The 107,795-nt window shown below is 60.4% G+C and carries 132 protein-coding genes and 1 tRNA gene (1 of these 133 running past the window's edge); 64 read left to right on the forward strand and 69 right to left on the reverse strand.

What is annotated here, in order from left to right; all coding sequences use genetic code 11:
* The 3 genes from ACR0DO_RS11745 to ACR0DO_RS11755 form a co-directional block, all read right to left on the reverse strand.
* Positions 1-169 (reverse strand): GTP-binding protein (locus ACR0DO_RS11745; RefSeq protein ID WP_480559235.1); only part of this gene is annotated, 169 nt, incomplete at its 3' end.
* 113 nt (positions 170-282) lie between these two features.
* On the reverse strand, positions 283-876 hold the full coding sequence (locus ACR0DO_RS11750; protein WP_480558933.1) for a hypothetical protein: 594 nt from the start codon (positions 874-876) through the stop codon (positions 283-285).
* Between the two features lie 98 nt (positions 877-974).
* Positions 975-3,323 carry a DNA topoisomerase IV subunit A gene (locus ACR0DO_RS11755; protein ID WP_480558935.1) on the reverse strand — a complete coding sequence of 783 codons (2,349 nt, stop codon included), beginning with the start codon at positions 3,321-3,323 and terminating at the stop codon, positions 975-977.
* 218 nt (positions 3,324-3,541) lie between these two features.
* On the opposite strand from ACR0DO_RS11755, the gene ACR0DO_RS11760 reads away from it, so the two are divergent.
* The 6 genes from ACR0DO_RS11760 (at position 3,542) to ACR0DO_RS11785 (ending at position 7,736) form a co-directional block, all read left to right on the forward strand.
* Positions 3,542-4,132 carry an SH3 domain-containing protein gene (locus ACR0DO_RS11760; RefSeq protein WP_480558936.1) on the forward strand — a complete coding sequence of 197 codons (591 nt, stop codon included), beginning with the start codon at positions 3,542-3,544 and terminating at the stop codon, positions 4,130-4,132.
* A 69-nt stretch (positions 4,133-4,201) separates the two neighbouring features.
* Complete coding sequence (locus ACR0DO_RS11765) at positions 4,202-5,029, forward strand: SDR family NAD(P)-dependent oxidoreductase (protein ID WP_170448108.1); 828 nt, start codon at positions 4,202-4,204, stop codon at positions 5,027-5,029.
* 80 nt (positions 5,030-5,109) lie between these two features.
* Positions 5,110-5,313: a twin transmembrane helix small protein gene (locus tag ACR0DO_RS11770; RefSeq protein ID WP_170448106.1), complete on the forward strand. Its 204-nt coding sequence runs from the start codon at positions 5,110-5,112 to the stop codon at positions 5,311-5,313.
* A complete protein-coding gene (locus ACR0DO_RS11775) occupies positions 5,314-5,886 on the forward strand; it encodes a cob(I)yrinic acid a,c-diamide adenosyltransferase (protein WP_480558939.1) in 573 nt (190 codons plus the stop codon). It begins immediately after the preceding gene.
* Between the two features lie 162 nt (positions 5,887-6,048).
* The gene (locus ACR0DO_RS11780) at positions 6,049-6,807 is read left to right on the forward strand and encodes an electron transfer flavoprotein subunit beta/FixA family protein (RefSeq protein ID WP_170448102.1); all 759 of its coding nucleotides are present in this window, start codon (positions 6,049-6,051) and stop codon (positions 6,805-6,807) included.
* Positions 6,807-7,736, forward strand: coding sequence for an electron transfer flavoprotein subunit alpha/FixB family protein (locus ACR0DO_RS11785; RefSeq protein WP_170448100.1), 930 nt, complete (start codon positions 6,807-6,809; stop codon positions 7,734-7,736). The genes ACR0DO_RS11780 and ACR0DO_RS11785 overlap by 1 nt, the downstream gene beginning before the upstream one ends.
* Before the next feature lie 61 nt (positions 7,737-7,797).
* Here ACR0DO_RS11785 and ACR0DO_RS11790 read toward each other — a convergent pair whose 3' ends face one another.
* Entirely contained in the window at positions 7,798-8,607 is an 810-nt protein-coding gene (locus tag ACR0DO_RS11790; RefSeq protein WP_480558942.1) for a DUF6473 family protein, read from the reverse strand.
* 163 nt (positions 8,608-8,770) lie between these two features.
* Here ACR0DO_RS11790 and ACR0DO_RS11795 point away from each other — a divergent pair, with 163 nt between their 5' ends.
* Positions 8,771-9,646, forward strand: a complete 876-nt coding sequence (locus ACR0DO_RS11795) for a 3-hydroxybutyryl-CoA dehydrogenase (protein WP_480558944.1) — start codon at positions 8,771-8,773, stop codon at positions 9,644-9,646.
* A gap of 79 nt (positions 9,647-9,725) precedes the next feature.
* Here ACR0DO_RS11795 and ACR0DO_RS11800 read toward each other — a convergent pair whose 3' ends face one another.
* From ACR0DO_RS11800 to ACR0DO_RS11830, 7 genes are all read right to left on the reverse strand, one after another.
* Positions 9,726-10,589 (reverse strand): lysophospholipid acyltransferase family protein, encoded by an 864-nt coding sequence (locus tag ACR0DO_RS11800; RefSeq protein ID WP_480558946.1) that lies wholly within the window; start codon positions 10,587-10,589, stop codon positions 9,726-9,728.
* 75 nt (positions 10,590-10,664) lie between these two features.
* Entirely contained in the window at positions 10,665-10,934 is a 270-nt protein-coding gene (locus tag ACR0DO_RS11805) for an HPr family phosphocarrier protein (protein WP_170328297.1), read from the reverse strand.
* 2 nt (positions 10,935-10,936) lie between these two features.
* Positions 10,937-11,344, reverse strand: a complete 408-nt coding sequence (locus ACR0DO_RS11810) for a PTS sugar transporter subunit IIA (protein ID WP_170333676.1) — start codon at positions 11,342-11,344, stop codon at positions 10,937-10,939.
* Complete coding sequence (gene rapZ, locus ACR0DO_RS11815; protein ID WP_480443245.1) at positions 11,341-12,222, reverse strand: RNase adapter RapZ; 882 nt, start codon at positions 12,220-12,222, stop codon at positions 11,341-11,343. The genes ACR0DO_RS11810 and rapZ overlap by 4 nt, the downstream gene beginning before the upstream one ends.
* Complete coding sequence (locus tag ACR0DO_RS11820) at positions 12,219-12,689, reverse strand: HPr kinase/phosphorylase (protein ID WP_480558949.1); 471 nt, start codon at positions 12,687-12,689, stop codon at positions 12,219-12,221. Before ACR0DO_RS11820 ends, rapZ begins: the two co-directional genes overlap by 4 nt.
* 4 nt (positions 12,690-12,693) lie before the next feature.
* Positions 12,694-14,412: a sensor histidine kinase gene (locus ACR0DO_RS11825; protein WP_480558951.1), complete on the reverse strand. Its 1,719-nt coding sequence runs from the start codon at positions 14,410-14,412 to the stop codon at positions 12,694-12,696.
* Between the two features lie 32 nt (positions 14,413-14,444).
* Positions 14,445-15,149: a response regulator transcription factor gene (locus ACR0DO_RS11830; protein WP_170448085.1), complete on the reverse strand. Its 705-nt coding sequence runs from the start codon at positions 15,147-15,149 to the stop codon at positions 14,445-14,447.
* Positions 15,150-15,497: 348 nt separating this feature from the next.
* Between ACR0DO_RS11830 and ACR0DO_RS11835 the strand changes: the two genes are divergently transcribed.
* The 3 genes from ACR0DO_RS11835 to ACR0DO_RS11845 all read left to right on the forward strand — a co-directional run bounded on the left by ACR0DO_RS11835 (position 15,498) and on the right by ACR0DO_RS11845 (position 18,327).
* On the forward strand, positions 15,498-17,096 hold the full coding sequence (locus tag ACR0DO_RS11835; RefSeq protein ID WP_170448083.1) for a phosphoenolpyruvate carboxykinase: 1,599 nt from the start codon (positions 15,498-15,500) through the stop codon (positions 17,094-17,096).
* Positions 17,097-17,457: 361 nt separating this feature from the next.
* The gene (locus ACR0DO_RS11840) at positions 17,458-17,748 is read left to right on the forward strand and encodes a hypothetical protein (RefSeq protein ID WP_170448080.1); all 291 of its coding nucleotides are present in this window, start codon (positions 17,458-17,460) and stop codon (positions 17,746-17,748) included.
* Between the two features lie 27 nt (positions 17,749-17,775).
* Positions 17,776-18,327 (forward strand): hypothetical protein, encoded by a 552-nt coding sequence (locus ACR0DO_RS11845; protein WP_480443242.1) that lies wholly within the window; start codon positions 17,776-17,778, stop codon positions 18,325-18,327.
* Here the strand turns inward: ACR0DO_RS11845 and ACR0DO_RS11850 are convergent.
* Positions 18,324-19,088, reverse strand: coding sequence for a sulfite exporter TauE/SafE family protein (locus ACR0DO_RS11850; RefSeq protein WP_480558953.1), 765 nt, complete (start codon positions 19,086-19,088; stop codon positions 18,324-18,326). The genes ACR0DO_RS11845 and ACR0DO_RS11850 overlap by 4 nt on opposite strands.
* 145 nt (positions 19,089-19,233) lie before the next feature.
* On the opposite strand from ACR0DO_RS11850, the gene ACR0DO_RS11855 reads away from it, so the two are divergent.
* The 3 genes from ACR0DO_RS11855 to ACR0DO_RS11865 all read left to right on the forward strand — a co-directional run bounded on the left by ACR0DO_RS11855 (position 19,234) and on the right by ACR0DO_RS11865 (position 22,071).
* The gene (locus ACR0DO_RS11855; protein ID WP_480558955.1) at positions 19,234-20,925 is read left to right on the forward strand and encodes an acyl-CoA dehydrogenase family protein; all 1,692 of its coding nucleotides are present in this window, start codon (positions 19,234-19,236) and stop codon (positions 20,923-20,925) included.
* A gap of 160 nt (positions 20,926-21,085) precedes the next feature.
* On the forward strand, positions 21,086-21,640 hold the full coding sequence (locus ACR0DO_RS11860) for a hypothetical protein (RefSeq protein ID WP_480558957.1): 555 nt from the start codon (positions 21,086-21,088) through the stop codon (positions 21,638-21,640).
* Between the two features lie 38 nt (positions 21,641-21,678).
* Positions 21,679-22,071, forward strand: a complete 393-nt coding sequence (locus tag ACR0DO_RS11865; RefSeq protein WP_480558959.1) for an META domain-containing protein — start codon at positions 21,679-21,681, stop codon at positions 22,069-22,071.
* On the opposite strand, the gene recO is transcribed toward ACR0DO_RS11865, so the two are convergent.
* On the reverse strand, positions 22,055-22,780 hold the full coding sequence (recO, locus tag ACR0DO_RS11870; protein ID WP_480558961.1) for a DNA repair protein RecO: 726 nt from the start codon (positions 22,778-22,780) through the stop codon (positions 22,055-22,057). The genes ACR0DO_RS11865 and recO overlap by 17 nt on opposite strands.
* Before the next feature lie 224 nt (positions 22,781-23,004).
* Between recO and ACR0DO_RS11875 the strand changes: the two genes are divergently transcribed.
* Complete coding sequence (locus ACR0DO_RS11875) at positions 23,005-23,778, forward strand: FkbM family methyltransferase (RefSeq protein ID WP_480558963.1); 774 nt, start codon at positions 23,005-23,007, stop codon at positions 23,776-23,778.
* A gap of 15 nt (positions 23,779-23,793) precedes the next feature.
* On the opposite strand, the gene ACR0DO_RS11880 is transcribed toward ACR0DO_RS11875, so the two are convergent.
* Complete coding sequence (locus tag ACR0DO_RS11880; protein WP_170448060.1) at positions 23,794-24,123, reverse strand: DUF1491 family protein; 330 nt, start codon at positions 24,121-24,123, stop codon at positions 23,794-23,796.
* A complete protein-coding gene (gene era / locus ACR0DO_RS11885; RefSeq protein WP_480558965.1) occupies positions 24,120-25,028 on the reverse strand; it encodes a GTPase Era in 909 nt (302 codons plus the stop codon). The genes ACR0DO_RS11880 and era overlap by 4 nt, the downstream gene beginning before the upstream one ends.
* Positions 25,029-25,184: 156 nt before the next feature.
* On the opposite strand from era, the gene ACR0DO_RS11890 reads away from it, so the two are divergent.
* Positions 25,185-26,561, forward strand: a complete 1,377-nt coding sequence (locus ACR0DO_RS11890) for a multicopper oxidase family protein (RefSeq protein ID WP_480558967.1) — start codon at positions 25,185-25,187, stop codon at positions 26,559-26,561.
* A gap of 73 nt (positions 26,562-26,634) precedes the next feature.
* Here the strand turns inward: ACR0DO_RS11890 and rnc are convergent, their stop codons facing one another.
* The 9 genes from rnc to folK form a co-directional block, all read right to left on the reverse strand.
* Positions 26,635-27,315 (reverse strand): ribonuclease III, encoded by a 681-nt coding sequence (gene rnc / locus ACR0DO_RS11895; RefSeq protein ID WP_480558969.1) that lies wholly within the window; start codon positions 27,313-27,315, stop codon positions 26,635-26,637.
* Positions 27,312-28,151 (reverse strand): signal peptidase I, encoded by an 840-nt coding sequence (gene lepB, locus ACR0DO_RS11900; protein WP_480558971.1) that lies wholly within the window; start codon positions 28,149-28,151, stop codon positions 27,312-27,314. Before lepB ends, rnc begins: the two co-directional genes overlap by 4 nt.
* A 56-nt stretch (positions 28,152-28,207) precedes the next feature.
* A complete protein-coding gene (acpS, locus tag ACR0DO_RS11905; RefSeq protein WP_170448044.1) occupies positions 28,208-28,627 on the reverse strand; it encodes a holo-ACP synthase in 420 nt (139 codons plus the stop codon).
* The gene (locus tag ACR0DO_RS11910) at positions 28,624-29,094 is read right to left on the reverse strand and encodes a hypothetical protein (RefSeq protein WP_480558973.1); all 471 of its coding nucleotides are present in this window, start codon (positions 29,092-29,094) and stop codon (positions 28,624-28,626) included. The genes acpS and ACR0DO_RS11910 overlap by 4 nt, the downstream gene beginning before the upstream one ends.
* Positions 29,094-29,840 (reverse strand): pyridoxine 5'-phosphate synthase, encoded by a 747-nt coding sequence (locus ACR0DO_RS11915; protein ID WP_480558975.1) that lies wholly within the window; start codon positions 29,838-29,840, stop codon positions 29,094-29,096. Before ACR0DO_RS11915 ends, ACR0DO_RS11910 begins: the two co-directional genes overlap by 1 nt.
* Positions 29,833-30,531 carry a DUF2062 domain-containing protein gene (locus ACR0DO_RS11920; RefSeq protein ID WP_480558977.1) on the reverse strand — a complete coding sequence of 233 codons (699 nt, stop codon included), beginning with the start codon at positions 30,529-30,531 and terminating at the stop codon, positions 29,833-29,835. Before ACR0DO_RS11920 ends, ACR0DO_RS11915 begins: the two co-directional genes overlap by 8 nt.
* Positions 30,532-30,547: 16 nt before the next feature.
* Positions 30,548-32,680: a RelA/SpoT family protein gene (locus ACR0DO_RS11925; RefSeq protein ID WP_170448033.1), complete on the reverse strand. Its 2,133-nt coding sequence runs from the start codon at positions 32,678-32,680 to the stop codon at positions 30,548-30,550.
* Between the two features lie 26 nt (positions 32,681-32,706).
* A complete protein-coding gene (rpoZ, locus tag ACR0DO_RS11930; protein WP_170380450.1) occupies positions 32,707-33,060 on the reverse strand; it encodes a DNA-directed RNA polymerase subunit omega in 354 nt (117 codons plus the stop codon).
* A gap of 94 nt (positions 33,061-33,154) precedes the next feature.
* The gene (gene folK, locus ACR0DO_RS11935; RefSeq protein WP_480558979.1) at positions 33,155-33,724 is read right to left on the reverse strand and encodes a 2-amino-4-hydroxy-6-hydroxymethyldihydropteridine diphosphokinase; all 570 of its coding nucleotides are present in this window, start codon (positions 33,722-33,724) and stop codon (positions 33,155-33,157) included.
* 140 nt (positions 33,725-33,864) lie between these two features.
* Here folK and ACR0DO_RS11940 point away from each other — a divergent pair, with 140 nt between their 5' ends.
* From ACR0DO_RS11940 to ACR0DO_RS11970, 7 genes are all read left to right on the forward strand, one after another.
* Positions 33,865-34,440: a LabA-like NYN domain-containing protein gene (locus ACR0DO_RS11940; RefSeq protein WP_058283597.1), complete on the forward strand. Its 576-nt coding sequence runs from the start codon at positions 33,865-33,867 to the stop codon at positions 34,438-34,440.
* A 195-nt stretch (positions 34,441-34,635) separates the two neighbouring features.
* Positions 34,636-35,586, forward strand: a complete 951-nt coding sequence (gene ispH, locus ACR0DO_RS11945) for a 4-hydroxy-3-methylbut-2-enyl diphosphate reductase (protein WP_480558981.1) — start codon at positions 34,636-34,638, stop codon at positions 35,584-35,586.
* Entirely contained in the window at positions 35,583-36,035 is a 453-nt protein-coding gene (locus tag ACR0DO_RS11950; protein WP_480558983.1) for a DUF3429 domain-containing protein, read from the forward strand. Before ispH ends, ACR0DO_RS11950 begins: the two co-directional genes overlap by 4 nt.
* Entirely contained in the window at positions 36,032-36,616 is a 585-nt protein-coding gene (locus tag ACR0DO_RS11955; RefSeq protein WP_480558985.1) for a class I SAM-dependent DNA methyltransferase, read from the forward strand. The genes ACR0DO_RS11950 and ACR0DO_RS11955 overlap by 4 nt, the downstream gene beginning before the upstream one ends.
* Positions 36,609-37,076, forward strand: a complete 468-nt coding sequence (gene rnhA, locus ACR0DO_RS11960; protein WP_480558987.1) for a ribonuclease HI — start codon at positions 36,609-36,611, stop codon at positions 37,074-37,076. Before ACR0DO_RS11955 ends, rnhA begins: the two co-directional genes overlap by 8 nt.
* Entirely contained in the window at positions 37,073-37,696 is a 624-nt protein-coding gene (locus ACR0DO_RS11965) for a trimeric intracellular cation channel family protein (protein ID WP_480558989.1), read from the forward strand. Before rnhA ends, ACR0DO_RS11965 begins: the two co-directional genes overlap by 4 nt.
* A 91-nt stretch (positions 37,697-37,787) precedes the next feature.
* Positions 37,788-38,159 (forward strand): DUF4440 domain-containing protein, encoded by a 372-nt coding sequence (locus ACR0DO_RS11970; protein WP_170448013.1) that lies wholly within the window; start codon positions 37,788-37,790, stop codon positions 38,157-38,159.
* Positions 38,160-38,206: 47 nt separating this feature from the next.
* On the opposite strand, the gene speB is transcribed toward ACR0DO_RS11970, so the two are convergent.
* The 6 genes from speB to def (ACR0DO_RS12000) all read right to left on the reverse strand — a co-directional run bounded on the left by speB (position 38,207) and on the right by def (ACR0DO_RS12000) (position 41,498).
* Positions 38,207-39,028, reverse strand: a complete 822-nt coding sequence (speB, locus tag ACR0DO_RS11975; RefSeq protein WP_480558991.1) for an agmatinase — start codon at positions 39,026-39,028, stop codon at positions 38,207-38,209.
* A 63-nt stretch (positions 39,029-39,091) separates the two neighbouring features.
* A complete protein-coding gene (locus tag ACR0DO_RS11980) occupies positions 39,092-39,328 on the reverse strand; it encodes a GlsB/YeaQ/YmgE family stress response membrane protein (RefSeq protein ID WP_170333744.1) in 237 nt (78 codons plus the stop codon).
* A 1-nt stretch (position 39,329) separates the two neighbouring features.
* Complete coding sequence (locus ACR0DO_RS11985; protein WP_170448006.1) at positions 39,330-39,566, reverse strand: hypothetical protein; 237 nt, start codon at positions 39,564-39,566, stop codon at positions 39,330-39,332.
* A 5-nt stretch (positions 39,567-39,571) separates the two neighbouring features.
* Positions 39,572-40,486, reverse strand: coding sequence for a methionyl-tRNA formyltransferase (fmt, locus tag ACR0DO_RS11990; protein ID WP_480558993.1), 915 nt, complete (start codon positions 40,484-40,486; stop codon positions 39,572-39,574).
* 2 nt (positions 40,487-40,488) lie between these two features.
* The gene (gene def, locus ACR0DO_RS11995) at positions 40,489-40,983 is read right to left on the reverse strand and encodes a peptide deformylase (protein ID WP_480558995.1); all 495 of its coding nucleotides are present in this window, start codon (positions 40,981-40,983) and stop codon (positions 40,489-40,491) included.
* On the reverse strand, positions 40,980-41,498 hold the full coding sequence (def, locus tag ACR0DO_RS12000; RefSeq protein WP_480558997.1) for a peptide deformylase: 519 nt from the start codon (positions 41,496-41,498) through the stop codon (positions 40,980-40,982). Before def (ACR0DO_RS12000) ends, def (ACR0DO_RS11995) begins: the two co-directional genes overlap by 4 nt.
* Positions 41,499-41,592: 94 nt before the next feature.
* Here def (ACR0DO_RS12000) and ACR0DO_RS12005 point away from each other — a divergent pair, with 94 nt between their 5' ends.
* Genes ACR0DO_RS12005 through ACR0DO_RS12020 form a run of 4 tightly spaced genes read left to right on the forward strand, consistent with a single transcriptional unit; the run spans position 41,593 to position 43,623 of the window.
* Positions 41,593-42,765, forward strand: a complete 1,173-nt coding sequence (locus tag ACR0DO_RS12005; protein WP_480558999.1) for a MalY/PatB family protein — start codon at positions 41,593-41,595, stop codon at positions 42,763-42,765.
* A gap of 5 nt (positions 42,766-42,770) precedes the next feature.
* A complete protein-coding gene (locus tag ACR0DO_RS12010) occupies positions 42,771-43,100 on the forward strand; it encodes a hypothetical protein (protein WP_480559001.1) in 330 nt (109 codons plus the stop codon).
* Positions 43,097-43,516, forward strand: a complete 420-nt coding sequence (locus tag ACR0DO_RS12015; protein ID WP_480559003.1) for a L,D-transpeptidase family protein — start codon at positions 43,097-43,099, stop codon at positions 43,514-43,516. Before ACR0DO_RS12010 ends, ACR0DO_RS12015 begins: the two co-directional genes overlap by 4 nt.
* The gene (locus tag ACR0DO_RS12020) at positions 43,483-43,623 is read left to right on the forward strand and encodes a L,D-transpeptidase family protein (protein WP_480559237.1); all 141 of its coding nucleotides are present in this window, start codon (positions 43,483-43,485) and stop codon (positions 43,621-43,623) included. The genes ACR0DO_RS12015 and ACR0DO_RS12020 overlap by 34 nt, the downstream gene beginning before the upstream one ends.
* Here the strand turns inward: ACR0DO_RS12020 and ACR0DO_RS12025 are convergent.
* Positions 43,620-43,973: a hypothetical protein gene (locus ACR0DO_RS12025; protein WP_480559005.1), complete on the reverse strand. Its 354-nt coding sequence runs from the start codon at positions 43,971-43,973 to the stop codon at positions 43,620-43,622. The two genes, ACR0DO_RS12020 and ACR0DO_RS12025, sit on opposite strands and share 4 nt — an antisense overlap.
* A gap of 213 nt (positions 43,974-44,186) precedes the next feature.
* On the opposite strand from ACR0DO_RS12025, the gene ACR0DO_RS12030 reads away from it, so the two are divergent.
* Positions 44,187-45,176 (forward strand): glutathione S-transferase family protein, encoded by a 990-nt coding sequence (locus tag ACR0DO_RS12030; protein ID WP_480559007.1) that lies wholly within the window; start codon positions 44,187-44,189, stop codon positions 45,174-45,176.
* Here ACR0DO_RS12030 and ACR0DO_RS12035 read toward each other — a convergent pair.
* Entirely contained in the window at positions 45,158-45,520 is a 363-nt protein-coding gene (locus ACR0DO_RS12035; protein WP_170447988.1) for a response regulator, read from the reverse strand. The genes ACR0DO_RS12030 and ACR0DO_RS12035 overlap by 19 nt on opposite strands.
* A gap of 183 nt (positions 45,521-45,703) precedes the next feature.
* Here ACR0DO_RS12035 and cobD point away from each other — a divergent pair, with 183 nt between their 5' ends.
* From cobD to ACR0DO_RS12050, 3 genes are read left to right on the forward strand one after another with little or no spacing between them, the layout of a single operon-like run.
* A complete protein-coding gene (cobD, locus tag ACR0DO_RS12040; protein ID WP_480559009.1) occupies positions 45,704-46,669 on the forward strand; it encodes a threonine-phosphate decarboxylase CobD in 966 nt (321 codons plus the stop codon).
* Positions 46,666-47,586 carry an adenosylcobinamide-phosphate synthase CbiB gene (gene cbiB, locus ACR0DO_RS12045; RefSeq protein WP_480559011.1) on the forward strand — a complete coding sequence of 307 codons (921 nt, stop codon included), beginning with the start codon at positions 46,666-46,668 and terminating at the stop codon, positions 47,584-47,586. The genes cobD and cbiB overlap by 4 nt, the downstream gene beginning before the upstream one ends.
* An 11-nt stretch (positions 47,587-47,597) precedes the next feature.
* A complete protein-coding gene (locus ACR0DO_RS12050) occupies positions 47,598-48,761 on the forward strand; it encodes a lytic murein transglycosylase (protein WP_480559013.1) in 1,164 nt (387 codons plus the stop codon).
* Positions 48,762-48,832: 71 nt separating this feature from the next.
* Here ACR0DO_RS12050 and ACR0DO_RS12055 read toward each other — a convergent pair whose 3' ends face one another.
* The 5 genes from ACR0DO_RS12055 to ACR0DO_RS12075 form a co-directional block, all read right to left on the reverse strand.
* Positions 48,833-49,606, reverse strand: coding sequence for a hypothetical protein (locus tag ACR0DO_RS12055; RefSeq protein ID WP_480559015.1), 774 nt, complete (start codon positions 49,604-49,606; stop codon positions 48,833-48,835).
* Positions 49,607-49,710: 104 nt separating this feature from the next.
* Entirely contained in the window at positions 49,711-50,061 is a 351-nt protein-coding gene (locus ACR0DO_RS12060; protein ID WP_480559017.1) for a hypothetical protein, read from the reverse strand.
* 54 nt (positions 50,062-50,115) lie between these two features.
* On the reverse strand, positions 50,116-53,571 hold the full coding sequence (locus ACR0DO_RS12065) for a chromosome segregation SMC family protein (protein WP_480559019.1): 3,456 nt from the start codon (positions 53,569-53,571) through the stop codon (positions 50,116-50,118).
* A 139-nt stretch (positions 53,572-53,710) separates the two neighbouring features.
* On the reverse strand, positions 53,711-54,118 hold the full coding sequence (locus tag ACR0DO_RS12070; protein ID WP_480559021.1) for a hypothetical protein: 408 nt from the start codon (positions 54,116-54,118) through the stop codon (positions 53,711-53,713).
* A gap of 44 nt (positions 54,119-54,162) precedes the next feature.
* On the reverse strand, positions 54,163-55,362 hold the full coding sequence (locus ACR0DO_RS12075) for an aminotransferase-like domain-containing protein (RefSeq protein WP_480559023.1): 1,200 nt from the start codon (positions 55,360-55,362) through the stop codon (positions 54,163-54,165).
* A gap of 148 nt (positions 55,363-55,510) precedes the next feature.
* Here ACR0DO_RS12075 and ACR0DO_RS12080 point away from each other — a divergent pair, with 148 nt between their 5' ends.
* Together ACR0DO_RS12080 and ACR0DO_RS12085 are read left to right on the forward strand one after the other, a co-directional pair.
* Positions 55,511-56,281, forward strand: a complete 771-nt coding sequence (locus ACR0DO_RS12080; protein ID WP_480559025.1) for an FCD domain-containing protein — start codon at positions 55,511-55,513, stop codon at positions 56,279-56,281.
* Positions 56,281-56,769, forward strand: coding sequence for a metal-dependent hydrolase (locus tag ACR0DO_RS12085; RefSeq protein WP_480559026.1), 489 nt, complete (start codon positions 56,281-56,283; stop codon positions 56,767-56,769). Before ACR0DO_RS12080 ends, ACR0DO_RS12085 begins: the two co-directional genes overlap by 1 nt.
* Positions 56,770-56,876: 107 nt before the next feature.
* Here ACR0DO_RS12085 and ACR0DO_RS12090 read toward each other — a convergent pair whose 3' ends face one another.
* From ACR0DO_RS12090 to ACR0DO_RS12110, 5 genes are all read right to left on the reverse strand, one after another.
* Entirely contained in the window at positions 56,877-57,437 is a 561-nt protein-coding gene (locus ACR0DO_RS12090; RefSeq protein ID WP_480559028.1) for a F0F1 ATP synthase subunit B, read from the reverse strand.
* A gap of 5 nt (positions 57,438-57,442) precedes the next feature.
* Complete coding sequence (locus ACR0DO_RS12095) at positions 57,443-57,994, reverse strand: F0F1 ATP synthase subunit B' (RefSeq protein ID WP_480559030.1); 552 nt, start codon at positions 57,992-57,994, stop codon at positions 57,443-57,445.
* A gap of 86 nt (positions 57,995-58,080) precedes the next feature.
* Positions 58,081-58,305 (reverse strand): F0F1 ATP synthase subunit C, encoded by a 225-nt coding sequence (locus ACR0DO_RS12100; protein WP_005981269.1) that lies wholly within the window; start codon positions 58,303-58,305, stop codon positions 58,081-58,083.
* 48 nt (positions 58,306-58,353) lie between these two features.
* Positions 58,354-59,109: a F0F1 ATP synthase subunit A gene (locus tag ACR0DO_RS12105; protein ID WP_170447953.1), complete on the reverse strand. Its 756-nt coding sequence runs from the start codon at positions 59,107-59,109 to the stop codon at positions 58,354-58,356.
* 2 nt (positions 59,110-59,111) lie between these two features.
* The gene (locus ACR0DO_RS12110) at positions 59,112-59,444 is read right to left on the reverse strand and encodes an AtpZ/AtpI family protein (protein WP_170447951.1); all 333 of its coding nucleotides are present in this window, start codon (positions 59,442-59,444) and stop codon (positions 59,112-59,114) included.
* Between the two features lie 231 nt (positions 59,445-59,675).
* On the opposite strand from ACR0DO_RS12110, the gene ACR0DO_RS12115 reads away from it, so the two are divergent.
* Positions 59,676-60,011 carry an ArsR/SmtB family transcription factor gene (locus tag ACR0DO_RS12115; protein ID WP_480559239.1) on the forward strand — a complete coding sequence of 112 codons (336 nt, stop codon included), beginning with the start codon at positions 59,676-59,678 and terminating at the stop codon, positions 60,009-60,011.
* A gap of 2 nt (positions 60,012-60,013) precedes the next feature.
* Here ACR0DO_RS12115 and ACR0DO_RS12120 read toward each other — a convergent pair whose 3' ends face one another.
* From ACR0DO_RS12120 to ACR0DO_RS12135, 4 genes are all read right to left on the reverse strand, one after another.
* Entirely contained in the window at positions 60,014-60,427 is a 414-nt protein-coding gene (locus tag ACR0DO_RS12120; protein WP_170447949.1) for a universal stress protein, read from the reverse strand.
* A gap of 88 nt (positions 60,428-60,515) precedes the next feature.
* Positions 60,516-60,797, reverse strand: a complete 282-nt coding sequence (locus ACR0DO_RS12125) for a hypothetical protein (RefSeq protein ID WP_480559033.1) — start codon at positions 60,795-60,797, stop codon at positions 60,516-60,518.
* Between the two features lie 61 nt (positions 60,798-60,858).
* Positions 60,859-61,770: a DMT family transporter gene (locus ACR0DO_RS12130; protein WP_170447945.1), complete on the reverse strand. Its 912-nt coding sequence runs from the start codon at positions 61,768-61,770 to the stop codon at positions 60,859-60,861.
* Positions 61,767-62,645, reverse strand: a complete 879-nt coding sequence (locus tag ACR0DO_RS12135; protein WP_480559035.1) for a LysR family transcriptional regulator — start codon at positions 62,643-62,645, stop codon at positions 61,767-61,769. The genes ACR0DO_RS12130 and ACR0DO_RS12135 overlap by 4 nt, the downstream gene beginning before the upstream one ends.
* Before the next feature lie 119 nt (positions 62,646-62,764).
* Here ACR0DO_RS12135 and ACR0DO_RS12140 point away from each other — a divergent pair, with 119 nt between their 5' ends.
* The gene (locus ACR0DO_RS12140) at positions 62,765-63,346 is read left to right on the forward strand and encodes an FMN-dependent NADH-azoreductase (RefSeq protein WP_480559037.1); all 582 of its coding nucleotides are present in this window, start codon (positions 62,765-62,767) and stop codon (positions 63,344-63,346) included.
* Positions 63,347-63,422: 76 nt separating this feature from the next.
* Here the strand turns inward: ACR0DO_RS12140 and ACR0DO_RS12145 are convergent, their stop codons facing one another.
* Positions 63,423-63,953, reverse strand: coding sequence for a prolyl-tRNA synthetase associated domain-containing protein (locus ACR0DO_RS12145; RefSeq protein WP_480559039.1), 531 nt, complete (start codon positions 63,951-63,953; stop codon positions 63,423-63,425).
* A 262-nt stretch (positions 63,954-64,215) separates the two neighbouring features.
* Here ACR0DO_RS12145 and ffh point away from each other — a divergent pair, with 262 nt between their 5' ends.
* The 9 genes from ffh to trmD all read left to right on the forward strand — a co-directional run bounded on the left by ffh (position 64,216) and on the right by trmD (position 69,957).
* A complete protein-coding gene (gene ffh, locus ACR0DO_RS12150) occupies positions 64,216-65,721 on the forward strand; it encodes a signal recognition particle protein (protein ID WP_480559041.1) in 1,506 nt (501 codons plus the stop codon).
* Positions 65,718-66,272 (forward strand): GNAT family N-acetyltransferase, encoded by a 555-nt coding sequence (locus ACR0DO_RS12155; RefSeq protein ID WP_480559043.1) that lies wholly within the window; start codon positions 65,718-65,720, stop codon positions 66,270-66,272. The genes ffh and ACR0DO_RS12155 overlap by 4 nt, the downstream gene beginning before the upstream one ends.
* Entirely contained in the window at positions 66,269-66,565 is a 297-nt protein-coding gene (locus ACR0DO_RS12160) for a chorismate mutase (RefSeq protein WP_170447932.1), read from the forward strand. The genes ACR0DO_RS12155 and ACR0DO_RS12160 overlap by 4 nt, the downstream gene beginning before the upstream one ends.
* A 95-nt stretch (positions 66,566-66,660) precedes the next feature.
* Positions 66,661-67,050 (forward strand): 30S ribosomal protein S16, encoded by a 390-nt coding sequence (gene rpsP, locus ACR0DO_RS12165; RefSeq protein ID WP_170388164.1) that lies wholly within the window; start codon positions 66,661-66,663, stop codon positions 67,048-67,050.
* Between the two features lie 12 nt (positions 67,051-67,062).
* Complete coding sequence (gene bluB, locus ACR0DO_RS12170; RefSeq protein ID WP_480559045.1) at positions 67,063-67,698, forward strand: 5,6-dimethylbenzimidazole synthase; 636 nt, start codon at positions 67,063-67,065, stop codon at positions 67,696-67,698.
* A gap of 4 nt (positions 67,699-67,702) precedes the next feature.
* The gene (locus ACR0DO_RS12175; RefSeq protein ID WP_480559047.1) at positions 67,703-67,852 is read left to right on the forward strand and encodes a hypothetical protein; all 150 of its coding nucleotides are present in this window, start codon (positions 67,703-67,705) and stop codon (positions 67,850-67,852) included.
* A complete protein-coding gene (gene rimM / locus ACR0DO_RS12180; protein WP_170447928.1) occupies positions 67,845-68,348 on the forward strand; it encodes a ribosome maturation factor RimM in 504 nt (167 codons plus the stop codon). The genes ACR0DO_RS12175 and rimM overlap by 8 nt, the downstream gene beginning before the upstream one ends.
* Positions 68,348-69,163: a hypothetical protein gene (locus ACR0DO_RS12185; RefSeq protein ID WP_480559049.1), complete on the forward strand. Its 816-nt coding sequence runs from the start codon at positions 68,348-68,350 to the stop codon at positions 69,161-69,163. Before rimM ends, ACR0DO_RS12185 begins: the two co-directional genes overlap by 1 nt.
* Complete coding sequence (gene trmD, locus ACR0DO_RS12190; RefSeq protein ID WP_170674093.1) at positions 69,160-69,957, forward strand: tRNA (guanosine(37)-N1)-methyltransferase TrmD; 798 nt, start codon at positions 69,160-69,162, stop codon at positions 69,955-69,957. The genes ACR0DO_RS12185 and trmD overlap by 4 nt, the downstream gene beginning before the upstream one ends.
* Here the strand turns inward: trmD and ACR0DO_RS12195 are convergent.
* Positions 69,954-70,754 (reverse strand): glycoside hydrolase family 25 protein, encoded by an 801-nt coding sequence (locus ACR0DO_RS12195; RefSeq protein ID WP_480559051.1) that lies wholly within the window; start codon positions 70,752-70,754, stop codon positions 69,954-69,956. The genes trmD and ACR0DO_RS12195 overlap by 4 nt on opposite strands.
* Positions 70,755-71,133: 379 nt before the next feature.
* Here ACR0DO_RS12195 and rplS point away from each other — a divergent pair, with 379 nt between their 5' ends.
* From rplS to ACR0DO_RS12210, 3 genes are all read left to right on the forward strand, one after another.
* Entirely contained in the window at positions 71,134-71,517 is a 384-nt protein-coding gene (rplS, locus tag ACR0DO_RS12200; RefSeq protein WP_170447921.1) for a 50S ribosomal protein L19, read from the forward strand.
* Between the two features lie 11 nt (positions 71,518-71,528).
* Positions 71,529-71,750 carry a 50S ribosomal protein L31 gene (rpmE, locus tag ACR0DO_RS12205; protein WP_170428949.1) on the forward strand — a complete coding sequence of 74 codons (222 nt, stop codon included), beginning with the start codon at positions 71,529-71,531 and terminating at the stop codon, positions 71,748-71,750.
* Between the two features lie 187 nt (positions 71,751-71,937).
* Complete coding sequence (locus ACR0DO_RS12210) at positions 71,938-72,165, forward strand: hypothetical protein (RefSeq protein ID WP_480559053.1); 228 nt, start codon at positions 71,938-71,940, stop codon at positions 72,163-72,165.
* 22 nt (positions 72,166-72,187) lie between these two features.
* Here the strand turns inward: ACR0DO_RS12210 and ACR0DO_RS12215 are convergent, their stop codons facing one another.
* Both ACR0DO_RS12215 and ACR0DO_RS12220 read right to left on the reverse strand, forming a co-directional pair.
* The gene (locus ACR0DO_RS12215) at positions 72,188-73,783 is read right to left on the reverse strand and encodes an MFS transporter (protein ID WP_480559055.1); all 1,596 of its coding nucleotides are present in this window, start codon (positions 73,781-73,783) and stop codon (positions 72,188-72,190) included.
* Between the two features lie 80 nt (positions 73,784-73,863).
* Positions 73,864-74,751 carry an AEC family transporter gene (locus ACR0DO_RS12220; RefSeq protein ID WP_480559057.1) on the reverse strand — a complete coding sequence of 296 codons (888 nt, stop codon included), beginning with the start codon at positions 74,749-74,751 and terminating at the stop codon, positions 73,864-73,866.
* A gap of 207 nt (positions 74,752-74,958) precedes the next feature.
* Between ACR0DO_RS12220 and ACR0DO_RS12225 the strand changes: the two genes are divergently transcribed.
* Both ACR0DO_RS12225 and ACR0DO_RS12230 read left to right on the forward strand, forming a co-directional pair.
* Complete coding sequence (locus ACR0DO_RS12225) at positions 74,959-75,768, forward strand: division plane positioning ATPase MipZ (RefSeq protein WP_170447914.1); 810 nt, start codon at positions 74,959-74,961, stop codon at positions 75,766-75,768.
* 165 nt (positions 75,769-75,933) lie between these two features.
* Positions 75,934-76,752: a DUF2189 domain-containing protein gene (locus ACR0DO_RS12230; protein WP_480559059.1), complete on the forward strand. Its 819-nt coding sequence runs from the start codon at positions 75,934-75,936 to the stop codon at positions 76,750-76,752.
* A 1-nt stretch (position 76,753) separates the two neighbouring features.
* On the opposite strand, the gene ACR0DO_RS12235 is transcribed toward ACR0DO_RS12230, so the two are convergent.
* The 3 genes from ACR0DO_RS12235 to ACR0DO_RS12245 form a co-directional block, all read right to left on the reverse strand.
* A complete protein-coding gene (locus ACR0DO_RS12235) occupies positions 76,754-77,743 on the reverse strand; it encodes an AEC family transporter (protein WP_480559241.1) in 990 nt (329 codons plus the stop codon).
* Between the two features lie 94 nt (positions 77,744-77,837).
* Positions 77,838-79,073: an adenylate/guanylate cyclase domain-containing protein gene (locus tag ACR0DO_RS12240; RefSeq protein ID WP_170447908.1), complete on the reverse strand. Its 1,236-nt coding sequence runs from the start codon at positions 79,071-79,073 to the stop codon at positions 77,838-77,840.
* A gap of 65 nt (positions 79,074-79,138) precedes the next feature.
* The gene (locus ACR0DO_RS12245; RefSeq protein WP_480443221.1) at positions 79,139-79,573 is read right to left on the reverse strand and encodes a MarR family winged helix-turn-helix transcriptional regulator; all 435 of its coding nucleotides are present in this window, start codon (positions 79,571-79,573) and stop codon (positions 79,139-79,141) included.
* 75 nt (positions 79,574-79,648) lie between these two features.
* Between ACR0DO_RS12245 and hmgA the strand changes: the two genes are divergently transcribed.
* The 5 genes from hmgA to ACR0DO_RS12270 all read left to right on the forward strand — a co-directional run bounded on the left by hmgA (position 79,649) and on the right by ACR0DO_RS12270 (position 84,790).
* The gene (gene hmgA / locus ACR0DO_RS12250) at positions 79,649-81,004 is read left to right on the forward strand and encodes a homogentisate 1,2-dioxygenase (protein WP_480559061.1); all 1,356 of its coding nucleotides are present in this window, start codon (positions 79,649-79,651) and stop codon (positions 81,002-81,004) included.
* A gap of 65 nt (positions 81,005-81,069) precedes the next feature.
* The gene (fahA, locus tag ACR0DO_RS12255) at positions 81,070-82,326 is read left to right on the forward strand and encodes a fumarylacetoacetase (RefSeq protein WP_480559063.1); all 1,257 of its coding nucleotides are present in this window, start codon (positions 81,070-81,072) and stop codon (positions 82,324-82,326) included.
* Positions 82,327-82,480: 154 nt separating this feature from the next.
* Positions 82,481-84,091: an FAD-dependent oxidoreductase gene (locus ACR0DO_RS12260; protein ID WP_480559065.1), complete on the forward strand. Its 1,611-nt coding sequence runs from the start codon at positions 82,481-82,483 to the stop codon at positions 84,089-84,091.
* A gap of 5 nt (positions 84,092-84,096) precedes the next feature.
* A complete protein-coding gene (locus ACR0DO_RS12265) occupies positions 84,097-84,294 on the forward strand; it encodes a DUF2783 domain-containing protein (protein ID WP_170447898.1) in 198 nt (65 codons plus the stop codon).
* A 154-nt stretch (positions 84,295-84,448) separates the two neighbouring features.
* The gene (locus tag ACR0DO_RS12270) at positions 84,449-84,790 is read left to right on the forward strand and encodes a DOPA 4,5-dioxygenase family protein (protein ID WP_480559067.1); all 342 of its coding nucleotides are present in this window, start codon (positions 84,449-84,451) and stop codon (positions 84,788-84,790) included.
* On the opposite strand, the gene ACR0DO_RS12275 is transcribed toward ACR0DO_RS12270, so the two are convergent.
* Positions 84,787-86,415, reverse strand: coding sequence for an acyl-CoA synthetase (locus ACR0DO_RS12275; protein WP_480559069.1), 1,629 nt, complete (start codon positions 86,413-86,415; stop codon positions 84,787-84,789). The genes ACR0DO_RS12270 and ACR0DO_RS12275 overlap by 4 nt on opposite strands.
* 223 nt (positions 86,416-86,638) lie before the next feature.
* On the opposite strand from ACR0DO_RS12275, the gene ACR0DO_RS12280 reads away from it, so the two are divergent.
* Both ACR0DO_RS12280 and ACR0DO_RS12285 read left to right on the forward strand, forming a co-directional pair.
* Positions 86,639-88,030, forward strand: a complete 1,392-nt coding sequence (locus ACR0DO_RS12280; protein ID WP_480559071.1) for an aminotransferase family protein — start codon at positions 86,639-86,641, stop codon at positions 88,028-88,030.
* Positions 88,031-88,151: 121 nt separating this feature from the next.
* Complete coding sequence (locus ACR0DO_RS12285; RefSeq protein ID WP_480559073.1) at positions 88,152-88,613, forward strand: hypothetical protein; 462 nt, start codon at positions 88,152-88,154, stop codon at positions 88,611-88,613.
* Positions 88,614-89,315: 702 nt separating this feature from the next.
* Here the strand turns inward: ACR0DO_RS12285 and rplT are convergent.
* The 5 genes from rplT to pyk form a co-directional block, all read right to left on the reverse strand.
* Complete coding sequence (gene rplT / locus ACR0DO_RS12290; protein ID WP_008756009.1) at positions 89,316-89,681, reverse strand: 50S ribosomal protein L20; 366 nt, start codon at positions 89,679-89,681, stop codon at positions 89,316-89,318.
* Positions 89,682-89,695: 14 nt separating this feature from the next.
* Positions 89,696-89,896, reverse strand: a complete 201-nt coding sequence (rpmI, locus tag ACR0DO_RS12295) for a 50S ribosomal protein L35 (RefSeq protein ID WP_010443552.1) — start codon at positions 89,894-89,896, stop codon at positions 89,696-89,698.
* Positions 89,897-90,078: 182 nt separating this feature from the next.
* Positions 90,079-91,629: an alanine/glycine:cation symporter family protein gene (locus ACR0DO_RS12300; RefSeq protein WP_480559075.1), complete on the reverse strand. Its 1,551-nt coding sequence runs from the start codon at positions 91,627-91,629 to the stop codon at positions 90,079-90,081.
* 14 nt (positions 91,630-91,643) lie between these two features.
* The gene (locus tag ACR0DO_RS12305) at positions 91,644-92,081 is read right to left on the reverse strand and encodes a universal stress protein (RefSeq protein ID WP_170447884.1); all 438 of its coding nucleotides are present in this window, start codon (positions 92,079-92,081) and stop codon (positions 91,644-91,646) included.
* Between the two features lie 245 nt (positions 92,082-92,326).
* A complete protein-coding gene (gene pyk, locus ACR0DO_RS12310) occupies positions 92,327-93,772 on the reverse strand; it encodes a pyruvate kinase (protein ID WP_480559077.1) in 1,446 nt (481 codons plus the stop codon).
* Positions 93,773-93,905: 133 nt separating this feature from the next.
* On the opposite strand from pyk, the gene ACR0DO_RS12315 reads away from it, so the two are divergent.
* From ACR0DO_RS12315 to ACR0DO_RS12325, 3 genes are all read left to right on the forward strand, one after another.
* Positions 93,906-94,643, forward strand: coding sequence for an N-formylglutamate amidohydrolase (locus tag ACR0DO_RS12315; RefSeq protein ID WP_170447880.1), 738 nt, complete (start codon positions 93,906-93,908; stop codon positions 94,641-94,643).
* Between the two features lie 60 nt (positions 94,644-94,703).
* The gene (locus ACR0DO_RS12320) at positions 94,704-94,943 is read left to right on the forward strand and encodes a DUF6868 family protein (RefSeq protein ID WP_480559079.1); all 240 of its coding nucleotides are present in this window, start codon (positions 94,704-94,706) and stop codon (positions 94,941-94,943) included.
* 71 nt (positions 94,944-95,014) lie between these two features.
* Complete coding sequence (locus tag ACR0DO_RS12325; protein ID WP_170469595.1) at positions 95,015-95,329, forward strand: DUF1244 domain-containing protein; 315 nt, start codon at positions 95,015-95,017, stop codon at positions 95,327-95,329.
* 43 nt (positions 95,330-95,372) lie between these two features.
* On the opposite strand, the gene ACR0DO_RS12330 is transcribed toward ACR0DO_RS12325, so the two are convergent.
* The 3 genes from ACR0DO_RS12330 to dgcN all read right to left on the reverse strand — a co-directional run bounded on the left by ACR0DO_RS12330 (position 95,373) and on the right by dgcN (position 98,284).
* Positions 95,373-96,233, reverse strand: a complete 861-nt coding sequence (locus ACR0DO_RS12330; RefSeq protein WP_170447874.1) for a D-amino-acid transaminase — start codon at positions 96,231-96,233, stop codon at positions 95,373-95,375.
* A gap of 10 nt (positions 96,234-96,243) precedes the next feature.
* Positions 96,244-97,209 carry an N-acetyl-D-Glu racemase DgcA gene (gene dgcA / locus ACR0DO_RS12335; RefSeq protein WP_480559081.1) on the reverse strand — a complete coding sequence of 322 codons (966 nt, stop codon included), beginning with the start codon at positions 97,207-97,209 and terminating at the stop codon, positions 96,244-96,246.
* Between the two features lie 73 nt (positions 97,210-97,282).
* On the reverse strand, positions 97,283-98,284 hold the full coding sequence (dgcN, locus tag ACR0DO_RS12340) for an N-acetyltransferase DgcN (protein WP_170447870.1): 1,002 nt from the start codon (positions 98,282-98,284) through the stop codon (positions 97,283-97,285).
* A gap of 294 nt (positions 98,285-98,578) precedes the next feature.
* On the opposite strand from dgcN, the gene ACR0DO_RS12345 reads away from it, so the two are divergent.
* Positions 98,579-99,541: an L-malyl-CoA/beta-methylmalyl-CoA lyase gene (locus tag ACR0DO_RS12345; RefSeq protein ID WP_480559083.1), complete on the forward strand. Its 963-nt coding sequence runs from the start codon at positions 98,579-98,581 to the stop codon at positions 99,539-99,541.
* Between the two features lie 32 nt (positions 99,542-99,573).
* Here ACR0DO_RS12345 and ACR0DO_RS12350 read toward each other — a convergent pair whose 3' ends face one another.
* Together ACR0DO_RS12350 and ACR0DO_RS12355 are read right to left on the reverse strand one after the other, a co-directional pair.
* Positions 99,574-100,194, reverse strand: coding sequence for a PA14 domain-containing protein (locus ACR0DO_RS12350; RefSeq protein WP_480559085.1), 621 nt, complete (start codon positions 100,192-100,194; stop codon positions 99,574-99,576).
* Between the two features lie 75 nt (positions 100,195-100,269).
* Positions 100,270-100,722 (reverse strand): Lrp/AsnC family transcriptional regulator, encoded by a 453-nt coding sequence (locus ACR0DO_RS12355; RefSeq protein ID WP_170447863.1) that lies wholly within the window; start codon positions 100,720-100,722, stop codon positions 100,270-100,272.
* Positions 100,723-100,794: 72 nt separating this feature from the next.
* Here ACR0DO_RS12355 and ACR0DO_RS12360 point away from each other — a divergent pair, with 72 nt between their 5' ends.
* A complete protein-coding gene (locus tag ACR0DO_RS12360) occupies positions 100,795-101,391 on the forward strand; it encodes a LysE family translocator (protein ID WP_480559087.1) in 597 nt (198 codons plus the stop codon).
* 1 nt (position 101,392) lies between these two features.
* Here ACR0DO_RS12360 and ACR0DO_RS12365 read toward each other — a convergent pair whose 3' ends face one another.
* Positions 101,393-102,226: an AraC family transcriptional regulator gene (locus ACR0DO_RS12365; RefSeq protein ID WP_480559089.1), complete on the reverse strand. Its 834-nt coding sequence runs from the start codon at positions 102,224-102,226 to the stop codon at positions 101,393-101,395.
* A 121-nt stretch (positions 102,227-102,347) separates the two neighbouring features.
* Between ACR0DO_RS12365 and ACR0DO_RS12370 the strand changes: the two genes are divergently transcribed.
* Complete coding sequence (locus tag ACR0DO_RS12370; RefSeq protein ID WP_480559091.1) at positions 102,348-103,310, forward strand: acetyl-CoA carboxylase carboxyltransferase subunit alpha; 963 nt, start codon at positions 102,348-102,350, stop codon at positions 103,308-103,310.
* Here ACR0DO_RS12370 and ACR0DO_RS12375 read toward each other — a convergent pair.
* The 3 genes from ACR0DO_RS12375 to ACR0DO_RS12385 form a co-directional block, all read right to left on the reverse strand.
* Positions 103,307-104,434: a lytic murein transglycosylase gene (locus ACR0DO_RS12375; protein ID WP_480559093.1), complete on the reverse strand. Its 1,128-nt coding sequence runs from the start codon at positions 104,432-104,434 to the stop codon at positions 103,307-103,309. The genes ACR0DO_RS12370 and ACR0DO_RS12375 overlap by 4 nt on opposite strands.
* 111 nt (positions 104,435-104,545) lie before the next feature.
* Positions 104,546-105,193, reverse strand: coding sequence for a GntR family transcriptional regulator (locus ACR0DO_RS12380; protein ID WP_170447853.1), 648 nt, complete (start codon positions 105,191-105,193; stop codon positions 104,546-104,548).
* 31 nt (positions 105,194-105,224) lie between these two features.
* Positions 105,225-105,920: a M48 family metallopeptidase gene (locus ACR0DO_RS12385; RefSeq protein WP_480443212.1), complete on the reverse strand. Its 696-nt coding sequence runs from the start codon at positions 105,918-105,920 to the stop codon at positions 105,225-105,227.
* Positions 105,921-106,020: 100 nt separating this feature from the next.
* On the opposite strand from ACR0DO_RS12385, the gene ACR0DO_RS12390 reads away from it, so the two are divergent.
* The 3 genes from ACR0DO_RS12390 to ACR0DO_RS12400 all read left to right on the forward strand — a co-directional run bounded on the left by ACR0DO_RS12390 (position 106,021) and on the right by ACR0DO_RS12400 (position 107,350).
* Positions 106,021-106,347, forward strand: coding sequence for a TIGR02300 family protein (locus ACR0DO_RS12390; protein WP_170328408.1), 327 nt, complete (start codon positions 106,021-106,023; stop codon positions 106,345-106,347).
* A gap of 141 nt (positions 106,348-106,488) precedes the next feature.
* A tRNA-Ala gene (locus ACR0DO_RS12395) sits at positions 106,489-106,564 on the forward strand.
* A 63-nt stretch (positions 106,565-106,627) separates the two neighbouring features.
* Entirely contained in the window at positions 106,628-107,350 is a 723-nt protein-coding gene (locus tag ACR0DO_RS12400) for a tyrosine-type recombinase/integrase (RefSeq protein WP_480559096.1), read from the forward strand.
* Between the two features lie 129 nt (positions 107,351-107,479).
* Here the strand turns inward: ACR0DO_RS12400 and ACR0DO_RS12405 are convergent, their stop codons facing one another.
* Positions 107,480-107,795 carry the 3' end of a helix-turn-helix domain-containing protein gene (locus ACR0DO_RS12405; protein WP_170469388.1) on the reverse strand. The gene runs 707 nt beyond the window's last position, so 316 of the gene's 1,023 nt are visible here — the last part of the coding sequence; its start codon lies beyond the right edge, outside the window — the gene reads right to left on this strand; its stop codon occupies positions 107,480-107,482.

Raw genomic sequence — 107,795 nt, forward strand, 5'->3', positions numbered from 1 at the left:
TGATGCCGCGCGCTTTCTCTTCCGGCGCACCGTCGATTTGGTCATACGCTTTGAAGTCACCGAAATACTTGGTGATCGCTGCGGTCAGCGTCGTTTTACCATGGTCAACGTGGCCAATCGTGCCGATGTTGACGTGCGGTTTTGTACGCTCAAACTTTTCCTTTGCCATTCCTCAGGCACCCTTTTGCGATTTGGGGGACCCTTGGTCCCGTGGTTACATCTGCGCGCGCGAGATATTTGGTTCAAAGGGGAAAATCAAGCGCATCCTGCGTTAAAACCCGTTTACGATGCCGGATTTTGCGTCACCACGTCGGAATCCAGTGGCTGGATCAGGTCCGGGCGTCGATCGAACCAGCCGTTCTCTTCATGTTCTTCGGCCAACCACTCTTCGACCCGGTCGGCCACTTTGAGAGCGAGACCGCTCATTTGTTCCTCTTTGGTGCGCTCGTGACCCGACCCTTTCAGGGCGCTCCCCCCGGTCGTATCTTCGAGGACCTGGAACTGCTTACCCTTGGCGAGGAACTCTTTTTCATTCACGTCGTAGACATTGACCAGAACGATAGCCGTGCTTTTGGGGTTGTAGATCACCGGGATGCCCGGAGGAGCCAGCATATAACCTTCGAGGCTGATGCCGATGTCGTATTCTTGTGCGCCCTCGTAACGCCCAAGTCGAATATCAACTGCATTCTGAATGGCCTCGGTCCATTCACCCGGCGTGGCGTCACGCGACACCGGCCCCTGAACCGCCTTGTCGGCAAAGGCGTAGTTGACCCTCAGCTTGAACTCACCCAACGACTCAGGTTCTTCGTAAACCTGTGTCTGGGTGCAAGCGCCCATCAGGGCCAGTCCGGTGATCAAGGTCAGAATGCGCAACATGGTCTCTTCTCGATAGGCCTGTTTTGCTTTGATCTAGCGCACCGATACGGCCTGTGCCAAGCCGTATCGGCGAAATTCTACCTGAAGCGTGTGTCCGATCACGAGAATTTATAATCGCGCGGGAAGCCGTAGGGCGGCTTTTTCCCGACGCTGGCACGCTTGGCCAGCCATTGGGACATGTCGGCTTCGTGCCGCGTTTTGTCACCGCCCATGGACCATTTCAGACCCTCTTCCCAGTTGAAGGTCGTCAGGTCCGACAGACCGCCATCCAGCTCCAGCGTCCCCTGACGCCCGCGTGCCATGTTATACTTCTGCAGGCGCACACCTTTGCCGCGGGTCATCTCGGGCAGGTCCTCGGTCGGGAAGACGAGGAACTTGCCGTTCTGGGACACTACGGCCACGTGGTCGCCTGCGACCGGCTTACAGATCATCGCGGTTTCGTCGCCTTTGACGTTCAGAACCTGTTTGCCGTTGCGGGTTTGGGCCAGCACCTCATCTTCAGGCACCATGAAGCCGTTACCCGCGTCCGAGGCCACCAGCAGCTTGCGCCCCGGCTTGTGGATCAGGATGTCGATAATCTGCGCCTCGTTCGGTAGATCGACCATCAGGCGCAGCGGCTCACCCATGCCCCGCCCACCAGGCAGGTTGGCGGCGCTGACCGTGTAGAATCGCCCGTTTGAGGCAAATACCAGCAGGCGATCCGTGGTCTCTGCGTGGAAGATGAAACGTGGGCCGTCACCATCCTTGAACTTCAGCTCACGCTTCAGGTCGATATGACCGGTCATGGCGCGAATCCAGCCCATCTGAGAGCAGACAACCGTGATCGGTTCCTTATCGATCATCGCCTCCAGCGGCACTTCCTCGACCTGTCCGGCCTCGGCAAACTGGGTCCGGCGCACGCCGCCTTCGTAGTCTTTGCCGAAGGTCTTCTTAGTCTCTTTCAACTGCTCGGCGATCTTGGCCCATTGCAGGGCGGGATCGGCAAGCAGGTCCTCGAGATTGGCGCGCTCTTCCATCAACGCATCGCGTTCACGGACCAGCTCCATCTCTTCGAGACGACGCAAGGAGCGCAGGCGCATGTTTAGGATGGCGTCGACCTGAACCTCGGACAGCTCGCCCTCGCCCGGCTTGGGCGAGACATAATCCGCCTCACTGGTGGCGCGAACATGGGTAATGCCCCAATCCTCGCGCATCAGGGCGGCTTTGGGGTCGTCGTCGTAACGAATGATGTCGATCACGCGGTCGAGGTTGAGGAAGGCGACGATAAAGCCCTCCAACACCTCCAAGCGGTGATCGATCTTGCCCAGACGGTGACGCGAGCGACGGATCAGAACCTCTTGCCGGTGATCAAGGAAGGCGCGCAGCACTTCCTTCATCGAACAGACCTTGGGCGTCACGCCGTCGATCAGCACGTTCATGTTCAGGCTGAACCGCACCTCAAGGTCCGAGTTGCGATAGAGCATCCCCATCAGCACCTCGGGGTCCACGTTCTTGGAACGCGGTTCGAGGATCAGACGGATATCGTCGGCGGATTCGTCACGCACATCCGCAAGGATCGGGATTTTCTTGGTCTGGATCAGCTCGGCGATCTTTTCGATCAGCTTGGACTTCTGAACCTGATAGGGAATCTCGGTGACCACGATCTGCCACTGACCGCGGCCCAGATCTTCGACCTCGAACTTACAGCGCAGGCGGAACGATCCACGCCCGGTGCGATAGGCCTGCGCGATGTTCTCGGGCGGTTCGACAATCACGCCGCCTGTTGGGAAGTCCGGACCGGGCACGTAGTTCAGCAGCGTATCGTCGCGCGCGTCCGGCGTCTTGATCAGATGCAGACAGGCGTCGCACAGCTCGGAAATATTGTGCGGCGGAATATTCGTCGCCATGCCGACCGCGATGCCGCTGGAGCCGTTGGCCAGCAGGTTCGGGAACTGCGCGGGCAGCACAACCGGCTCGGTCAGCGTGCCATCATAGTTGTCGCGGAAATCGACGGCGTCCTCGTTCAGGCCCTCAAGCAGCGCCTCGGCCACGATGGTCATCCGTGCCTCGGTATATCGCGAGGCCGCCGGGTTATCGCCGTCGATATTGCCGAAATTCCCCTGCCCGTCCACCAGCGGATAACGGACGTTAAAATCCTGCGCCAAACGCGCCATTGCGTCGTAAATCGCGGCGTCGCCATGCGGGTGGTAGTTACCCATCACGTCGCCCGAAATCTTGGCGGATTTCCGGAACCCACCCGTCGCGCTGAGTCGCAGCTCGCGCATCGCATACAGGATTCGCCGGTGAACCGGCTTCAGACCATCGCGCGCGTCCGGCAAAGCCCGGTGCATGATGGTGGACAGCGCATAGGTCAGATAGCGTTCGCCAATCGCGCGGCGCAGCGGTTCAGCTACCTCGCCCCCGTTCTCGGGGGCCTCCATGTTGGGGTCGTCGATCGTATCGTTCATATATGATGTGATACGCCGCAAGAGCGCCTTGGTAAAGCAAGCAGCGCATATTTTGCTGGGGACAAGTGGCGCTTTTTGCAACAGGGGGAGGCAACCCCCGGATTTCCCCGGTTTTTCGACACGCCCCCCGAATTATGTTACCCTGAACGGATTAGACTACTGCCTATTTGTTGTTTCTTACGATTGCCGGGGGATGCGCCATGACGCGCCTTATTGTTATGACTTTCGCTGCACTTGGTTGGTGCTTTTACGTAATGAGCGGTGGACCGGATTTCGAACCGCGTGGCCTGCGGGCCGAACAACCCGTTCGCATCGCCTCGGCTCCGAATCCATCTGTCGCCCCTGCCCGCGCCGAAGAGCTTGTGACCAATGTCGCGGCCCGCGTTCCGACCCTACGCATTCAGCCGGAATCAGCGGTGGACGAGGTGGTCGAGTTCGTGGCCGACGACGCCACGCTCGAATCTTTCTCGACCCTGTCGGTGTTCGAAGACCAGAGCGCCAACATCACGCTGGCCTCGCTTGAAGACGGCGTGGCCGGTCTGAGCCAGACCACCGACGAGGTTCAGAACGATGTGGCGGAGACGCCCGCCCTCCCCGAGCCGGAAAAGGACATGCGTGAAATCTCGGGCACCCGCGTGAACATGCGCGACGGGCCGGGCACGATCTATCCGATCATCGGCAAGGCCACCATCGGCCAGCAGGTCGAAGTGCTGAGCGAATCCGGCACCGGCTGGCTGCGCCTGCGCGTGCTGCCGCAGCAACAGGTCGGGTGGGTTTCTGCCTCGCTGGTACGAAAAACCCGGAACTGACGTCGTGCTGTCATTGTCCTGACCCGAACCGCGCCATAGCTTAGGCGCAGGTTCAAAGTCAGGAAGATCATGCAAAAGACCATTCTTATCACCGGTTGCTCCTCGGGCATTGGCCTGGACGCAGCCCATGGGATGCGTGCGCGTGGATGGCGGGTGTTTGCGTCCTGCCGCCAGCAGCGCGATTGCGACCGTCTGAGGGCGCAGGGATTCGAAAGCCCGCAGATTGATTACACCGACGCAGACAGCATCACCTCGGGCTTGGCTGAGGTTCTGGAGGCCACCGGCGGCACGCTGGACGCACTGTTCAACAACGGCGCGCATGGCTTGCCCGGCGCGGTCGAGGACCTGCCGACAGAGGGTCTGCGCGCGATATTCGAATCCAACTTCTTTGGCTGGCACGAGCTGACCCGGCAGGTGATTCCGGTCATGCGGGCGCAGGGGCATGGGCGAATCGTTCAGAACTCCTCGGTCCTCGGTTTTGTGGCCTTTCCCTGGCGCGGGGCTTACGTGGCCACGAAATACGCTGTCGAAGGTCTGACGGACACCCTGCGCCTGGAACTGGCCGACACCGACATCAAGGTCATTCTGATCGAACCCGGCCCGATCACCTCGAAAATCCGCGAAAACTCGATCCCGTTTTTCGAACGGTTCATCAACTGGCAGAATTCGGCCCTGCGGGAACGGTACGAGGCGTCCCTGTTGAAAAGACTGTACGAATCCTCGGGGCCCGACCGGTTCGAGCTGCCGGCCTCGGCCGTGACAGACAAGCTGGCCCATGCGGTCGGGTCAAAACGCCCCCGGGCGCGGTACTATGTGACGACGCCCACATACATCGCCGGATACCTGCGCCGCATCCTGCCGACCCGCACCATCGACCGCATCCTCTCGGACGTCTGAGGTGAAATTAACCGTTCGCTTTTTGGCCCTGTGGGTCTAGATGATAGACCAACGAAACAAGAAACGCGGACGGTGCACCCATGGACCTTTTGATGGTCGTTTTGCTGTTGGCTATGGCGGCGGTGGTCGTCGTGCTGGCGATTGGCATCTCAAACTTCGGCAAAAGCGGAAAGAGCGCCGCGATGAAAAGCAACAGGATGATGCAGCTGCGCATCCTGTTTCAGTTCATTGCCGTGGTGCTGATCGTGCTCTACGTCTGGCTGCGCGGACAAGGAGCACAGTAAATGGTCGTTCTGAACAAGATTTACACCCGCACCGGTGATGACGGGAAGACGGCGCTTGGCAATGGTGAGCGGGTTGCAAAATACTCGGGCCGCGTGGCCGCCTATGGCACCGTGGACGAGCTGAATGCCTTTGTCGGCGTGGCCCGCACCGAGGCCGAAGGCGATGTCGATACCGCCCTGTCGCGCATTCAGAACGACCTGTTCGATCTGGGCGCGGACTTCTGCCGCCCCGAAATGGAAAAGGACGCCGAGGCCGACTATCCGCCCCTGCGCGTCGTTGCCTCTCAGATCGACCGGCTCGAGGCTGAAATCGACGCCATGAACGAATCTCTGGAGCCGTTGCGCAGTTTCATCCTACCGGGCGGGTCGCGGTTGGCGGCGCAGCTGCATGTATGCCGGACCGTATCGCGCCGGGCCGAGCGGCTGGCCGTGGAACTGACCAACATGGAGCCGGTGAACGAGGTCGCGGTGAAGTACCTCAACCGCCTCAGCGACTGGTTCTTCGTGGCCGCGCGCTGCGCCAATGAAAACGGCACGCGGGATGTGCTGTGGATCCCCGGCGCGAACCGCTAAGTTTCGGGCCGCAGCGTCAAAAAACACGAAACGCGACGTCCCAAACCCATGACGTGACGATTTTGCTCTGTTGCGCGGCGAATTCAGACGTTATTCAAACGTCCGAGAGCATTGGTGGAGTCGCAACGCGGCTTACCGTTTTTTGTGAGGAGCAAGCGCAAAATGAAGGTACTCGTGCCTGTCAAACGCGTGATTGACTATAACGTTAAGGTTCGCGTTAAGGCGGACGGTAGCGGTGTCGATCTCGCCAATGTCAAAATGTCGATGAACCCGTTCGACGAGATCGCGGTGGAAGAGGCGATCCGCCTGAAAGAAGCGGGCAAGGCTGACGAAGTTGTTGTCGTTTCGATCGGCGTCAAGCAGGCGCAGGAAACCCTGCGGACCGCGCTGGCCATGGGCGCCGACCGCGCGATCCTGGTTGTTGCAACCGATGACGTGCACACCGATATCGAACCTCTGTCCGTTGCGAAAATCCTGGCCAAAGTGGTCGAGGAAGAGCAGCCGGGCATCGTTCTGGCGGGCAAGCAGGCGATCGACAACGACATGAACGCCACCGGCCAGATGCTGTCGGCCCTGCTGGGCTGGTCGCAAGGTACCTTCGCGTCCGAGCTGGACATCGAAGGCGACAGCGCCAAGATCACCCGTGAGGTTGACGGCGGCCTGCAGACCATCTCGGTCAAGATGCCGACCATCGTGACCGTCGACCTGCGCCTGAACGAGCCGCGCTATGCGTCGCTGCCGAACATCATGAAGGCGAAGAAAAAGCCGCTGGATGAGAAAACCGCCGCCGATTACGGCGTCGACGTCTCGCCGCGCCTGGAGATTGTCAAAACCGAAGAGCCGCCGGCGCGTGCCGCCGGTATCGTCGTGGGCTCGGTCGACGAGCTGGTCGAGAAACTCAAAGAAGCGGGGGCTGTGTAATGGCTGTTCTTCTTCTCGCTGAAGTCAACAATGGTGAGCTGTCGATGGACGCCACCGCCAAGGCAGTCAACGCCGCAAAGGGTCTGGGTGACATCACCGTTCTGGCCGCGGGCGGTTCTGCCGCCGCCGCTGGTGAGGCCGCTGCCAAGATCGATGGCGTATCCAAGGTTCTGGTTGCCGAAGACGCCTCGCTGGGTCACCGCCTGGCGGAATCGACCGCAGCGCTGATCGTGTCGCTGGCAGACGGGTACGAGCACATCGTTGCCCCCGCCACCACCGACGCCAAGAACGTCATGCCGCGCGTTGCAGCGCTGCTGGACGTGATGGTGATCTCGGATGCGTCCGGCGTGGTTGACGGTTCGACCTTCGAACGTCCGATCTATGCGGGCAACGCGATCCAGACCGTAAAGTCGAACGACGCCAAGAAAGTTGTCACCCTGCGTACCGCCAGCTTTGACGCGGCGGGTGAAGGTGGTTCGGCGGCTGTCGAGACCATCTCGGTGGGTGAAAACCCCGGTCTGTCGTCCTGGGTCGAGGACAAGGTGGCCGAGAGTGACCGCCCCGAACTGACCTCGGCTGGCGTGGTTGTCTCGGGCGGCCGTGGTGTCGGCTCGGAGGAAGACTTCAAACTGATCGAAACCCTCGCCGACAAGCTGGGCGCCGCTGTTGGCGCGTCGCGTGCGGCTGTTGACTCGGGCTATGCCCCGAACGACTGGCAGGTAGGTCAGACCGGCAAGGTTGTTGCCCCGGACCTGTATGTCGCCGTCGGCATCTCGGGCGCGATCCAGCACCTGGCGGGCATGAAGGACTCGAAGGTCATCGTGGCGATCAACAAAGACGAAGAAGCACCGATCTTCCAGGTTGCTGACTTCGGTCTGGTCGCTGACCTGTTCGACGCCGTGCCGGAACTGACCGAGAAACTCGGCTGATCACAGGAACAGGTTTTTCTGAGAGAAACCTTGGAAGGCCCGCCCCAAAGGCGGGCCTTCTTCAATTCAGGTTCCGAATTGGACCAACCAATGCATCGGCAATGGTCTTATGTGCGGCAGGGCCAATCATATGCTCGGCCATCGGCTGTTGCAGGGTGCCGAATAGCATGTCCTCAAGTTCATCAGATTGACCGGACACATGGGCCGCGACCTCGACACAGGCGGCGGTGTGCGGGCGGACGGTCTCCAGCATCTCAGCTGTTACCGTGACCGGAACCCGCTGACTGTCCTTGTCCTGCAAGACGCGCAGGCCCAGCAGAATGACCGGTGTCTCAAGTCTGCCCAGCAGATCGCTGATTTTTTGAACCCAGTTTCGGCGCAACTCTTCGGCCACAACCTCGAAACGGGCGTCCTGATAGCCTTGCAGCAGGCGCATCAGGTGGCACACGAAATGGACGTCGGCAAAATCCACCTCGGGGTACAGATCGATCAAATCCGGTGTTGGAGCCAGAACCCGGTCATTGCGCCGGGGGTGGACGCGGTAAAAGTGATTCGACTGGCTCAGGACACCAGGGGCCTGCAGAATGCACAGCTCTGCCCCGTTCAGCAGCGAGAACAGCCCCGCATCACCGCAGAGCGCGTCCAGCCCGCAGAACAGGCTGCCCAGATTCAGGCACCGCCGGTCCAGCCTTTCTTCGAGAATCGCCGCAAAGGGCCGTTCAACAAACCGGCCATAGGTCTCATCCCCGCCGGCGCAGACCATATAGGCCGTGTCCAACGACCGTTCCGGCCCGCGGAACCAAAGGCGCGATTCTCCGTATTGGCATACGTCATGCCCGGCCCCCGCCGAGCCTGTTTGATGATAGCTCATAACACTCACCCATTTTTCACCCGATTGCCATCTTGCAGCCCCAAGTCTTTAGAAAACGCTAATGTGCGCATTTGAAGCAAATTGGATGGGTTCGATCCCCTTGCCGCCCCCACCGATCTGCCGATACTGTCCTCGCAACCCCGAGACACAGAGGCCTCAGAAAATGGATGTAAAATCAGTCGGAGTGATCGGCGCGGGCCAGATGGGTAACGGTATCGCCCATGTTTTGGCGCTGGCGGACTATGATGTTCTGCTCACCGATGTGAACCAGGACGCGCTGACCGCTGCCGTGGCGACGATTGAAGGCAATATGGCGCGTCAGGCCTCGCGCGGGAAAATCACGGATGAGGCGATGCAGGCCGCAATGGGGCGGATCAAGACGACGCTGCAGCTGCCGGAACTGGGGCAGACGGATCTGGTGATCGAAGCCGCCACCGAGCGTGAGACGATCAAACAGGCGATTTTCGAAGACCTGCAGCCGCATCTGCAGCCGCATACGATACTGACCTCGAACACCTCGTCCATCTCGATCACGCGTCTGGCCAGCCGCACGGATCGGCCCGAGAAATTCATGGGTTTCCACTTTATGAACCCGGTGCCGGTGATGCAATTGGTCGAACTGATCCGCGGCATCGCCACCGACGAACAGACATTCGGCACCTGCAAGGCAGTGGTGGACCGTCTGGGCAAGACCGCCGCCAGCGCCGAGGACTTCCCCGCCTTTATCGTGAACCGCATCCTGATGCCGATGATCAACGAGGCGGTCTATACCCTGTATGAAGGTGTCGGCAACGTGCAGTCCATCGACCAGTCGATGAAGCTGGGTGCGAACCATCCGATGGGGCCGTTGGAACTGGCCGATTTCATCGGATTGGACACCTGTCTGGCGATCATGAACGTATTGCATGACGGATTGGCCGATACCAAGTACCGCCCTTGCCCGTTGCTGACCAAATATGTCGAAGCTGGGTGGCTGGGCCGCAAAACCGAGCGTGGGTTTTATGATTACCGGGGCGAAGTTCCGGTTCCGACACGTTAAGGCAGAGGGGGCCAGCCCCCTCGCCCGGATTTTATCCGGGCTCACCCCCGGGATATTCTTGGCCAGATGAAGAGGCGGATCAGCGTTTGATTGACTGGCCCAGCGACAGTGTGTGCTTTCTGAGCCAAGCCATGAAGCCGCGCGGGTCGCGTTCCAGCAGCTGCATATCCTCGTCCGAGATCGGATCGCCGATCACCGGGGATTGCGGTTTGTTGCAGGAGCGTACGATTTCATGCAGCAAAAGCCCCTGCCGCAGGATCGGTGACAGCTTGTTGGCGATCTGATAGGCGCGCGAGTTGCTGCCAGGAAAGAAAATCGGAACAACCCGTGCGCCAGAGCGGCGGATCATTTTGGCGGTGAACACGTTCCATTCGCGTTCCTGCGCCGGGCCGAACCAGTCGTCCGAGGACATCACCACGCCCGATGGGAACAGGGCCACAACGCCGCCCTCTTTCAGATGGTCCATCGCCTTGCCGCGCATTTCCAGCATCTTGGCCTGTGCTTCGGGGTCATGCGGGAACGGCACCGGAATCATGAACGAGGTGGCCGCTTCGTCCAGCCCTGTCAGGACCGAGCGGGTCAGGATGCGGTAATCGCTGCGCACCCGACCGATCAGCTCGGCGAAAATCATGCCGTCGACCATGCCATGAGGGTGGTTCGCCACCACGACCACGGGGCCTTCTTTCGGGATGCGGGCAATCTGCTCTTCCGGCGTGGTCAGGTCGATGCCCATGACCTCGAGCGCGCCGCCCCAGAACCGCTGGCCGCGATAGTATTCGTTCTTTTTCTCGAACTTGTTGACCATGCGCAGGATGGTCAGCTTGCCGGTGCACCATTCGATGGCACGAATGGCTGTGGACGTCCAGGCATCGTCGAACGAATTCGCGTAGGTCAGGGTTCTACGGTCGTAGATTTCGCCCTGGTCCGCTGTCCCATCCACCATCGGGCCTGTCTTGGTCTCGTGCGTCGTTTCCGCCAATTCCTGGTCTTCCCGTTCTTCGTATCGCGGCTGGTCTGGTCAGAACCCTTCCCCGAACTTGTCGTTCACCAGGGTTTCCAATGCATCAGCCAACGCCTCAGCATCCGGTCCGGACGTCTCGACGTCAATAGTCGTTCCGCGAGAGGCTGCCAACATCAAAAGGCCCATAATACTGTCGCCCGATGCAGAAAAGCCGTCCTTGGAAACCTCGGCCTGCGCGTCAAAGCCCTCGACCACCTCAACCAGCTTGGCCGAGGCGCGGGCGTGCAAACCTTTTTCATTAATGATTTTCAGGCTTCGATTGGTCATTCTTAATCAATCCGGTCTTCTTGTAATGTCACATTTTGCGCATTGATATATTTGCGTCCAGCCTCCATCGCCTGCCGCACCGCATCAGCAATGGGCAGGTGGCGGGTTTTAGCCAATTTAATCAACATAGGCAGATTTGCACCGTAAAGGATGCGACGGTCCTGCGGCGCGCAGGCCCGCAGGCTCAGATTCGACGGGCTGCCTCCGAACAGGTCGGTCACGACAACCACGCCATCCCCGGCATCAACACTGTCGGCAGCGGCGCAAATCTCGGCCTGCTTGGCCTCGCGATCGTGATCGGGCTCGATCGAAATCGCGGCCAGGCCGGGTTGCTTTCCGACCACATGCTGCATGGCGGCCAGGTATTCCTGCGCCAGCCCCCCATGTGCTACGAGTACAATCCCGATCAATCCGGCCTCACATTCAATGATCGTCGTTCCATTTCGCGGTGCCTAATTGCCACTTGCTGCCCCTCTTCTGCAAGGGCCTTTGCAACCGCTTCGGCCATTGCCACCGATCTGTGTTGCCCTCCGGTACAGCCAAAGGCCACGGAAAGGTGCGCCTTGCCTTCGGCCCGGAAGGTTGGCAGCAGGACTTTCAGCAGGTCAACCACCCGGTCGAAAAACGGCGCGTAGTTCGTATCCGACTGAACATAGTGCGCCACGTCCGGGTTTCGACCATCTTCTGCCCGCAACTCGGGCCGCCAATAAGGATTGGCCAGAAACCGGCAGTCGAACACCATGTCCAGGCCCCGCGGCAGACCGCGCTTGTACGAAAAGGATTCGATGGCCACCGACAGGTGCCGCCCACCCTGCGGGGCGAACCAGCGTTCGACCTCCTGGCGCAGTTGGTGAATGTTCAGCGGGCTGGTGTCGATCAGGATATCGGCGATTTCACGGATCGGGGCCAGCAATTCCTTTTCCTGCCGCACACCGGTTTCCGGGCTGGCATCCGCTGCAACCGGGTGCCGGCGACGGGTTTCCGAAAACCGCCGCAAAAGAACATCGTCACTGCAATCCAGATACAGCGTCGTCAGGTCGACCTGCTCCATCCGCCGCAGCCTGACAGCCAGCTCGATAAAACCGATGGTCGAGAAATCACGATTGCGGGCATCGATACCCAACGCCATCGGACGGTCGCTTTGCGGGCCTTCCAGCAAGCGCATCAAAAGACCCATCGGCAGGTTGTCGATGGCTTCAAAGCCCAGATCTTCAAGAACCCGGATCGCCGTCGAGCGGCCCGCACCCGAGGGGCCCGTCACCAGGACGATGCGCCGTTGCGTTGTCATGTGCTGGGCCATTCCGGGTCCACGCGCCCCATCTTCAAAAATTGCATAAGTGCCGCAGCTAAATTGGGCACGCCCCCCGCCCGAAGCAAGGGAACAGTTTGCCTCAGCACCACGGTTTTTGCCGGCTCTGGCAGGCGCGCCGGTTCGGTCTGGTCAAGGTCGACCACATAGCGGACCGGCGTCGCCCCCGCAGCATGTGCACGCAGCAAGCCGAGGCCGCGCGCCTCAATCAACCCGCGCAGGTTCGGGGCAGCGTCGGCTATGGCCTTGTCGCCTGCCATTCGCAGCTCGACCCGGTCATCGCCGACCAACTCGGCCCCAAGCGCCATCATCTGCAGGGCCAGCGCCGATTTCCCCGTCCCCGAACGCCCGAGGATCAGCGCACCCTGCCCATCAACGGTAACACATGTGGCGTGGAGTATGGCGGTGTCCTGCTGCTGGATATCCAAAAGGGTTTGGCCGCTCATACGCTTACACGGGCAGGCCCACGACGAAACGCGCGCCTTGCGGGTCCGACGTGATATCCGCTTCGGTCGGGCGAATATTCTCGGCCCAGATCACGCCGCCATGCGCTTCGACGATCTGTTTCGAGATCGCAAGACCAAGACCCGAGTTATTGCCAAAATGCTCGGCCGGGCGTTGCGAATAGAACCGCTTGAATATCTTGGTCAACGCCTGTTCCGGAATGCCGGGACCGGTATCCTCGACCACGATCAGTACGCGGTTTTCGCGCCGCCGCACCCAAAGCCGGATGGCATCGCTTTCCTCGCAAAAGGAAATCGCGTTGGTGATCAGGTTGACGAAAACCTGCGCCAGCCGCGCCTCAAGCCCGTTGATCGTGATCGGCTGAGACGGCAGGTCGGTGATATAGTCGATGCCTTTGGCGCGGGCATCTTCGCCCAGAAACTGGCTGATATTGCCCAGCAGTTTGAGCAGGTCGAAGGGCTGTTCCTCTTCTTTGACCAGTTCTGCATCCAGCCGCGACGCGTTCGAGATGTCGCTGACCAGACGGTCCAGACGCCGCACGTCATGTTCGATCACGCCCAGCAGCTTGTCGCGCTGATCGTCGCGTTTGACCATGCGCAGGGTGCCCACCGCCGATTGCAGACTGGCCAGCGGGTTCTTGATCTCATGCGCCACGTCGGCCGCAAACTGTTCGTTGGCGTCGATGCGGCTATACAGCGCCGTCACCATCCCCCGCAGCGCGCGGCTGAGGCGCCCGATCTCATCCGGGCGGGCGCTGAGGTCGGGGATGCGGATACGGCCCGGATTGACCCCGGCACCGCGATCCTTGCCCATTTCAGCCGCGGCGGCCAGATCGGCCAGCGGGTTGGCAATGGTCGAGGCCAGCACAAGGCTGAGCCCGATGGACACCAGCAGCGCCACAACGAACATCTGCAGAATGCGTTCTTGTTCGCGCCGGGCCAGCGCGTCAATCTCACCAGCAGGACCAGCCATTGCGACCGCGCCGACCGGTGCCCCGTCCAGCAGGATCGGAGCCGCGCTGACGATGACAGTTTTGCCCATGTCATCCTGAACCGCCTGCACCTGCATCTGGCCCTGCAGCGCCTGCGGAATGATCTCCTGCACCCTTTGCGCAAGGGTCGGCGCATCAGTGCCACCCCCGCCTGCGAAGACTCGGGACAAACCGGTCCAAACCGCATTCAGCGCGTCGCTGATCAGTGTGCTGCCGGTTTGAACCTCGGCGTCAGGTCTCAGAAGAACCGGCATTTGCGATGAGGCCGATGCCCCCCGCGTCCAACCGATCAGAGTTCCGCCAGCGTCATAGACAAAGACCTCACCCCCGTCGGGAAGGCTGAGGCCTGCAAGCGTGTCCTTCACATCCAGCGCTGCCGGTTCGGACGAGCTGGCGGCCTGGTTCTGACGCAGCTGGGCCTCGAACACGTTGCTGACCAGCTGCGCGTCCCCGATCAGGTTGCGCGCGGTCTGCTGGACCTGCTCGTCACGGGAATCGTCGAGATACAGCAAGCCGGTGACAAGGATGACCAGCGCGATCAGGTTGAAGGTGATGATCTTCCGCGCCAGCGGTGAGCCGCGCAGCGAAAACAGGTTTCGCCGCCGTCGCGTAGCACGCAACTCGGCAGACTCGGAATCTTGCGGGATGACCCAGTCATCCCCCAGAACAACATCTCCGTCCTGTAATTTGGTCACTTGTTCCGTATCGCGCACCAGACCCGGTTACCCTTTTTCAGCGGCTACGCTTATTCTTCGTTATACCTGTATCCGATGCCATAAAGCGTTTCGATCGCCGAAAACTCGGGATCTGCCGCCCGCATCTTTTTCCGCAGACGCTTGATATGGCTGTCGATGGTCCGGTCGTCCACATAGACCTGATCGTCATAGGCCACATCCATCAGCTGATCGCGACTTTTAACAAAGCCCGGACGCTGCGCCAGCGCCTGCAGCAGCAGGAACTCGGTCACTGTCAACGAGACATCCGCACCCTTCCAGCTGACCGCATGGCGCAACGGGTCCATCCGCAGGTCGCCCCGCTCCATCACCTTGGTATCGCCGGTATTGGCGTTGGTCACATCGCCCGCCGTCGCCTCTTGCCGGCGCAACAATGCGCGGATGCGTTCGACCAGCAAACGCTGCGAGAACGGCTTTTTCACATAGTCATCCGCGCCCATGCGCAGGCCCAGAACCTCGTCGATCTCATCGTCCTTCGACGTCAGAAAGATCACCGGCATCTGGGTTTTCTGCCGCAACCGTTGCAGCAAATCCATGCCGTCCATGCGTGGCATCTTTATATCCAGCACGGCCATATCGGGCAGTTTCTTGTTGAATGCATCCAGGGCTGCTTGCCCGTCGTTATAAGTTTCGACCTCGAATCCTTCAGCTTCGAGTGTCATGGAAACGGATGTCAGAATGTTTCTGTCATCGTCCACCAGTGCAATCTTTGACATCGGGGATACCCCTATTCCTGCTCTCTCATGCAATATTTCGCTTATTAGTAAGGCATCTTTGTCGGTTTTATGGCCGCGAATCAATCCGTATCTGCGAATCGCGCGTTTCTTGTCACATAGCTGCGGCAAAAAAGCCGTTAACCCGCGCGGAAAAGTGCCTTGTTTTTCGACAGGAATTTCCTGATGGCGCTAAACCTGAGCTTGGTTGCGCTAACTGCGGCAAACCCTCCTGTTCATGCCCCAAACGACCGTGATAAGAGGCGCCCAGCCGCCGGACTTTCCCGGCACACTGCCCCAAGAGCGCACGTGGCCCCAACAGCCGCCGCGCCGCCACAGGAGAAGACACACATGACATCTGGACGGGTTAACCCGCAATTCCGCCTCGAAGATCAGGGCATCGAGGGTCTGGGCAATGTCTATTACAACTTCATGGAACCGGCGCTGATCGAAGAGGCGCTGAAGCGCGGCGAAGGCACACTTGGCAATGGCGGAGCCTTTCTGGTCACCACCGGCAAGTTCACCGGCCGTTCGCCCAAGGACAAGCACGTCGTCAAGACCGACAGCGTCGCCGACACCATCTGGTGGGAAAACAACGCCGCGATGACCCCCGAGGGCTTTGACGCGCTGTACGAAGACATGCTGGCCCATATGAAAGGCCGCGACTATTTTGTGCAGGACCTCGTCGGCGGTGCCGATCCGGCCTATTCGATCAACGTGCGCATGGTCACCGAGCTGGCTTGGCACAACCTGTTCATCCGCCACCTGCTGCGCCGCCCGGATCGCGAGGACCTGAACGAGTTCATCGCCGACTTCACCATCATCAACTGCCCCAGCTTCCAGGCCGACCCAGCCAAGCACGACTGCCGCAGTGAGACCGTGATCGCGCTGAACTTTGATCGCAAGATGATCCTGATCGGCGGCACGGAATATGCCGGCGAGAACAAGAAGTCCGTGTTCACCCTGCTGAACTACATGTTGCCGGAAAAAGGCGTGATGCCGATGCACTGCTCGGCCAACCACGCCGTTGGCAACCCGGTCGACACCGCCGTGTTCTTCGGCCTGTCGGGCACCGGCAAGACCACCCTGTCCGCCGACCCGGCGCGCACCCTGATCGGTGATGACGAACATGGCTGGTCGGATCGCGGCACTTTCAACTTCGAAGGCGGCTGCTATGCCAAGACGATCAACCTGAACGCCGAGGCTGAACCCGAAATCTACGCCACCACCAGCAAGTTCGGCACCGTGATCGAGAACATGGTCTTCGATCCCGAAACCAAGGAGCTGGATTTCGACGATGACTCGCTGACCGCGAACATGCGTTGCGCCTACCCGCTCGAATATATCTCGAACGCATCCAGCAGCGCTCTGGGCGGTCACCCCAAGAACATCATCATGCTGACCTGTGACGCATTTGGTGTTCTGCCTCCGATCGCACGGCTGACACCGGCGCAGGCGATGTATCACTTCCTGTCCGGCTTCACCTCGAAGGTCGCCGGGACCGAGCGTGGCATCACCGAACCACAGCCGACCTTCTCGACCTGCTTTGGCGCGCCGTTCATGCCGCGTCGGCCTGAGGCTTATGGCAACCTGCTGCGCGACAAGATCGCCCAGCACGGCGCGACCTGCTGGCTGGTGAACACCGGCTGGACCGGCGGTGCCTATGGCGTTGGTTCGCGGATGCCAATCAAGGCCACCCGCGCCCTGCTGACCGCAGCGCTGGACGGGTCGCTGCGTGACGCCGAATTCCGCAAGGACGCCAATTTCGGCTTTGACGTGCCGGTATCGGTGCCCGGCGTGGCCGAGGTTCTGCTGGACCCGCGCCGCACCTGGGACGACCAGGCCGCCTTCGACAAACAGGCGGAAAAACTGGTGCAGATGTTCGCCGAGAACTTCGAACAGTACCTGCCCTTCATCGACGAAGACATCAAAGCCGTCGCCATCGGCTAACCGGAAAAGGGGGCGGTTTCGCCCCCTTTTTCTTGGAATGTCTATCGCGATGCGATCACCCCAAGGTTGTATTACGCACAGTTCGGTTACAAATGCGTTGCCCGAGGACAGTTCGTGGGGTATTTGATGACGTCATTATGACGAAAAAGTCCGGCGCAATTCTGCACCGGACCAAACTTGAAAAGACCTTGGGGCAGCTCGAGCAGACGATCACATCAGCAGAATGAGCAACCTAATCAAATAAGTACTGTATTATAAAGGGAATAAGTGTCAAGATGAGACGTGCTGAAAACACTCAACTCAGTATGTCGATTTTCGTCGCGGACATGCGGCTGACGGCACTTGAAGCGATGGGTAGAATATGACCGAAATCTCGAAACTGACCGAACTGCGCAAGCTGATGCAGAGCATGGAGCAGACGCTGGGGCTGGAGCAACTGTCTCCGGTTGAGCGCGACATCTATTACGCGGCCGAAGAGCTGTCAAAATCCGACGAAGAGGTGCGCACCTTCGGGCTGATTGAGCACACACTTGTCAAAAGCGTCTCGCGACCGACCTTCTTTCGCGCACTGAAATCCTTGGTGCAGAAAGGCTACTTGTCGCAAAGCGGCAGCGCCAACCGGGGCCGGTATATCGTTCATGCCCCCAAGTGACGCCTTTAAACTGCGCACAGGTAGCTGATGATCGACACGCGCAGGTGGGCGACTGACACATTCTGTGCCTCACTGGCGTATGTGGTGGCATCGTACCTTACATTCGAGGTGCTGATGCCGCTTCAGAATGTGTTCTTTCCTGAATATCCAAGTCGGGCCAGTTTGCTGTTCCTGCCTCATGGGGTGCGGGTGCTGTCGGCGTGGCTTTTGGGGTGGCGGGCGATCTTTGCGCTGCTGCCCGGAGTCTTTGTGGTCTTTGCCTTTCTCGGCGGCAGTGACGTGTTCCTGCCAAGCCGGTTGATGGCGATTGTGATTGCCGTCACTACGGTGCCGGCCGTGTTTTACCTGTGTAAATGGGTCGGTTGGGATCTGTTTCCCCGACCGGACCGCAGACCCTGCTGGTCTTGTGTCATGGGGGTGGGGATCATCACGTCCTTCCTTGTTTCCGGCCTGACCAACCTGGCATTCGGCAGCGCACGCGTCGAATACGTTGCCTTTCTGATCGGCGACATTTCGGGGCTGTTTTTCCTGATGCTGGGGCTTTACTATACCTTCCGGTTTGCCGACAGGCGCAGTTAGCCGAGCACCCCGCGCCGCAAAAGGTTCACGCCTGCGATCAGCAGAACAAGCAGCGTCACCTTGCGAAACACGGCCTGATCGATGCGCGACTGCAACCCCAGCCCGATCCACATCCCCGCCAGCGCCGGCAGGATCAGGATCGCCGAAAACGGCACCGTCTCGGCCCGCAGGATGCCAGAGCCCAGATGCGCCAGCATCAGCGCAACGGCCCCCAAACCGTAAATCACCCCCTGCACACGCATCTGCATCGCTTTGGGTGTGTCCAGCGCGGTCAGATAAGCAACGGTCGGCGGCCCCCAGATGCCCGACATCCCGCCGACAAACCCTGCAACCGCGCCGATTCCGGCCTCGATCCGCGCAGACGGTTTGCCAAGCGAGAGCTTCACGCCCAACACCTGTATCAGCGCGAAAAACGTGACCGGAATCCCGATCATCAGCAAGAAGGTCCGGGCAGGCACTGCGCTGACCAACTGAGCGCCAAGCAGCAGGAACACAAGCCCGACCATCAGAAATACCCGGAACTGTTTGATCGCCGAGACGGCGGCAGGTACGCCCTCGCGCAGAGCCTGCACGCCGTTGGTCACCAGTGTCGGCAGGATCAGCCCGGCAATCGCCAGATCAGGCGGCAGGAACATGCTGAGCCCGGACACCAGAACCATCGGCATGGCAAACCCGACCATGCCTTTCACCCACCCCGCCACAAAGGCGACGACAAGGGCCAACATCAGATCTTGCGGAGTGAGCAACGAAAACAGGGTCATACGCCCGTGATATCACTCTTGGCGGGCGCTGCACTGCAAAATTGTCAAAGCAATTTTCGAACTTTTTGGCGGCTATATACGTATTTTTGTTGCGCTGCACGTGCAGCATGATATGACCGGACGACACCAGAGAAGGACCTGATTCATGGCCCATGACGGACAGGATATGACCCAGATGACAACATCCGCGATTTTGCCCGAGCTTCTGACGCTGACCCGCGCAGCTCTGCCCGCTGTCGAAACCGTGTTTGAACGCGCCCGCGACGTGGTGCGTGAGATGGTCACCGACGATGGCCGGGTCTCTGGCGCGCTGATCGAGGCGAACCAGACCGCCGCACATGGTCTGGCCTGGCTGGCGACGTACAACCAGTCTCTGCAACAGATGCAACGCTGGGCCGACGCGCTGGACGCGGATGGCAAGTTTGGCGAGATGGAACAGTTGCTGCACCAGATCGCCTTTGGTGAATACCTGCATCAGGTCGCGGGCGGCATCCCGATGAACCAGGGTGAGGTCGTGCGCCTGCAGGATATGGGTCTTGGCTGGGACGCGCTGTCGGGCTTCCAATGTTCTGAAGTGCAGACCTTGATGGCGCAGGCCAACTCTCAGGCCGCCCGCATGCGGTTGGTGGCCCTGATGGAGGATCAGGCCGGCGCGACAATGTTCGGCGCCTCGGGTCTGGATGAAGAGTTGGAAATGATCCGCGACCAGTTCCGCCGCTACGCGCAGGAAAAGGTCGAACCGAACGCGCATGACTGGCACCTCAAGGACGAGCTGATCCCGATCGAGATCATCGAGGAACTGGCCGAGATGGGTGTCTTTGGCCTGACCATCCCCGAGGAATTCGGCGGGTTTGGCCTGTCGAAAGCCTCGATGTGTGTAGTGTCCGAGGAACTGTCACGCGGCTATATCGGCGTCGGCTCGCTGGGCACGCGGTCCGAGATCGCGGCCGAGCTGATCATCGCGGGCGGCACCGACGAGCAGAAAGCCAACTGGTTGCCGAAGCTGGCCAGTGCAGAAATTCTGCCGACCGCCGTATTCACCGAGCCCAACACCGGATCGGACCTCGGCAGCCTGCGCACTCGCGCGGTCAAGAACGCGGACGGCGATTACGAGATCACCGGCAACAAAACATGGATCACCCACGCGGCGCGGACCCATGTGATGACCCTGCTGGCCCGTACCAACCCCGACACCACCGACCACCGCGGCCTGTCCATGTTCCTGGCCGAGAAAACGCCGGGCACCGACGAGAACCCCTTCCCCACTCCCGGCATGACCGGCGGCGAGATCGAGGTTCTGGGCTATCGCGGCATGAAGGAATACGAGCTGGGTTTTGACGGCTTCAAAGTCAAAGGCGAGAACCTGTTGGGCGGTGAAGAGGGCAAAGGCTTCAAACAGCTGATGGAAACCTTTGAATCCGCCCGCATCCAGACCGCCGCCCGCGCCATTGGCGTGGCGCAAAGCGCGCTGGATATCGCCATGCAATACGCGGTTGACCGCAAGCAATTCGGCAAATCGCTGATCAACTTTCCCCGCGTGTCCGGCAAGCTGGCGATGATGGCGGTTGAAATCATGATCGCGCGCCAGCTGACCTATTTCTCGGCCTGGGAAAAGGATCACGGCCAACGCTGTGACCTTGAGGCCGGGATGGCCAAGCTGCTGGGCGCACGCGTCGCGTGGGCGGCTGCGGATAACGGTCTGCAGATCCACGGCGGCAACGGCTTTGCGCTGGAATACAAGATCAGCCGCGTTCTGTGCGACGCGCGCATTCTGAACATTTTCGAAGGGGCTGCCGAAATTCAGGCACAGGTCATCGCACGACGTCTGCTCGGGTGACCGAATTCGGCATTCCTGTTTCCCCGACTGACCCGGCCTTAGCGCCGGGTCTTTTTCTCTTGGGTACAGGTTGTGATCCGCCGATACGTGAACTTCCCCTTTGATCTCAGGCGGCAACCCGGTTAGAGCACTCTGCGCTTCAAAAAGAATGGCACACGGAATGACCAGACGATTTTTCGCACTTTGGGCGGTCCTCACAGCCCTCGCCCTGAGTGGCTGCGCCAAGACACAGCCGACCGCGACGCAGAACGATATCGACGATCTGGCTCAGGCCATCCAATCCCTCGACCCAAAGGTCGACCCGGTCGAGGCGCAAACCGCCGCCACAATCGCCTACAGCTATTCGAGGCAATTGAAGCACGAATGGAACGTCACCGACTCGGCCATCATTCACAACGCCAAGATCATCAATGGCTTTCGTGAAAAGGGCCTGTGCAACGACTGGGCGCAAGCCATGACGACACGCCTGCGGCAGGAAAACTTCCGCACGCTGGACCTGCACTGGGCCACGTCTCCGCCGACGCAGTTTCGGATCATCCACCACTCGGCCCTGATCAGCGCCAAGGGGGATTCGATGTATGACGGGATCATCCTTGATCCGTGGCGCGCAAGCGGCGCGCTGACTTGGGCACCCGTGCGAGAGGACACCAGGTACAATTGGCGTCCGCGTCTGGAAGTGCGGGAAGAGTTGATCAGCGGCGAACTGCCTTACTAGCGGTTCCGTCGACCGCCCTGCTGCGCTAAGACCGACCCATGACACGCCTGATCCTGACCCTGCCCCTGCTTGCCCTGTTTCAATGCGACAAGGATGAGACGGTAGCCGCCTATGGCGCGGCAGACCAGACATGGGCACTGCAAGAGATTGACGGGCAGCGTTACGAGGCCAGTGCCCTGCTGCGCTTTCCCGAGACAGGCAAGATCGAAGGCAACGCACCCTGCAATAGCTACAGCGGCACCCTGAACGCGCCCTACCCGTGGTTTGAGGTCACGGATCTGACCGCCACCCGCGCCGCCTGTGCCGGGCTTGAGGCCGAGGGTTTCTATTTCGCCGCCCTTATGGCCATGACCCTATCCGAAGTTTCAGGCGATGTGCTGATCTTGCGCAACGATGACGGGCACGAGATGGTGTTCACAGCCGTCGAGTGAACCGATCCACGAACCGCGCTCGCGCCTCGGGCAGCGGATGATGGCCCAGCGAGGGCGCGACCCTGTGTTCCAGAAAATACCCGGTTGTCTTTAGGGCCTCAGCGATCTCGGCATCTGGCGCGGCCCCTTCGCCACGCAAACAGGGTGGCAGGGGCAACAGCTTGTCCGCCCACTCCCCCGCACCTTGGGCGCTGACGGCCCGGCCAGTCTTGGGCGAGGCGTAGGCCAGCCCTTCGGTCGCGCCGGTCACCGCACAGGCAGACAGGTCCAGACCAAAGCCCAGATCCTCAAGCAGCGCCAGTTCCCAGCGCAGATAGGCCAGCGGCCAGACCTCATCCTGCCCCAGCAAGTCCATCAACTGTTCGGTCTGCCTGTAGATCGCCGGATGCGGCTCGCGCTCGGGCAGGCAGAACGACAGCAACGACACCACCGTGTTCAACCCGGCCAGCGCCAGCCGCCCTGAAAACGCCGCCGCCGCGCGGGACCGCAAGGGTTCCACCTGAAACGTGCCGATATGCTCCTCAAGCCGCGCGCGCCAGAGCACATCCAATTGCGCGCCGGGCTGCAGGATCGGCGCAATCTTTCGGCTGGTCCCACCGCGGACAACACCGGCATGACGCCCGTGGCCTTCGGTAAAGACCTCGATAATCGCGGCCGTTTCGCCGTGGCGGCGAGTCGTCAATAGTATGCCGTGATCGCGCCAGTCCAAATCGTGGGCTCCGGTATTCAGTGGGTGATGCCCATAGAAAGCCCACCCGCGCGCCGGGCGCAAGCGTGGGCTGACAATGAGACCCCGCGCAGGCTTGTGGCACCGGCACAACATCCGCATGTGCAAAGTTGCACGGGTAAAGGGCAGTTTGCCGTTTTCCACGTTTGGCCCGCCTGTTAGACATCCCCTAAAGATGCGCATTCTAAAAAACGGGACCATTACATATGGACTGGCCGAACGACCTTCTCCGCGACATTTTCAATGATCCGAAGACACCGAACCACACCAGAAAACGCATCCGGCGCGAGTTGAAGCCGACCGAAACGGATTACAAAGGGTGCCGCATGCGCATCCACCCTGCGGACAACAACACAGAGTTTCAGATCTGGCGCATGGGGCGCACGCAGGAGGAACGGGCGTTGCGGCACATCCTACAGGGTTTGCCCCGCGACGGACCGATTGTCGCCTACGATGTCGGCGCGAATGCCGGGGCCCATACACTGCGGCTGGCTGCGGTGGCCGCCCCGGGTTCAGTGATACATGCCTTCGAACCGAATCCTGTGATGCGCGCGCGGCTCGTGGAAAACATCCGTCTCAACGAATTCAAATCTGTCGAGGTGCACGATTGTGCCATTTCCGACGAGCACGCAGAGATGGACCTGTTTGTACCCGCCAACGGAAACCTTGGCCTGGCTCGTCTCAATGAACCGATGCGCGGAGCGCACAAAATACAGGTCGAGGTCCGTAAACTGACCGAGTTCCTTCCCCCAGACCCCAAAACGGCGATTGATTTTGTCAAAGTGGATGTTGAGGGTCAGGAAGATCGGGTTCTGGCCCCGCTGATTTCCGAAGCACCGGTCGCGCAACGCCCTAAAGCGCTGTTCTTCGAGGTTCAACATGACAAGCATTGGGCCGCAGATCTTGAGGGGCTTCTTCTGCGGTCAGGCTATGAGCTTCGGGGAAAGTTCGGTCGCAATGCGCTTTACCGGTTGGATTGACGGCCCACGCGCGCCCTACTCCAAACCCTCTTCGCCCAGCAGATGCCGCCCCTGCCGATCCTCGACCTCAATCACCCATAGGTCGGGGTCAAAGCTGCGCTGGCGTTCGATGGCGGTGTCCACATCCGCCTCGGGGCCGGTGGACAGTTCGACCCATTTGCGATCACCGCTCATCAGGTCAAAGCTGCGCTGGAATGCCACTGCCTGACCGTTCAGCGTGTTCAGTTTGACCAGAACTGCCCCCGCCGTGTCGTCGCCATGTGCGACAACAAAGGCCGGGATTTCCTGAAAGCGAAGCCGCGCCAGATAGGCGTGGACCCAGAATTCGGCCGTCAGGCGGGTCATGCGTTGCCGTCTTTGAAATCCAGACCCATTTCCGAATAGCGCTCGGACTCCTCCAACCAGTTGGGCCGGACCTTGACCTGCAGGAACAGGTGAATCTTGCGATCCAGAAACTCTTCCAATTCAGCGCGTGCAGCCTGGCTGACGGCCTTGATCGTCTCGCCGCGTTTGCCCAGAACGATGCCCTTGTGGCCGTCGCGCATGACATAGATGACCTGATCGATCTTGGCCGAGCCGTCCTTGCGCTCTTCCCAGTTTTCGGTCTCGACGGTCAGTTGGTAGGGCAGTTCCTGATGCAGGCGCAGGGTCAATTTCTCGCGCGTCATCTCGGCTGCGATCGTGCGCAGGGGCAGATCGGCAATCTGGTCTTCGGGGTAGAGCCACGGGCCTTCGGGCAGTTCCGCTGCAAGCCACGCCCGCAGGTCATCCACGCCATAGCCCTTTTCGGCGGAAATCATGAAGGTCTCGGCAAAGGGATAGCGCCCGTTCAGGTCGCTGGTCAGCGCGAGCAGCTTCTCGGACGGTACTTTATCGATCTTGTTGATCGCCAGCGCGATGGTGCGGCCCTGCCCGATCTCTTCCAGACCTTCCAGGATGCGTTCCACACCTTCAGTTATGCCGCGATGCGCCTCGACCATCAGCACCACGACATCGGCATCCGCCGCCCCGCCCCAGGCGGCAGCAACCATGGCGCGGTCCAGACGGCGGCGCGGTTTGAACAGGCCGGGCGTATCCACGAACACCAGTTGCGCATCACCCTCCATCGCCACGCCGCGGATGCGGGCGCGGGTGGTCTGCACCTTATGCGTCACGATCGAGACCTTGGCCCCGACCATGCGGTTCAGAAGGGTGGATTTGCCTGCGTTGGGCTCTCCGATCAGGGCGATAAATCCGGCGCGTGTGGTCATGTGTCCTGCGATCCTGTTTGCAAGTGCGCACCCCTATAGCAGATTGACCCTTTGGACCAGAGGGATTTGTCGCATTGCAGCCATGAGGTTACGGTGGCAGAACCGCATAATGCCGCGCCAAACCCAGCCAGGCGGCAACCCTTCTATGAGGCAGATATGAAACGTCGTGAGTTTCTTTTGGGCAGCGGCGCCGCCGCTGGCGCGTTGGGCTTGGGTGGGATCGAACTGGCTGCTGGCGCTCAGGAACTGGTTGTCCAACCGGCCAGCTTTGCCCTGCGCGAGCGCGTCACCACCGGTATGGTCAGCCTGTCGCCGGACGCGCCGCCCCCGGTTCTGTATGGCAAACAAGGCGAAGTGATGCGTCTGCCGGTGCGCAATACCCTGCCCGACTATACGGCGATGCACTGGCACGGGCTGCGCATTCCCAATGGTATGGACGGAGTGCCCTATCTGACCCAGATGCCAATCGGTCCGGGCGAGGTGTTCGACTATGAATTCACGCCGCCGGATGCAGGCACCTACTGGTATCACCCCCATTGCATGACGATGGAGCAGATGGCCCATGGCCTGACCGGCGTTATGGTGGTTGCCGAGGCTGAAGACCCCGGCTTTGACAGCGAGCAGGTGGTCAACCTGCGCGATTTCCGGCTGGATGAGGACGGGGGCTTTCTGCCTGCCTACACCGCACGCGGGGCGGCACGGGCCGGAACATTCGGCAACGTGCAGACAGCGAACTGGCTGGACGGGCCGGTCTATGATCACGCGGCTGGTGGTCTGGTGCGGCTGCGGGTGATCAACACGGACACGACCCGCATCTATAAAATCCATTTGCAGGGTGCCGAGGCCCGGATCATTGCCTGGGACGGCCACCCTGTCGAGGTCGAGGTGCAAATGCCCAGCGCCGAAGCGCCGCTGTTGGTTGGCCCGGGGCAAAGGGTGGATTTTGCGGTTCATATGCCTTCTGACGAAGGACAGACCGTTGACCTGATGGCAAAATTCCCGGGTCAGCCGCCTCGGGCGATGACTCGCTTGCGTGCGGTAGGGGCGTCCGTGGCACGCGATCTGCGCGAATTGCGCCCCTTGCTGGTAAACCCGGTGGCCAAGCCCGATCTGAGCACGGCGGAACTGCATGAATTTGTCTTTGGCTGGACGCCCGAGGGGGGTGAACCGGTCAACGGGTTCTGTGGCTCGCTGGGGTATAATTTCTGGTCCATCAATCGAACCCCGTGGCCCGGTGACGCGGCGCAGGGAGTTGGCCCATTGGCGACACTGGAGATGGGCAAAAGCTATGTTCTGCGTCTGCGCAATGAGTCTCCGAACCTGCACCCGATCCATTTGCACGGGCTGGCTTTCTTGCCGTTGACGTCAAACCTGCGCAGCTTGCCGCCGCTGATGACAGACACGATGTTGCTGCTGAAGGATGAGGTTGTGGACATCGCCCTGGTTGCAGACAATCGCGGAGACTGGGCATTCCACTGCCATGTGATCGAGCATCAGAAAACCGGGTTGACCGGGTTCATCCGGGTGGTTTGAGGGTCAAATTGGCTGCGCCAATCCGACCGGTAGGGGGCCAGATGAAGACGGATCCCGTTGGCGTCTGGAGCGTCTACCTGGGCAGGTTTTCCAGCAAGGCCTTGGCTGCGGCCTGTTCGGCCTGACGCTTTGATCCGGCGGTGGCCTGCGCCTCGGTCCCGTCCTGCAGGCGGGCAGCGATTGTGAAAACGGGTGCGTGGTCCGGACCGCTGCGTTTGATCTCGACATAGCTGGGCGGTTTCTGCCCCCGCGCCTGTGCCCATTCCTGCAGCGACGTCTTGGCATCGCGGGCGTCTGCCTCAACCGTGTGGATGCGATCCCCCCAAAGCGCAAGGATCACGTCACGCGCCGCCTCGAACCCGGCGTCGCGGTAGATGGCGGCGATGACAGCCTCCATCGCGTCGCCCAGCAGGGCCTGTTTGCGGCGGCCGCCTGACAGCATCTCGGACCGGCCCAGTTTCAGTACGGCACCCAGATCGATCTGGCGGGCGACATCGGCGCAGGCCTCTTTGCGGACCAGTGCATTGAAACGAGGAGCAAGCTGCCCTTCCGAGGCTTTCTTGTCGGCCTCAAGCAGCGCGGTGGCCATGACGAGGCCCAGAACCCGGTCGCCCAGAAACTCCAACCGCTGGTTGTCGGGCCGCGTGGCGGATGAGACAGACCCGTGCGTCAGTGCACGCACCAGAAGCTCGGGTTTGGTGAACTCATACCCCAAACGCTTCTGAAACGCTTTTATATCGGCCGAGAGCTTCAATTGACCGCCTTGAAGAACCGATCGCTGCGCCAGGTCCAGAAGAACAGCATCGACCGGCCTGCGGACGAAAACATGATCCGGTCGGCCCGACCGATCAGGTTTTCATACGGCACATACCCCACACCGCCGGCGGAAAGCGGCAGGCGGCTGTCGCTGGAATTGTCGCGGTTATCGCCCATAAAGAAATAGTGGCCTTCGGGTACGGTATAGATGCCTGTATTGTCGGACGCCTGGTTTCCGATATTCAGCACATCGTACGTGACGCCATTGGGCAGAGTTTCAATCGAACGGGATTTCTCGCAGGCGCCACCAACGCCGACCGGTCCGTTTTCACAGCGCGGGCGCAGGCGTTGCGGGCCTTGCGGCGCGGCCGTTTCGGTAAAGACACCGTCGGGCTGTTGCGGCACCAGCGTGCCGTTCAGGATGATCTGTCCCGCCCGGATCTGAATGCGGTCGCCCGGCAGGCCGATCAGGCGTTTGATATAGTCGCGCCCGGTGGCCGGATGGCGAAAGACGATGACGTCGCCGCGCTCGGGCTCTCCGCCCAGAAAGCGGGAATTCTCGTTGCCCTGCATCCAGCCACAGATATCCTCGGCGTCGATGTCCAGACCAACGCGGGGAATGATCAGGCTGGGACAGGACGCGTAGGAATAGCCATAGGCCATCTTGTTGACGAACAGGAAATCCCCGATCAGCAGGGTCTGTTTCATTGATCCCGAGGGAATCCAGAACGGCTGAAAGAACAGGGTGCGGAAAACACCCGCGATCAGCAGGGCGTAGACGATGGTTTTGATCGTCTCCCATACGGGATTTCCGGTTTTGACGTCCTCGGCCATACTGCTCTCCGGTCCTTGCGTTGTTGGATGCTACATGCGGGGCCAAGGGGGGCAAGTCAAGGCTGTGCGCCCTGATCTTGCAGCGGCCTGGCCTCGATCACCACGAAGGCCTGCGCCCAGGGGTGATCATCGGTCAGGGTGACGTGGATGATCGCCTCATGCCCATCGGGCGTCATCTCTTTCAAACGTTCTGCGGCCCAGCCGGTGACATGCATGACCGGCTGGCCTGTGCGCAGGTTGGTGACCGCCATGTCCTTCCACGCAATGCCCATGCGCAGACCGGTGCCCAGCGCTTTGGAACACGCCTCTTTCGCGGCCCAGCGTTTGGCGTAAGTCCCCGCCGTATCGGCGCGACGTTCGGCTTTGCTTTGTTCGATGTCGGTGAAAACGCGATTGCGAAACCGGTCGCCAAACCGATCAAGCGTGCCCTGAATGCGGTCGATATTCGCAAGGTCCGTGCCAATACCAAGGATCATGCGCTTTGGTTCTTTTTCAGATACACCGCAAAGCCCCTTTTGACGCCAAGCATGAAGGCAAATCGACAAAAAACGAATGAGACAAAACCGACGACAACGATCTGGACGGCATATCCGATCAGCACTGTTCCGTCATCCATCAGAGTCCAAAGACCCAACACAAAAACCTGGAACAGGAAAAGCCCCAGAACGATGCACAGCCCGGTCAGAACCATTTTTCTGGCAATAACCCAGCTTTTGAACGAAGGGTCGCAATGCTTGCCGGTCCGACCGGCCCATACCCCGTAAAAGAACGCCGCCGCCACAAGTGCAACACTCATTGGCATCAGGGGGAAAGGCAGATCAAATTCAAGAACGCGCCTTGCGACGGAAAAGGCCACCAAAACCGCAAAAACGAGACCTACGTAGGTAACGTGGTCAAACTTTACAGTCGCTTTTGTCGCGGGTGCAGGGATCTCTCGAGCCATTATGCGCGCGCCTCATCCATCAGTCGGCGCATCTCGGCAATTGCCGGGGTGAGGCCGCGAAAGATCGCCTCGCCGATCAGGAAGTGGCCGATATTCAGCTCACGCACCTCGGGGAATGCCGCGATGGGCTGCACCGTTTCGTAAGTCAGGCCGTGCCCGGCATGGACCTCAAGCCCCAGAGAGTGGGCAAAGGCGGACATGTCACGCAGGCTTTCCAGTTCGCGCGCAGCCTCGTCCGTGCGGCCCTCGGCATGGGCGTCGCAATGGGCGCCGGTGTGCAGTTCGATCACTTCGGCCCCGATGCGGTGGGCGGCTTCGATCTGGCGCTGATCGGCGGCGATGAAGATGGACACGCGGCAACCCGCCTCGCGCAGGGGGGCAATGTAGTGGGCCAGCTTGTTTTCCTCGCGCGCGACCTCAAGCCCGCCTTCGGTCGTGCGTTCCTCGCGTTTTTCGGGCACGATGCAGACCGCGTGCGGTTTGTGGCGCAGGGCGATTTTCTGCATCTCGGGCGTGGCGGCCATTTCAAAGTTCAACGGCACCGACAGAACCTCCATCAACCCGTCGATATCAGCGTCCGAGATATGGCGGCGGTCTTCGCGCAGATGGGCGGTGATGCCATCCGCCCCGGCCTCTTCGGCCAGCTTGGCAGCACGCAACGGGTCCGGGTAAGCGCCGCCGCGAGCGTTGCGCACCGTGGCCACGTGGTCGATATTTACACCCAGGCGCAGGGGGTTGTCAGACATCGCTTATTTCCTTTTCCGATTTCCGCTCCGAATTTAGCGGGTTCGCCGCAGGACCGGCAGGTTCGGTTTCCGCCAACCGTTTGATTTCCTCGAATTTCGCCTTGATCCGGGCACGACGGCGCTGTTGGTAGGTGCGAACCACCGGCAGGCTGAGGTAATAGCAGATGAACCCCGCCAGAAGCCCCGGCAAGATGCCCCCGATCAGGTAGGGAAAGAACACTTCATCGTAAAACACGGCAAGGCCGCGCCAGTCAGCAACGCGGTCGGTGAACATTGCCATGAAATTGTTCTTGAGATCACTCAGCGCCTTGAAAAAGCTGTCCATCAGGCCGTGGGTTTCACCTTCGTCAAAATCGTCGCCCAGCAGGTAGTTCCCGGTTTGCAGACAGATGACGCCGATGGGCACATAGGTCAGCGGGTTACCGAAAAACGTACCGCTGAGGGATGCCAGAAGGTTGCCGTTGATCAGGCGGCTGATCACGGCCGCGATAACAAAGTGGAATCCGTAAAACGGCGTGAACGCAGTGAACACGCCCGCCCCGACACCGCGCGCGATGCGCTCAGGTGAATCCGGCAGGCGCCGGATGCGGTGTTTGACGTAGTGAAAGGCGCGAGTCCAGCCGCCGCGCGGATAGACAAACTCCGAAGCGATCCGAATGGGCGAGCGTCGGTCTCGGCGCTTGAAAACCACTCCTGATCACCCCTTCTCAGCCAGCCGCAACCGCGGTTTTTTCCCTGTCCCGATGCCGTTCGACCGCGGCAACGTCGCTTTCGGCCTCAAGCATCAGCATCAGCGAATGCAACTGTTCAAGGTCGCGCAGTTCGACACTGATCAGCAGACGGTAAAAATCCGGTTTGCGGTCAACGAATTCCAGGTTCGAGATATTGGCCTTTTTCTCACCGATCAATGTGCAAATGCGCCCCAGTACCCCGGCATCATTGCCGATGGTCAGATCCAGCGTCACACCATAAGCGGCCGGGTGCGTGCCCGAGTGCCAGTGCAGATCGACCCAGCGGTCGGGCTCGCTTTCGAATTCAGACAGGCGGTCGCAGTCGATGGCGTGCACGACCACGCCCTTGCCGCGATAGGTGATGCCAACGATGCGTTCACCCGGCAGCGGCTGACAGCAGGGTGCACGGTCAAACTTCTGCCCCGGCTCCAAACCGATCACCGCGCGGCGCGGGGAAATGGCATCGCCTTCATCCTGTGTCAGCTCGGGATAGACCGCGCTGACAACCTCATGCGCGGTCAATTCGGCACTGCCCAAACGGGCCAACAATTCGTGCCGGTCTTTCAGGCGAAGGTGCTTGGCAGCAGTATCCAGAGCCTTATCCGTGGCCTTGCGCCCCACGTGATCGAACCCTGATCGCGCCAGCTCCTTGCCCAGCTTGATGAAACGCTCGCGGTCTACCTCGCGCAGCGCACGGCGGATCGAAGTGCGGGCCTTGCCGGTTACAGCAATCTCAAGCCATGTGACCTGCGGGGTCTGGCCATCGGCAGTGATGATATCCACCGATTGCCCGTTCTTGATCCGGGTCCACAGCGGCACGCGGATGCCGTCGACCTTGGCACCCACACAGGCATGGCCGATGCGGGTGTGGATGGCATAGGCAAAATCAATCGGTGTCGCGCCCCGCGGCAGCTTGACCACATCCCCCTTGGGCGTGAAACAGAACACCTGGTCCGAGTACATTTCCAGCTTCACGGCCTCGAGGAAATCCTCGTGGTCATCCTCGCTGTCGAACTGTTCGGTCAGATTTGCAATCCACTTCGCCGGATCGACCGCGAACGGGTTCTCCGAGCGTACACCATCACGATAGGACCAATGCGCCGCAACGCCGGTTTCGGCGACGTCGTGCATCTGGCGGGTGCGGATCTGAACCTCGACCCGTTTGCCGTCACGCCCCGACACCGTGGTGTGGATCGAGCGATACCCGTTCGATTTCGGCTGACTGATGTAATCCTTGAACCGCCCCGGCACCGCGCGCCAGCGCTGGTGGATCGCACCCAGCGTCCGGTAACAGTCTTCTTCGGTCTGGGTGATGATGCGGAAGCCATAGATATCGGACAGGCGCGAAAAGCCCTGATCCTTTTCCTGCATCTTGCGCCAGATCGAATAAGGTTTCTTGGCGCGGCCGAACACCTCGGCGTCGATCCCGGCTTTCTCCAACTCGTGCCGCATGTCGCCGGTGATGCGATGGATCACGTCACCAGTTTCGCGTTGCAGGGTGATAAAGCGGCGGATGATCGACTGGCGGCCTTCGGGGTTCAGGACGCGGAACGCGAGGTCTTCCAGCTCCTCGCGCATCCACTGCATCCCCATCCGGCCTGCAAGTGGCGCATAGATGTCCATCGTCTCGCGCGCTTTGACGATCTGCTTTTCGGGGCGCATCGCCTTGATCGTGCGCATGTTGTGCAGACGGTCGGCCAGCTTGACCAGAATGACCCGCAGGTCCTTGGACATGGCCATGAACAGCTTGCGGAAGTTCTCGGCCTGCTTGGTCTCACGGCTGGAGAGCTGCAGGTTGGTCAACTTGGTGACGCCATCGACCAGCTTGGCGACCTCATCCCCGAACAGCTCGGCCACCTTGCTGTAATTGGCTTTGGTGTCCTCGATCGTGTCGTGCAGCAGTGCCGTGATAATGGTCGCATCATCCAGACGCTGTTCGGTCAGGATGGCGGCAACGGCAACGGGATGAGTGAAATAGGGCTCGCCGGAGTGGCGGAACTGACCTTCGTGCATCTCGCGTCCGAACTCGTAAGCGCGGGTGATGCGGTCGGCATTTGTCTTGGGGTTGTAGTTGCGGACCAGCGCAATCAGGTCGTCAGCAGAAATCATCCGGTCCGCACCTTCGTTTTTGGGAATTACCCCTGGCCTTGAGCCTCCATCAGAGCGCGCAGCAGCTTCTCTTCCGACATGTCGTCCTCGGCCGGTTTGTCCGATTCCGCACCCATCAGCAGAGCCATCTGATCTTCTTCCGGCTCATCGACCTCGATCTGGGTCTGGTTGGCCTCGATCAGGCGCTCGCGCAATTCGTCGGCGCTCTGGGTTTCGTCCGCGATCTCGCGCAGCGACACGACAGGGTTTTTATCGTTGTCACGGTCGACGGTGATCGGGCCACCGGCGGAAATCTCGCGCGCACGATGGGCGGCAAGCATCACCAGTTCGAACCGGTTCGGAACCTTGTCTACGCAATCTTCAACCGTCACGCGGGCCATGGGGCGCTCTCCGTTACTGAATCCATGTCAGGAAGACGTTTATCTAAGCGCGAATCCCCGCCTTGACAAGCAAGAAATGCCGCAAATGCATCATTCACAGAGGGGTTACCGCCGCAATATCTTCGGCGGGCAGCTCTGCCAGCATCTCGGTGACAGTTCGGCCCAGCACCGGATGGCGCCAGTCAGGGGCTACATCCGCCATCGGAACCAGCACAAAGGCGCGATCCTGCAGGCGTGGGTGCGGCAGGATCAACTGATCCGGCGTTTGCTGCGTCTGCGCCTCGGGAGGCAGTGCCAGCCATCGATCATATACGCTGCGGTCCGGCAGAACCCGATCGCCACAGCAGACCAGATCCAGATCCAGCGTGCGCATCCCCCAGCGCTGCACCCTTTCGCGGCCGAATTCATGCTCGACCGCGTGCAACACCTGCAACAGCTCTTCCGGGGTCTTGTCGGTCTCGATCAGAGCGGCTGCATTCACGTAATCCGGTCCCGCGCCGGGCGGGAAACAAGGGGTCTCGAAAAAGCGGCTGACGGTGCGAATCACCACCCCATGACGCAAAATCGCGTCAATTCCCCTTTTAAGTGTCACCTTGGGCTCTAATTCTCTCAAACTGAGATTTCCGCCCAGTGCAATCACCGCTTCTGACATTAAATTGCTCATTAGACTCCCTATATTCGGCGAATTGCATGCTTGCGATACACATCAAATGCCCTAATTATAGGATTATCAGCGCGCCGCATATTATCTAGCTCACTCACCTAACAACCGGTGTCGCTGGTTTGTACCGGAAGGATCTATTTATGTTTTATAAAGACGAACGGCTAGCGCTGTTCATCGACGGCTCGAATCTTTATGCGGCCGCAAAAGCACTGGGGTTTGACATCGACTACAAATTGCTGCGCCAGGAGTTCATGCGCCGCGGCAAGATGCTTCGTGCTTTTTACTACACAGCGCTGCTCGAAAATGACGAGTATTCGCCGATCCGTCCCCTGGTTGACTGGCTGCATTACAACGGCTTCACCATGGTGACAAAACCGGCAAAAGAATACACCGACAGCATGGGGCGTCGGAAAGTCAAAGGAAACATGGATATCGAACTGACTGTCGATGCCATGGAACTGGCGCCGCGCGTCGATCATATCGTGCTGTTTTCGGGCGATGGGGATTTCCGCCCGCTGATAGCCAGCCTGCAACGTCAGGGCGTGCGCGTGTCGGTCGTCTCGACCATCCGCAGTCAGCCGCCGATGATCTCGGACGAGCTGCGCCGCCAGGCCGACAATTTCATCGAACTGGAAGACCTGCGCGACGTGATCGGGCGGCCTCCGCGTGAAATGCCGATGGAGCCGCGCAGCGTTGCCGCTGCTGGCGGGCAGTAACGCCCCCAGCGCTCACCAAGCCGGGGAAAGAAACAGGCGCGGTCAGGGGATGGAAACCTGACCGCGCTTTTTTTAACTAAGAACAGGTGCTGAAAACGCCCTCTGGCTAGCACCGATTCATGTCAGGCAAATGACAATGTGGCGTCTGGACCAAGGCCGGGAAAAGACTTACCTGTGGCCTATGGAGATCGCGACATGACCAAGCCCCCCCTGACCCTTTACCTTGCCGCCCCGCGCGGCTTTTGCGCCGGTGTGGACCGGGCGATCAAAATCGTCGAAATGGCGCTGCAGAAATGGGGTGCGCCGGTCTATGTGCGCCACGAGATCGTGCACAACAAGTTCGTCGTCGACGGGTTGCGCGCGCAGGGTGCGGTGTTTGTCGAGGAACTGGACGAATGCCCCGATGACCGACCGGTGATTTTTTCGGCCCACGGCGTTCCGAAATCCGTGCCCGCGACGGCTGCGCAGCGCGAGATGATCTATGTCGACGCCACCTGCCCGCTGGTCTCGAAGGTCCATGTCGAAGCCCAGCGCCACGCCGATGCCGGGCTGCAGATGATCATGATCGGCCACAAGGGCCACCCTGAGACGGTCGGCACCATGGGCCAATTGCCCGACGGTGAGGTCCTGTTGGTCGAAACCGTCGAAGATGTGGCCACCGTGCAGGTGCGCGATCCGGACAAGCTGGCCTATGTCACTCAGACCACGCTGTCGGTGGACGACACCAAAGATATCGTGGCCGCGCTCGAGGCCCGGTTCCCGGCCATTGTCGGCCCGCACAAGGAAGACATCTGCTACGCCACCACCAACCGGCAAGAAGCCGTGAAAGCCGTGGCCCCGAAATCGGATGCTCTGCTGGTGGTCGGCGCGCCGAACTCATCGAACTCGCGTCGTTTGGTCGAGGTCGCCTCGCGCGCCGGGTGCACATATGCGCAACTGGTGCAACGTGCGACCGATATAGATTGGCGGGCGCTGGAAGGCATCTCATCCGTTGCCATCACCGCGGGCGCTTCGGCCCCCGAAGTGCTGGTCAACGAGGTGATCGACGCGTTCCGCGACCATTACGACGTCACCGTCGAACTGGTCGAAACCGCCGTTGAAAACGTCGAATTCAAGGTCCCTCGCGTTCTGAGGCAACCCGCATGAGAGGCATTCCAAGGGCCCCGTTGGTCCTGGGGCTGGCCGGGCTGCTTCCGTTCATCTGGGGCGCGCTGACCTATCTAAGCGATGATCTGCACGCCTGGGGAACACAGGCGCTTGGATCGCGCTTTGTGGGGCCGTATGTGCAGCTGTTTTACGGTTCGGTAATCCTCAGCTTTATGTCGGGTGTCCTGTGGGGGTTCGCCACCAAGACCTCGGGCAGCAAGGCGGCGACCTGCTATCTGCTGTCGGTTCTGCCCGCGCTGTGGGTTTTCTTCAAAACCGGCGGCGGTCCGGTCAGCACCGGCATCAACCTGATGTACGGATTTGCTGGAGTACTGGTTCTGGACGCCCTCTTTGCCTATTGGCGCCTGACCCCAATCTGGTGGTTGCGGCTGCGCGTGACACTGACCGCCATCGTACTGGCCTGCCTTGCCGTGGGAGTTTACCTGTGAGCGACAAAAGAACCATCACCGCCTATTCGACCCGCGTGGCCGACTATCTTCAGGTCCCTCTGCCCCCGGAACAGATCGAAGCCCGCATGGCCTTTGCCGAGGCCGTGGGCGCGGGTCACATTCTGGATCTGGGCGCAGGCCCCGGATCGGACAGTGGATTTTTCATGCGCGAGGGCCTGACTGTTCGGGCGCTGGACGCAACCCCCGCCTTTGTCGAGCACGCGCGGGAAAACGGCGTTGATGCCCATCTGGGCACGTTTGACGACGTCACCGAAGAAGCCGAGTATGACGGCATCTACGCCAGCTTTTCTCTGCTGCACGCCCCCCGCGCCGATTTCCCCCGCCATCTGGCGGCGATCCACCGGGCGCTGAAACCCGAGGGTGTATTTTTCCTCGGCCTGAAGCTGGGCACGGGTGAGCATCGCGACGACCTGGATCGCCACTACACCTATTTCTCACAGACCGAGATCGAAGAGGCATTGGAACAGGCTGGCTTCATCATCGACCGGATCACCACCGGCATGGGCACCGGTCTGGCCGGGTCTTATGACGGGTTCATTCTGGTGCTGGCCCATGCCTGAGCTGTTTGCCTATACCGATGGCGCCTGTTCCGGCAATCCCGGCCCCGGCGGCTGGGGCGTGCTGCTGCGCGCGACCAACGGCGACAAAGTCCTGAAAGAGCGCGAGTTGAAGGGCGGTGAGGCCGAGACCACCAACAACCGCATGGAACTTCTGGCCGCAATCAGCGCGCTGGAGACGCTGGAGCGTTCGTCTAAGATCACCGTGGTCACTGACAGCGCTTATGTGAAAAACGGCGTCACCGGCTGGATTTTCGGGTGGAAGCGGAACGGCTGGAAGACCTCGAACAAGAAACCGGTCAAGAATGTCGATCTGTGGCAGCGGCTGGATGAGGCGCAGACCCGCCATGATGTGACCTGGGAATGGGTCAAGGGCCACGCGGGCCATCCCGAGAACGAAAAAGCCGATGAGCTGGCCCGCGCGGGCATGGCCCCTTTCAAGCCGAAAAAGGCGCAGACGTGAGCGGGCTGGCCCTGCTGGACTATGCCTCGGTTCTGGTTTTTGCATTGACCGGAGCTTTGGTGGCCAGCCGGGCGCAGCTGGATCTAGTGGGGTTTGCCTTTATTGCCTGCCTGACGGCGGTGGGCGGCGGCACGGTGCGGGATCTGCTGCTGAACCGAGATCCGATCTTCTGGGTCGGGCAGCCTGACTATATCCTCATTGCTGTCGGCGCAGCGGTACTGGTGTTCTTTACCGCCCATCTGGTCGAAAGCCGCTATAACTGGCTGATCTGGCTGGACAGTTTCGCCCTGTCCGTCGCCGTGGCTGCCGGAACGGGCGCCGCGCTTTCACTGAACCAATCGGGCGTGATTGTCGTGTTGATGGGCATCTCAACCGGCTGTCTGGGCGGGCTGATGCGCGACGTGGTCTGCAACGAGGTACCATTGGTTCTGAAACAGGGCGAGCTGTATGTCTCCTGCGCGTTTGCAGGGGCGCTGACCGCCGTGGTGGCAGACCGTCTTGGGTTTGAGGAACTCTTGGCGCTGGCCGCCTGTGCGTTGATTTGCTGGGCCTTGAGGGCCGGGTCGCTGATGTTTGGCTGGCAGTTGCCCGTCTACAAAAGCCGACCGCCGCGCCATTAGCTGAACAAAATAACGCGCGTTTGTGGTTCAGCGCCCTGCGTGGCACGATACAGCTTTCCGTTCTCATCATGAGCCGTCACGGAGAGTGCCCATGGATATGAAGAAAACGCTCGAAGATTTTGACGCCGCCTACAACGAGGCGTTCAATCGCGGTGATGCAGAAGGCTGCGCTGCATTCTTTACCGAGGACATTATGCTTTTGCCACCCGGCGAGCCTATGACGCGCGGCAAGGCAGCTTTTCTTGAAACTTACCGATCCCGGATCAAAGAAAACGCCGGAGGCACGCATAAAAACGAATTGATCGATTTCGGGGTCAGCGGGGATACGGCGTATCAGGTCGGGACTTATGCCATCGAAGACTCGGACCCTCCGGAACAGGGGAAATTCGTCAACGTCCTGCAACGCCAGCCCGACGGGACGTGGAAGGTCAAGATTTCCATCTTCAACAGCGATTTGCCCTGATTTAACACCTTTTCGGTGTCAGGGTTCGACAGCGAAGCCCGTGTGCGTCAGCGTGACAGCAATCGCCCGCCGATTTCCTTGACGAATTTCGCCGCCACCATCGCGGTCATCCCGTACGGGTCGCGGTGCGGGTTCAACTCGACAATATCCGCGCCGACCAACTGGCCTTTGAACCGGTGGATCAGGTTGATTACCTCACGCGTGCTGAGCCCGCCGGGTTCATGATGCGACACGCCCGGTGCAAAGGCCGGGTCCAGAGCGTCCAGATCAAGCGACAGATAGACCGGGCCGTCAAAGCTGATCTCAAGATCGGGGTGCCAGTTCTGCATGTCGATCACCTCGACCCCGAACTTGTCGGCCTGTTCCTGCTGGTGCTTGTTCACGGTGCGGATGCCGACCTGAACCAGACGGTTGATCTGACAGGTCTCCATCACCCGCGCGAAGGGGCAGCCATGGCCCAGTGGGCCGATCTGCTGACTGTCATAGAGATCGGGGTGCGAGTCGATATGCAGGATGTTCAGCCCCTCATACCGCTCGGCATGCGCCTTGATCAGCGGAAAGGCCACCGAGTGATCGCCACCTAGCGACAACAGCCGCGCACCGGTTTCAATACGCATAGCTGCCCCGGCCTCGATCCGGTCGATCGGCTCCTGTCCAGCCATCTCGAACACATCCAGATCGCCCGTGTCCTTGAAACGGTCGGTCGCGCCCAGATCGGTGCCATCCTCGGCTGTCAGGTTGGCCGCCCCGGAATGCAACGCCTCGCGAATACGACCCGGCGCAAAAGCAGGCCCTTGCAGGAAGGAAGAGTGCAAATCCAGCGGCACCCCCATCAGTGCGACGTCACCGGGGTTCAGGTCATTTGACATGGCGTGTCTTTCGGATTGAAAGTTTCGGCGATCTGGCCGGTAACCCGCCCGAAGGTCAAGAGGTTAGCGACGCAGATAGGTTTGCCAGATCCAAATCACCAGCAACGCGCCCAACACGGCGCCGACAAAGCCCGACAGCCAGCCCGCCACAGTGATCAATGCGCGCAGAAGGAAACCGCCCACCAGCGCGCCCACGATGCCGATCAGCATGGTCGTGGGGATGTCGGCCTCGATCCGCATCAGGCGGGTGGCCAGAAATCCGGCGGCGGCTCCGATAACGATCAGGGCGATGACGGGCACGCTATTTCCTCCAATGCGTCGGCACGATGATCAGCGCCCCGACGGATGAGATTACGGCGTTCAGGCCGGGCGGGCCAAAGCTGATGCCGAACATGATGCGGACGAAATAGAACAGGAAAGCACCGCCCACGCAAATGATGATCGAAGGCAGGTATCCGTTGTGGGTGAACCCGGTTTTCTCGGACAGGTAGCCCACGATACCGGCAATCACGACGGTGCCCATCAGGACCATGAACATCTGGCTTACTCCGAACTCAGGTGGGTTCCAGCCGCGACTGGCCAGCCCCGCAGGAAGGTTTCCGCATCCTGTGCACCCTTTCCTGCCCGCTGCAGGCGCAACAGGTCAATCGCCCCCTCGCTACAGGCCACGCGAAGTGTGTCGTTCAGAACCTCTCCGGGCGCGCCCTGTCCTTCGGCCAGTACCGAGGCCAGCAGTTTCACCCGGTCGCCCGAAATCTCGGTCCAGGCACCGGGGAAAGGTGACAGGCCGCGGATTTGGCGATCAACCTCAACAGCGGGGCGGGTCCAGTCCACCCGCGCCTCGGCCTTGTCGATTTTCGAGGCATAGGTCACGCCGTCCTCGGGCTGAGGCTCGGGTGTCAGTTCCGACAGACGGGCCAGAGCCTCGACGATCAGATCGGCCCCCATGGGCGCAAGCCGGTCATGCAGTTGTGCCGTGGTTTCCTGCGGCCCGATATCGGTGGCGTGCCGTAACAGGACTGGGCCGGTGTCCAGCCCGGCCTCCATCTGCATGATGCAGATACCGGTCTGCGCATCCCCCGCCATGATCGCGCGATGGATCGGCGCGGCACCGCGCCAGCGTGGCAGCAGGCTGGCATGGATGTTCAGACAGCCATGCTTGGGCGCATCCAGAATGGGTTGCGGCAGCAGCAGCCCATAGGCCACGACAACCGCCACATCGGCGTTCAGGTCGGCAAACGCGGCCTGTTCTTCCGAAGATTTCAGCGAGACAGGGTGTCGAACCGTAAGGTTCAGTGCCTCGGCCCGGGCATGAACGGGCGTCGGGCGATCTTTCTTGCCTCGCCCCGCCGGACGCGGGGGCTGGCAGTAGACGGCGGCTATCTCATGCCCGGCCTCCACCAGCGCATCCAGCACCGGCACCGAGAAATCGGGTGTTCCCATGAAAACAACGCGCATGGTCACCCCTGTTTCCTGGCTTTGCGCAGCAGCATGTCGCGTTTGACCTTGCTGAGCCGGTCGAAATACATCCGACCGTTCAGGTGGTCGATCTGGTGCTGCACACTGGTGGCCTCGATCCCCACAAAGTCGCGGCGATCAATCATGCCCTGTTCGTTCAGGAATTTCACCGTCACCGCGCGCGGGCGTTTCACCTTGGCAGATACGCCGGGCAGGTTCGGACTGGCCTCTTCATGCTCGCGCAGTTCGATCGAGCTGTGCAGGATTTCAGGGTTCGCCAACCGCACCGCCTTGCCCCGCTCGGTCGAGCCATCCACAACCGCCAGCCGCAGCATCACCCCGATCTGAGGCGCAGCGAGGCCAACGCCGGGCATCGCCTCCATGGTGTCTATCATGTCATCCCAGATGGCGCGGATGTCGTCGGTAATCTCGGCCACGTCCTCGGCCTTGGTCCGCAGGCGATTGTCGGGCCAGGGCAAGCAGGTACGGACGGTCATGCGCGGGCCTGTTCGCGTTTCAGCTTTTGCATCTTGCGCGTGATCATCTGGCGTTTCAACGGTTTGAGATAGTCTATGAACAGCTTGCCGTTCAGATGGTCGATCTCATGCTGCACGCAAGTCGCCCAAAGCCCGTCGAAAGTCTCCTGCTGCAAATTGCCATCGCGATCCATCCACGTGACGTCGACCACTTTGGGCCGGGTCACCTCGGCGAATTGCTCGGGGATCGACAGGCAGCCTTCTTCATAGACGTTGGTTTCGTCCGAGGACGCAATGACCTCGGGGTTGAACATCACCAACGGACGCGGGGTCTCGCCTTCTTCCTTGACACAGTCCATCACGATCAGGCGATCCAGCACTCCGATCTGCGGTGCCGCCAGCCCGATACCGGGGGCGTCATACATCGTTTCCAGCATGTCGTCGGCCAGTTTGCGCAGCTCGTCCGACAGGTCGGCCACCGGGGCGCAGACCTTTTTCAGACGGGGGTCGGGATGGATCAGGATATTGCGTTTCATGGGCTTGATGTAGGCCATCCCGCCCCCCGCCGCAACGCCCCCCTTGCGCCTGCCGCAATTGTGGCTAGCTTTCCCCCCAACAGACGGAGCAGACATGACTTTCAACGACCTGACCGACCGCCGCGGAACCAACAGTTCCAAATGGGACAAGATGGAGGACCTGTACGGCGTGTCGCCGCAGGACGGGCTGGCTATGTGGACAGCCGATTCCGACTATGCCACCGCACCCTGCGTGATCGAGGCGGTGCGCGAAGCGGCCGAACACGGCGTGTTTGGTTATTCCTGGACGCACCCCGATTATCTGGCCTCGGTCCAGTGGTGGATGAAGAACCGCCACAATTGGGAGATCGACACCGATTGGGCGCTCACGTCACAGGGGTTGGGCAATGCGATCGCCCTGTGTCTGGATGTCTGGACTGAACCCGGGGACGGGGTGGTGATCTTCACACCCGTCTACCATGAGTTTGCCTACAAGGTGAACAAAACCGGTCGCCGCGTGATCGAGTGTCCGCTGGCCCGAGAAGGCGACAGCTATGGCGTCGATCTGGAAGACGCACAGTCACGGCTGGACGGATCGGAAAAGATGTTGCTGTGGTGCTCGCCGCAGAACCCGTCGGGGCGGGTCTGGACACCGGACGAACTGCGCGCCGTGGCGGCGTTTGCCAAACGGAACGGGCTGATCCTTGTTTCGGACGAGATTCACCACGATCTGGTCTATCCCGGCCACACGTTTGTGCCGATGGACGTGGCCGCACCCGATGCGCGGCCGTGGACAGTGACGCTGACGGCAGCATCCAAGACGTTCAACATTGCAGGTCAGCGCACCGGCAACATGATCATCCCCGACCCCGAGCTGCGCGCGGCCATGCGCTATCGCCTACACACGTTGGACTATGCGCCCAGCGCGCTGGGTGTCGCCATGATCACCGCCGCCTATTCTCCGGCAGGCGCGGCTTGGGTCGATGAGCAGATCGCCCATCTGGACAGCAACCGAAAACTGTTCGACGCGACCATCGCCGAAATCCCCGGCCTGTGGTCGATGCCCCTGCAGGCAACCTATCTGGCCTGGGTCGATTATTCAGGCACCGGCATGGATCACGATGAGTTCGTTCGCCGGCTACGCGAAGACGCCAGGATCGCCACCTCCTCCGGCCCCGGTTTCGGCCCGGGCGGAGAGAATTTCGAACGGTTCAACCTCGCCACCCAACGCGCGCGCGTGGAAGAGGCCTGCACCCGCCTGAAACACGCATTTGCCGATTTGCAGTGAAAAGAGTGAAAAAAGATATCAACCCAATGCCAAAGAAAGGCTGGAAAATTGAAAACGGAGTCCTTCCGGACGATCTGATCGCGCACCTTACGGAGTATTTGGCTTCAACTGAAACAGTTTTCACCCGGGGTGGAACGCCAAAACCGCCTTGGGTCGAATTCCCAACTTATGGTCGCATCAGCATGGGATGGCGAATGGGATCAGGCGAAGACTACATGTTGGACTTCAGAGAATGGTTCAATGCCCTAAATTTCAAACAGCAATCCGAGTATGTTGAAGCAAACCCCGAGCCTGAGGGATGGTCCGGGTTTTACGAGTACATCATTAGACGATGAGGTGGCTCGCAGTCATAGCTTTTCTCGTTTTACTTGCGGGCGCGGCGTGGATTGGCTGGCATCGTTACGGCCCGCGCGCGCCCGCGCCGCCAATGGCCTCTGAGGCCACGCAGATCGACCATATCCTGATCGAGAAATCCGCCCGCCGACTGACCGCATCCTTGAACGGCGCCATTGTCATGCAGGCGGATGTGGCCTTGGGGTTTGAGCCCAACGGCGACAAACAGCAGGAAGGTGACGGCAAGACCCCGGTCGGGACATTCCGGATCGACCGGCGCAATCCGCAGAGCGCTTTTCACCTCTCACTCGGGTCAACTACCCCTTACCCGAAGATATCGACCGCGCCCAAAGTCAGGGCATTGATCCCGGCGGAGACATCTTCATCCACGGGCAACCGAACGGCGTCGCAGGTCTGACATTGCCCGGAGACTGGACGGCGGGCTGCATCGCCCTGTCAAATGCCGAGATGACGCGGCTTTGGAGCCTGACACGCAACGGCACAGTGGTGGAAATCCGACCCTAGTCCTCATACCCCAACAGCGCGATCGGAGCATCCGGCGCGCGGTAGAAATCCAGCGGAGCCTTGTCGGAGGCGGCGGTACTGCGCTTGAACTCGTAACGCATCTCACCCGCTTCCTCGTCATCCGCGATGATCAGGCATTGGTAGAGGTGGCGCGCGCCATCGTAGATATCGACCAGCCCGCGCAGTTGTGGCGTGGTTTCGGCCTCAACCGTAAAACCATCTTTCCACAATCTCAGAATTTTAAAGGTATTGTCGCCAAATTCGACGCGAAGGCGACTGGTTTTCTTTAATCCCGCGATTCGCGCCGCATCCAATTCGGCGCTCATCTCCTTAGAAACATAGGTTGTCATAATAAATTCCCCCCGGAAAACGGACTCCATTGTGCGGCATTGACTGTAAAAATCCAGTGAAGACGGTCACATAGCGTGGCAGCAATTCGATCTGTTGCGCGGAAATCTCAATCCGGCTTGTGCACCCACGCAGACTTGGTGCGCGGTACCTGACGTGGGAAGGCCCCTTTCGGAACCCTATGTTTGCCGAAACGTATAAGCGGAGGATGCGCAATGGGCCTGTTGGTCGACGGCAAATGGCACGACACCTGGTATGACACCAAATCCACCGGCGGCGCCTTCAAACGCAGCGCCGCGCAGTTTCGCAACTGGCTGACCGCCGATGGCAGCGCACGGCCGTCCGGCAAGGGCGGTTTCAAGGCGGAACCCGATCGCTATCACCTCTATGTCAGCCACGCCTGCCCTTGGGCACACCGCACGCTGATCTTTCGCGAATTGAAGGGGCTGAGCGACCTGATCTCGGTCTCGGTTGTGCATCCTGATATGCTGGACAAGGGTTGGACCTTCGAAACGGATGATTACGGTGCGACCGGGGATACGCTCTATGGCTTCGACTTCGCGCATCAGATTTATACCAAGGCCGACCCCAGTTACACAGGCCGTGTCACCGTGCCGATCCTGTGGGACAAACGGCAAGAGACCATCGTTTCCAACGAAAGCTCGGAAATCATCCGCATGTTCAACGCGGCCTTTGACGGGATCACCGGCAACACCGACGACTATTGGCCCAAAGCGATGCGGGACGAGATCGAAGAGGTCAACGGGCGCATCTATTCCGACGTCAATAACGGCGTCTACAAGGCGGGCTTTGCCACCACCCAGCAGGCCTATGACGCAGCCGTAACCCCGCTGTTCGACACGCTGGACTGGCTCGACGACCGCCTGTACCGAAATCGCTACCTGATGGGCGACCGCGTGACCGAGGCCGACTGGCGCCTGTTTACCACCCTGATCCGGTTTGACCCGGTCTACCACCTGCACTTCAAATGCAACCGCCAGCGGCTGGTCGATTACCCGAACCTATGGGCCTATACCCGCGAGTTGTATCAGTGGCCGGGTGTCGCGGGGACCGTGAACATGAGCCATATCGTGCGCCACTATCACTTTAGCCACGACACGATAAACCCGCACCGGATCATCCCGGTGAACCCTGTTCTGGATTATCTGGAACCGCACAGGCGCGATCAGCGGCCCGCGGCGTAATGTTCGACCATCGCCGCCAGATCCTCTGGCGGCGTTGCGCTTTGCACATAGGCGCAGGCGTTGGGGCTATGGGCAAAGATCGACCCGTCCGAGAAAAATGTGGTGTTGGTGACAAAGATCACCCGTGCCTCGGGGCGACGGTAGCTGGCGAAATCGGCCACCGCCAGCGCGCTGCCGGTTTCCAGAACCAGATCCAGCACGATGATATCGAAATCCTGGCCATAGAGCGCAAGAATCGCGGCCTCTTGCCCCGGCACCAGCGTCACTTCGGCGCCGTGCCGTTCCAGATGCCTTTTCCAGACCCGCGCAAGATCGGGGTTACTCTCAACAATCAAAACATTCATTCGCAACAACCTCGGCCCATGATGTGGTGTCTGGTGCCGTCCCCCATTAATCGTGATCACGCTTAATCCTTAACAAAGTGTTAACGGCATCAGTTGGCGGCTCCGAACGGGCGGATTTGCTTGTATAAACGGCAAAAATCCGCTTGAAGCAGGCCGAAACAAGCGATTCCGGCGAGAAACCCCATGGCAGGCGATAACGAGAATTTGAACCCACGCGCCGCGCGCGATCATGGCGGGGGACTGGACGGGGCCATCGCCAGCTATGGCGGAACCCGCGCCGAATGGATGGACTTGTCCACCGGGATCAACCCGCACCCGTATCAGGTTAACGGCCTGATCCCCTCGGACTGGACCGAATTGCCCGATCACGGCGCGTTCGAACACCTGACAGAGGCCGCCCGACGGTTCTGGTCCGTTCCCGAAAGCGCGGCGATCCTGCCCACGCCCGGCGCCTCGGCTGTGATTGCGCGCATCCCGGCGCTGGCGCCACAGGGCCGGGTGCAGATCACGACACCCACCTATAACGAACACGCCGCCGCCTTTGCCGCACAGGGTTGGTCCGTACAGCCCGACACTCCGGCCGAGGCCCGCGTTATCGTGCACCCGAACAACCCCGACGGGCGGATCTGGACCGAGGCGGACGCAAACGCCCCGCTGACCGTGATTGACGAGAGCTTTTGCGATGTCAGCCCCGAGGCGTCGCTGATCCATCTTGCAGCCCGGCCCGGAGTGATCGTGCTGAAGAGCTTTGGCAAATTCTGGGGCCTGGCCGGATTGCGGCTGGGTTTCGCCATCGGCCAACCCGACCTGATCGCACGGCTGAACGACCTGACCGGGCCCTGGGCCGTTTCCGGCCCCGCCCTGCGGATCGGAACACGCGCGTTACGGGACGATGAATGGGCCAACGCCACCCGTCGGCACCTGACCGCCGAGGCCGCCCGATTGGACGATCTGATAACCACCAATGGCGCGACACTTGTGGGCGGCACCACCCTGTTCCGCCTGTATGAGGTGGACAGCGCCGCCGGTTGGCAGGACCGACTGGCCCGCGCCCATATCTGGAGCCGCATCTTCCCCTATTCCAAAACCTACCTGCGGCTTGGCCTGCCCCCCGCAGACGGTTGGAGCAGGTTGGAGGCCGCGTTGTGAGCACGGCCTTCCTGCTCGTCTGCGCCATGTGTCTGGACGCCGCTTTGGGTGAACCGGACTGGTTGTGGTCGCGGGTGAAACATCCGGCGGTGATGACAGGTAACCTCATCGGCTGGCTGGACCGGCGCCTGAATCATGGGGCGCAGCGGCAATTGAAAGGTGTCGGTGTGGTGATCCTGCTGATTTGCGGCGCGCTGGTTCTCGGGCGGCTGCTGACCCTGTTGGGACCGGTGGTTGAGATCATCATCTGCGCCATCCTGCTGGCCCAGAAATCTCTGGTGACCCATGTGCGGGACGTGGGTGAAGGGCTGCGCGCATCGCTTGCCGAAGGGCGGGCGAAGGTCGCCATGATCGTCTCACGCGACACGCGCGACATGTCCGAGGCGCAGGTGGCCCGGTCCGCGATCGAAAGTGCTGCGGAAAACCTCAGCGATGGTGTCATCGCGCCTGTTTTCTGGTTTCTGGTCGGCGGGTTGCCGGGCCTGTTGATCTACAAGGCGGTCAACACCGCCGACAGCATGATCGGCTATCGCACCGAAAAATACCGAGATTTCGGCTGGGCCGCTGCCCGTCTGGACGATGTGCTGAACCTGATCCCGGCCCGCCTGACCTGCGTGATGATCGTGGCACTGTCAGGCCAATGGACGCGCTGGTCAGAGATGATCGCGGATGCGCGCCGCCATATCTCGCCCAATGCCGGGTGGCCCGAAACCGCCATGGCCCGCGCCCTGAACGTCGCCCTTGCCGGCCCGCGCAGCTATGACGGGCAGGCCCGCGATCTGGCCTGGGTCAACGGCGATGCTCCGCGCGACATCGGCGCGCCGGAGGTTTTTCGCGCATGTGACATGCTGTGGAAGGTCTGGGGGCTTGCGCTCGGCCTCGTGTCGGTGTGGGTTGGGCTCAGCTTTATTTTCTGACAGGACCCACCATGCGCTTTCTCTCTGGCCTTGTTGCCGCCGCCCTGTTCGCCTCGCCCGCTCTGGCCCAATGCGGTGGCGGGTTCAATTCCTTCGTCAAGGGTCTGAAGGGCGAGGCCGTCCAGCAAGGGTTCGACAAATCCACCGTCAATGCGTTCTTCAAGGGCGTACAGCAGGACGGCGCGGTTCTGAAAGCAGACCGCGCGCAGGGCGTGTTCCAGAAACCGTTCATCGACTTTTCCCGCCACCTGATCTCGCAGAACAGGATTGATCGCGGTCAGGCCATGTCACGTAAATACGACGCGGTGTTCAACAGGATCGAAGCCGAGTACGGCATCTCGCGCGGGGTTCTTCTGGCGTTCTGGGCGTTCGAGACCGACTACGGCGCGTTTCAGGGCGATTTCAACACCCGCAATGCGCTGGTGACGTTGGCGCATGACTGCCGCCGCCCGGAATTGTTCCGCCCGCAGGTTTTCGCGGCGATTGAGCTTTACCAACAGGGCGATTTCGACCCCGCCCGCACCACCGGCGCCTGGGCCGGAGAGATTGGCATGGTGCAGATGCTTCCGCGTGACATTATCGAAAACGGCGTGGATGCGGATGGTGATGGCAAGGTCTCGCTGAAAACCTCGGCCCCGGATGCCCTGATGTCGGGTGCCAAGATGCTGTCGCATCTGGGCTGGCAGCCCGGCCAGCCCTGGCTGCAAGAGGTCACGGTGCCCGCGCAGATGGACTGGTCGCTGTCCGGTCCCGGCAAACCGCGCCCGGTGTCCGAATGGCGGGCGATGGGCGTGCAGGCGCGCAACGGGTCGCTGGCCAACCTGCCCGCCTCGCTGATCCTGCCGCAGGGGCACAACGGTCCGGCCTTTCTGGCCTACCCCAATTTCGACGTCTATTTCGAATGGAACCAGAGCTTTGTCTACGTCCTGACCGCCGCTTATTTCGGCACACGGCTTGAGGGCGCGCAGGTCTACAACGCGGGCAACCCGGCGCAGGGCCTGTCGGGCGCACAGATGAAGCAGTTGCAGAGCAAGTTGCAGGCCCGAGGCTATGATGTCGGCCAGATCGACGGCATTCTTGGGGCTGGTACGCGGGCTGCGGTTCAGGCCGAACAGGTGCGGCTTGGGTTGCCAGCGGATGCGTGGCCGACCGTGGAGTTGCTGAACAACCTGTGAGGCGAAACCTGCCGCGAGCCTGTCGTTCCGATTGCTGCAATTTGCAAAGGAACCAAGATGCGAAACGCGCCTCAGACTGGATTCAGGTAGCGATCAAAGACTGCCACAGTTGCCTCGTGCCCTTCGGCGAAAGCCCGAGCGGTCTCGCCCGCAAAGCAGACACCCGAAATGTCACCCGCACGGGCGTGAATATCAGCGCCTGCCAGAACAAGCGCTTCAACAGCCACGGGGTTCCACTCGGAGGCGGCCGTGATCAAAGGCGTCCATTTCAGGCGTTCCGATCGCTGCTCGATATCTGCACCCAAAACGACGCATCGCCTGATCACCTCGGCCAGCTCATTTGGATCAACGTCATCACATCTTCCAAACCCCAGACCATGCAAAACATTGGTTTTTGTCCCCAGCCCGAGATTCGGATCGGCGCCACGATCCAACAGCAGACGCGCGACATCCAGCGACACACCGAACATACAAGACATAGCTTTATAGAGCGCTGTCGTCTGAAATTCACCGTGGGCCGTATTGATCTCCCAGTCCTCCAACGCCGCGACAACAGCTGCAACATTCCCATCAGAAATGGCGTCAAAAACCGGTGGATCCGGCTCGTACTCGCTCATGGCCTGTTCAGCGAGCAAGTCAGCAAGATCCTGATTGCTCGCCACTTCTTTCAACAGATCAAGCTGAGTGGCAAACTGCTTTAATTCCGGAATAGTTTCCCCGTACTTGGCAATTGCAACATCAAGCTCTCGCCGAAGCGCTTCTGCCTCTTCAGTTACGCCGGGGCCTTTGGTCGCCTGACTGACAAGGAAATCGGCAATTCGTTTTTGAAAATCATGCACATCCATAGGGCGGAGTGTAACCTTGACTATGTCAAAACTATGTTGCACCCGCCGACAACGCTCCAAGCCGTCGATCAAAACTGGCGAAACCGATCCGGGGATTCGCGGGTTCACTCGGGCCGCACCGGATACCGATCCCCTTTCTCATCGATCAGGATCAGCCTCTCTCCACTGCGGACATACAAGTCGCACCTGCTAAACCCGTTGCGATAGGCGATGCAGACGCTGCCGTCCTCGGCGATGGAGTACGTGCCAAAGGCCGCATCTCCGCTGGCGTAGGTATAGGAATAGGCCCCGCCGGCCGAGAAAGCAGCCTGACCGTCATCGTAGAAGGTGAAGGTCTGGCCTGCTAACGCGTTCAGTTCCTCAGAGGTCAGAGGCACATCTCCGGGTTTGGTCGGCCACTCGGCGGCGATGACCGGGCTGGCGGTCAGCAGGGCAAGGATCAGAAATCGGGTCATGCGGCCAGCTTACCCTGTGGGGCCGCCAGATGGTCATAACGTTGCGGTGAGCGGTCAGGCCACCATCTGCTCGGCCTTTTTCAGGTCGACCGAGACCAGTTGGCTGACGCCCTGTTCCTGCATGGTCACGCCGAACAGCCGGTCCATCCGCGCCATCGTCACCGCGTGGTGGGTGATGATCAGGAACCGCGTGTCGGTCTGGCGGCACATCTCGTCCAGCAGGTCGCAGAATCGGGTCACGTTAGCGTCGTCCAGCGGCGCGTCGACCTCATCCAGCACACAGATCGGGGCCGGATTGGCGAGGAAGACGCCAAAGATCAGCGCGGTCGCGGTCAGGGTCTGTTCACCGCCCGACAACAGGCTGAGGGTCGACAGCTTCTTGCCCGGCGGCTGGCACATGATCTCAAGCCCCGCATCCAGCGGATCGTCGCTTTCGACCATGACGAGATTGGCTTCACCGCCACCAAACAGGTGTTTGAACAGCATCGCAAAGTTCGAGTTCACCTGCTCGAACGCGGTCAGCAGACGCTCGCGCCCTTCGCGGTTGAGGCTGGCGATGCCGCTGCGCAGCGCCTTGATCGCCTCTTCCAGATCGGCCTTTTCGGTGTTCAGAGTGTCAAACTCTTCCTGAACTTCCTTGCTGTCCTCTTCGGCGCGCAGGTTCACCGCCCCCATCGCATCACGCTGACGTTTGTGGCGGTTGACTTCAGCCTCCAGCGCATCCGCAGCAGGCATCTGATCCGGGTTCACGTCCAGTTGGTTCAGCAACTGGTTCGGCGTCAGTTGCTGATCTTCGGCAATCCGTTCGGCCGCAGCGGATACGCTTTCCTTGGCCGCATCGCACCGCGCTTCAGCCGCTGCCCGGGTCTCACGCGCCTCCGAGGCCAGACGTTCCGCATCCCGCTCGGCCAGCACGGCCTCGCGCTGTTGGGTTTCGGCCTCGGCCAGCTTGTCCGCGGCCTCTGCCCGGCGGGCCTCGGCGGCTTCAATCAGTTCGTTCAGCTCTTCCCGCGCCTCGGCGATCTCGGCAGGGGCGGCCATGGCTTCGGACAGTTCCTCTTCCGAGCTTTCCTTGCGTTCCGCCAATTCGGAAATCCGTTTCTCGGCCGTCTCCAGGCGGTGCTTCCAGCCGCTGAGGTCCTTGGTCACCTCCTGCGTGCGGCGGGTGCGGGCCTCACCCTCGCGGCGCAGCTCGTCATGGGTCGAGCGGTGAGTCAGCATGGTGATCCGCGCCGCCTCTACCGTCTGCTTGATATCCTCGACCTGCGAACGGGCGCTGTCGAGATCACCCAGACCGGCCAGCGCGCCCTCAGCCTCGCGCAGTTGCGCGCGGGCGGACATGGCGTCTTCCTTGTGGCGGTCGACGGCAAGGGTCAGGGTCTCCAGCTTGCCCTGCGCCAGATTGCGGTCGGCCTCGGCGCGGCTGAGCTGACGCGCGGTTTCAGCCATGCGTTGATCGGCGGCGCGGCGGGCCTCGCGCGCGCGGCGGTCGGCTTCGGTCACGTCGGCCAGTTGCTGCGACAGTGCCTCATGCGCAGCGCGGGCACCTTCTGCCTGCGCCTCGGTCCGGGCAAGCTCCTGTTTCAGCGCCTCAAGCTTGTTGAGCTGCTCCAAACGCAGGGCCGCCGCACTGGGCGCATCCTCGGCCCAGGCGCGGAACCCGTCCCAACGCCACAGGTCACCGGACCGCGACACCAGCCGCTGACCGGGTTTCAACGAGGCTTGCAGCCGCGCGCCCTGATCCGCATCGACCAATCCGATCTGCGCAATCCGGCGGCTGAGACGATCCGGCCCCGAAACATGCAATGCCAGCGGCTCAACCCCGTCCGGCAGATGCTGGTCGGCGTCGTAGCCCGCAACCTGCACCCAGCCCGAGGGGCCATCCCCCTCGACCAGAGGTGCGCGCAGATCGTCGGCCAGAGCCGCGCCCAGAGCCTTTTCATAGCCAGGCTCCACGCGCAGCAGGTCCAGCACCTGCCCACCCTCGGCGGTGTCGCGCTCGACCAGCTTGGCCAGAGCGGTGGTTTCGGCGCGGATCGCGCCCAGCTCACCCTCGGCCTCGGACCGCTGCGCCCGGGCTTCGGCCTCGCGCGCTTGGGTGTCGTTGCGCAACTCATCGGCGGCGGCCAGCGCTTCTTCGGCGGCTTCGGCGGCCTCGCGGGCTTCTTCTTCGCCCTCTTGTGCCGCCTCAAATGCTTCGCTGGCGCGGGTCAGGGCACCGCGCGCCTCATCCACGGCTGCGCGTGCTTTTTCTTCTTCACCCTCGGACCGGGCCAACGTCTTGCGGCTGTCCTCGACCAGACGCTGCGCCGACTGGTGGCGGGCAACAAGCCGTGCCATGTCCTCGGTTTCCTGCGACAGATGATCTTCGCGGTTCTGCAAAACCGCGGCGGCCTCGTGGGCGATCTCGGCAGCCTCGGCAACCTTGTCTTCGTGGCCTTCGGCGGCCTTGGCCAGCTCACGCGCTTCCCATTCCAAACGCTCGATCATCTGGCCCGCGTCGCGGTTCAGACCTGTTTCCCGTTCGATATCATGCGCCAACTGCTGAATGCGGTTGGTCAGCGTTTCAATGGTCTGGCGGGCGCGGGTGTCCTGATCCGACAGTTGATCGCGCTGGACCTGCTGGCGTTGCAACACCGCCGCAGCAATGGCCTCTTCTTCGCGCAGCGGCGGCAGGGTTTCTTCGATCTCGGCGCGTTTTGTGGCGGCGGCGCGGGCCTCAGCCTCGGCGCGGGACGCCTCAGTAATGCGGTCGCGCAGCTTTTCCTCGGCCTGCTGGCGGGCCATGTCGGCCTCTTTCCAGCGCCGGTACAGCAGCATGCCCTCGGCCTGCCGCAACTGTTCGCCAATCTCGCGATAGCGCGCGGCCTGACGCGCCTGACGGGCGAGTTGCGCCAGCTGACCACCAAGCTGTTCCAGTACGTCATCAACGCGGGTCAGATTGGCCTCGGTCCCCTTCAGCTTCAGCTCGGCCTCGTGCCGACGCTGATACAGGCCAGAAATCCCGGCAGCCTCTTCCAGAATACGGCGACGGGCGCGGGGCTTTGCGTTGATCAATTCGGCGATGCGGTTCTGCCCCACCAGCGCGGGCGAATGCGCCCCGGTCGAGGCATCGGCGAACAGCATCTGCACATCGCGCGCCCGCACGTCCTTGCCATTGGTCTTGTAGGCACTGCCGACATCGCGCGTGATGCGACGTACGATTTCCAACTGATCCGCATCGTTGAACCCCGAAGGTGCCAGCCGTTCCGAGTTGTCCATAGTCAGGACCACTTCGGCAAAATTACGGGCCGGGCGCGTGGCTGCCCCGGCAAAGATCACATCTTCCATCGCGCCGCCACGCATGGATTTGGGGCGATTTTCGCCCATCACCCAGCGCAACGCTTCCAGAAGGTTGGACTTGCCGCAGCCATTCGGCCCCACCACACCGGTCAACCCGTCCGCGATGATCAGATCGGTCGGATCGACAAAGCTTTTGAAGCCGGTGAGTTTGAGTTTGCTGAAGCGCAAAGGCAATAAGTCCTGTGATTCCTATAGCTGGAAGTCTGCGCAACGGATTGGGGTCGAGTCAACGGAGTTGCGCAGGATATGGGATATCAGGCCGACTTATCCACAATATCTTGCCGAAATACGCAGGAATACGCGTATCTCAGTAGGGCGTACACTCAAATACCTGATATCCGTGGCCGCTGCCGATGTTTTCATAGATGCCGTAATCGACGCACTCGTAATTCGGGGTCGACACAGCCGTCAGCAGCAACCGTTCCCCCGCCTGTCGGTCGCAGCCCAGCACGCCCACCGTCACTGCCGCATCACCCAGCACATCCAGAATCGGACAGCCCGAGACCTGCGCCATGGCCAACCCGGCCCGGGCGCGGATCGGACCCAGACGCGGGGCGTATTGAGTGTTGATCCGCACAGCCTCGGCCAGGTCTCCCCGCACGCGCACGTCGAACACACTGCCATTCACCGAAATACGGGTGGCAGGCACGTCGCGAAAGTAAGGCGTGCCGGCCGAACAGGCGGCCAGCACGAGGAGGGAAAGATACCGGATCATGCGCCGATCCTTGCCGCAATATAGTTAACAGAACCTTTCCCGGCTCAGGTTCGCAGCACATCTCCCAACCGACGGATGCCTTCACGGATCGTATCCTCATCCGAGTTCGAGAAACTCAACCGGATCGTGTTGGCGCCAGAGCCGTCCGGAAAGAACGCCTGACCGGGGACAAAGGCGACCTTGACCGTGTCAAGCGCCCGTGCCAGCAGATCGGCCCCGACCATGCCCTTGGGCAGTGTCAGCCAGATGAACATGCCGCCCTCGGGTTTGGTCCACTCGACCCCATCCGGCATGTGCCGTTGCAACGCGTCCAGCATGGCATCTCGGCGGGCCCCGTAGACGCGATGCAGCATCGGGATATGCGTGTCAAAGCAGGCCCGCGCCACCTCGTTAATGGCCATCTGATTGATCGTCGCCGAATGCAGATCGGCGGCCTGTTTCATCAGCACCAGTTGCGAGATCACCGGTTTGGCCGCCACGACCCACCCGACACGCAATCCCGGAGACAGGGTTTTCGAGAAACTGCCGCAATAGATCGTCCGGCAGTTTTCAATCGATCCCTTGCGTGCCAGTTCCAGCGCCAGAACCGGCGGGATCGCCTCTCCTTCATAGCGCAGGGCCTGATAGGCGCCGTCTTCGATGATCGCGCAGTTCAGGTCCTCGGCCAGATCCAGCAGGCGTTCGCGCCCACGCAAGTCCACGGTCTCTCCGGTTGGGTTGGCGAAGTCCGGTGAGAGATAGGCGAACTTTACTGCCCCCTCACCGGCCGCCGCCCTGTACTCCGCATCGCCGCGGTTGCCGTTGATGCTGAGCCGGTCAAAACGCGGTTCATAAGCATTAAACGCCGCCAGCGCGCCCAGATAGGTGGGCCAGCCGACCAGTGCCGTGTCACCCGGTGACAGATAGAGCTTGCCCAGGTAGTCCAGCGCCTGCTGCGAGCCCGAGGTGATCAGGATATTGTCCAGATCACACTCGACACCGATCTGGCGCATGTGATCGACCAACCATTCGCGCAACGGCACATAGCCCTCGCTGACCGAGTATTGTAGCGCCTGCGCCTGGCTTTTGGGGCCCAACGCGTTCTGGAACGCCGTGGCAAAGCCATCCGCAGGAAACAGCGCCGGATCGGGAATGCCACCTGCAAAAGAAATGATCCCCGGCTGATCCAGCAGCTTGAGCAATTCGCGAATCTCGGACGCCTTCATCCGGGACGTCCGCGTGGCAAACAGGTCTTTCGTCGACATCGGTCTCCTCCTCTATGTCGGGCAGACTAGGCACCCAGCCAACAAAGTCAATTATCCTGACCTATTGTAACAAAACCCGGTGACCGGGCATCCTTGAACCGCCCCCGAATACGTGGTCATATGACTTGACCAATTCCGGAACACCCCCATGCCTTTTCAGAAAATCCAGCCCGAAAAGCTGTCCATCGCGGTGGTAAAACAGATCGAGATGCTGATCCTGCGCGGTATCCTGCGGCCGGGCGAACGACTTCCGGCAGAGCGTGAGCTGGCAGAGCGGCTGGGCGTATCGCGGCCTTCGCTGCGCGAGGCGATCTCGAACCTGCAGGATCAGGGTCTGCTGACTGCCAAAGCCGGATCAGGCATCTATGTGGCCGAGGTTCTGGGTTCGGCCTTTTCCCCGGCATTGGTCCGGTTGTTCGGCAGCCACGAAGAGGCGGTGTTCGACTATCTGTCCTTCCGCAAGGACCTTGAGGGCCTGGCCGCCGAACGCGCCGCGCGACTGGGGTCAGACAGCGATCTGAAAGTCGTGCAGGCTATATTCGACAAGATGCAGGCCGCCCATGGGCGCAACGCAACCGAGGATGAAGCTCAGCTGGACGCCCAGTTCCACATGGCCATCATCGAGGCCAGCCATAACGTGGTAATGCTGCACATGATGCGATCGATGTACGAACTGCTGCAGCAGGGCGTGTTCTACAACCGACAGATCATGTTCCAACAGCAAACCACGCGCGGAGCCATTCTGGATCAGCACCGCGCCATCAACACCGCCCTGCAGGCCCGCGACCCCGAAGGTGCGCGCGACGCTATTCATCGGCATCTGGCGTTTGTTCAGCGGTGCATGGAAGATCATCAGAAAGCGCAGCGCAACGAAGCCATCGCGCAGCAACGGTTGCAGCACGAGACAGGTCAGACCTGATGTTCATCGGGCATTTACCGGGGGCCTATCTGGTCTTTCGGGCCGCCACGCCGAATGTCAGCAAAGCCGTCTTTGCTGCGGCAATGCTCGGCGCGATCGCACCGGATCTGGACATGCTTTGGTTCTATCTGATCGATGATCGCGCACATCACCACCACGCATACCTCACACATCGCCCGGTATTGTGGGCAGGGGTTGTGTTGGCGGGATTAATCATCGGATGGCGCTGGCCCCCGGCGGGGCGTGTCGTGGCGTTCTTTGGGGCCGGTGGACTGGTCCATATGGCGCTGGATTCCATCGTCGGAGAAATCGCCTGGCTTTGGCCGCTTTCGGAGTTTTCCCACCCGCTCGTGACCGTCGAGGCCACACACTCGCACTGGATACTCTCGTTTCTCAACCACTGGACGTTCATGGTCGAGATCGGGATTACCGTGCTGGCCGTAATCGTGTTTTTCTCTGGCAGAAACAGATCGGCCCGTACCGGCTAGGATCAGCTTTGGGTATTTGAATGTAGTTCCGGGCAAAAAGCCTGCCCCAAAAATGGCAAACCCGGCAGAAATCTACCGGGTCGCACAAAGTTCATACTGCGCAAAGCTTAGTGAAGTTTTGCGTCCACGTCGGCAATCGCCGAGTCGATCAGCTTGTTCGCCTGCGCCGCCGTCATCTGTTTGGCCAGAACCGCGTTGGCCGCCGAAACAGCTACGGTGATGGCCTGATCACGAACTTCCTTGACCGCCGAAGCCTCGGCCGATGCGATCTGGTCCTGCGCAGCCGCCAGACGGCGTGCGATGGATTTTTCCAGATCGGCCTTGGCCTGTTCAGCAGCCAGGACGGCGTCGTCTTTCGCAGCAGCCACGATGGCGTCCGCCTGCGTCTGCACTTCGCGCTGCTTGCGCTCGTACGAGGCCAGCAGGCTGCGCGCTTCTTCGTGCAGGGCGCGGGCTTCGTCCAGTTCGGACTTGATGCCTTCGGCACGGTTGTCCAGCGCACCACCAATCATGCCCGGGACCTTGAAGTAGAACAGGACCGCGATGAAGACGATGAAGCCCAGCAGGACGACAAAGTCGGTGTTGCCAAGCGAAAAGAACGGGCCGCTTGCAGCCAGCGCGGGGCTGGCGGCACCAACGGTCAGGATAAGGGCAAGAGTGTTCCGCATGTCACTTATCCTTTCGTCTGCGCGTCAACGGCACTGTCGATGGCTTTGGCATCCGCCTCGCCGCCCAGTGCGGTAACCAGTTCAGCCGCCGTATCCTTGGCAACCACTTGAATGCTTTCCAGCGCACCGGCACGGATTTCGGCAATTGCCTTTTCCGATTCAGCCGCCTTTGCAGCGATTTCCGCGTCCGCCTTGGCAATCGCGTCATCCAGACCAGACTGGATTTCGGCGCGTGCTTCGGCAGCGATACGCTGCGCTTCGGCACGGGCATCGGCCAGCGCCTTGTTATAGGCCTCTTCGGCCTCGACCGCCTTGGCCTTCAGATCTTCGGCCGCAGCCAGGTCATTTGTAATGGTCCCCTGACGTTCAGCCAGGATTGCCGCGATGCGAGGCAGAGCCACGCGAGACAGGACCAGAAAGATGACGACCAGCGTGATGACCAGCCAGAAAATCTGGTTGGGGAACCAATCGAAGCAGAGCTGCGGCATCCCGATGGCAGAGCCATGCGAGTCGACGCACGCGCCTACTACTTCTTCGCTAATGGGTTCAGTCGCCATGATGTCCTCCGTCGGAACGTTGTCTTTACAACAGGTGGGCCGCTATGGCTTGGGCCCACCTGCGCGTAAGGATCAGGTTCCGCAGATCAGACGGCGAACATCAGCAGCAGCGAGACCAGGAATGCGAAGATGCCCAGCGCTTCTGCGAATGCGATACCGATAAACAGGGTTGCGGTCTGCGAAGCAGCCGCCGAAGGGTTGCGCAGGGCGCCGGCCAGGAAGTTGCCTGCAACGTTGCCCACCCCGATTGCGGCTGCGCCGGAACCGATTGCTGCCAGGCCTGCGCCGATGTGTGCGAGATCGCCTTCCATGATGTATCTCCTTACGAATTGGAAGTTTCGATGTTGGGGTATCGGACCTTAGTGCGAAGGATGCAGCGCATCTTTCAGATAAACACAGGTCAGAATGGTGAATACGTAGGCCTGGATAAAGGCCACCAGGACCTCAAGACCGTACATTGCGGTGATCGCCAGAACCGACACGGGCGAGATCACGGCAATCGCAGCGAAGCCTGCGAAAACCTTGATAACCGCGTGGCCTGCCATGACGTTACCGGCAAGACGAATGGAGTGGCTGACCGGGCGCACGAAGTACGAGATCAGCTCGATAATCGCCAGGATCGGACGCAGCGCCAGCGGCGCGCTGGAAACCCAGAACAGGCCTAGGAATGCGGCGCCGTTCTTGACAAAGCCCAGAATGGTCACAGTCAGGAACACGGCCAGCGCCAGCGGTATGGTGACCGCAAAATGCGACGTTGTGGTGAACGAGGTCGGGATCAGGCCCAGGAAGTTCGCGCTGACGATGAACATGAACAGGGTCATGACATAGGGGAAGAACTTAACGCCTTCCTTGCCGCAGATGTCTTCCAGCATCTTGTAGATGAAGCCGTAGGTCAGTTCCGCGATCGACTGCATCCGGGTCGGAACGATGGCGCGTTTCGAGGTGCTGAGAACCAGCAGGCCAAAGATCGCCGCAATTGCGAAGAACAGCCACAGGGTCACGTTGGTCGGCGTGTACCAGGCAATCTCACCACCAAACAGAGGTTTGACGATGAACTGATCCATCGGGTGGAATACCAGGCTGCTGCCTTCTGCTGCGGTGGTCTCAGTTGCCACGTTCAGTCCCTCTCGTCCTTCTCGGCCGCGTCTGCAGCCGCTTGTTTATCTTGAACCTCTTTCGCGCTGCGGAGCATAACCTTCACGCCCGCGACAAGGCCCAGCAATGTGAACAGCACCAGAAAGATCGGGATTGTCCCGAGCAGGCTGTCCAGCCCGTATCCGATGCCAAATCCGATCCCCAGACCGGATACCATTTCGATGACCATCCTCCAGGCAAGCTCGCCGCCCGAGACGTCAGCGTCCGCGCGGGGTTTCGGGGCCTTGGCCTTTTTCGCCGCCTCGATCTTGGCCTCCAGCTGCGCCATACGCTGCTTTTGGTCGTCATCGGTCACGGGCGTTTCCCTCGCACAGTCTTGGGCACGGTGCTAAGGGGGGAAAGGCGCAGAGTCAACGGCGTTGAGCGCTCGAATTGCCGCATGTTAAGATGCTGTTTTTTAATTAGTTTTCGCTAACAGAGATGCAGGAATGCAGCATCTTGTTCCTTAGGCACAGTTCAAATGTATTGAATCCGCATATTCAACCAAATGGTTGACCAAACCTGGGCGCTGTGGTTCAGCGGAGGCATGTCCAACGACCTCGACACCGTATTTGCTGCCCTAGCCGATCCGACGCGCCGCGCCATTCTGGCGATGCTGCTTGAGGATGACATGGCCGTGACCGATGTGGCCGAACCGTTCGAGATGTCGCTGGCGGCGATCTCGAAACATCTGGTCATCCTGACCAAAGCCGGGCTGATCAGTCAGGAAAAGCGCGGCCGGGTGAAATGGTGCAAGCTGGAACCCGACGCCCTGCGTGCGGCGTCGGTCTGGATGCAGGGGTTCGGACAGTTCGAACCGGTCAATCTGGATGCGTTCGAGCGGTTTCTGCAAGCCGAATTGCCCGCAGCGGAAGATCTCTGATTCTAACGCACCACGAAAACCGAGACCTTGGCGTGATTGGCCAGATACCCGGCGTGGCTTGAAAAGATATAGTCGGTGATCCTCGGCGCATGGGTGCCCGCGACAATCAGGTCGGCACCGATTTCTTCGGCGGCGCGAGCCAAGTCGCCATCGACCTCAGCTGCAACATCGACCGAGTGGATATTCAGGTAAGCGACTTCCGTCCCGCTGTTCGTGGCAAGCTGGTCAGCGAAGGCGCGCAGGTCGTCGTTGATTGCGGCATCCGTCTGAACCGGATCACCGGGTTGGCTTCCCGTCACGCTCACAATTGTAATCTTCGCGCCCTGCCACTTGGCAACCTCGGCCGCGACATCGGCGGCTTTACGAACCTCTGGCGGAAGATGCAGGTCAACGGGGAACATGATGTGAGTGTACATGGCGAATTCCTCCTTAACCCAAAGTATAGAGATTTTCGCATGTATCGGCCTTGATCTGCCTCAACGGGCGGCATGCGCCGAATGCCGACTATCCTTCCTGGCTGTATTCAACACCGGTGATGACGCCGAACGGGTCCGCCAGACACAACCACGGCGCCTGCGCACCGACAACAGATATCGTTGTTACTGACCCTGTTGGCTCGGTCTTGGTGGAAATCGCGGAAACATCCTCTGGCCGCACCCCGGTTTCGGCGGAAACAAGTGCCTCGCAACTGCCTTGCAGGTCCGTTTCGTAGCTTTTGAAATGCGGATCGGGCGGGGTGCAGGCGGACAAACCCGCCGCCGCGATCAGAATGAATGCTGGTCTCATCATCTCATGCCTGTCTATTGCCTGCCTCTGACGCTGGCACAATTTCAGGGGAAGGCAAGCTTCATTCAGGCACCGGGTTCGTTGTGCCGCGCTGTTCTTCGGATTTCAGCAGCAGCACAAGCGCGATGACGGTCAGGATTGCGCCCACAACAACCAACAGCGGAGGCGGCGTCTGTCCCAACGCGATTTCCCAAAGGATCACCCAGCTGGGCGTCAGGTAGGTATAGGCCATCACCTTGGCCGAGGGCAGCCGCAGCGTCGCAAACTGCACCAGAACAAAACTGGCCGCTGTGGCAAAGATCGAGACATAAAGCAGCCCCACCCAGACGATCAGCGGCAAGTTGGCCCAATCGGTCGCCCGGATGTCGGACCAACCAAAAAGCGTTAGCAGAACGCAACCCGCGACCAGAGTACCAAAGGTGAACACCACCGCCGGTTCTCCCCGGTTCAGCTTGCGCACCATCGGTGTGTAGATCGCGTGCGCCACACAGCCCCAGAAATAGATGATCTCGCCGCCTCCGATCTGGAACGCGGTAAAAGCCTGCCAATCCGCGCGGAAAATGACCCAGAGCGCCCCCACGGCACCCACCGTCAGGGCAAGGGCCATCCGGGGCGTCGTGATCTGCCGCAGCAGCACCCAGCCCGCCACCGCCGACATCACCGGAGTCAGCGTGAACACAGCGGCCGCGCTGACCGGGGGTGCGGTCTTCAGGCCGTGGAACATCAGAACGAAATAGCCGGCAAACAGCCCGCCCAGCACCAGATAGCGCCACGGCGCCTGCGCCGCGCTGCGCGGCAGGCCGGTGGTCATCAGTGCCGCAATCCCGATCACAACCGCCGCAATCAGAAAACGCGCCGCCGTGATTGCCTCGGGCGCGATCTGGTTGGCGACCAACGAGCCCAGCGAAAAGCTGCCCGCCACCAAGGCCGAAAACACAAGCATGGCCAGATGGCCCTGTGCTTGGGGGGTCACGCCAGCCAGCCTTTGGATTGATCCTTAAGGTATGTCAGAAAGCTCTGCACCTTGGTGGTGCGGTGCAGATCCACATGGGTCACCAGCCACAGGTTCCCGAACCATTCCGGCAGCGGATCGATCACCTCGATCAGATTCGGGTCGCGGGCGGCCTCCCAGCGGGCCATGAAGCCGATCCCGGCACCGGACAAAACCGCCTCGCGGATGCAGAAATTGTTGGTACAGCGAAAGGTGATATTCTCGGCCGGAACCGTCGCGCGCAACCATCGGGAAAACGGAGCGCGGCTGTTTTCGTCGTCGGTGCTGACGAAGTGGTGATTGGCGAAGTCCTCAATATTGGCGGGCTTCCCGTTGCGATCCACGTAGGCGGTGCTGGCAAACAGGCCGACCTCTTGCGTGATAAAGGGCTGCACCACATTGTCCGGCTGATCCGGGGCCGACCCCGCCCGAATGGCCACATGGGCCTCGCCATATTCCAGACGGAACAGGCGGTCTCCGGTCAGGTAGCGCACGATCAGTCCCGGATGCAGGCGCTGAAACTCGCTGAGCACGGGCACCACCAGCGGCGCCAGCGACGACAGAGACGTCACGACCAGTTCACCCGAGACGTCATCGCCACGCCCCTTCATCCGCCCGACCAGTTGGTTGAACTGATCCTCGGTCGCCTGCGCCACGCGCAGCAGGTCATCTCCGGCCTCGGTGGGGGTGTAGCCGCGCGCGTGGCGCTGGAACAGCTTGACGCCCAGCCGCGCCTCGATCGCGTCGATGTGGCGGATCACGGTGGCATGGTGCACGCCCAGCACCTCGGCCGCGCCACTGACAGTGCCCATGCGGGCCACCTGATAAGCGGTTCTGACTTCGTCCCAATTGTCCAAGGCGTCACCTTACTGTGCAAATTCCAACATCAACTGTTGATGTATCCGAGTTTTGTTCATGTACGCAACATCCATATTGGGCGCAGACGAGAATTCCCCATCCAAAAGGACCAAGTGAAATGACCAAAACCATCCTGCATATTGATGCCTCGGCCCGCCGCGAAGGGTCTGCCACCCGCGATCTGTCCGACCGCATCGTCAAGCATCTGGGCGCTGCGCGCATCATCCGCCGTGATCTGGCCAGCCCCCTTCCCCTGCTGACCGAGGACTGGATCAATGCCAATTTCACCCCCGCCGATCAGCGGGACGAGACCCAGCGCGATCAACTGGCGCTGTCGGATACGCTGGTGAATGAACTGCAGAAGGCTGATACTATCGTCGTCGGTCTGCCGATCTATAACTTCTCGGTGCCTGCGGCGTTCAAAGCGTGGATTGATCTGGTGGCCCGCGTTGGCCTGACCTTTTCATACACCGAGAACGGCCCCAAGGGCCTGCTGGAGGGCAAACGCGCGGTTCTGGCGATTGCTTCGGGCGGTACCGCGGTCGGGTCCAAGGTCGATTTCGCCACCAACTATGCCAAACACGTACTTGGTTTTATCGGCATTCATGATGTGGATGTTGTCGCCGCCGATCAGATGGCTCTGGACGCGGAAACCACGATGGCCAAAGCACAGAAAGCCGTCCAAGAACTGGCGGCCTGATCGCCTGCACCTTGAATGCCCTGCGCGCCCAGCCTGTTTTTGCAACGGCTGGGCGCACCTGTTCTTTGGCCTTGGATCAGGGCAGCCAGGTCACCTCACAACCGGTCCGGTCGAAGAACGCCATCAGATCGGTCCGCGCCATCGCAACAGTGCGGTCATTGACCAGAGGGTGCATGTAAATGACATCGGCCTGCTGCGCCGCACCATCCATAAAGAACCGCACATCGTTCTGCACCCCGTTGATCATCGCCAGCGGGCTGACCGCTCCGGGCCGGATACCGAGGTTCTGCAGCAGCCGATCCGCCGAGCCGAAGGACAGATTGCCCACGCCCAACTCCGCCCCAAGCGCCTTGAGGTCGATCTCGCGGCTTTGTTCCAGCGTCACCAGATAGTTCCGCTTTTTCTTGTCGCGCAGGTACAGGTTCTTCAGGCGCAGGGCGTTTTCGCCCGGCACCATGAACTGATCCTCGACCGATTTCGAATCTTCGACCGTACGCAGCGGCACATGGGTGTGAAGCCGATAGGCCAGACCCCAGTCGTCCAATTGTGCCAACAGCGCATCCGAGCTGAGCGGTAGCGCGTCCTGAAAGGCGGATGATGCGTCCATGAGAGACTCCTGATGATATCGCGTTGCTGATGCCGCCAAAGCCAGCCGGTTTCAAGGCCTGCCGGCGTGTCCGGCTTGACTACAGGCGAAAACAGACATAATGAACTGCCCAACATCCGGAAGAGACGATCCTTCCGGTCCCTTGAGTCGTTCAGGGATCGCCCCCCACCAGCGAGTTTCGCCCGTGGGGGCAATTGTGCATTTAACCGGTGCCTCCTAATTAGGAAGTGCCACCAGATAACCGGCTAAGGAGGCCGAAGGCATGTTTGAAAATCTATCCGAACGCCTTTCCGGCGTCTTTGACCGGCTGACCAAACAAGGCGCCCTGTCCGAAGAAGACGTCAAGACCGCTCTGCGTGAGGTCCGGGTTGCGCTGCTTGAGGCCGACGTCTCGCTGCCGGTGGCCCGCGAATTCGTCAAGAAGGTGCAGGAACAGGCGACCGGTCAGGCGGTGACCAAATCGATCACTCCCGGCCAGCAGGTCGTCAAGATCGTGCATGACGCGCTGGTCGATACCCTGCGGGGCGAAGAAGATCCCGGCAAGCTGAAGATCGACAACCCACCTGCCCCAATCCTGATGGTCGGTCTGCAGGGCTCGGGTAAAACGACCACCACCGGTAAGCTGGCCAAACGCCTGAAAGAGAAAGAGGGCAAAAAGGTCCTGATGGCCTCGCTGGACGTTTATCGCCCGGCGGCGATGGATCAGTTGGCGGTTCTGGGCACGCAGGTCGGCGTGGATACTCTGCCGATCGTGCCCGGTCAGAAACCCGTCGACATCGCCAAGCGCGCCAAACAGCAGGCGACGTTGGGTGGTTATGACGTCTACATGCTCGACACGGCGGGCCGTTTGCATATCGATGAAGTGCTGATGGACGAGGTCGAGCAGGTCCGCAACGCTGTTGACCCGCGCGAGACCCTGCTGGTCGTTGACGGCCTGACCGGTCAGGTCGCCGTGGAAGTGGCCGAGGAATTCGACGCCAAGGTCGGCATCTCAGGCGTGGTTCTGACCCGGATGGACGGTGACGGGCGCGGCGGTGCGGCGCTGTCGATGCGCGCGGTCACCGGCAAGCCGATCCGCTTTGTCGGTCTGGGCGAGAAGATGGACGCGCTCGAAACCTTCGAGCCGGACCGGATCGCCGGACGTATTCTGGGCATGGGCGACATCGTTGCTCTGGTCGAAAAGGCCCAGGAAACGATGGAGATGGAACAGACCGAGCGCATGATGCAGCGCATGGTCAAAGGTCAGTTCAACATGAACGACCTGAAAATGCAGCTGGAGCAGATGATCCAGATGGGCGGCATGCAGGGCATGATGGGCATGATGCCCGGCATGGGCAAGATGGCCAAGCAGATGGATCAGGCGGGTCTGGACGACAAGATCCTGCGCCAGCAGATCGCCCTGATCCAGTCGATGACCAAACGCGAACGCGCCAATCCTCAGCTGTTGCAAGCCAGCCGCAAGAAGCGCATCGCGGCCGGTTCGGGGATGGAGGTCAGCGACCTCAACAAGCTGCTCAAGATGCACCGGCAGATGTCGGACATGATGAAGAAGATGGGCAAGATGGGTAAAGGCAAGATGCTGAAACAGGCCATGAAGGGCATGTTCGGCAAAGGCGGCCCTTCGCCCGAGGAAATGGCCGCAGGCATGGACCCCAAGGCGCTGGAACAGGCGGCCAAGGCGATGGGCGGCAAGATGCCCGGTATGCCCGGCATGGGCGGCGGCATGGCTCTGCCGCCGGGCCTCAGCGGGTTTGGTAAGAAGAAGTGAACCCGATCGCCGATCATATCCCCCGGCTTGAGACCGAGCGCCTGATCCTGCGCGCCCCATCCGAGACTGATCTGGACGCGGATGCGGAATTCTTCGCCAGCGATGCTGCGAAGTATGTCGGCGGGCCTCTGCGCCGGGACGAAACGTGGCGGATCATTGCTCTACATTTTGGTCATTGGGCTCTGCGCGGCTATGGGTATTGGAGCGTCGATGAAAAAAACACCGGCACCTATGTCGGTCGGATCGGACTTTGGTGCCCCGAAGGATGGCCCGAGCCCGAGGTCGGCTGGACGCTGATGAACCATGCAACCGGCAAAGGCTATGCGACCGAGGCTGCATTGGCGGCGCGCACCCACGCTTATGACATTCTGGGCTGGGAAACCGCGATCTCGCTGATCGACCCGGACAACGACGCCAGCAAAGCCGTAGCCAAAAGGTTGGGCGCCCAGTTCGACTATCATTATGAACACCCGAAATTCGGCACCACCGAGATCTGGCGTCACCCGGCGCCCGGCGATCTGGTGAATGGCGGCATGGAGGCCTACGCATGACCAACCCCGTGACACAGGCTGCAACGCTGCTGAAAGAGCATCGCGAAAGCATCGACCGGCTGGACGCGATCCTTGTCTATACACTGGGCGAGCGTTTCAAGCACACGCAGGCTGTTGGCAAGCTCAAGGCCGCACACGACCTTCCCCCGTCCGATCCCACGCGCGAGGCTGCGCAGATCGCACGGCTAGAAGACCTGGCGAAACAGGCCAATCTGGACCCTGACTTCGCCAAGGCTTTTCTGAATTTCATCATTCAGGAAGTCATCCGACACCACCGGAAACATCAGGAATAATCATCCGTTTCCACGAATACCAAGAATAACCGGGCACTTCCCGGCTCAAACAAAGACACGCCTCTGGCGTGATGCCATCCAAAGGAGATACCACCATGGCAATGAAAATTCGTCTCGCCCGCGGCGGCTCGAAAAAGCGTCCCTTCTACCGCATCGTGGCTGCTGACAGCCGCATGCCCCGCGACGGCCGTTTCATCGAGAAACTGGGCACCTACAACCCGCTGCTGCCGAAAGACAGCGAAGAGCGCGTGAAAATGAACATGGAGCGCATCCAGTACTGGCTGGATCAGGGCGCACAGCCCACCGACCGTATTGCACGCATGCTGGAAGCTGCTGGCACCCGTGAAAAAGCCGAGCGTAACAACCCCAACAAGGGTACCCCGGGCAAGAAAGCTCAGGAACGCGCAGAAGAAAAAGCTGCAAAGGCTGCTGAAGCGGCCGAAGCTGCTGCTGCACCGGCTGAAGAAGCGGCTGCCGAAGAATAAGCAGGCGGGCGCGTGCAGGATCAGACTTTCACCGACGATTTCCGCACGCAGTTCGACCTGTTGATGCGGCTCCGGCGCGATGTGCGCCGGTTCCGCACCGACGCGATAGACGAGGCAGTGCTGGCGCGCTGCCTCGACGCGTTTCGACTGGCCCCCTCGGTGGGGCTGAGCGAACCCTGGCGCGTGATCCGCGTCGAAAGCGCGGCCGCACGGGCGGCGGCGCTGAAAAATTTCCAAACCGCAAATGCCGAAGCCCTAGCCGGATACTCCGGCGAGAAGGCGCAGCTTTACAGCGGCCTGAAACTGTCGGGGATGCAAGAGGCCCCGGTGCAACTGGCCGTGTTCTGCGACGATGCCACCGACAAGGGGCAAGGTCTGGGCGCGGGCACCATGCCCGAGGCACGCCGCTATTCCGTCGTTTCGGCCATTACATTGTTCTGGCTGACCCTGCGCACGCGCGGGCTGGGTCTGGGCTGGGTGTCCATTCTGGACCCCGACCAGATGGCCCGCGATCTGGACGTGCCGGAAAACTGGCGTCTGGTCGGCTATTTCTGCGTCGGCTGGCCCGAGGAGCTGTCGGATACGCCCGAACTGGAACGTGTTGGCTGGGAATGCCGCGACGACACCCTGACGGTTGAGGTGCGATAGACAGATGTTCGGATTGATACGACTTCCCATCCTGCTGCTGATCGCATTTATTGTGGGCGTGTTCTTTGAACGCAGCAACCAACGCGAGGCCTGCGCCGCGCGGGGCGACTGGCAGGATGGGCTATGTGTGACGGTGGATGGGCCAAATGAGTGATCTGATCTGCGTCGGCAGCATTGCGGGTTCTTACGGCGTGCGCGGCGAAGTGCGCCTGAAAAGCTATTGCGCCGTACCCGAAGATATCGAGGCGTATTCTCCGCTGACCGACGAGGCCGGCGCCCAGCGCTATCCTTTGGTCCTGACCCGCTCGATCAAGAACGGGTTCGCCGCACGGCTGGGCGGGATCGAGACCAAGGAAGAGGCCGACGCGCTGAAAGGCCTGCGCCTGTTTGCCCGGCGCGATCAGCTGCCCTCGCTGCCCGATGATGAATTCTATCACACCGACCTGATCGGGCTTGAGGTCTATGATACTGGCGGCACCCTACTGGGCCGGATCAAATCGGTGCAGAACCACGGCGCAACCGACCTGCTGGAACTGCACGGGCCGGGCCTGAAAGCCACCGTTCTGCTGCCCTTCACGCTTGAGGCCGTTCCGACCGTTGATCTGGACAAGGGCCGCATCATCGCCGATCCGCCCGAAGGGCTTATCTGATGCGCCGCGTCCTGCTGCATCTGGGCCTGCACAAGACCGGAACCACAGCGGCACAGTCTTTCCTCTATGACAATCGCGAGCTGATCTGGCCGCATTTCGCGCTGGTGCTGCCCTATCGCACGCGCAAATCCGGCCTGTCGCGGGCGGCGACCAACCACTCGGTCTATGGAACCGTCGGTACGCTGTCCGAATTTGGCACGCAGGTGCGCGACTTTTTGGACTCGATCGATTTTGGCGACAAACGCGGCCTGATCGTCAGCGAGGAAAACTTTGCCGGTTTGCGCCCCAGCCGTAACATCGAAAACGGCTATGCAACCGCGCCAGAGCTTGCGGCCTGTCTGGTGGATGCCATCCGCCATCGTTTCTCCGGGCAAGAGGTCGACATTACCATCTACCTGTCGCTGCGCCAACGCGGCGGCTGGCTGCGCAGCCTTTGGGCGCATGATCTGGAGCGCATCCGCCAGGTGCATGATTACGAAGCCTATCGAGCGAACATGGATCACCTGCCGCCCTTGCAGGATACCGTGGATCAGATCCGGGACAGGCTGCCATCGGTCACCGTTACCGCCGAATGGCTTGAGGAACTGCAGTTGCGCCGCTATGGCCCCGGCACCCCGTTTGCCGAGTATCTGGACCTGCCCCGTGACAAGGCCAAGCTGCTGGTGCAGCCCACCAAGGTCAACAGTCGCCTGCCCGAGGACGTGCTGGTCGAATTGCTGGACCTGAACCGCTCGCGCTTGGACGAGGCCGCTCTGATCGAACAGAAGAAAGCGATTATTGAACGCGCGAAAGGCGCTTTGATCGGCACGACATGACTGACAAGCCTAGCAAATCCCACGGTCGCAAAGCGATCCGACCCACCCTGAAACCGCGTGAGTTGATGACGCCCACGCCCGATCTGCATGGGGTATGGAAGGCAAAGATCATCACGCTGTTTCCTTCCGCCTTTCCCGGCGTTCTGGGCGAAAGCCTGACCGGCAAAGCCCTGCAAGAAGGGTTGTGGCAGCTGGAAACCGTCGATCTGCGCCAGTTCGGCATCGGCAAGCACCGCAACGTGGATGACACGCCCGCAGGCGGGGGCGCAGGCATGGTCTTGCGCGCCGATGTACTGGGCGAGGCGATCGAGCACACGATGGCCGGGATACAGGGCAACTGGCCTCTGATCTATCTCAGCCCTCGTGGCCGCCGGATGGACCAGCGCATGATGCAGAATCTGGCCCGCTGTGACGGTATGACCCTGCTGTGCGGCCGTTTCGAGGGCGTTGATGAGCGGGTACTGGAGCATTACGGCGTGCAAGAGGTCAGCTTGGGCGATTTCGTCATGACCGGCGGCGAGATCGCCGCGCAAGCGCTGATCGACGCGACGGTGCGGCTGATCCCCGGCGTGCTGGGCAATCAGGCCTCAGCCGAAGAGGAAAGCTTTTCCTCGGGCCTGCTGGAGCATCCGCAATACACCCGCCCCGCCGAGTGGAAGGGGCGCCCGATTCCCGACATCCTGATGTCCGGCCACCACGGGCGCATTGCCGATTGGCGGCACGAAATGTCGGAACAGATCACCCGCGAACGGCGTCCCGATCTGTGGGAGAGCTACAGAAAGGCGCGAGACTAACCCCCCGCCTTCCAGCGCGCCCAGATTTCCGGGTGGCCGTTGAACGTGTTGATATCCACCTTGCCCTGTACGCCCGGCACCAACCCGGTGCCGGTGTACTGCCAGAACCGCCAGATCATGCCGGGATAGACCTCACGCGGGTGCCCCGCGACCGAACGCAACCAGAACTCGGTTTTAGGCAGCCGCCCGATATCGGTTTCCTCGTAGAAATCAACCGTCGTATAGATGATGGGCCGACGACCGTAATGGCGCTCCAAAATGTCGAGGAACCGCTGCGCCTCGGCACGGACCTTGCGGCCATCGGGACGTAGCCTGCAGGTCTTGGAATGCGGGGTCCACTCCATATCCAGCACATGCGGCAGGTCGGCGCCCTTGGGCACGTTCTGAATGAACCACCGCGCCTGCTCATGCGCCGGGCGGCAGAAATAGTAATAGTGATACGCACCCCAAGGCACCCCAGCCGCCTGCGCGCCGCGCCGGTGGTCGTCGAACATGGGGTCGGCCACGTCACCGCCCTCGGTCGCCTTGATGAACACGAAACTGACGCCCGACGCCCTCGCCCGGCGCCAGTCGATTGGCCCCTGCCAGCGCGACACGTCCAGCCCGTGAACCGGGTAATGGCCGGGATGCCGCCCGTCCCACTCATGTGGGTCGGCATCGCCAAAGGCCGGGTAGATGACCGCAGGCGACGTGGTGTCCAGAAAAGCTTTGGCCTCGACCTGTTGGGGCGGAGGGGTGCTGCGACCGCAGGACAGGGTCGCAAAGGCCAGAACGGCCAGCATCAACGCAATGCGCATGATCCATTCCTGTTGTAAATTTCTGCTCTTGTAATTGCCTCCAGAATGCCTGATCGGTCGCACAAGGCAACGGCGTAGTTTGCGGACAGCGGAATCTTACCGTTCCCCCCGCAATATATGACGATTCAGGCTTGATCCCTGTCCGCAAATTCCTTAAACGACGGCAATCCGGTGCCGCGAAACGCGACTCCGGTGTTTTGGTTTGCATCATGGCGCAGCGCTCGGCTTTCTTCGGTCACGGCGTGTCAGGGCGGACCGAACCAAAGGAACATTCGATCTGACCTCTGGCGGGCTGCATGCAGGACCCGGTGAAGACCAAGAGCTCTCAGCCCGTGCCCAAACTTCGTGGACCAACCACGAGCATATAGGAGTAACTGCGATGGACCTGATCGCACAGCTTGAGGCGGAACAGATTGCCGCCCTGGGGAAAGACATCCCCGATTTCAAAGCCGGTGACACCATCCGTGTCGGCTTTAAAGTGACCGAAGGGTCGCGCACCCGTGTGCAGAACTACGAAGGCGTCTGCATCGCGCGCAAAGGCGGCAACGGTATCGCCGGTTCGTTCACCGTCCGCAAAATTTCGTTTGGCGAAGGCGTGGAGCGTGTGTTCCCCCTGCATTCGACCAACATCGACAGCATCACCGTTGTCCGCCGTGGCCGCGTCCGTCGCGCCAAACTGTACTATCTGCGCACCCGTCGTGGTAAATCCGCACGTATCGCAGAGGTCACCAACTACAAGCCCAAGGCTGGCGCCGAGGCGTAAGGAGCGGAAAGATGAAAAAAGACATCCATCCCGATTATCACGTCATCAACGTCAAAATGACCGATGGCACCGTGGTTCAGATGAAATCCACCTGGGGCGCCGAAGGCGACCAGCTGGCTCTGGAAATCGACCCCTCCTCGCACCCTGCGTGGACCGGTGGCTCGTCGCGCCTGATGGACGCCGGCGGCCGCGTGTCGAAGTTCAAGAAGAAATACGAAGGTCTGGGCTTCTAAGCCTGACCCGTTTGAAATGCGAAAGGCCGCCCTTCGGGGCGGCCTTTTTCTTTGTATGATTGAAAGGCTGCACGTCATTTCCACGAAAGCCGGGGAAGATAGCGCATCGCTGACACCGATCCCGTCAAGGGCTGGTGGATTCTGTTTTTGGCGGTAACATAGACCAAGCTACGACGGAGACCCCAAAATGCCCCAGTACAATGACATGATCGAGCTTTCGGTAGAGGACATGGACCTGATCGAAACGGCGTTGCGTGGCTCGGTCGCCTCGTTGTCGCAGGCTGCGATGGATGAGGACGAATGTGGCAATACGGACCGCGAAGAGACTCTGCGCCGTATTCACGATCTTCTGGGCAAACTGCACGATCAGAAGGTTTTCTACCGCCCGAAAGATGGGGTGTATCTCGGGGGTTAAGCCCGGCGGGACCACAACGCGATTACCGTGGGTCGCGCGTCAGTTCCGCCGCGCTGTGCACCGGTGGCACCGGCCCGCGCAGCAACATCAATGCCAGGGCCATTCCGATCAGCGCCGCAACCGCTGCGACCAGCATGGCGCTGTCAAAGGCGTTATCCTGCAAATCCCGCAGCGCCTTGGCCAAGGCGGTTCCGGCTGTTGGGTCCATCCCGGCAATCTGCTGTTGAATCTGGCTGGGCGTACCGTGGGTCAGCGCGTGGGCCAGATCCTCGCGCTGGGTCGATCCTGCGGGCAGCGCGTCAATGACCTCGGACAGGCCCCGGCGTTTGGTGATGGATTCGGCAAGACCTCCGACCACGGCACCCAGGGTGGCGCCGAAATACAGACAGGCGTTGATCACACCCGAGCCCTGCCCAACATGCTCCTCGGGCAGCAGACGCAGGCCGAGGCGGGGCAGCAGCGAAAAGCAGACGCCCAAACCGATGCCGACAATCAGCAGCTTCCACCAGATTTCGGCATATTGAGTGGTGTTCGTGGTCGTCATCAGCAACAGGAACCCGCAGGCCATCGCGCCAAGTCCAATCGCAACCGGCCATTGAAAGCTGTAGGGTGCCAGAAACCGCGGCGCGGTGACCGAGATGACAAACATGCTGAGGCTCAGCGGCATGATCGCCAACCCTGCGCCGATTGACGAATACCCAAAGGCGTCCGGCGACTGCACGAAAGTGTTGAAATAGACAAAAAAGCAGAACAGCGTGAAGCCGGTAAAGAACATCCCCGCCGCAGCCATGAAATAGCGCGGGTGGCGGAAATAGCGCAGCTCGATCAGCGGGTCTGCGGCTCGGCGGGAAACGATGACGAGAACAACCGTTGCCACCGCTGCAATGGCAAGCGGCACCAGCGTAAGCGGCGTGGCCCAACCCCCACTTTCCCCGTTGCTGAGCGCAAAGGATAGCGGTCCAAGGAACAACAGGATGGCAACTGCCCCCGGATAATCGAATTTTGCCCCGGCAAGCCGAGTGTCCGGAACATATTTCCGCTTGCTGACATGCAGTCCAATGGCAAAGGCCAACGCCAGCAGCAGCAGGTCAACTGCAAAAACCGCGCGCCAACTGACATAGTGGCCGAAGGCACCGCCGACGATTGGCCCGACACCGATGGCAAGGCCAACGATTGCGCCCCAGGCCCCGGTGACGCTGGCGCGTTGCTCTTCTGGCGTGGCGGCGGTCAGCAGCGACAGAGAGGTTCCGAACAGCGCGGCCGCCCCTGCCCCCTGCGCACCGCGTCCAAACAGCAGCATCGCCCCATCCTGGGCAAACAGGACCGAGGCCGACCCGATGGCAAAGACGACCATACCAAAGAAAAATACGCCCATCTTGCCTGTTATATCGCCCAGCCGGCTGACGATGGTGACAAGCGTGGCACTGGCCACCGTATAGGTCGCCATCACCCACTGCAGCCCGGACGGAGTCAGATCGAACTCGGCCTTGAGGTTGGGCAGGATGGTTGCGACAGCGGTGGTATTGAACCCCACGACCATCATGCAGATCGCCGTCATTGCCAGCACCACACGGGCGCGGGCCTGCGGGGTCACATCTTCCGAGGTCTCGTCACGCATCGAATTGCCCTCAAACCATGGTTGATTAACGCAATTATTCAGCAGTTTAGCGATTTTTACCTCTGCGCATAGGGTGCGTTTCAGATCCAGTAAGACAGCGCAACTGGCAGCACGATTATGGTGCTGAGCGTCGAGACCAGAATGAAGCCCGCCACATCCGACCCGTATTCCGACACGTGCTGGTCGATGAACAGGTAGGTCGCCACCGAAGACGGCATCAGGCAACACAGGATCACCGCACCGCGTTCGGCGCCTGTAAAGCCGAACGTCCAGACCAGACCGCTGGCGATCACGAGCGCCATTACCAGATGCAGAACGGTCAGTATCACCGCCCGGCCCAGGCTTTGGATCTGCAATGTTGCCAGCGTGTGGCCCAGGGTCAGCAGCATCAGCGGAATCGACAGCCCTCCGAGAATGTTAAGAGATTTGGCCACCGGCTGCGGCAGGCTGTATCCGGTCGCCATCAGGACCAGCGATATCACCACCGCATAGATGATCGGCGATGTGGCGAGTTTCTTCGGTGAGAATTCCCCGGCTGGTATCCACATCCCTACAGTGAAGATGCTGATCAGCACGACCACCACGAAACCCATCGTATAGGCCATCCCCGCATCGCCCAGCGCCAACAGGGTAATTGGCAATCCGATATTGCCGACATTCCCGTGCATCAACGGCGTCAGAAATGCCCGCACCGGCAGGCGCATCGCCTTCAGGGCAACAAGCCCCAAAACCCCAAACCCGGCAATTGCCAACGCGGCGGCGGCCATCACATCCAGAAACGTACCCACGGCGATATTGGTGGTGGACAGGTGCGAAATGATCAGCGTCGGATACCCCACGCGCGAGACCAGCCCGCCGATCACCTTGTTGTCGAAGGGTGCCTTGATCAGCGCCAGGCAATAGCCGATCCCGGCGCAGATCAGCACCGGCAGGACCACGTTCAGAACGTTCAGAAACAGATGGTCCAACGGCTGCCCCTATCGCAAATCCCTGTATCCGACAGTGAATCAGGGCGCCGCGTTTGACAAGCGCGTAGCCTAACCCGCCCGCACGCCTTGGTTTTCCAAATTAGAGCCTGATATCACCGACTGAGGTTCTTCCCTTCCCGCATTCCACAACATATAGTGGCTCACAACAACGTGTGGGCAAGCACGGCGGGACATGGGAATACAGGCATGGCACATATCATCGTAGTGGGGAACGAGAAGGGCGGCGCAGGCAAATCGACCGTGTCGATGCATGTGGCCACCGCTCTGGCGCGGCTTGGGCATAAGGTCAGTACACTGGACCTGGACCTGCGGCAGCGCAGCCTTGGGCGCTATTTCGAAAACCGCGGCAACTTCATGAACGGTGCGGAAGCACGGCTGCCCAGCCCGCGCCACCATGACCTGCCCGAGATCGACGCAAGCAAGCTGAAACCCGGTGAGAACATCTATGACCACCGCCTGTCCGCTGCGGTGGCCGAACTGGAAAGCGACAGCGACTTTATCCTGATCGACTGCCCCGGCTCACACACTCGCCTCAGCCAAGTGGCACATTCGCTGGCCGATACGCTGATCACGCCGCTCAACGACAGTTTCATCGATTTCGACCTGCTGGCGCGGATCGATTCAAAGGGCGAGAAAATCCTCGGCCCGTCAGTCTATTCCGAAATGGTGTGGAATGCGCGGCAGCTGCGCGCCCAAGCCGGGCTCAAACCCATCGACTGGGTCGTCGTACGCAACCGCGTCGGCACCCAGCGCATGGTCAACAAGGAAAAGATGCAGCGCGCGATCGAGATGCTGTCGCAGCGCATCGGCTTCCGCGTCGCCTCGGGCTTTTCCGAGCGGGTGATTTTCCGCGAACTGTTCCCACGGGGCCTGACCCTGCTGGACCTCAAGGATATCGGTGTCAAACAGCTGAACATCTCGAACATCGCCGCGCGGCAAGAGCTGCGTGACATGATGAAAGAGCTGAACCTGCCGGGCGTCGAGATCGATTTCTAAGGGACCCTGCCCGGTCCGACACGCGCGACGCCGCTACTGAACTCCTCCGCCTTGCCCTTGTGCCTCACCTGTTGCAGACTTGTTTGCAGAGGAAAGGCGCCTGTTCACAGCTGGTTCCGTTGGCAATCGGATCAGCAAAGCACTGTGCTTTGGGAGGAGCGTGCCATGACATCCGACACCGAAGGGTCCACACCACCAGACAATCTGAAGCCGCAGCCGCAAACCGTGCCCGAGGTCAACACGGTGACGTCGAGTGATATCACCGCGTCGCTGAAGGCCGGGTTTTCCGATTTTCTGGCACGCCCCGTCATGAGCGGCTTTTTCGGCCTGTTCTATGCGCTTTTCGGCATCCTGTTTGTTTGGGGTCTGGTCTGGCTCGGCAAGATCTGGATGATCATTCCCGCCATTGTCGGCTTTCCGCTGGTCGCGCCCTTCGCCGCCGCCGGGCTGTACGAGATGTCCCGCCGGTTGCAGAAGGGTGAAAGTTTCGGCTGGTCTGAAATCCTCGGCGTCATGGCCAATCAGCGCAAACGCGAAATGGGCTGGATGGCCTTTGTTACCCTGTTCATTTTCTGGGTGTGGATTTACCAGATTCGGCTTTGGCTGGCGATCATTCTGCAGAACGCATCCTTCTCGGATTTTGACGGGTTCCTGAGTATCGTTTTCCTCACTCCGCAGGGCTGGACTTTCCTTGCTGTTGGCACCTGCGTCGGCGCGTTTCTGTCGGCAGTCCTGTTCACAGTAACCGTCATTGCCATGCCCATGCTGCTTGACCGGGAAACCAATTTCGTGTCCGCCATGTTGACGTCCATCCGGGTCGTCTCGGAAAGCCCTGTGGTCATGCTGACCTGGGCGGCGATCATCTCGGTCACCATGCTGTTGTCAATGGTTCCGGCGTTTCTGGGCCTGATCTTCACCCTGCCGATCCTTGGCCACGCCACATGGCATCTGTATCAGCGGGCCGTGCCCCCAGCGCAGGGGTGACCTACAGCGCCAAATACCCAATCAGCGGCACGGCAAACAGGCTGAGCACGAAAGTCGCGATCAACAAGGCTGATGCTATTGCCGCGTCGCACCCGTATCGCGCGGCGATCACTGCGGCCAAAGCCCCGGACGGCATCGCGGCCTCGATCACCAATATGTCACGCTGAAAGTCCGGCAACCCCAGCACAAAGGCAAACCCGCCCGCGACCAACGGCTCGAGCAGTAATTTCAACGCACAGACCAGAACGAACAAACCCGCGAACTGCTGAAATCCGACAGGGCGCAGCATCAGCCCGATCGTAAAAGCCACGAGAAATGTCAGCGACGCGCTGGCAATCCCAAGGAAGTCACTCAGCAACTCCACAACTCTGCCGCTTTGCGGAAGGCCGATGGCAGACGCCAGAACACCCAATACAAACGCCAGAAAAATCGGTGACCGCACGAATGTCTTCAGGGCGTCCGCAATCGTTGGTGCTTGGTCGTTGTTTTCGCCGTAATAGCTGGCGATGGCGACACCGACGGTAAAAAGGGGCAGCACGACGCCAATCTCTCCCATCACGACGAGTTGGCTCATGATTTCGCTATTGTCACCATAGATGTTCTGAAGCAGCGAATAGCCTAGCGTCGAAGTACTGCCGACCCCTGACACAAGGATCACGGACCCTAACACCGGCCGGTCCAATCGCATCCAGCGCCCGGCCAACAATGCGACGGTCATGACCACAGCGATGGCCGAAAAAAGCACAAGGGCAAGTTCGAAACTTCGCGCTCGGAACGGTTCGCTGCTGAGATTGGCGAATATCAGTGCCGGCAGGGCAAAATCGGTGACCAGGCGGGCAAACACACCCTGTTCCCGCTCTTGAATGACATTGCGGCGCCGGAACCACACTGCCGACCCCACCAACGCCAGCATTACTATGAAAGAGTCAAATAGACTATCGAACTGCAAGGTCTGATCGGCTCCTTGTAGACGCAACTTGTTACTCACCACTGTCGCCAACGGCAGGGCTTGATCATACGGCAGAAGGCTTTTCCGTCAAAATCGTTTGAAAACAGGTCTTTGCCGCTTTGGCTCAGCCGGGTCCTTAGTGCGGAGGCTCGTAGATCGTAAACAGCTCTTTCGGATCAGACACCCCGCGCAGCATATACCGCCCGACGGATACCAGATTTTGACCGCAGGGCTGCGCCGCGCGCGCAACGTCATCCGAGATCAGAATACGCTGCCCCAACGACTTGTGCATCCCGGCAATCCGCGCTGTCTGGTTCACGGCCGGGCCGATCACCGTAAAGTCCAGGCGCGTCTCGGACCCGATGTTTCCATACAGAATCTCACCCGCGTGCAGGGCCAGGGTGAAGCTGGCCACCGGCAGGCCCTCGGCCTCTCGGCGGGCATTCAGGGCCTCCATCCGTTGCTGCAACACGGGTACGGCTTTCAGCGCCGCACGCGCGTCTTCGTCGATTTCGCCGACGTCGAACATCGCCATCAGCCCGTCGCCCATGAATTTCAGAATGTTGCCGCGATTGTCGTGAACCACACCCACGGCGACGGCCAGGTAATCGTTCAGCATGTCGATGATTTCGTTACCCGGCAGCTCTTCGGACAGGCTGGTGAAACCCTCAAGGTCAAAGTTCCAGATCACCGCATCAATCTGCTGCAACGAGCCGCGACGGATTTCGCCCGACAACACCCGGCGCCCCGCATCGCGGCCCAGATATACCCGCATCAGGTCTTTGGATATCCGGGCACTGGACGCGGATTTCAGCGCCAACCCCAGGTGCGGCAGCGCGGTGTTGATCAGCCCCAGATCGTCGTCCTGAAAACCTTCTGGTGCATTCGAGGTCCAGGACATCAAAACCCCACCCACCGCCTTTTTGGCGTCTTTGGGTCCGTTATGCGTCGGAACATCAAAGCTGACACCGGTGGCATAATAATCGGTGGCGCCGATCTCGCGCAGATCATTCAGCAACGGAAACCGGCTGGCTTCATTCTGATCAACCAGACGCTCGCGGATTTCATCCACCTCATCGTTCAGAATCGCGTAGAGAGGGCTTTGCTTCCACTGTTCGCTGGGCTCTTCGGTGTATTCAAAGGTCTCGGACTCGCCGCCTTGCCCCTCATACCAGCTGAACCCGGTGCCGCCATAAACGGGGTGCAACGCGGACTGTGCCGCGTGAAACCGCATCAGGGGCACGCCAAGTTCCAACAGCTTGTTGCAATAGCCGTCCAGCAACTCTTCTTTCGCGGCCCCTTCCAGGCCGCGGGTCACAATCCATTCGATAAGATCAGTTGATTTCGCCGCATCGGCGTTCGGAGTCGTCATTTTGTTATTATTCCAGTGTCCGCTCTGGTTGTCATCTGGGGGCCAGAGGCCTGAATTACCAGTGTTCACACCATATGCGCCAGACGGTGCAGCATCTTGCGTAACAGGGCCACCTCGTCTGCGCTGAATTGCGCCGCCAACCGCGTGTCATACTGCCCGGCGACTTCGCAAAGCTCGTGATAAACGGATTGGCCCAGGACCGTCAGCGCCAGGTTTTCCACCCTGCGATCCGTTGCACTGCGACTGCGCTGCAGATACCGGCGTTCCTCCAGCCTATGCACCGCGCGGCTGATCTTGGTCTTGTGGAGGCGCGCTTGGTCACCGATCTCTTTCGCGGTCATTTCGCCGTAATTTCCCAGATGGAACAATACCCGCCATTCGTTGCGCAGCATACCGTAGCGGTCCTTGTAGAGTTTCTGAAACTCCAATGAGCTTTCCTCGGCCGCGCGGTTCAGCAGGTAGGGCAGGAAATTCTGCAAATCAAAGTCATCTTTTTTCATGGAATCGTCCTGTGTCATGCTTGTTAGTTACAAAACCAACTATTATCCCTCAAGCAGCAAACGGAGGAACGCAGGATGAACCATCCGACTGATCCGCATGAAATGACGCAGGCCAGCAGCCCGGTCGGCACCCATGCGGGCTATATGCCCGGATTTGGCAATGACTTTGAAACCGAGGCCCTGCCCGACGCGCTGCCGCAGGGGATGAACAGCCCACAGCGTTGCAACTATGGTCTCTATGGAGAGCAACTGAGCGGTACGGCTTTCACTGCCAACCCGCCGGAACGGACGTGGTGCTATCGCATCCGACCGTCGGTAAAGCATTCGCATCGCTATGAAAAAATCGATCTGCCCTATTGGAAATCGGCGCCTTTTGTTGATCCGGACGTGATCAGCCTGGGCCAGTACCGCTGGGATGCGGTGCCGCATTCGGATCAGGGGCTGACCTGGCTGACTGGTATGCGCACGATGACCACGGCAGGCGACGTGAACACGCAGGTCGGCATGGCCAGCCACATCTATCTGGTCACCGAGTCTATGGTGGACGCCTATTTCTATTCAGCCGATTCTGAGCTGCTGGTGGTACCGCAGGAAGGCCGCCTGCGGTTTGCGACCGAGCTGGGGATCATCGATCTGGAACCCAAGGAAATCGCGATCATCCCGCGCGGGCTGGTCTATCGGGTCGAAGTTCTGGAAGGCCCTGCGCGCGGCTTTGTCTGCGAGAATTACGGCCAGAAGTTCGAACTGCCCGGACGCGGCCCGATCGGTGCCAACTGCATGGCCAACCCGCGTGACTTCAAAGCGCCTGTCGCGGCGTTTGAGGATCGTGAGGTGCCCTCGACCGTGACCGTCAAATGGTGCGGGCAGTTTCACACCACCAAGATCGGCCAAAGCCCGCTGGATGTGGTGGCGTGGCACGGCAACTATGCGCCCTACAAATACGACCTGCGCACCTACTGCCCGGTCGGCGCGATCCTGTTCGACCACCCCGACCCGTCGATCTTTACCGTGCTGACCGCGCCTTCGGGGCAGCCCGGCACCGCCAATATCGACTTTGTCCTGTTCCGCGAACGCTGGATGGTGGCCGAGGATACCTTCCGCCCACCCTGGTACCACAAGAACATCATGTCCGAGCTGATGGGCAACATCTACGGCCAATACGACGCCAAGCCACAGGGCTTCGTTCCCGGCGGCATGAGCCTGCACAACATGATGCTGCCGCACGGGCCGGACCGCGAGGCATTCGACAAGGCATCGAATGCCAACCTTGGGCCGGACAAGCTGGACAACACCATGTCCTTCATGTTCGAAACCCGATTCCCGCAGCATCTGACATCTTTTGCCGCCAACGAGGCCCCCTTGCAGGACGATTACATTGACTGCTGGACCTCGCTTGAGAAAAAATTCGACGGAACGCCGGGCAAAAAGTGAAAACCACCCAAGTCCGATAATTTTCAACCAAGAATCTTACCCTCAGACAAAGGTCCGGATAGAAAATGTCACTGAAGAAATCCTGGGTGGCCTCGGCCAATGACGCCGACCACCCGTTTCCGCTGAACAACCTGCCCTATGGTGTCTTTTCAGTCGATGGGTCCGACCCGCATTGCGGCGCGGCGATCGGAAACATGATTCTGGACGTGACCGCAGCCGAAGCCGAAGGTGTGATTGATCTGGACGACGAGCCGCTGTTCGATCTGCCCTTCTGGAACCCGCTGATGGAGCAAGGCCCCGCAGTCTGGGCCGCGTTGCGTGCGCGTCTGACGGCTCTGCTGGCCGATGGGGCCGACGAGAGGGACAAGGTCGAACCCCTGCTGGTTCCGCAGGACAAAGCCGAACTGCACCTGCCCTTCGCCGTCAGCGAATACACCGACTTCTACGCCGGGCGTCATCATGCGCAAAACGTCGGCACCATGTTCCGTGGGCCGGAAAACGCGCTGCCACCGAACTGGCTGCACATTCCCATCGGGTATAACGGCCGAGCATCCTCGGTCGTGGTGTCGGGCACCGATGTTCGCCGCCCTTGGGGTCAGATCAAATCGCCTGATCAGGACCGCCCCGCATTCCTGCCCAGCCGCCGCTTTGACATCGAGCTTGAGATGGGCGCCATCGTCGGCACCCCCTCGGACGGGCCGATCACGGTGCAGGAGGCCGATGACAACATCTTTGGGTACGTCCTGCTGAACGACTGGTCTGCCCGCGATACTCAGGCGTGGGAATACCAGCCGCTCGGCCCGTTTCAGGCCAAGGCGACTGCGACCTCGATCAGCCCTTGGATCGTGACAAAGGCCGCGCTGGAGCCATTCCGTTGCGAGACCCCTGCGCGTGATGTTGAGTTGCTGGATCACCTGAAGGACTGTGGCCCGATGCTGTATGACATTGACCTGTCCGTCACGATGGCACCCGCAGGCAAACCCGCCACCACCATTGCCCGCACCAATTACCGCGAGATGTACTATTCCGCCGCGCAGCAACTGGCGCACCATTCAACTTCGGGCTGCCCGATGAATACCGGCGATCTGCTGGGGTCCGGCACAATCTCAGGCCCGACGAAACCCGAACGCGGCTCGCTGCTTGAACTCAGTTGGGGCGGAAAGGAACCGCTGACGCTGGACAGCGGCGAGACGCGCAGTTTCATCGAGGATGGCGACACCTTGACCCTGACCGGCGCAGCCAAAGGCAAGGGGTACACAATCGGCTTCGGCGACTGCACCGGCACAGTGCTGCCCGCTCTCTCAGACCCGTACGCACGGTAAGACCAATATAACGGCCGAGGACATTCCGTCGCATTTGATCCAGATCGTTTTGCGGCGGAATTTTCGGTGAAACCATTGGCTCAAGTCTTCGGCCCCACAGGGCCGGGGAACGAAATCTTGCGCGCAACCCGCGCCGGACCATCGGGGGAGGCCCATGAACAAGATCTTCGAAGTCCCGCTATACGCCTATGAACGCAGCCCGGATCAGGATGCACACTCTCCTTCCCGACATAAGGTGATCGTGATCGGCGCGGGGCCGATCGGGTTGGCCACCGCGATCGATCTGGCCCAGCAAGGGGTCGAGGTCGTCGTGCTGGACGACAATGACAAGGTCAGTTTCGGCAGCCGCGCCATCTGCTTTTCCCAGCGCACGCTCGATATTGCCGACCGTCTGGGCGCAGGGCGTCCGATGGTGGAAAAAGGGGTGCTGTGGAACGCGGGCAAGGTCTATTTCGACAATCGTCAGGTTTATGAGTTCGACCTGCAGCCTGACACGGGTTATGCAAATCCCGCCTTCATCAACCTGCAGCAATACTATTTTGAAAACGCCCTTGTTGACCGGGTGCGCGAATTGCAGGCCGAAGGTGCCCCCCTCGAAATCCGCGGCCGCAACAAGGTTGAGGCCATCGGCACCCACGACACCCATGTCACGCTCGAGGTCGAAACCCCCGAAGGCCCCTATAACATCGAGGCCGAGTGGCTGATTGCCTGTGACGGGGCGCATTCCCCGACGCGCCGGATGCTGGGGCTGGATTTTGAAGGCCGCGTCTTCGAGGACAACTTCCTGATCGCCGATGTGGTGATGGAGGCCGATTTCCCGACCGAACGCTGGTTCTGGTTCGATCCGCCCTTTAATCGCGGGCAATCGGCATTGTTGCACAAACAGCCCGACAATGTCTGGCGCATCGACCTGCAACTGGGCTGGGACATCGACAAGGAAAACGAACAAAAGCCCGAGAACGTCATTCCGCGGCTCAGGGCGATGTTGGGCGAGGATGTGAAATTCGAACTGGAATGGGTGTCGATCTACACCTTCCAATGTCGGCGGATGGAGCGGTTCCGTTATGGCCGCGTCTTGTTCGCCGGGGACAGTGCGCATCAGGTCAGCCCGTTTGGCGCGCGTGGTGCAAATTCCGGAATGCAGGATGCGGATAACCTGTGCTGGAAGCTCAAACTGGTCATCGACGGCAAAGCGCCCGAGATTCTGCTGGACAGCTACAACCGCGAGCGGGTTCAGGCCGCCGATGAAAATATCCGCATGTCCACGCGCTCGACCGATTTCATCACGCCGAAATCCGACATGTCACGGCAGTTCCGGGATGCGGTTCTGGACCTCAGCGAGCAATTTGAATTCGCGCGACCGCTGGTGAATTCCGGTCGGCTGAGCACGCCCTGTACCTATGAGGGATCGTCGCTCAGTTCGGCAGATGCCCTGAACGGACCGGACATCACGCGCCCGGGCGCGGCCTGCCCGGATGCGCCTTTGGGGGACGATTTCCTGTTGCCGAAACTGGCGGGTAAATTCACCCTGCTGACCATCGACGCCGACGCCCCCGACCGGATCGAGGAAGACGGCATCGAAGCCACCCGTCTGGCGCTGTCGGTCAAGGATGACCTGACACTGGAGCTAAAGCGACGCTATCTGGGCGACGCAGACAGCGCGGTCTATCTGATCCGCCCCGATCAGCACGTGGCCGCACGGCGCGACAGCTTCGAAGAAAACGCATTCCGGCAGGCGATCCGCCGGGCCACCGGTAAGGAGTAAGCAAGATGGCCGATCTGATCCTCACCCCGAATCTCGACAATGGCGATGATTTCTATGCCGGGCTGCTGGCCGCCCATGACGGGCTGGACAAATCGGAAAGCGAAGCCCTGAACGCACGGCTCATTCTGGTGTTGGCCAACCACATCGGAAGCGCGGATGTGCTGGCACAAGCCCTTGACGCGGCTGTGCTGAAAAACGGCTGACGGCATGAGCGGGACGGCGGGGTCGAACACCCCGCCTTCAGGGCCGCCCACCCCGAGGCCGCGGCCTGATCTGGCGCACAGCGTCTGTGTGCCCGCGTTGGTAGAGCGGGCGGCCTGCCCCAGTTATCCTGCGATACCAACGCAGGAGGCCCCAATGCCCGAGATCACCGGCTATCACGCCCATGTCTATTTCGACGCCGACACGCAGGACATCGCGCAAAGGGTCTGCCAAGCGGCCGCGCGCCTGTTTCCAGTTAGGATGGGCCGGATGCACGCCAGAAATGTCGGCCCTCACCCGCGCTGGAGCTGCCAGCTGACTTTCGCTCCGGACGCGTTCGATCACGTCATTCCGTGGCTGATGCTGAACCGGCAGGGCCTGACTATCTTCACCCACCCGGAAACCCGTGATCATCTGGCCGATCACCGGGACCGTGCAGTGTGGATGGGTGAGATGCTGAGCCTTGACTTGTCGATCTTTGACAAGTTGGGCGCCTAGGTCAGCGCCCGCGCCTGATCGCGCAGCTTGAACTTCTGGATCTTGCCGGTCGAGGTCTTGGGCAACGCTCCGAAAACCACCGCCTTGGGCGCCTTGAAATGGGCCATATTGTCCCGGCAAAAGGCAATGATATCCGCCTCGCTCGCCTGCGCATCCGGCTTGAGCTCGACAAAGGCGCAGGGCGTCTCTCCCCATTTCTCATCCGGACGCGCGACCACGGCGGCCTCCATCACGGCGGGGTGTTTGTAGAGGATATCCTCGACCTCAACCGATGAGATATTCTCGCCACCCGAGATGATGATGTCCTTGGACCGATCCTTGAGCGCGATATAGCCGTCCGGGTGAATGACCCCCAGATCGCCCGACGCGAACCAGCCGCCACGAAAGGCCTTGTCCGTCGCCTCGGCGTTTTTCAGATAGCCTTTCATGACGACATTGCCCTGCATGAAAATCTCACCCATCGTCTCGCCGTCTGCAGGCACAGGCTCCAGCGTTTCCGGGTCGGCCACCATCAGCCCCGATAGCGCCGTATAGGGAACGCCCTGCCGGACCTTGAGCGCGGCACGTTCCTCGGCCCCTTTGCTGTTCCACTCGTCCTTCCACGCACACACCACCGAGGGGCCGTAGGTCTCGGTCAACCCATACACATGGGTCACTTCCACGCCCATGCCTTCCATCTTTTCGATCACGGCAGCGGGCGGCGGGGCGCCTGCGGTCATCACCTTGATCTCATGATCGAAATCTTTCAGGTGATCCGGCGCATTGGCCAGCATGTTCAGAACAATCGGCGCACCGCAGAAATGGGTAACCTTTTCGTCGCGGAACGCGGCATAGATCGGCTCATCCCGCACCGCCCGCAAACAGACCGAGACCCCGGCATTGGCCGCCATCGCCCACGGGAAACACCAGCCGTTGCAATGGAACATCGGCAAGGTCCACAGATAGACCGAATGTTTCGGCATGTCCCAGTCCAGCAGGTCCGACTGCGCGTTAAGCGCCGCGCCCCGGTGGTGATATACGACCCCTTTCGGATTGCCCGTGGTGCCAGAGGTGTAGTTCAGCGTGATCGCATCCCATTCATCATCGGGCAGAGACCACGCGAATTCCGGATCGCCCTCGGCCAGAAGCGCGTCATAGGTCAGGCTGCCCAGCTTTTCACCGCCATCAAAACTGGGGTCTTCGATGTCGATGACCAGCAGATCATGATCGACCTGTTTTAGGGCCTCTTTCACCACGCCCGAAAACTCGGGGTCGACCAGCAGCACTTTGGCCTCGGCATGGTTCAGGATGAAGGCAATGATAGGCGCGTCCAGCCGCGTATTGATCGTGTTCAGCACGCCACCGGTCATGGGCACGCCGAAATGGGCCTCGTACATCTCGGGGATGTTGGCGGCGATGATCGAAACCGTGTCGCCTTTGCCCACACCACGCGCCGCCAATGCCCCCGCAAGACGGCGGCAGCGGGCATAGGTCTCTGCCCAGCTAAAGCGACGTCCGCCGTAAACCACCGACGGGTAATCGGGGTAGATCTTCGCGGTGCGTTCGATGAAACTCAGCGGGGACAAAGGCGTGTAGTTCGCGCGGTTCTTGTCCAAATGACGCTCGTAGATATTGTCCCCTGCCATCTGCTGACCCTCCCAGTTCAGTTCTCGCCGGACTTGATCACAAAGTATCGCGCCTGGCAAACCCGTAGAAATACGCCGAAGCCATGGACTGGCAATACGGGATGGTGCAATCTGGCCCTATCTACAGATGGCCTTTCGCGGTGATCTGGGCCATCGAAAATTCCAAGCCGGGGCGGCAACGTACCCGCATCTTGCGCACCCAATACTTCTGAAAGGACATGTCATGGACGGCACGTTCAACGAAAACGATCTTTCCCGCGTGGTCGAGGCCGACCGCGCCCATATCTGGCACCACCTGATCCAGCACAAGCCCTTTGAAACCAATGATCCCCGCATCATTGTCGAAGGCAAGGGAATGCGTGTTTGGGATCAGAACGGCAAAGAGCATCTGGATGCCGTTTCGGGCGGCGTCTGGACCGTCAACGTGGGCTATGGCCGCGAATCGATCTGCAAGGCCGTGTACGACCAGCTGATGAAGCTGTGCTACTTCGCCAACTCCGCCGGTTCGATCCCCGGTGCAATCTTCGCCGAGAAGCTGATCGAGAAGATGCCGGGCATGAGCCGAGTGTACTACACCAACTCAGGGAGCGAGGCGAACGAGAAGGCGTTCAAGATGGTGCGCCAGATCGCGCACAAGAAATACGGCGGCAAGAAGACCAAGATCCTGTATCGCGACCGCGACTATCATGGCTCGACTCTGGCGACCATGTCCGCGGGTGGTCAGGATGAGCGTAACGCGCAATACGGCCCCTTCGCGCCCGGTTTCGTGCGCGTGCCGCATTGCATGGAATACCGCAAGCACGAACTGGACGGCGCGCCTGTCGAAAACTTCGGCGAATGGGCCGCAGACCAGATCGAAGAGGTCATCCTGCGCGAAGGTCCGGACACCGTCGGCGCGCTGTGCCTTGAACCGGTGACCGCAGGTGGTGGCGTGATCGAAGCGCCCGAGGGCTACTGGCAGCGTGTGCAGGAGATCTGCAAGAAATACGACATCCTGCTGCATATCGACGAGGTCGTCTGTGGCGTTGGCCGCACCGGTACATGGTTCGGCTATCAGCAATACGGCATCAAGCCGGACTTCGTGACCATGGCAAAGGGCGTTGCCTCGGGCTATGCGGCGATTGCCTGCATGGTGACCACCGAGGAAGTCTTTGAAATGTTCAAGGACGACGCAGCTGATCCGCTGAACTATTTCCGCGACATCTCGACCTTTGGTGGTTGCACCGCCGGTCCGGCAGCCGCGATCGAGAATATGCGCATCATCGAGGACGAGAACCTGTTGGGGAACTGCTCGGCCATGGGGGCTCGCATGATGGGCAACCTGCAGGCGCTGATGGAAAAGCACAAAGTCATTGGCGACGTGCGCGGCAAGGGCCTGTTCCTGGGCGCTGAACTGGTTGCAGATCGCAGCAGCAAAGAGCCGGTGGACGAGAAACTGGCACAGGCGGTCGTGGCCGATTGTATGGCGCAGGGTGTGATCATCGGCGTCACCAACCGCTCGGTTCCCGGTCGCAACAACACGCTGTGCTTCTCGCCCGCGCTGATCGCGACGGCGGATGACATCGACCAGATCACCGATGCGGTCGACGGCGCGCTGGGTCGTGTGTTCGGCTAAAGCGCAGCACAATATCTAAGAAAACCGGCGCCCACCGCGCCGGTTTTTTCGTTTCCGCGCTGCGTTTTGCCAAATTCCTGAACTCGGGTAGCCTGTGACCATTCAATTCAGGAGATACCCGATGGCATTCAATTTCCTTTGCAGCTTAGTCACGGTTCTTGCGCTCACTCTCGCCACCCCTCTCAGCGCTGAAGAGGGCAGCGGCTTTCCTCAGATCGTCGGCATATGGCACGGGACCTATCTGGTGGGTTTCGCCAAGTCGAACCCGAACCACGCAAAAGGTCTGCTGAAGACCGAGATGGAGCTGGAGATCACCAAGCTGGACGGCAACCTGATCACCGCTACCAACCGCTGGCGCCGGATCGGCGACACCGACTGGATCGTCGAAGAGGCGATGGGCACCTTCAGCCTGGACGACCCCACCCGCTTTGTTCTGGCCGAGGCCGGGATTTCGGGGGACGACGTGTCCGCAGGCATCTTCAACGGGGTGTATCTGGATGATGTGATCATGGTCACCTATGCGGGTCCGGGGACCGGAGTGGCGTTTGCGGCGCAGTTGGTGAAGAAAGAGAAAAGTGAGTAGACACACAGGTTGTATCAGTATTTGAAAGGGCAGTTTTTGACGCGCTTACTCTTCTGGAGGCGCAATGAAACTGGTGCGCCTAATGTTCGCAACGCGGACAAAGCTGCCATTTAAACTAAAAGCATCGTTCAATTTTCCGGCTAGCTAGGGTTGGGTTCGGGATTTGGAAAACTCAAAATCGACAATGCAAGTGCACAAGAATAGACAAGCATTGGTATCCCGGCCCAACGTGCATCTCCGGGGTCAACAATTACTTGAAATACCCCTAGCGCACCGACTGTAAGGCACACTGCCCATCCGCTCATCTTCACCCACTTATTGAGAGGCCTGCGTCGGAGCTTTTGATAGATGATGCAAGAGGCTATCGCGAAAGGAATAAAAGCCAATACGATAACTGCTGCACCGATTACGACGTCTTTGTTGGTACCTTGTCCTGAGCCCAAACAATCGGTCATTCCACACAGTCCCAGCGTACCAAACGTCGAAAAGAGTAGTGTCGAAGCGATGAATGTAGGGATTATTAAGAACAAAAATTTCACACTAAAACCCTATTGTCCGATTTCTGTGGTCATACGTATGCAGGACCCCGAAACCTTACAAGCGTCACCTTGGGCTCAAAGCGGACCTAATCAGTTTCTGGGTGCAAAAAAAGACCGTCCCAAACGGGACGGCCCTTCATTCACTGTCTCTCTGAAAAGAGGATCAGGCAGCCAGAGCGGCCTGAGCTTTGGCGACGATCGCGCCGAACGCTTCCGGTTCGTGCACGGCCAGGTCGGCCAGAACTTTGCGGTCCACTTCGATACCGGCCAGGTTCAGGCCGTTGATGAAGCGGGAATATGTCAGAGCCTCGTCATGCGAACGGACAGCAGCGTTGATACGCTGGATCCACAGCGCGCGGAAGTTGCGCTTGCGGTTCTTGCGGTCGCGGGTTGCATACTGGTTGGCCTTGTCGACGGCCTGACGAGCAACCTTGAAGGTGCTCTTGCGGCGGCCATAGTAACCTTTGGCGGCCTTGATGACCTTCTTGTGACGGGCGTGAGTTACGGTTCCACCTTTAACGCGGGACATCTCTTAATCTCCTCTTAGCGGTCGTAGGGCATGTAGCCCTTGACGATCTTGGCGTCGGGGGCGGACAGGGTGGTGTTGCCACGGGCGTCGCGGATGAACTTTTTGGTCCGCTTGATCATGCCGTGCCGTTTGCCGGCCTGGCCAGCAAGGACCTTACCGGTCGCAGTCACCTTAAAGCGCTTCTTGGCGCTCGACTTGGTCTTCATCTTAGGCATTTCCGTCTCCTTTCAGGGTTCGGTACTAAACGCGACTCGGCATGCCATCTCGGCCGGTCACGCGATCAGAAGCGCCGTTTACGCAAGTTCGGTCATACTGGCAAGGGGGTTTTGACCAGAATCTGCGCTTTTCGCAGGGTGGTCAGGCACCGGGGCAGCGCTGGCCGCCCCGGTGGAATGGTTTAGTGCTCGAACTTGCGGATCTCGCCGCTTTTCAGGCGGGCTGCATAGCTGGCCAGTTCTTCCCGCACCACTTTCATCAGGAAGTAGAGCGCAAAGACGTTCACAACCGCCATCGCAAAGATCGCCGCATCCGAGAAGTCGATGACCGGACCAAGGTTGGCCGCCGCACCGATCACCACGAAAATGCAGAAGATGATCTTGAAGATCAGTTCCTTGGTGTGGCCTTCGCCGAACAGGTAGGTCCAGGCCTTGAGGCCATAGTAGGACCAGCTGATCATGGTCGAGAAGGCAAACAGCACCACTGCGATCGCCAGCACGAAGGGGAACCAGCCAAAGGCACTGCCAAAGGCCGCCGAGGTCAGGCTGACGCCCGAGTTTCCGTCAACCGTGGCGATCGCATTACCAGCTTCGTTCAGCATGTACTTGCCGGTGTCGGGATCTATGATCAGCTGCTGGGTGATGATGATCACCAGCGCCGTCATGGTACAGATCACAACTGTATCGATGAACGGCTCCAGCAGCGACACGAACCCTTCCGTGATCGGCTCACTGGTCCGCACGGCCGAGTGCGCAATCGCCGCAGACCCAACGCCCGCTTCGTTCGAGAATGCCGCACGGCGGAAGCCCTGGATCAGCGCGCCGACCATGCCGCCCGCAACACCCAGACCGGTGAAGGCGCCTGCAAAGATCTGGCCAAAGGCCCAGCCAATCTGATCTGCGTGCATGATGATGATGACCAGCGCGGCCAGCACATACATGATACCCATGAACGGCACGACCTTCTCGGTCACGCGCGCGATGGATTTCAGGCCACCCACGATCACTGCAAACACGATGCCCGCAAAGACCAGACCGGTGATCCAGCCGGGATAGTCGCCGACGATGCCTGCAATCTGCTGGTGCGCCTGGTTGGCCTGGAACATGTTGCCCCCGCCCAGCGCGCCAAGAATACAGAAGATCGAGAACAGAACCGCCAGAATCTTACCGCCCGGCAGACCCAGTTCGTTGAAGCCTTTGGACATGTAATACATCGGGCCACCGGAAACGGTGCCGTCTTCGTATTCGTTGCGGTACTTCACGCCGAGCGTACATTCGGTGAATTTCGAGGCCATGCCCAGCAGGCCCGCCATGATCATCCAGAAGGTCGCGCCCGGCCCGCCGATACCGACGGCTACCGCCACACCAGCGATGTTCCCCAGACCGACCGTTCCCGAAAGCGCGGTGGCAAGGGCCTGAAAGTGGCTGACCTCACCCGCGTCGTTGGGATCGGAGTAATCCCCTTTGACCAGGCTGATGGCGTGTCCGAAAAAGCGGAACTGCACGAAGGCGAAATACAGCGAAAACACCGTCGCTGCGATCACCAGCCACCCCACGATCCAGGGAAAGCCCGTCCCCGGAAACGGGGCAAAGATAAAGCCGACAAAAGGCCCGGTGAAATCGGCAAACGCCTGATTGATCTTGTCGTCCAGACCCGGCGCGTCCTGCGCCAATGCGGGGCTGGCGAACAGGGCCGCGGATGCACCAAGGCTCAGTTTTTGAAGCGTATTCATACTCATCACTCCCCTCAGTTCACGACGGTGACCGGCACATCGGCGTGCATGACCAGATTCTGGGTCGAGCTGCCGAACAGGCGTTTCTTGAACCCGTCCGCCGACGCGCGCCCGACGATGATCTGGGTGCCGCCGTTTTCGACCGTGATCGCGTTCAGCGTTTCGGCCACGTCGCCATGGCGGACAATGCCATGGGCTGTGAAGCCTTCTGCCTTCAGCGCGTCCACTGCGGGAGTGATAACGCGGTTTGTGGCCAGTTCGACCTCTTCCTCGCGCCGTTTGTGCCGCAGAGCGTTCTCTTCAGGTGTCTGGAAAGTGAATGGGGACCATTCGATCACGTAGACCACCAGCAATTCACACGTTCCGATCCGCCCGGCCAAATCCTTGGCAAAGGCAATCGCGCGCTCCCCGGTTTCTGTCCCGTCCAGTCCAATGACAATTTTCGTTGTCATGACGTTCCTCCGTTATTTTTTGATTGTACCGGGGCCCGTGCCCCCGGCAGGGCAGCCGGAACCTGGAACTTTCTGAGTAGACCGCCCTTGCGGATCAGTATCCGGGAAAAACACCGAAAAACAGAGGGGAATTTGCCGAACTCAACCCGGAGTCCGGCTTTTTATTGATATTACTGCACTTTTTTTGCCTAAAAAATAGGCAACCGACCCGACCGGCCGTTGACAAAGCGGGAAAACCGCAAGGATCAGCCCGGATCCGTGTTGTAAATCAAACGCTCATCGCAGGGGGCTATACGCAGGATATTTGTTGTTCCCGGCACGTTGAACGGCACACCTGCGGTCACGACGATCTGGTCGGACTCCGAGGCAAATCCACCGGCCCGGGCCGCTCGGGCGGCGTTGACCACCGCACCCTTGAACCGCTCAAGCTCGGGCGTCATGACGCAGTGGCAGCCCCAGCTCAGGCACAGGCGCCGTGCGGTTCCGGTGGCGGGCGTCAACGCGATGATCGGAACACCGGGGCGTTCCCGCGCGGTCAGCAGCGCCGTTGTGCCGCTTTGGGTAAAACAGCAGATCGCTTTGATGTCGGTCTTTTCCGCAATCTCACGCGCCGCGGCCACGATCCCGTCGGCAATCGTGGTGCCCTTGGCGCTGCGTGACGATGCGATGATCTGGTCGTATGTGGGGTCGGCCTCGACCTCGATGGCAACCTTGTTCATGGTCTGCACCGCCTCGACCGGGTACGAGCCTGCCGCAGATTCCGCGCTCAGCATGATGGCATCGGTGCCTTCATAGATCGCGGTGGCCACATCCGAGACCTCGGCCCGGGTGGGCATCGGACTTTCGATCATGCTTTCCAGCATCTGGGTTGCCACGATCACCGGTTTGGCCGCGCCCCGACATTTGCGCACCAGACGTTTCTGGATCGGCGGCACGGCAGACACCGGCAGTTCGACCCCCAGATCGCCGCGCGCGACCATGATCCCGTCCGAGGCGTCGAGGATATCGTCGAACGCCTCAACCGCCGCAGGTTTTTCTATCTTGGACAGGATCGAGGCACGCCCATCGGCCAGCGCGCGGGCCTCGAACACGTCCTTGGCGCGCTGAACAAAGCTCAGCGCCAGCCAGTCGACGCCCAGTTGGCAGACAAATTCCAGATCGTCACGATCCTTGGCCGACAGCGCTGCCAGCGGCAGCACTACGTCAGGCACATTGACGCCCTTGCGATTCGAAATCGTGCCACCAACCTCAACCGTGCAATTGGCGAAATCCTGGCCGCAGTCCTGAACGATCAGACGGATCTTGCCGTCATTGACCAGCAGGCGCGCGCCCGTTTCAAGTGCTGCGAAAATCTCGGGATGCGGCAGGCATACACGGGCCGCATCACCCGGCGCCGGGTCAAGGTCCAGGCGGAAGGTTGCACCCTCTTCCAGTTCCTCGGCATCGGTGGAGAAAACGCCCACACGCAGTTTTGGCCCCTGAAGATCAGCCAGAATAGCAATTGGGCTGTCCAGATCCTTTTCCACCTGCCGGATGATCCGGTGCCGTTCGCGGATCTCATCATGGCTGCCGTGGCTCATGTTCAGGCGAAACACATCCGCGCCAGCCTCGTGCAGCGCCCGGATCATGTCATAGTCATTGGACGCCGGTCCCAGCGTCGCCACGATTTTTACATTTCTCAGGCGTCGCATGGGTGGTGTTCTCCTAACGTCTTCTCTTGGCTCTGCGCAAATGTTACCGCAAACATTGCTTCAGGCTGCTTATTGCGCAATTCCCTTTTCAAAGCAACTGCCCTACACCTGCGACAAACTAGATGACAGGCTTATGACGTATTCTCCGTTTTTTATCCACGGCGCTGATCGCCCGTCACGCTGGCTGATCACATGCGACCACGCAACCAACACGGTGCCGCCCGAAATCAACGGCGGAGACCTCGGCCTGCCGCGCGAGGATATGGAGCGTCACATCGCCTATGATGTTGGCGCCTATGAGGTGTCCAAGCATCTGGGCGAGGTTCTGAATGCACCGGTGATTGCGGCCAATTTCTCGCGCCTCGTGATCGATCCGAACCGGGGTGAGGATGATCCGACTCTGATGATGAAGCTGTATGACGGTTCGATCATCCCCGGCAATCGCCACGCCGACGCCGCCGAGCGGGACCGGCGCCTGAACATGTGCTATCGCCCCTATCACGACGCGCTGGAGCGGATGGCGGGCCTGCCGCACGCGGTGATCGTATCGATGCATTCCTTCACTCGCCAATTGCGCGGTCGCGCCCCGCGCCCGTGGCATGTGGGGGTTCTGCACACACCGGACGAACGGTTCTCGCGCCCGCTGATCAACCGGCTTGAGGCCGAGGGCGACCTGTGCGTCGGCGTGAACGAGCCCTATACCGGTTTCCTGCCCGGTGATGCGATTGACCGCCACTGCACCGTCCATGGCCGCCCGAACGCCCTGATCGAGCTGCGCAACGACCTGATCGCCGATCACGCCGGACAACGCGCCTGGGCCGAACGTATGGCCGTGATCCTGCAGGATGCTCTGGCCGACAGCGGCCTTTGATCACACCTTATTGTGAGGCCTGCCGCTGATCCCCATATATTCGGGGAATAGGAGGCAATCATGACGCAGGAGTTTCTGACCGCCGTCTTTGGCTGGATGGCGGTGCTCAACATTATCGTTCTGTTGTTCACCACCCTGATGATCGTGCTGATGCAGGATTGGATTGCGGGCGTTCATGGCCGGATGTTCCAGATGGAGCGCCCGGATGTGAAACGGGCGTATTTCCGGTATCTGGCGAACTATAAAATCCTGACCCTGATCTTCTGCATCATCCCTTGGCTGGCTTTGAAACTGGCCTGAGCCACCGTGTTGAAACATCGCCACCGGACCGCTAGGTCAGAGACAACGATACAGTCATCCGGAGCCACGCCATGGACAAGCAAACCGAAATCGAACTTCAGGCCGCCGCGTTCCGTCGGTTGCAAAAGCACCTGATGGAAGATCGCACCGATGTTCAGAACATCGACATGATGAATCTGGCCGGCTTCTGCCGCAACTGCCTGTCGCGCTGGTATCAGGAAGCCGCCAATGAAAAGGGCATCGAAATGGGCAAGGACGAAGCCCGCGAAGTTTTCTATGGCATGACCATGGATGAGTGGAAGGCCAACTACCAGACTGATGCCAGCCCCGAGAAACAGGCCGCCTTCAAGGTCGCCTTCGAAGAAAACGTAACAAAAAAGGGCTGACGCCCGGAACGAAAAAGGCCCGCCGGTTTGGCGGGCCTTTGCTTTAGATCGCGGCCTTGCGGCTTTCGTCCAGATAAATCTCGCGCAGGCGTTTCGAAATCGGGCCCGGTGTACCGTCGCCCAGCGTCACCCCATCGATCTCAACCACTGGCATGACAAAGGCGCTGGCCGAGGTGGTGAAAGCCTCATCCGCCTCTTTCGCCTCATCAATGGTGAACAGACGCTCTTCCACTTCCATCTGCGCCTCGGCTGCCATGCGCAGCACCGCCTTGCGGGTGATGCCGTGCAGAATGTCGTTCGACAGCGGGCGGGTGACAATCTTGCCGTTCTTGACGAAGTACGCGTTGTTGCTGGTGCCCTCGGTGACATAGCCGTCCTCGACCAGCCACGCATCGTCGCAGCCCGCTTTCTTGGCCATCATCTTGCCCATCGACGGGTAGAGCAGCTGTACGGTCTTGATGTCGCGGCGGCCCCAGCGGATATCCTCGATCGAGATGATCTTGGCGCCTTTCTTGGCCGCAGGGCTGTCAGCCAGTCCCGGTTTGTTCTGAGTGAACAGCACCAGACTGGGCTTGGTATCGGCGGACGGGAACACGAAATCCCGGTCGCCGTCCGAGCCACGGCTGACTTGCAGATAGATCAAACCCTCTTCGATGCCGTTCAGTTCCACCAGCTTGCGGTGAATCTCCAGCAGCTCTTCCTTGGTGCAGGGCTCGGCCATCTCCAGCTCGTCCAACGACCGCTTGAGACGCACGGCGTGGCCTTCGAAATCGATCAGCTTGCCGTCCAGAACACTGGTCACTTCGTAAACAGCGTCCGCGAACAGAAAACCACGGTCAAAGACGGATACCTTGGCCTCGGTCTCGGGCAGGTATTCGCCATTCACGTAAACGGTGCGGGTCATATATCTCTCCTCAGCCCCAGAGCGCCGCCACGGGCGGGTGCACCCCGGCATCATCAAAAATCAGCGGGTTGTTGCGGTCTTCGGCCAACAACAGCGGGCCGTCAAGGTCTGTGACCATCGCACCCTGCGCCAACAGCGTCGCGGGGGCCATTGCCAAAGAGCTGCCGACCATGCAGCCAACCATCACGCGATAGCCTTCGGCAAGCGCAGCTTCACGCAAGGCCAGCGCCTCGGTCAGGCCGCCAGTTTTATCCAGCTTGATGTTCACCACATCATATTTGCCCTTCAGCGCAGGCAGGCTGGCGCGGTCATGGCAGGATTCGTCGGCACAGACCGGCACCGGGCGTTCCATTCCGATCAGTGCGTCATCTTCCCCTGCGGGCAGAGGCTGTTCGACCAGTTCAACGCCCAACCGCACCAAATGCGGTGCCAGATCGGCATATACCTCAGCCGACCAGCCTTCATTTGCATCGACAATGATCTTGGATTTTGGCGCACCGGCGCGCACAGCCTCAAGCCGGGGCATGTCGTCCGGGGTGCCCAGCTTGATCTTCAGCAAAGGACGGTGCGCATTCGCCGCCGCCTGCGCCTGCATCGCGTCGGGCGCGTCCAGCGACAGGGTGTAGGCGGTAATCTCCGGCCCCGGCACTGGCAATCCGGCCAGATCCCACGCCCGTTTGCCCGCACGTTTGCATTCCAGATCCCACAGGGCGCAATCCACGGCGTTGCGGGCCGCGCCGGCAGGCAAAAGGTCCATCAGAGACTGACGGGTGAACTCAACAGGCAGACCAGCGATTTCAGCCTCGACCGACTCGAGTGTTTCATCATAGCGCGCATAAGGAACGCATTCGCCCCAGCCCTGATGGGTTCCATCCGAAATCCGGACGGTCAGAACCTTCGCCTCGGTCCGCGACCCGCGCGAAATGGTGAACACCTGCGCCAGTCGAAACACATCACGAGAGACCTCTACCTGCACGCAAACGCTCCTTCATCTTTTTCCAAATACTCCCGCCGGAGGCGGAAATCCCGCCCCCGACGCATCGTTCAGATCACATCGCGGCCAGCGCGTCCACCAGCTTGCCCGAGCCAAAGCGGAACGGGTCGGTCGCGGGCAGGCCCATGTCGGCTTCGACCTTGGCCAGATAGGCCGACGCGTCTTCCTCGGACATATGCTGTGTGTTGACCGAAACGCCAACGACCTGGCAATCCGGGTTTCCAACTTTGGCCAGCGCCAGCGCGGTGTCGCGCAGCGTTTCGAGCGTCGGCAGCTGATAGGTCGGCAGGCCACGCATATGCTCGCGGGTCGGTTCGTGGCACAGGATCAGCGCGTCGGGCTGACCGCCATGGACTAGCGCCATGGTCACACCTGAATAGGACACGTGGAACAGCGACCCCTGCCCTTCGATCAGGTCCCAGTGGTCGTCGTCATTGTCGGGTGTCAGCCATTCGACCGAACCGGCCATGAAATCGGCAATCACCGCGTCCAGCGGCACACCGTCACCGGTGATCAGAATGCCGGTCTGGCCGGTGGCGCGGAAGGTGGATTTCATACCGCGCTCGCGCATCTCGGCATCCATTGCCAGCGCGGTATACATCTTGCCGACCGAGCAGTCGGTGCCGACGGCCAGACACCGTTTGCCCTTGCGCTTGATGCCGTTGGCGATCGGATAATCAACTTCGGGCACGCGCACGTCGTGCAGCTTCTGGCCGGTGGCCTCGGCAACGGCAACCAGATCGGGTTCGTCGCACAGCAGGTTGTGCAGGCCCGAAGCGAGGTCAAACCCTTCCTCCAGCGCCATGACCAGAACCTTTTTCCACTCCTGGCTGATCACGCCCCCGCGGTTGGCCACGCCGATGACGAGGGTCTTGGCCCCGGCCGCTTTCGCCTCGATCAGGGTCATGTCCGTCAGGCCCAGATCAGCCTTGCAGCCCTCCATGCGATATTGGCCGACAGCGTTTTCCGGGCGCCAGTCCTTAATTCCAACTGCCACTTTGGCCGCCAATTGGTCGGGCGCATCGCCCAAAAACAGCAGGTACGGTGTCTCGATCATTGCGGTTACTCCTTTGATTCCGATGCAGGCTAAGGGACGGGCCTTACGAGTGTTTCGCGTTTTCCTCTGAGTTCGGTTGCCAGAGAGGGAAATTTTTGCAGCTACTGCAACGTATGCGCAAAAATCTCCGAAGTTTTCACAGTGATTAATCTTTAATCACCACGCAAACCCCAACTCACGGCAAATGCTGCACTTGCATTGCGGCAGCTGCACAAAGACGCTTGCGAAGCATTGCGCAATTTAATACCCCATACAGCAAGAAAATCGTAATTTCCTTTCTTGCACGAGGTCCAGATGAGCTTTCGCATTCAACCCGCCGCCCCCGCGCGCCCCAACCGTTGTCAGCTGTTCGGACCGGGATCGAACACAAAGCTGTTCCCGAAAATGGCAGCGTCGGCAGCGGATGTGATCAACCTCGACCTTGAGGACTCGGTTGCGCCGTCGGACAAGGACGTCGCCCGCGCCAACGTAATCGAGGCGCTGAACACCGTCGATTGGGGCAACAAGTACATGTCGGTGCGGATCAACGGGCTGGATACGCCCTATTGGTATCGTGACGTGGTCGACCTGCTGGAACAGGCGGGCGACCGTCTGGACCAGATCATGATCCCCAAGGTTGGCTGCGCGGCGGATGTCTACGCGGTGGACGCCCTGGTCACCGCCATCGAACGCGCCAAGGGTCGCACCAAGCCGGTCAGCTTTGAGGTCATCATCGAATCCGCCGCTGGCATCGCTCATGTCGAAGAGATCGCGGCCTCATCCCCCCGGATGCAGGCTATGAGCCTGGGTGCCGCGGATTTCGCGGCCTCGATGGGGATGCAGACCACAGGTATCGGCGGCACGCAGGAAAACTACTACATGCTGCGCGACGGCGAAAAGCACTGGTCCGATCCGTGGCATTGGGCGCAGGCCGCCATCGTCGCCGCCTGCCGCACCCATGGCGTGCTGCCGGTTGACGGGCCGTTCGGCGACTTCTCGGACGACGAGGGCTATATCGCACAGGCCAAACGTTCGGCCACGCTGGGCATGGTCGGCAAATGGGCGATCCACCCGAAACAGATCGCGCTGGCCAATCAGGTCTTCACCCCGTCGGACGAGGCCGTCGGTGAGGCGCGCGAAATTCTGGCCGCAATGGAGCAGGCCAAGGCTAAAGGCGAAGGTGCCACTGTCTACAAAGGGCGTCTGGTCGACATCGCCTCGATCAAACAGGCCGAAGTGATCGTGGCGCAGGCGGAGTTGATCGCCGCAAACGGCTAACTAAAAAAGGCGCCCTGCGGGGTGCCTTTTTCTTATCGACCGAAAACATCATTGGGCGTCCAGGTGAACTTCTCACCTTGCTTTCCGGACTTCATCATCAGGCAAGAGCTTCCCAGCTTCTGGAAATAGATGATCTTCAACGGATACCAGCCCGCCTCGGGCACTTCTACTTCGGTTCGTTGATTGGCTTCACAACCTTGAACACCAGTTACGTGGCCAATCTGTTGCCCACCAACCAAAGCCTCGATCCCGTCATTGGACCATGTTTCCAACTCATAAATCCCCGGCGAGTCAAACCGCATATACCCCGTGACCTCGGCGGCAACATTGTAAGCGCCGGTGAACGTCATGACGTCCTCACCCTTGCTGGTGTCAGCATAATCCAACCCCCGCAACGGTTTTCCGGGCTGCGCTTGGGACAGCAGGCTTTTGGCTTGGCTCAGATCCCGGATCTTCTTATGTTGATTGCCTGTACCATAGTATTTCACATTCAATCCGGCCTTCGGGCTGGGCTGCGGGTTGGCAGGTTGCAGTTTCAATGGCGCGGATACGGCTGCCCCGGCGAACAACGCCAAAGCTGCGGCAAGAGCACAGGTCCGGACAAATGTCATGGTCATCTCCCTGAATTTGGTCCAGCTAAGGTTGATCCCCATTTGCTGAACCTTTGAGATAACAGTAAGACCTCAGTTTTTGTCCGGCAAGCCGGTTGCAGGTAACTTTCCCAACAGTCACGCCCGCATATCTTTGGGCGACCCCATCACCACATAAGAGGTGATCGACGTCACATGCGGCAGGGTTCCAAGCACTTCGGTGTGAAAGGTCTTATAGGCCGGCAGGTCAGCGCATTCGACGCGCAGCAGGTATTCGATCGTGCCTGTGATATTGTGACATTCCACCACCTCTGGCGCGCGTTGAAGGGCACGTTCGAACCCTTCCTGCGCGGCCTTGGTATGCTCGCCCAGACCAACACCGATATAGGCCACGAAACCGACGCCCAGCGCCGCCGGATTCAACACTGCGCGATAGCCCGAGATCACGCCCGTGCGCTCAAGTTCCTGCACCCGACGCAGACAGGCCGAGGGCGACAGGCCCACCCGATCAGCCAGTTCCAGATTGCTGATGCGCCCATCGCGTGACAATTCGCGCAATATCTGTTGATTTATTCGATCGATCTTCGTCATTGATTGCGAAGATACCGGAGCCGCGCACGAAAACGCAATTTCATTTGGCCGCTACGCATTAAAATAGCCGCTATGACCTATGACATCCTTTTGGCCCTGATCGCCTTTGCCTTTGTTTCGTCCATCACACCGGGGCCGAACAACCTGATGCTGATGGCGTCGGGCGCCAATTTTGGGTTTCGCCGGACCATCCCGCATATGCTGGGGATCGGGCTGGGGTTTACCGTCATGGTCCTGCTGGTCGGAGCCGGGCTGGTGCAGTTGTTCGACAGGTATCCCGTCAGCTACACGGTTCTGAAAGTCGCCTCGGTCGGGTATCTGTTATATCTGGCTTGGAAAATCGCGCACGCGGCGCCCACCAGAGGCCAGGCGTCCGAGGGCGACCCCATGACCTTCCTGCAGGCCGCCGCGTTTCAATGGGTCAATCCCAAGGCCTGGGCCATGGCCCTGACGGCCACCACCGCCTACACGCCGGATCACACGTTGCAGGCTATCGTGATCGTGGCGTTGGTCTTTGGCGCAGTGAACCTGCCCTCGGTCAGCACCTGGACCGTTCTGGGGCAGCAAATGGCGCGAGTCCTCACGAACCCGCGCCGATTGGTGGCGTTCAACTGGACCATGGCCGCTTTGCTGGTTGCATCGCTTTACCCGGTCCTGTGGCCGAACTGAGCTACTTCAGCGGCAAACAGATTTCCGTCAGCAGTTCTTCGGGTGCGGTGTCACGGGGATCGTTCAGATAGATTTCGTAACAGGGTTGATCCGCGGGCTCTTCGCCCGATTCCGGCAGCCAGTTGCCGAACAGGCTGTGATAAGCGGCCTCAAGCCCCGAATACGGGCCCTTGAAGGTCAGAACGGCCGTCTTGCCGCCTGGGATCTGCACGGCCTCCATGCCTTCGGGTGTGTCGTCACCGCAAAATTCGGCCCCGGCATAGCTGCGCAGGTCGTCGACAGGCACGGCGTCGGGGCTATCGAGATAGACGCCGATTACCGGCCCAACCTGCGGCCACAACTGGCGGGATTCGCACAAGGCGCTGAAGGCCTCGAAGCTTTTTCCGATCTCGGCATAGGCGCCCTTGTGCGGCAGGCCGACAACGCGGCGGACGGGTTCGGTTCGGGTAGTTACAGGATACATGGGATATTCTCCGGTTCTGAAATGTGGATGGGCGGGCAGGAACTGCCCGGCCTTGCGAAATGCAGAAGGGCTGCGGCCGTAGGCCTCGGAAAAGGCCCGCGCAAAGGAGTTCAGGTTGGGATAACCAACGTCCGACGCGATCCGCGCCACCGGCTTGTCGGACCGAACCAGCGCGATGGCAGCACGGTGCAGCCGTATCCGACGCACCGCCTGCGCGCAGGTTTCACCGGTCAGGGCGCGAAACACCCGGTGCCAGTGGAACCGGGACATCGCGGCCACGTCGGCCAGCGCATCCAGCGACAGATCCCCGGCGGGGTGGTCGTGGATGTACTCCAGTACCCGCAGTATGCGGTTTTCATAGCTGGCTGGCATTGACGCCCTTCCTTCTCTTTGCCCATCCGTGGTCGCATATCCCGCGTCCACAAATCTTGCTGAGTTGCATCCCGGGCAACCACAGGTCATATAGCAGGGAACTTCCGCGTTGAGAGGCGTCATGACCCAGTATCTGGATTTCGAAAAACCCCTGGCCGAGATCGAAGGCAAGGCCGAGGAACTGCGCGCGCTGGCCCGTGCCAATGAAGAGATGGACGTGGCCGAAGAAGCCGCCGCGCTGGACGCCAAGGCCGCCAAGCTGCTGGAAGAGCTCTATGGCGACCTGACCCCCTGGCGCAAATGCCAGGTGGCGCGTCATCCGGAACGCCCCCACTGCAAGGATTATGTCGAGGCGCTGTTTACCGAGTTCACCCCGCTGGCCGGGGACCGGAACTTTGCTGACGATCTGGCCGTCATTGGCGGTCTGGCCCGGTTCAACGACCAGCCGGTGATGGTAATCGGCCACGAAAAGGGCTCGGACACCAAATCGCGGATCGAACGTAACTTTGGCATGGCCCGCCCCGAAGGTTATCGCAAGGCCGTGCGCCTGATGGAAATGGCCGGCCGCTTTGGCCTGCCGGTGATCACTCTGATCGACACCGCCGGTGCCTACCCCGGCAAAGGGGCCGAGGAACGCGGACAGTCAGAGGCCATCGCGCGCTCAACCGAGATGTGCCTGAAAATTGGTGTGCCGCTGGTGTCGGTGATCATCGGTGAAGGTGGCTCGGGCGGGGCCGTGGCTTTTGCCACCGCAAACCGCGTCGCGATGCTGGAGCATTCGGTCTATTCGGTGATCTCGCCCGAGGGCTGCGCCTCGATCCTGTGGAAGGATGCCGAAAAGATGCGCGAGGCCGCCGAAGCGCTGCGCCTGACCGCTCAGGACCTGCACAAGCTGGGCGTCTGCGACCGGATCATCACCGAACCCAAAGGCGGCGCCCACCGGGATCGCGAAGCCACCGTTGAAGCGGTGCGCACTGCAATTGCCGCCATGCTGCAAGAGCTGGACGGCAAAGATGCAGCGGCCCTGATTCAGGACCGCCGCCAGAAGTTTCTGGATATCGGCTCGAAAGGGTTGGCGGCCTAACCGCCCAACCGCCGCAGCAACTCGACCGAGGGCTTGCCGGTAACGGCCAGCCCGTTGGCGCGTTGATAGTCGCTGATCGCGGATTCGGTATTCTTGCCGATCACCCCGTCCGCCCCCTGCGTATCATAGCCAGCCGAGGTCAAACGGCGCTGAAGCTCTTTTCGGTCTTCCAGCGTCAGCCCCGTGGCATCCGGCCCGAACGAGGCCTGAAACGGCGCACCGCCCGCGATCCGGTCAGAAAGGTGCCCGACTCCAATCGCATAGCTGTCCGAGTTGTTATAGCGTTTGATCACCTGAAAATTGCGGAAGACGGCAATGCGCGGCCCCGGTTTTTGCGGCTGCAGCACCGCGACGGGCGTGCCCGAAACCGTACCGGCCTCACCCCCCCAAGGCTGTCCCCGCACCCAACCGGCGCGCGCCAGATAGGCGGCGGTTGAGGCCAGCGAGTCCGTCGGGTCCTCGGACCAGATATCCCGCCGCCCGTCACCAGTGAAATCCACCGCATAGGCCAGATAAGATGTGGGAATGAACTGCGTATGCCCCATCGCACCGGCCCAGCTGCCGGTCATGCTGGCGGGGCTTGTATCGCCCTCTTGAATGATCTGAAGCGCAGCGATCAGTTGCTTTTCAAAGAACGCACCCCGACGCCCGTCATAGGCCAACGTGGACACCGCCGAGATCACCGGCACATCCCCACGCCGCGCGCCATAGCGGCTTTCCAGGCCCCAGACGGCAACGACGACCTCTTTATCGACGCCATACTGCGCCTCGATCTGCGACAGGGTCCCGGCGTGGCGCACCAGCATCTGCTTGCCGGTCGCGATCCGCTCGTCCGAGGCTGCAATGGCCAGATAATCCTCGAGCGAGCGCTTGAATTCGACTTGATTGCGGTCGCGCTCAATCACCTCAGGCAGATAGCCTGCCCCCTGAAAGGCAAGGTTGAGGGTGGTTTGCGAAATCCCCTGCGCCGCCGCCCTGCCCTTGAAGCCTGCAACCCATGCGTCCCACCCGGCGTTGGGCACCGGTCGCATCCGCGAGGCGGGTGCGCTGGTCGGGGCGCCGGTGGAACAGGCGGTCAACAGGGCCGACCCAAGGCCCAGTGAAAATATCCGTCGATCGATCATGATTGAAATCTGCTCTTGTTGTGATTTTGATCAGAGTAACCCAGACCCAACTTCCAAACCACAACGACATAGCCGATCAGAGGCAATTTCAGACCTTCGGCAACAAGCCGCTTAACTGACCAGCAACCGCAGGCCCTGTGTCACATCCGAGCGCACCGCCAGCCGCAAACCGGGCTCGTCTCCGGCCTGCAACGCCGCGATGATCAGCTTGTGGTTATGCGGAGGGTCGGTCCGCCGAAGCCGTCCGTACAGCGCGCGCATGGTGGGGCCAAGCTGTAGCCAGACGGTTTCCGCAATCGCCAGCATCGCCGGGGCCTGTGCCCGCAGATAGAGCGTGCGGTGAAACTCCAGATTGGTGCGGATATAGCCAACGGCGTCCCGTTTGGTGACCATCTCGGCCACGTTCATGTTGATGCTCTGCAGCCGGTCGATCAACGCCATATGCGCCCGTGGCAGGGCGCGGCTGGCCAGCTCGACCTCAAGCAATGCCCTCAGGGCCGCCAGTTCCTCGATCCGGTCATTGGTCAGTTCGGGCGTCGAAACGCGGCCCGATGTGGACAGAAATAACGCACCTTCGGCCGCCAACCGCCGCACGGCCTCGCGCGCGGGGGTCATCGAGACACCGAATTCCTTGCCGATCCCGCGCAGGGTCAGCGCCTGCCCCGGCGCCATCTCGCCATGCATGATTCTGGAACGTAACGCGCGGTACACCCGGTCATGTGTCGCGCTGTGAGAGTCTGAGGGGCGTGTGGTCAGCATTCCCAATTTGTGATCACAAACGGGCGCGGGGTCAACTCACCACGGCATCGAATCTGTACTGGTGCAGCTGCGCCCCGTTGTCGCGCAGCCAACGCCGCTGATCGCGGTAGTCCCCGAAAATCCGTTCGACCTGTGCCCAGAATGCAGGGGAATGGTTCATCTCGGCCAGATGCGCCACCTCATGCGCGGCGACGTAGTGCAGAATCTCGGACGGCGCGAGGATCAGCCGCCAAGAGAACATCAACCCCCCGGCCGAGCTGCACGACCCCCACCGGGATCGGGTATCGCGGATGGTCAGGCTGGAATACGACCGACCCAGCATGGCCGCGTAATCGTCGCAGGCCCCGGTCAGACGGTCCCGCGCCAGTTCCTTGAGAAATCGTGCCAGACGCCGCGTCTCGGCCCCAGCAGGCACGGCGATTTCATCGTTCTGCAACAGAACACGACGCCCCGTTGCCGGCACGATTCGCCGCTCTATGCCTTCGATGGGGATGGTCTGACCGAACTGAACGATTGCCGGATCGGGGCGATCCTGCAAATGCTGACGAATCCACTCTTCCTTGGTGCGGGCAAAACTCAGCGCCTCGGTCTCCGGCACGCCCTGCGGGTAGGTCAGCGTAACCCGCCCATCCAGTTGGGAAATCCGCAGGCTGATCCGCCGCGCCCGCGCCGATTTGCGCAGCGTCAGCGGCACCGGAGGCGTCCCGGGCAGTGCGTGATCTCCCATATGCCTGTTTCTCCTGCTCAAAGGCTTTGACAGTGCCTGCTGCATGTGGCACGTGACCTGAATCATTATTACGACTCACCTGATATCAAGGGGATTTGACATGCCCAAGGAAGAATGGGGCGTAAAGCGCGTTTGCCCGACAACCGGCAAGCGGTTTTACGACCTGAACAAGGACCCGATCATCAGCCCCTACACTGGCGAGATCGTGGAGCTTGAAACCGGCAAAAGCCGGATGATCGCCGCAGATGCGGAAGACGCCGCTTCGGCCAAAGCGCGCAAAGACGCTTCGGATGAGGATCTGGTTCTGGACGATGACGACAATGTCGATGTCGAACTGGACGATGATCTGCTGGACGACGATGACGACGACAATGATAACGTCTCGTTGGACGATATCACCGACATGTCGTCGGAAGACGAAAACTAAGACCGGTCAGAGGCGGCCCACGCCGCCTCATGCCCACCCCGGACGCGGGGCGGAAACTTTTTGGCATTTTCCATTTTTTGGACTTGCGCTCATCGCCACCGTCTCATAAACGTCCGTCCACTGCCTCGGCAGTATCTGGAAGGGGCCTTAGCTCAGTTGGGAGAGCGCTTGCATGGCATGCAAGAGGTCAGGGGTTCGACTCCCCTAGGCTCCACCAAAACCTAACAATACAACTAGATAGCAAGCATTAGAGCGGTGTGACACACAGGTGTGACACAAAATGAAGCTGCATGCGTATCTCTCACTGTCCCGACATGGCATCTACTACTTCCGTTGGCCACTGCCCGACACAAGACCAAAACCCCAGACTAGACCATGCACCACACGTAGGACCCTTCGGGTGTCTTTGCGTACAAGATGCCCTAAAGAGGCTGGTACTCTGGCACGGCGTCTTGCAGTGTGCGGCGACACAATAACAAAGCACATAGAAGTATCGGGCATGAACGTTGAAGACATTGACCATGAAGAGGGTATACACCTAATTCGGGTCCAAGAGAGCGACGAAGACCAACGCGTCAAGTTCGGCAAAAGCAGACTTGTTCCCATACACCCGGAGTTAGTTCGGCTTGGCTTCCTCCGCTTCGTACAGGCTCAGAGACAGGCAGGGCACAAGCGGATGTTCCCAGAACTAAAGCTGGGAGCGACAGGTTATTACTCAGATCAGGCCAGCAAAGACTTTAACCGCTACATCGACAGAATTGGTGTGAAGACTGCCAAGACCTCCTTCCACTCATTCCGCCATAACTTCAAAGATGCGTGCCGTCATGCTGGTGTGCAACCTGACATAAATGACATCCTCTTGGGTCATAAGCTGCCCGGTATGGCAGGGCGCTATGGCGACGGCAACGTACCTTTGCCCGTGCTAAGCGAAGCGATCTGCAAGATCAGGTACAGAGAACTGCGTTTAGCGCACGCCAAAGAGTACCGAGAAGCTGGAGGCTGAAGTTGGGCACAATGCGGTCGTTTGCTGCAACTAACTTTAAAGCCTACTTTGCGGACTTTATTGCCATTGGATCAAAGTCGGCTATGCGGACAAAGCAGACATTGGAAGATTGCTCTCGCGACCCACAAGTCAACTATTGTCGGAGTTCATCTTGCGATAGTCAGAGGGCGTCAGTCCCGTCACCTTCCTAAATGCGCGGCTGAAATTATTTGCGGTTTCATATCCTAGCATGGAGGAGATACTGGAGACTGTCTCGCGCGTATCTGTGAGGAGTTCCTCGGCCCTTGCTACCCTGACATCGTTGACGATTTCGCGAAAACGAACCCCTTCGGTTGCTAACTTCCGTTGTAGTGTGCGAACGCCAAGATCGAGCGAACGCGCGGTGGCATCAATCGACATTTCCTCCCGATGAAGTTGTTGCCAAACCACTTCCTCGACTTGTCCT

The sequence above is a fragment of the Ruegeria sp. AM9 genome (assembly GCF_056540565.1).

Bases quoted from the DNA above. Each gene is read 5' to 3' on its own strand.
- era (WP_480558965.1), bottom strand. From the start codon at position 25,028: ATGACCACACGCGCCGGATTTATCGCCCTGATCGGAGAGCCCAACGCA.
- ACR0DO_RS12390 (WP_170328408.1), top strand. From the start codon at position 106,021: ATGCCCAAGGAAGAATGGGGCGTAAAGCGCGTTTGCCCGACAACCGGC.
- rpsP (WP_170388164.1), top strand. From the start codon at position 66,661: ATGGCAATGAAAATTCGTCTCGCCCGCGGCGGCTCGAAAAAGCGTCCC.
- rnhA (WP_480558987.1), top strand. From the start codon at position 36,609: ATGCCTGAGCTGTTTGCCTATACCGATGGCGCCTGTTCCGGCAATCCC.
- ACR0DO_RS12355 (WP_170447863.1), bottom strand. From the start codon at position 100,722: ATGACGAAGATCGATCGAATAAATCAACAGATATTGCGCGAATTGTCA.
- ACR0DO_RS12120 (WP_170447949.1), bottom strand. From the start codon at position 60,427: ATGTACACTCACATCATGTTCCCCGTTGACCTGCATCTTCCGCCAGAG.
- rimM (WP_170447928.1), top strand. From the start codon at position 67,845: ATGAGTGATCTGATCTGCGTCGGCAGCATTGCGGGTTCTTACGGCGTG.
- ACR0DO_RS11860 (WP_480558957.1), top strand. From the start codon at position 21,086: ATGACCAGACGATTTTTCGCACTTTGGGCGGTCCTCACAGCCCTCGCC.
- fmt (WP_480558993.1), bottom strand. From the start codon at position 40,486: ATGCGCGTTGTTTTCATGGGAACACCCGATTTCTCGGTGCCGGTGCTG.
- ACR0DO_RS11840 (WP_170448080.1), top strand. From the start codon at position 17,458: ATGACCGAAATCTCGAAACTGACCGAACTGCGCAAGCTGATGCAGAGC.
- ACR0DO_RS12080 (WP_480559025.1), top strand. From the start codon at position 55,511: ATGCCTTTTCAGAAAATCCAGCCCGAAAAGCTGTCCATCGCGGTGGTA.
- ACR0DO_RS11795 (WP_480558944.1), top strand. From the start codon at position 8,771: ATGGATGTAAAATCAGTCGGAGTGATCGGCGCGGGCCAGATGGGTAAC.
- ACR0DO_RS11890 (WP_480558967.1), top strand. From the start codon at position 25,185: ATGAAACGTCGTGAGTTTCTTTTGGGCAGCGGCGCCGCCGCTGGCGCG.
- lepB (WP_480558971.1), bottom strand. From the start codon at position 28,151: ATGGCCGAGGACGTCAAAACCGGAAATCCCGTATGGGAGACGATCAAA.
- acpS (WP_170448044.1), bottom strand. From the start codon at position 28,627: ATGATCCTTGGTATTGGCACGGACCTTGCGAATATCGACCGCATTCAG.
- trmD (WP_170674093.1), top strand. From the start codon at position 69,160: ATGACTGACAAGCCTAGCAAATCCCACGGTCGCAAAGCGATCCGACCC.
- ACR0DO_RS11780 (WP_170448102.1), top strand. From the start codon at position 6,049: ATGAAGGTACTCGTGCCTGTCAAACGCGTGATTGACTATAACGTTAAG.
- ACR0DO_RS11880 (WP_170448060.1), bottom strand. From the start codon at position 24,123: ATGACCCGCCTGACGGCCGAATTCTGGGTCCACGCCTATCTGGCGCGG.
- ACR0DO_RS11985 (WP_170448006.1), bottom strand. From the start codon at position 39,566: ATGTTCATGGTCCTGATGGGCACCGTCGTGATTGCCGGTATCGTGGGC.
- ACR0DO_RS11865 (WP_480558959.1), top strand. From the start codon at position 21,679: ATGACACGCCTGATCCTGACCCTGCCCCTGCTTGCCCTGTTTCAATGC.
- ACR0DO_RS12175 (WP_480559047.1), top strand. From the start codon at position 67,703: ATGTTCGGATTGATACGACTTCCCATCCTGCTGCTGATCGCATTTATT.
- ACR0DO_RS12230 (WP_480559059.1), top strand. From the start codon at position 75,934: ATGACATCCGACACCGAAGGGTCCACACCACCAGACAATCTGAAGCCG.
- ACR0DO_RS11970 (WP_170448013.1), top strand. From the start codon at position 37,788: ATGGATATGAAGAAAACGCTCGAAGATTTTGACGCCGCCTACAACGAG.
- ACR0DO_RS12035 (WP_170447988.1), bottom strand. From the start codon at position 45,520: ATGAATGTTTTGATTGTTGAGAGTAACCCCGATCTTGCGCGGGTCTGG.
- ACR0DO_RS11940 (WP_058283597.1), top strand. From the start codon at position 33,865: ATGTTTTATAAAGACGAACGGCTAGCGCTGTTCATCGACGGCTCGAAT.
- ACR0DO_RS12215 (WP_480559055.1), bottom strand. From the start codon at position 73,783: ATGCGTGACGAGACCTCGGAAGATGTGACCCCGCAGGCCCGCGCCCGT.
- ACR0DO_RS12055 (WP_480559015.1), bottom strand. From the start codon at position 49,606: ATGGATGTGCATGATTTTCAAAAACGAATTGCCGATTTCCTTGTCAGT.
- ACR0DO_RS12380 (WP_170447853.1), bottom strand. From the start codon at position 105,193: ATGCTGACCACACGCCCCTCAGACTCTCACAGCGCGACACATGACCGG.
- ACR0DO_RS12025 (WP_480559005.1), bottom strand. From the start codon at position 43,973: ATGACAACCTATGTTTCTAAGGAGATGAGCGCCGAATTGGATGCGGCG.
- ACR0DO_RS12320 (WP_480559079.1), top strand. From the start codon at position 94,704: ATGACGCAGGAGTTTCTGACCGCCGTCTTTGGCTGGATGGCGGTGCTC.
- ACR0DO_RS12030 (WP_480559007.1), top strand. From the start codon at position 44,187: ATGGGCCTGTTGGTCGACGGCAAATGGCACGACACCTGGTATGACACC.
- ACR0DO_RS12350 (WP_480559085.1), bottom strand. From the start codon at position 100,194: ATGGGGATCAACCTTAGCTGGACCAAATTCAGGGAGATGACCATGACA.
- ACR0DO_RS12015 (WP_480559003.1), top strand. From the start codon at position 43,097: ATGAGGTGGCTCGCAGTCATAGCTTTTCTCGTTTTACTTGCGGGCGCG.
- ACR0DO_RS12160 (WP_170447932.1), top strand. From the start codon at position 66,269: ATGACCAACCCCGTGACACAGGCTGCAACGCTGCTGAAAGAGCATCGC.
- ACR0DO_RS12385 (WP_480443212.1), bottom strand. From the start codon at position 105,920: ATGGGAGATCACGCACTGCCCGGGACGCCTCCGGTGCCGCTGACGCTG.
- ACR0DO_RS11855 (WP_480558955.1), top strand. From the start codon at position 19,234: ATGGCCCATGACGGACAGGATATGACCCAGATGACAACATCCGCGATT.
- ACR0DO_RS12260 (WP_480559065.1), top strand. From the start codon at position 82,481: ATGAACAAGATCTTCGAAGTCCCGCTATACGCCTATGAACGCAGCCCG.
- folK (WP_480558979.1), bottom strand. From the start codon at position 33,724: ATGAGCAATTTAATGTCAGAAGCGGTGATTGCACTGGGCGGAAATCTC.
- def (WP_480558997.1), bottom strand. From the start codon at position 41,498: ATGAAACGCAATATCCTGATCCATCCCGACCCCCGTCTGAAAAAGGTC.
- ACR0DO_RS12325 (WP_170469595.1), top strand. From the start codon at position 95,015: ATGGACAAGCAAACCGAAATCGAACTTCAGGCCGCCGCGTTCCGTCGG.
- ACR0DO_RS12050 (WP_480559013.1), top strand. From the start codon at position 47,598: ATGCGCTTTCTCTCTGGCCTTGTTGCCGCCGCCCTGTTCGCCTCGCCC.
- rpmI (WP_010443552.1), bottom strand. From the start codon at position 89,896: ATGCCTAAGATGAAGACCAAGTCGAGCGCCAAGAAGCGCTTTAAGGTG.
- ACR0DO_RS12285 (WP_480559073.1), top strand. From the start codon at position 88,152: ATGGCATTCAATTTCCTTTGCAGCTTAGTCACGGTTCTTGCGCTCACT.
- ACR0DO_RS12005 (WP_480558999.1), top strand. From the start codon at position 41,593: ATGACTTTCAACGACCTGACCGACCGCCGCGGAACCAACAGTTCCAAA.
- ACR0DO_RS12375 (WP_480559093.1), bottom strand. From the start codon at position 104,434: ATGATCGATCGACGGATATTTTCACTGGGCCTTGGGTCGGCCCTGTTG.
- ACR0DO_RS12075 (WP_480559023.1), bottom strand. From the start codon at position 55,362: ATGTCGACGAAAGACCTGTTTGCCACGCGGACGTCCCGGATGAAGGCG.
- ACR0DO_RS11755 (WP_480558935.1), bottom strand. From the start codon at position 3,323: ATGAACGATACGATCGACGACCCCAACATGGAGGCCCCCGAGAACGGG.
- ACR0DO_RS12370 (WP_480559091.1), top strand. From the start codon at position 102,348: ATGACCCAGTATCTGGATTTCGAAAAACCCCTGGCCGAGATCGAAGGC.
- ACR0DO_RS11830 (WP_170448085.1), bottom strand. From the start codon at position 15,149: ATGTCAAAGATTGCACTGGTGGACGATGACAGAAACATTCTGACATCC.
- ACR0DO_RS12280 (WP_480559071.1), top strand. From the start codon at position 86,639: ATGGACGGCACGTTCAACGAAAACGATCTTTCCCGCGTGGTCGAGGCC.
- ACR0DO_RS12095 (WP_480559030.1), bottom strand. From the start codon at position 57,994: ATGGCGACTGAACCCATTAGCGAAGAAGTAGTAGGCGCGTGCGTCGAC.
- ACR0DO_RS12315 (WP_170447880.1), top strand. From the start codon at position 93,906: ATGACGTATTCTCCGTTTTTTATCCACGGCGCTGATCGCCCGTCACGC.
- ACR0DO_RS11850 (WP_480558953.1), bottom strand. From the start codon at position 19,088: ATGACCCTGTTTTCGTTGCTCACTCCGCAAGATCTGATGTTGGCCCTT.
- ACR0DO_RS12060 (WP_480559017.1), bottom strand. From the start codon at position 50,061: ATGACCCGATTTCTGATCCTTGCCCTGCTGACCGCCAGCCCGGTCATC.
- ACR0DO_RS12300 (WP_480559075.1), bottom strand. From the start codon at position 91,629: ATGAATACGCTTCAAAAACTGAGCCTTGGTGCATCCGCGGCCCTGTTC.
- ACR0DO_RS12085 (WP_480559026.1), top strand. From the start codon at position 56,281: ATGTTCATCGGGCATTTACCGGGGGCCTATCTGGTCTTTCGGGCCGCC.
- ACR0DO_RS12270 (WP_480559067.1), top strand. From the start codon at position 84,449: ATGCCCGAGATCACCGGCTATCACGCCCATGTCTATTTCGACGCCGAC.
- rplS (WP_170447921.1), top strand. From the start codon at position 71,134: ATGGACCTGATCGCACAGCTTGAGGCGGAACAGATTGCCGCCCTGGGG.
- ACR0DO_RS12275 (WP_480559069.1), bottom strand. From the start codon at position 86,415: ATGGCAGGGGACAATATCTACGAGCGTCATTTGGACAAGAACCGCGCG.
- cobD (WP_480559009.1), top strand. From the start codon at position 45,704: ATGGCAGGCGATAACGAGAATTTGAACCCACGCGCCGCGCGCGATCAT.
- ACR0DO_RS12365 (WP_480559089.1), bottom strand. From the start codon at position 102,226: ATGCCAGCCAGCTATGAAAACCGCATACTGCGGGTACTGGAGTACATC.
- ACR0DO_RS11805 (WP_170328297.1), bottom strand. From the start codon at position 10,934: ATGACCAATCGAAGCCTGAAAATCATTAATGAAAAAGGTTTGCACGCC.
- ACR0DO_RS11835 (WP_170448083.1), top strand. From the start codon at position 15,498: ATGACATCTGGACGGGTTAACCCGCAATTCCGCCTCGAAGATCAGGGC.
- def (WP_480558995.1), bottom strand. From the start codon at position 40,983: ATGACCGTCCGTACCTGCTTGCCCTGGCCCGACAATCGCCTGCGGACC.
- rpoZ (WP_170380450.1), bottom strand. From the start codon at position 33,060: ATGGCCCGCGTGACGGTTGAAGATTGCGTAGACAAGGTTCCGAACCGG.
- ACR0DO_RS12125 (WP_480559033.1), bottom strand. From the start codon at position 60,797: ATGAGACCAGCATTCATTCTGATCGCGGCGGCGGGTTTGTCCGCCTGC.
- ACR0DO_RS12140 (WP_480559037.1), top strand. From the start codon at position 62,765: ATGACCAAAACCATCCTGCATATTGATGCCTCGGCCCGCCGCGAAGGG.
- speB (WP_480558991.1), bottom strand. From the start codon at position 39,028: ATGTCAAATGACCTGAACCCCGGTGACGTCGCACTGATGGGGGTGCCG.
- ACR0DO_RS11785 (WP_170448100.1), top strand. From the start codon at position 6,807: ATGGCTGTTCTTCTTCTCGCTGAAGTCAACAATGGTGAGCTGTCGATG.
- ACR0DO_RS12195 (WP_480559051.1), bottom strand. From the start codon at position 70,754: ATGCGCATTGCGTTGATGCTGGCCGTTCTGGCCTTTGCGACCCTGTCC.
- ACR0DO_RS12185 (WP_480559049.1), top strand. From the start codon at position 68,348: ATGCGCCGCGTCCTGCTGCATCTGGGCCTGCACAAGACCGGAACCACA.
- pyk (WP_480559077.1), bottom strand. From the start codon at position 93,772: ATGCGACGCCTGAGAAATGTAAAAATCGTGGCGACGCTGGGACCGGCG.
- ACR0DO_RS11950 (WP_480558983.1), top strand. From the start codon at position 35,583: ATGAGAGGCATTCCAAGGGCCCCGTTGGTCCTGGGGCTGGCCGGGCTG.
- ACR0DO_RS11800 (WP_480558946.1), bottom strand. From the start codon at position 10,589: ATGGTGGATGGGACAGCGGACCAGGGCGAAATCTACGACCGTAGAACC.
- ACR0DO_RS11790 (WP_480558942.1), bottom strand. From the start codon at position 8,607: ATGAGCTATCATCAAACAGGCTCGGCGGGGGCCGGGCATGACGTATGC.
- ACR0DO_RS12330 (WP_170447874.1), bottom strand. From the start codon at position 96,233: ATGACCCGCACCGTTTACGTGAATGGCGAATACCTGCCCGAGACCGAG.
- ACR0DO_RS11915 (WP_480558975.1), bottom strand. From the start codon at position 29,840: ATGTCTGACAACCCCCTGCGCCTGGGTGTAAATATCGACCACGTGGCC.
- ACR0DO_RS11750 (WP_480558933.1), bottom strand. From the start codon at position 876: ATGTTGCGCATTCTGACCTTGATCACCGGACTGGCCCTGATGGGCGCT.
- ACR0DO_RS12345 (WP_480559083.1), top strand. From the start codon at position 98,579: ATGAGCTTTCGCATTCAACCCGCCGCCCCCGCGCGCCCCAACCGTTGT.
- ACR0DO_RS12145 (WP_480559039.1), bottom strand. From the start codon at position 63,953: ATGGACGCATCATCCGCCTTTCAGGACGCGCTACCGCTCAGCTCGGAT.
- ACR0DO_RS12100 (WP_005981269.1), bottom strand. From the start codon at position 58,305: ATGGAAGGCGATCTCGCACACATCGGCGCAGGCCTGGCAGCAATCGGT.
- ACR0DO_RS12210 (WP_480559053.1), top strand. From the start codon at position 71,938: ATGCCCCAGTACAATGACATGATCGAGCTTTCGGTAGAGGACATGGAC.
- ACR0DO_RS11765 (WP_170448108.1), top strand. From the start codon at position 4,202: ATGCAAAAGACCATTCTTATCACCGGTTGCTCCTCGGGCATTGGCCTG.
- ACR0DO_RS11925 (WP_170448033.1), bottom strand. From the start codon at position 32,680: ATGATTTCTGCTGACGACCTGATTGCGCTGGTCCGCAACTACAACCCC.
- ACR0DO_RS12360 (WP_480559087.1), top strand. From the start codon at position 100,795: ATGACCTATGACATCCTTTTGGCCCTGATCGCCTTTGCCTTTGTTTCG.
- ACR0DO_RS12240 (WP_170447908.1), bottom strand. From the start codon at position 79,073: ATGACGACTCCGAACGCCGATGCGGCGAAATCAACTGATCTTATCGAA.
- ACR0DO_RS12070 (WP_480559021.1), bottom strand. From the start codon at position 54,118: ATGATCCGGTATCTTTCCCTCCTCGTGCTGGCCGCCTGTTCGGCCGGC.
- ffh (WP_480559041.1), top strand. From the start codon at position 64,216: ATGTTTGAAAATCTATCCGAACGCCTTTCCGGCGTCTTTGACCGGCTG.
- ACR0DO_RS12265 (WP_170447898.1), top strand. From the start codon at position 84,097: ATGGCCGATCTGATCCTCACCCCGAATCTCGACAATGGCGATGATTTC.
- ACR0DO_RS11770 (WP_170448106.1), top strand. From the start codon at position 5,110: ATGGACCTTTTGATGGTCGTTTTGCTGTTGGCTATGGCGGCGGTGGTC.
- ACR0DO_RS11845 (WP_480443242.1), top strand. From the start codon at position 17,776: ATGATCGACACGCGCAGGTGGGCGACTGACACATTCTGTGCCTCACTG.
- ACR0DO_RS12305 (WP_170447884.1), bottom strand. From the start codon at position 92,081: ATGACAACGAAAATTGTCATTGGACTGGACGGGACAGAAACCGGGGAG.
- ACR0DO_RS12245 (WP_480443221.1), bottom strand. From the start codon at position 79,573: ATGAAAAAAGATGACTTTGATTTGCAGAATTTCCTGCCCTACCTGCTG.
- hmgA (WP_480559061.1), top strand. From the start codon at position 79,649: ATGAACCATCCGACTGATCCGCATGAAATGACGCAGGCCAGCAGCCCG.
- ACR0DO_RS11875 (WP_480558963.1), top strand. From the start codon at position 23,005: ATGGACTGGCCGAACGACCTTCTCCGCGACATTTTCAATGATCCGAAG.
- ispH (WP_480558981.1), top strand. From the start codon at position 34,636: ATGACCAAGCCCCCCCTGACCCTTTACCTTGCCGCCCCGCGCGGCTTT.
- ACR0DO_RS11760 (WP_480558936.1), top strand. From the start codon at position 3,542: ATGACTTTCGCTGCACTTGGTTGGTGCTTTTACGTAATGAGCGGTGGA.
- ACR0DO_RS11820 (WP_480558949.1), bottom strand. From the start codon at position 12,689: ATGAGCGGCCAAACCCTTTTGGATATCCAGCAGCAGGACACCGCCATA.
- rapZ (WP_480443245.1), bottom strand. From the start codon at position 12,222: ATGACAACGCAACGGCGCATCGTCCTGGTGACGGGCCCCTCGGGTGCG.
- ACR0DO_RS12400 (WP_480559096.1), top strand. From the start codon at position 106,628: ATGAAGCTGCATGCGTATCTCTCACTGTCCCGACATGGCATCTACTAC.
- dgcN (WP_170447870.1), bottom strand. From the start codon at position 98,284: ATGATCGAGACACCGTACCTGCTGTTTTTGGGCGATGCGCCCGACCAA.
- rpmE (WP_170428949.1), top strand. From the start codon at position 71,529: ATGAAAAAAGACATCCATCCCGATTATCACGTCATCAACGTCAAAATG.
- ACR0DO_RS11775 (WP_480558939.1), top strand. From the start codon at position 5,314: ATGGTCGTTCTGAACAAGATTTACACCCGCACCGGTGATGACGGGAAG.
- rplT (WP_008756009.1), bottom strand. From the start codon at position 89,681: ATGTCCCGCGTTAAAGGTGGAACCGTAACTCACGCCCGTCACAAGAAG.
- ACR0DO_RS12225 (WP_170447914.1), top strand. From the start codon at position 74,959: ATGGCACATATCATCGTAGTGGGGAACGAGAAGGGCGGCGCAGGCAAA.
- ACR0DO_RS11910 (WP_480558973.1), bottom strand. From the start codon at position 29,094: ATGGCTCGAGAGATCCCTGCACCCGCGACAAAAGCGACTGTAAAGTTT.
- fahA (WP_480559063.1), top strand. From the start codon at position 81,070: ATGTCACTGAAGAAATCCTGGGTGGCCTCGGCCAATGACGCCGACCAC.
- ACR0DO_RS12090 (WP_480559028.1), bottom strand. From the start codon at position 57,437: ATGCGGAACACTCTTGCCCTTATCCTGACCGTTGGTGCCGCCAGCCCC.
- ACR0DO_RS12115 (WP_480559239.1), top strand. From the start codon at position 59,676: ATGTCCAACGACCTCGACACCGTATTTGCTGCCCTAGCCGATCCGACG.